Source organism: Kocuria cellulosilytica, from assembly GCF_040981245.1.
GTDB lineage: Bacteria > Actinomycetota > Actinomycetes > Actinomycetales > Micrococcaceae > Kocuria > Kocuria cellulosilytica.
The window spans coordinates 1-113,765 of the sequence record NZ_JAVFWZ010000001.1 but is presented as its reverse complement, the minus strand read 5'-3'; the positions used below and the strand labels follow the sequence as shown (position 1 = coordinate 113,765).

The 113,765-nt window shown below is 72.7% G+C and carries 98 protein-coding genes and 2 pseudogenes (1 of these 100 running past the window's edge); 63 read left to right on the top strand and 37 right to left on the bottom strand.

Annotation, left to right across the window (positions count from 1 at the left end; all coding sequences use genetic code 11):
- The 6 genes from RCG67_RS00500 to RCG67_RS00475 all read left to right on the top strand — a co-directional run.
- On the top strand, positions 1-296 hold the 3' portion of the coding sequence (locus tag RCG67_RS00500; RefSeq protein ID WP_368824350.1) for a PKD domain-containing protein. It extends 550 nt beyond the left edge of the window; 296 of the gene's 846 nt are visible here — the last part of the coding sequence; its start codon lies beyond the left edge, outside the window; it ends in the stop codon at positions 294-296.
- Positions 297-425: 129 nt separating this feature from the next.
- The gene (locus RCG67_RS00495; RefSeq protein WP_058873360.1) at positions 426-815 is read left to right on the top strand and encodes a hypothetical protein; all 390 of its coding nucleotides are present in this window, start codon (positions 426-428) and stop codon (positions 813-815) included.
- A 20-nt stretch (positions 816-835) separates the two neighbouring features.
- Positions 836-2,212 carry a M4 family metallopeptidase gene (locus RCG67_RS00490; RefSeq protein ID WP_368824349.1) on the top strand — a complete coding sequence of 459 codons (1,377 nt, stop codon included), beginning with the start codon at positions 836-838 and terminating at the stop codon, positions 2,210-2,212.
- Between the two features lie 75 nt (positions 2,213-2,287).
- Positions 2,288-2,620: a protealysin inhibitor emfourin gene (locus tag RCG67_RS00485; RefSeq protein WP_157571302.1), complete on the top strand. Its 333-nt coding sequence runs from the start codon at positions 2,288-2,290 to the stop codon at positions 2,618-2,620.
- Positions 2,621-2,785: 165 nt separating this feature from the next.
- Positions 2,786-2,953, top strand: coding sequence for a hypothetical protein (locus RCG67_RS00480; RefSeq protein ID WP_368824348.1), 168 nt, complete (start codon positions 2,786-2,788; stop codon positions 2,951-2,953).
- 33 nt (positions 2,954-2,986) lie between these two features.
- Positions 2,987-4,495 carry an aryl-sulfate sulfotransferase gene (locus tag RCG67_RS00475; protein WP_368824347.1) on the top strand — a complete coding sequence of 503 codons (1,509 nt, stop codon included), beginning with the start codon at positions 2,987-2,989 and terminating at the stop codon, positions 4,493-4,495.
- A gap of 397 nt (positions 4,496-4,892) precedes the next feature.
- On the opposite strand, the gene RCG67_RS00470 is transcribed toward RCG67_RS00475, so the two are convergent.
- The gene (locus RCG67_RS00470) at positions 4,893-5,417 is read right to left on the bottom strand and encodes a VOC family protein (RefSeq protein ID WP_368824346.1); all 525 of its coding nucleotides are present in this window, start codon (positions 5,415-5,417) and stop codon (positions 4,893-4,895) included.
- 73 nt (positions 5,418-5,490) lie between these two features.
- Between RCG67_RS00470 and RCG67_RS00465 the strand changes: the two genes are divergently transcribed.
- Positions 5,491-6,306: an AraC family transcriptional regulator gene (locus tag RCG67_RS00465; protein ID WP_368824345.1), complete on the top strand. Its 816-nt coding sequence runs from the start codon at positions 5,491-5,493 to the stop codon at positions 6,304-6,306.
- Between the two features lie 131 nt (positions 6,307-6,437).
- Here RCG67_RS00465 and RCG67_RS00460 read toward each other — a convergent pair whose 3' ends face one another.
- A complete protein-coding gene (locus RCG67_RS00460) occupies positions 6,438-6,800 on the bottom strand; it encodes a rhodanese-like domain-containing protein (protein WP_368824344.1) in 363 nt (120 codons plus the stop codon).
- Between the two features lie 243 nt (positions 6,801-7,043).
- Between RCG67_RS00460 and RCG67_RS00455 the strand changes: the two genes are divergently transcribed.
- The 6 genes from RCG67_RS00455 (at position 7,044) to RCG67_RS00430 (ending at position 12,156) form a co-directional block, all read left to right on the top strand.
- Positions 7,044-8,144 (top strand): alkene reductase, encoded by a 1,101-nt coding sequence (locus RCG67_RS00455; protein ID WP_368824343.1) that lies wholly within the window; start codon positions 7,044-7,046, stop codon positions 8,142-8,144.
- A 201-nt stretch (positions 8,145-8,345) separates the two neighbouring features.
- Positions 8,346-10,136: an HNH endonuclease signature motif containing protein gene (locus RCG67_RS00450; RefSeq protein WP_368824342.1), complete on the top strand. Its 1,791-nt coding sequence runs from the start codon at positions 8,346-8,348 to the stop codon at positions 10,134-10,136.
- A gap of 96 nt (positions 10,137-10,232) precedes the next feature.
- Positions 10,233-10,484: a DUF3253 domain-containing protein gene (locus RCG67_RS00445; protein WP_368824341.1), complete on the top strand. Its 252-nt coding sequence runs from the start codon at positions 10,233-10,235 to the stop codon at positions 10,482-10,484.
- A 32-nt stretch (positions 10,485-10,516) separates the two neighbouring features.
- A complete protein-coding gene (locus RCG67_RS00440; RefSeq protein ID WP_368824340.1) occupies positions 10,517-11,245 on the top strand; it encodes a hypothetical protein in 729 nt (242 codons plus the stop codon).
- 9 nt (positions 11,246-11,254) lie between these two features.
- Positions 11,255-11,770, top strand: coding sequence for a methylated-DNA--[protein]-cysteine S-methyltransferase (locus RCG67_RS00435; RefSeq protein ID WP_368824339.1), 516 nt, complete (start codon positions 11,255-11,257; stop codon positions 11,768-11,770).
- 35 nt (positions 11,771-11,805) lie between these two features.
- Positions 11,806-12,156 (top strand): cupin domain-containing protein, encoded by a 351-nt coding sequence (locus tag RCG67_RS00430; protein WP_058873370.1) that lies wholly within the window; start codon positions 11,806-11,808, stop codon positions 12,154-12,156.
- Positions 12,157-12,200: 44 nt separating this feature from the next.
- Here the strand turns inward: RCG67_RS00430 and RCG67_RS00425 are convergent, their stop codons facing one another.
- Complete coding sequence (locus RCG67_RS00425) at positions 12,201-13,268, bottom strand: spore photoproduct lyase family protein (protein WP_368824338.1); 1,068 nt, start codon at positions 13,266-13,268, stop codon at positions 12,201-12,203.
- 151 nt (positions 13,269-13,419) lie between these two features.
- Here RCG67_RS00425 and RCG67_RS00420 point away from each other — a divergent pair, with 151 nt between their 5' ends.
- The gene (locus tag RCG67_RS00420) at positions 13,420-14,919 is read left to right on the top strand and encodes an FAD-dependent oxidoreductase (RefSeq protein WP_368824337.1); all 1,500 of its coding nucleotides are present in this window, start codon (positions 13,420-13,422) and stop codon (positions 14,917-14,919) included.
- A 94-nt stretch (positions 14,920-15,013) separates the two neighbouring features.
- Here RCG67_RS00420 and RCG67_RS00415 read toward each other — a convergent pair whose 3' ends face one another.
- Positions 15,014-15,235, bottom strand: coding sequence for a hypothetical protein (locus RCG67_RS00415; RefSeq protein WP_017831777.1), 222 nt, complete (start codon positions 15,233-15,235; stop codon positions 15,014-15,016).
- Between the two features lie 364 nt (positions 15,236-15,599).
- On the opposite strand from RCG67_RS00415, the gene RCG67_RS00410 reads away from it, so the two are divergent.
- Entirely contained in the window at positions 15,600-16,508 is a 909-nt protein-coding gene (locus tag RCG67_RS00410) for a PIG-L deacetylase family protein (protein WP_368824336.1), read from the top strand.
- A gap of 156 nt (positions 16,509-16,664) precedes the next feature.
- On the opposite strand, the gene RCG67_RS00405 is transcribed toward RCG67_RS00410, so the two are convergent.
- On the bottom strand, positions 16,665-18,020 hold the full coding sequence (locus RCG67_RS00405) for a glucose-6-phosphate dehydrogenase (protein WP_368824335.1): 1,356 nt from the start codon (positions 18,018-18,020) through the stop codon (positions 16,665-16,667).
- Between the two features lie 116 nt (positions 18,021-18,136).
- Between RCG67_RS00405 and RCG67_RS00400 the strand changes: the two genes are divergently transcribed.
- On the top strand, positions 18,137-20,194 hold the full coding sequence (locus RCG67_RS00400) for a glycoside hydrolase family 15 protein (protein ID WP_368824334.1): 2,058 nt from the start codon (positions 18,137-18,139) through the stop codon (positions 20,192-20,194).
- 10 nt (positions 20,195-20,204) lie between these two features.
- Positions 20,205-21,098, top strand: a complete 894-nt coding sequence (locus RCG67_RS00395) for a fructosamine kinase family protein (RefSeq protein WP_368824333.1) — start codon at positions 20,205-20,207, stop codon at positions 21,096-21,098.
- On the opposite strand, the gene RCG67_RS00390 is transcribed toward RCG67_RS00395, so the two are convergent.
- Entirely contained in the window at positions 21,053-21,937 is an 885-nt protein-coding gene (locus tag RCG67_RS00390) for a TspO/MBR family protein (protein WP_368824332.1), read from the bottom strand. The two genes, RCG67_RS00395 and RCG67_RS00390, sit on opposite strands and share 46 nt — an antisense overlap.
- Before the next feature lie 228 nt (positions 21,938-22,165).
- On the opposite strand from RCG67_RS00390, the gene RCG67_RS00385 reads away from it, so the two are divergent.
- Positions 22,166-23,449 carry a saccharopine dehydrogenase NADP-binding domain-containing protein gene (locus RCG67_RS00385; RefSeq protein ID WP_368824331.1) on the top strand — a complete coding sequence of 428 codons (1,284 nt, stop codon included), beginning with the start codon at positions 22,166-22,168 and terminating at the stop codon, positions 23,447-23,449.
- Between the two features lie 259 nt (positions 23,450-23,708).
- Here the strand turns inward: RCG67_RS00385 and RCG67_RS00380 are convergent, their stop codons facing one another.
- On the bottom strand, positions 23,709-24,884 hold the full coding sequence (locus tag RCG67_RS00380; RefSeq protein ID WP_368824330.1) for a zinc-dependent alcohol dehydrogenase: 1,176 nt from the start codon (positions 24,882-24,884) through the stop codon (positions 23,709-23,711).
- Between the two features lie 72 nt (positions 24,885-24,956).
- The gene (locus RCG67_RS00375; RefSeq protein ID WP_368824329.1) at positions 24,957-25,952 is read right to left on the bottom strand and encodes a hypothetical protein; all 996 of its coding nucleotides are present in this window, start codon (positions 25,950-25,952) and stop codon (positions 24,957-24,959) included.
- 204 nt (positions 25,953-26,156) lie between these two features.
- Between RCG67_RS00375 and RCG67_RS00370 the strand changes: the two genes are divergently transcribed.
- The 7 genes from RCG67_RS00370 (at position 26,157) to RCG67_RS00340 (ending at position 35,961) form a co-directional block, all read left to right on the top strand.
- Positions 26,157-28,253, top strand: a complete 2,097-nt coding sequence (locus RCG67_RS00370; RefSeq protein WP_368824328.1) for a primary-amine oxidase — start codon at positions 26,157-26,159, stop codon at positions 28,251-28,253.
- Positions 28,254-28,256: 3 nt separating this feature from the next.
- A complete protein-coding gene (locus RCG67_RS00365; protein WP_368824327.1) occupies positions 28,257-29,855 on the top strand; it encodes an amino acid permease in 1,599 nt (532 codons plus the stop codon).
- A gap of 239 nt (positions 29,856-30,094) precedes the next feature.
- Positions 30,095-30,487, top strand: a complete 393-nt coding sequence (locus RCG67_RS00360; protein WP_368824326.1) for a hypothetical protein — start codon at positions 30,095-30,097, stop codon at positions 30,485-30,487.
- Between the two features lie 79 nt (positions 30,488-30,566).
- Positions 30,567-31,547, top strand: a complete 981-nt coding sequence (locus tag RCG67_RS00355) for an AraC-like ligand-binding domain-containing protein (RefSeq protein ID WP_368824325.1) — start codon at positions 30,567-30,569, stop codon at positions 31,545-31,547.
- A 171-nt stretch (positions 31,548-31,718) separates the two neighbouring features.
- On the top strand, positions 31,719-32,429 hold the full coding sequence (locus RCG67_RS00350; protein ID WP_368824324.1) for an alpha/beta hydrolase: 711 nt from the start codon (positions 31,719-31,721) through the stop codon (positions 32,427-32,429).
- Positions 32,430-32,493: 64 nt separating this feature from the next.
- Positions 32,494-33,156: a TetR/AcrR family transcriptional regulator gene (locus tag RCG67_RS00345; protein WP_368824323.1), complete on the top strand. Its 663-nt coding sequence runs from the start codon at positions 32,494-32,496 to the stop codon at positions 33,154-33,156.
- 246 nt (positions 33,157-33,402) lie between these two features.
- Positions 33,403-35,961, top strand: a complete 2,559-nt coding sequence (locus RCG67_RS00340) for an MMPL family transporter (protein WP_368824322.1) — start codon at positions 33,403-33,405, stop codon at positions 35,959-35,961.
- A gap of 93 nt (positions 35,962-36,054) precedes the next feature.
- On the opposite strand, the gene RCG67_RS00335 is transcribed toward RCG67_RS00340, so the two are convergent.
- Positions 36,055-37,839: an N-acetylglutaminylglutamine amidotransferase gene (locus RCG67_RS00335; RefSeq protein ID WP_368824321.1), complete on the bottom strand. Its 1,785-nt coding sequence runs from the start codon at positions 37,837-37,839 to the stop codon at positions 36,055-36,057.
- Between the two features lie 134 nt (positions 37,840-37,973).
- Here RCG67_RS00335 and RCG67_RS00330 point away from each other — a divergent pair, with 134 nt between their 5' ends.
- Entirely contained in the window at positions 37,974-39,470 is a 1,497-nt protein-coding gene (locus RCG67_RS00330; protein WP_368824320.1) for an amidase, read from the top strand.
- Between the two features lie 18 nt (positions 39,471-39,488).
- Here RCG67_RS00330 and RCG67_RS00325 read toward each other — a convergent pair whose 3' ends face one another.
- The 5 genes from RCG67_RS00325 to RCG67_RS00305 form a co-directional block, all read right to left on the bottom strand.
- Positions 39,489-40,133: a methylated-DNA--[protein]-cysteine S-methyltransferase gene (locus RCG67_RS00325; RefSeq protein WP_368824319.1), complete on the bottom strand. Its 645-nt coding sequence runs from the start codon at positions 40,131-40,133 to the stop codon at positions 39,489-39,491.
- A complete protein-coding gene (locus RCG67_RS00320) occupies positions 40,130-40,678 on the bottom strand; it encodes an RNA polymerase sigma factor (RefSeq protein WP_368824318.1) in 549 nt (182 codons plus the stop codon). Before RCG67_RS00320 ends, RCG67_RS00325 begins: the two co-directional genes overlap by 4 nt.
- Positions 40,679-40,913: 235 nt before the next feature.
- On the bottom strand, positions 40,914-42,419 hold the full coding sequence (locus tag RCG67_RS00315) for a tripartite tricarboxylate transporter permease (protein ID WP_368824317.1): 1,506 nt from the start codon (positions 42,417-42,419) through the stop codon (positions 40,914-40,916).
- Position 42,420: 1 nt separating this feature from the next.
- Positions 42,421-42,996 carry a tripartite tricarboxylate transporter TctB family protein gene (locus RCG67_RS00310; protein WP_368824316.1) on the bottom strand — a complete coding sequence of 192 codons (576 nt, stop codon included), beginning with the start codon at positions 42,994-42,996 and terminating at the stop codon, positions 42,421-42,423.
- Entirely contained in the window at positions 42,996-43,952 is a 957-nt protein-coding gene (locus RCG67_RS00305) for a tripartite tricarboxylate transporter substrate binding protein (protein WP_368824707.1), read from the bottom strand. The genes RCG67_RS00310 and RCG67_RS00305 overlap by 1 nt, the downstream gene beginning before the upstream one ends.
- A gap of 333 nt (positions 43,953-44,285) precedes the next feature.
- On the opposite strand from RCG67_RS00305, the gene RCG67_RS00300 reads away from it, so the two are divergent.
- The 3 genes from RCG67_RS00300 to RCG67_RS00290 all read left to right on the top strand — a co-directional run bounded on the left by RCG67_RS00300 (position 44,286) and on the right by RCG67_RS00290 (position 47,324).
- Positions 44,286-44,645 carry a universal stress protein gene (locus tag RCG67_RS00300; protein WP_368824315.1) on the top strand — a complete coding sequence of 120 codons (360 nt, stop codon included), beginning with the start codon at positions 44,286-44,288 and terminating at the stop codon, positions 44,643-44,645.
- A gap of 3 nt (positions 44,646-44,648) precedes the next feature.
- A complete protein-coding gene (locus tag RCG67_RS00295; RefSeq protein WP_368824314.1) occupies positions 44,649-45,929 on the top strand; it encodes an MFS transporter in 1,281 nt (426 codons plus the stop codon).
- Positions 45,930-46,082: 153 nt separating this feature from the next.
- The gene (locus RCG67_RS00290; protein WP_368824313.1) at positions 46,083-47,324 is read left to right on the top strand and encodes a heparan-alpha-glucosaminide N-acetyltransferase domain-containing protein; all 1,242 of its coding nucleotides are present in this window, start codon (positions 46,083-46,085) and stop codon (positions 47,322-47,324) included.
- Positions 47,325-47,444: 120 nt separating this feature from the next.
- Here the strand turns inward: RCG67_RS00290 and RCG67_RS00285 are convergent, their stop codons facing one another.
- The gene (locus RCG67_RS00285; RefSeq protein ID WP_368824312.1) at positions 47,445-47,858 is read right to left on the bottom strand and encodes a cupredoxin domain-containing protein; all 414 of its coding nucleotides are present in this window, start codon (positions 47,856-47,858) and stop codon (positions 47,445-47,447) included.
- Positions 47,859-48,027: 169 nt separating this feature from the next.
- Here RCG67_RS00285 and RCG67_RS00280 point away from each other — a divergent pair, with 169 nt between their 5' ends.
- The 5 genes from RCG67_RS00280 (at position 48,028) to RCG67_RS00260 (ending at position 54,497) form a co-directional block, all read left to right on the top strand.
- The gene (locus RCG67_RS00280; protein WP_368824311.1) at positions 48,028-49,659 is read left to right on the top strand and encodes a peptide chain release factor 3; all 1,632 of its coding nucleotides are present in this window, start codon (positions 48,028-48,030) and stop codon (positions 49,657-49,659) included.
- 263 nt (positions 49,660-49,922) lie between these two features.
- Positions 49,923-51,461, top strand: coding sequence for a SulP family inorganic anion transporter (locus RCG67_RS00275; protein WP_368824706.1), 1,539 nt, complete (start codon positions 49,923-49,925; stop codon positions 51,459-51,461).
- Positions 51,462-51,556: 95 nt separating this feature from the next.
- Positions 51,557-53,644, top strand: a complete 2,088-nt coding sequence (locus RCG67_RS00270; RefSeq protein WP_368824310.1) for an acyltransferase family protein — start codon at positions 51,557-51,559, stop codon at positions 53,642-53,644.
- Positions 53,645-53,765: 121 nt separating this feature from the next.
- Positions 53,766-54,152: a hypothetical protein gene (locus RCG67_RS00265; protein ID WP_368824309.1), complete on the top strand. Its 387-nt coding sequence runs from the start codon at positions 53,766-53,768 to the stop codon at positions 54,150-54,152.
- 114 nt (positions 54,153-54,266) lie between these two features.
- Positions 54,267-54,497 carry a hypothetical protein gene (locus RCG67_RS00260; protein ID WP_368824308.1) on the top strand — a complete coding sequence of 77 codons (231 nt, stop codon included), beginning with the start codon at positions 54,267-54,269 and terminating at the stop codon, positions 54,495-54,497.
- A 210-nt stretch (positions 54,498-54,707) separates the two neighbouring features.
- Here RCG67_RS00260 and RCG67_RS00255 read toward each other — a convergent pair whose 3' ends face one another.
- Both RCG67_RS00255 and RCG67_RS00250 read right to left on the bottom strand, forming a co-directional pair.
- On the bottom strand, positions 54,708-55,949 hold the full coding sequence (locus RCG67_RS00255) for a glycosyltransferase 87 family protein (protein ID WP_368824307.1): 1,242 nt from the start codon (positions 55,947-55,949) through the stop codon (positions 54,708-54,710).
- Positions 55,950-55,995: 46 nt separating this feature from the next.
- Positions 55,996-57,303, bottom strand: a complete 1,308-nt coding sequence (locus tag RCG67_RS00250) for a glycosyltransferase 87 family protein (RefSeq protein ID WP_368824306.1) — start codon at positions 57,301-57,303, stop codon at positions 55,996-55,998.
- Between the two features lie 284 nt (positions 57,304-57,587).
- On the opposite strand from RCG67_RS00250, the gene mptB reads away from it, so the two are divergent.
- Positions 57,588-59,198, top strand: coding sequence for a polyprenol phosphomannose-dependent alpha 1,6 mannosyltransferase MptB (gene mptB / locus RCG67_RS00245; protein ID WP_368824305.1), 1,611 nt, complete (start codon positions 57,588-57,590; stop codon positions 59,196-59,198).
- A gap of 106 nt (positions 59,199-59,304) precedes the next feature.
- Here mptB and RCG67_RS00240 read toward each other — a convergent pair whose 3' ends face one another.
- Positions 59,305-60,876, bottom strand: coding sequence for a sensor histidine kinase (locus tag RCG67_RS00240; protein ID WP_368824304.1), 1,572 nt, complete (start codon positions 60,874-60,876; stop codon positions 59,305-59,307).
- On the bottom strand, positions 60,876-61,625 hold the full coding sequence (locus RCG67_RS00235; RefSeq protein WP_368824303.1) for a response regulator transcription factor: 750 nt from the start codon (positions 61,623-61,625) through the stop codon (positions 60,876-60,878). The genes RCG67_RS00240 and RCG67_RS00235 overlap by 1 nt, the downstream gene beginning before the upstream one ends.
- Before the next feature lie 317 nt (positions 61,626-61,942).
- Here RCG67_RS00235 and RCG67_RS00230 point away from each other — a divergent pair, with 317 nt between their 5' ends.
- A complete protein-coding gene (locus RCG67_RS00230; protein WP_368824302.1) occupies positions 61,943-63,388 on the top strand; it encodes a heparan-alpha-glucosaminide N-acetyltransferase domain-containing protein in 1,446 nt (481 codons plus the stop codon).
- Positions 63,389-63,406: 18 nt separating this feature from the next.
- Here RCG67_RS00230 and RCG67_RS00225 read toward each other — a convergent pair whose 3' ends face one another.
- On the bottom strand, positions 63,407-64,624 hold the full coding sequence (locus RCG67_RS00225; RefSeq protein ID WP_368824301.1) for an MFS transporter: 1,218 nt from the start codon (positions 64,622-64,624) through the stop codon (positions 63,407-63,409).
- 222 nt (positions 64,625-64,846) lie between these two features.
- A complete protein-coding gene (locus tag RCG67_RS00220) occupies positions 64,847-66,025 on the bottom strand; it encodes an acyl-CoA dehydrogenase family protein (protein WP_368824300.1) in 1,179 nt (392 codons plus the stop codon).
- Between the two features lie 188 nt (positions 66,026-66,213).
- On the opposite strand from RCG67_RS00220, the gene RCG67_RS00215 reads away from it, so the two are divergent.
- From RCG67_RS00215 to RCG67_RS00175, 9 genes are all read left to right on the top strand, one after another.
- On the top strand, positions 66,214-67,017 hold the full coding sequence (locus RCG67_RS00215) for an enoyl-CoA hydratase/isomerase family protein (RefSeq protein WP_368824299.1): 804 nt from the start codon (positions 66,214-66,216) through the stop codon (positions 67,015-67,017).
- 29 nt (positions 67,018-67,046) lie between these two features.
- Entirely contained in the window at positions 67,047-68,225 is a 1,179-nt protein-coding gene (locus tag RCG67_RS00210) for a TAXI family TRAP transporter solute-binding subunit (RefSeq protein WP_368824298.1), read from the top strand.
- Positions 68,215-70,233, top strand: coding sequence for a TRAP transporter permease (locus tag RCG67_RS00205; protein ID WP_368824297.1), 2,019 nt, complete (start codon positions 68,215-68,217; stop codon positions 70,231-70,233). Before RCG67_RS00210 ends, RCG67_RS00205 begins: the two co-directional genes overlap by 11 nt.
- A 15-nt stretch (positions 70,234-70,248) precedes the next feature.
- On the top strand, positions 70,249-71,172 hold the full coding sequence (locus tag RCG67_RS00200; protein WP_368824296.1) for an enoyl-CoA hydratase/isomerase family protein: 924 nt from the start codon (positions 70,249-70,251) through the stop codon (positions 71,170-71,172).
- A 194-nt stretch (positions 71,173-71,366) separates the two neighbouring features.
- Positions 71,367-72,248 (top strand): 3-hydroxyacyl-CoA dehydrogenase family protein, encoded by an 882-nt coding sequence (locus RCG67_RS00195; RefSeq protein ID WP_368824295.1) that lies wholly within the window; start codon positions 71,367-71,369, stop codon positions 72,246-72,248.
- Positions 72,249-72,329: 81 nt separating this feature from the next.
- On the top strand, positions 72,330-73,544 hold the full coding sequence (locus RCG67_RS00190) for a CaiB/BaiF CoA transferase family protein (RefSeq protein ID WP_368824294.1): 1,215 nt from the start codon (positions 72,330-72,332) through the stop codon (positions 73,542-73,544).
- Positions 73,541-74,017 (top strand): acyl-CoA thioesterase, encoded by a 477-nt coding sequence (locus RCG67_RS00185; RefSeq protein WP_368824293.1) that lies wholly within the window; start codon positions 73,541-73,543, stop codon positions 74,015-74,017. Before RCG67_RS00190 ends, RCG67_RS00185 begins: the two co-directional genes overlap by 4 nt.
- Entirely contained in the window at positions 74,014-75,471 is a 1,458-nt protein-coding gene (locus RCG67_RS00180) for an MFS transporter (protein ID WP_368824292.1), read from the top strand. The genes RCG67_RS00185 and RCG67_RS00180 overlap by 4 nt, the downstream gene beginning before the upstream one ends.
- A complete protein-coding gene (locus tag RCG67_RS00175) occupies positions 75,468-76,703 on the top strand; it encodes an acyl-CoA dehydrogenase family protein (protein ID WP_368824291.1) in 1,236 nt (411 codons plus the stop codon). Before RCG67_RS00180 ends, RCG67_RS00175 begins: the two co-directional genes overlap by 4 nt.
- Before the next feature lie 135 nt (positions 76,704-76,838).
- On the opposite strand, the gene RCG67_RS00170 is transcribed toward RCG67_RS00175, so the two are convergent.
- Positions 76,839-77,768 (bottom strand): LysR family transcriptional regulator, encoded by a 930-nt coding sequence (locus RCG67_RS00170; protein ID WP_368824290.1) that lies wholly within the window; start codon positions 77,766-77,768, stop codon positions 76,839-76,841.
- A gap of 207 nt (positions 77,769-77,975) precedes the next feature.
- On the opposite strand from RCG67_RS00170, the gene RCG67_RS00165 reads away from it, so the two are divergent.
- Both RCG67_RS00165 and RCG67_RS00160 read left to right on the top strand, forming a co-directional pair.
- Positions 77,976-78,833 carry an acetamidase/formamidase family protein gene (locus tag RCG67_RS00165; protein ID WP_368824289.1) on the top strand — a complete coding sequence of 286 codons (858 nt, stop codon included), beginning with the start codon at positions 77,976-77,978 and terminating at the stop codon, positions 78,831-78,833.
- A gap of 244 nt (positions 78,834-79,077) precedes the next feature.
- On the top strand, positions 79,078-79,536 hold the full coding sequence (locus RCG67_RS00160; protein WP_368824288.1) for a DoxX family protein: 459 nt from the start codon (positions 79,078-79,080) through the stop codon (positions 79,534-79,536).
- On the opposite strand, the gene RCG67_RS00155 is transcribed toward RCG67_RS00160, so the two are convergent.
- Both RCG67_RS00155 and RCG67_RS00150 read right to left on the bottom strand, forming a co-directional pair.
- Positions 79,515-79,697 (bottom strand): hypothetical protein, encoded by a 183-nt coding sequence (locus tag RCG67_RS00155; protein ID WP_368824287.1) that lies wholly within the window; start codon positions 79,695-79,697, stop codon positions 79,515-79,517. The genes RCG67_RS00160 and RCG67_RS00155 overlap by 22 nt on opposite strands.
- A 184-nt stretch (positions 79,698-79,881) precedes the next feature.
- Positions 79,882-80,535, bottom strand: coding sequence for a hypothetical protein (locus RCG67_RS00150; RefSeq protein WP_368824286.1), 654 nt, complete (start codon positions 80,533-80,535; stop codon positions 79,882-79,884).
- Between the two features lie 147 nt (positions 80,536-80,682).
- On the opposite strand from RCG67_RS00150, the gene RCG67_RS00145 reads away from it, so the two are divergent.
- The gene (locus RCG67_RS00145) at positions 80,683-81,240 is read left to right on the top strand and encodes a MarR family winged helix-turn-helix transcriptional regulator (RefSeq protein WP_368824285.1); all 558 of its coding nucleotides are present in this window, start codon (positions 80,683-80,685) and stop codon (positions 81,238-81,240) included.
- A 171-nt stretch (positions 81,241-81,411) separates the two neighbouring features.
- On the opposite strand, the gene RCG67_RS00140 is transcribed toward RCG67_RS00145, so the two are convergent.
- From RCG67_RS00140 to RCG67_RS00130, 3 genes are all read right to left on the bottom strand, one after another.
- On the bottom strand, positions 81,412-82,971 hold the full coding sequence (locus RCG67_RS00140) for a CoA-acylating methylmalonate-semialdehyde dehydrogenase (RefSeq protein WP_368824284.1): 1,560 nt from the start codon (positions 82,969-82,971) through the stop codon (positions 81,412-81,414).
- A gap of 35 nt (positions 82,972-83,006) precedes the next feature.
- The gene (gene mmsB, locus RCG67_RS00135) at positions 83,007-83,927 is read right to left on the bottom strand and encodes a 3-hydroxyisobutyrate dehydrogenase (protein WP_368824283.1); all 921 of its coding nucleotides are present in this window, start codon (positions 83,925-83,927) and stop codon (positions 83,007-83,009) included.
- A gap of 154 nt (positions 83,928-84,081) precedes the next feature.
- A complete protein-coding gene (locus RCG67_RS00130; protein WP_368824282.1) occupies positions 84,082-85,479 on the bottom strand; it encodes an MFS transporter in 1,398 nt (465 codons plus the stop codon).
- Between the two features lie 177 nt (positions 85,480-85,656).
- Between RCG67_RS00130 and RCG67_RS00125 the strand changes: the two genes are divergently transcribed.
- Complete coding sequence (locus RCG67_RS00125) at positions 85,657-86,565, top strand: LysR family transcriptional regulator (protein ID WP_368824281.1); 909 nt, start codon at positions 85,657-85,659, stop codon at positions 86,563-86,565.
- A 10-nt stretch (positions 86,566-86,575) separates the two neighbouring features.
- Here the strand turns inward: RCG67_RS00125 and RCG67_RS00120 are convergent, their stop codons facing one another.
- A complete protein-coding gene (locus tag RCG67_RS00120) occupies positions 86,576-87,454 on the bottom strand; it encodes an NAD(P)-dependent oxidoreductase (RefSeq protein WP_368824280.1) in 879 nt (292 codons plus the stop codon).
- On the bottom strand, positions 87,451-88,866 hold the full coding sequence (locus tag RCG67_RS00115; RefSeq protein ID WP_368824279.1) for a four-carbon acid sugar kinase family protein: 1,416 nt from the start codon (positions 88,864-88,866) through the stop codon (positions 87,451-87,453). Before RCG67_RS00115 ends, RCG67_RS00120 begins: the two co-directional genes overlap by 4 nt.
- A 248-nt stretch (positions 88,867-89,114) precedes the next feature.
- Here RCG67_RS00115 and RCG67_RS00110 point away from each other — a divergent pair, with 248 nt between their 5' ends.
- From RCG67_RS00110 to RCG67_RS00100, 3 genes are all read left to right on the top strand, one after another.
- Positions 89,115-89,834, top strand: coding sequence for a FadR/GntR family transcriptional regulator (locus RCG67_RS00110; RefSeq protein WP_368824278.1), 720 nt, complete (start codon positions 89,115-89,117; stop codon positions 89,832-89,834).
- A gap of 26 nt (positions 89,835-89,860) precedes the next feature.
- The gene (locus tag RCG67_RS00105; RefSeq protein WP_368824277.1) at positions 89,861-90,721 is read left to right on the top strand and encodes a class II fructose-bisphosphate aldolase; all 861 of its coding nucleotides are present in this window, start codon (positions 89,861-89,863) and stop codon (positions 90,719-90,721) included.
- Between the two features lie 107 nt (positions 90,722-90,828).
- Entirely contained in the window at positions 90,829-91,911 is a 1,083-nt protein-coding gene (locus RCG67_RS00100) for an aldo/keto reductase (RefSeq protein WP_058875106.1), read from the top strand.
- Between the two features lie 3 nt (positions 91,912-91,914).
- Here RCG67_RS00100 and RCG67_RS00095 read toward each other — a convergent pair whose 3' ends face one another.
- Positions 91,915-93,489, bottom strand: a complete 1,575-nt coding sequence (locus RCG67_RS00095; protein WP_368824276.1) for a nucleoside transporter C-terminal domain-containing protein — start codon at positions 93,487-93,489, stop codon at positions 91,915-91,917.
- A gap of 182 nt (positions 93,490-93,671) precedes the next feature.
- Here RCG67_RS00095 and RCG67_RS00090 point away from each other — a divergent pair.
- From RCG67_RS00090 to RCG67_RS00080, 3 genes and pseudogenes are all read left to right on the top strand, one after another.
- Positions 93,672-94,565 (top strand): annotated as a pseudogene (locus tag RCG67_RS00090) (nucleoside hydrolase); the annotation flags it as partial.
- Positions 94,566-94,688: 123 nt separating this feature from the next.
- Positions 94,689-95,495: pseudogene (locus tag RCG67_RS00085) on the top strand (ribokinase); the annotation flags it as partial.
- Between the two features lie 162 nt (positions 95,496-95,657).
- On the top strand, positions 95,658-96,695 hold the full coding sequence (locus RCG67_RS00080) for a CPBP family intramembrane glutamic endopeptidase (RefSeq protein ID WP_368824275.1): 1,038 nt from the start codon (positions 95,658-95,660) through the stop codon (positions 96,693-96,695).
- Between the two features lie 86 nt (positions 96,696-96,781).
- Here RCG67_RS00080 and RCG67_RS00075 read toward each other — a convergent pair whose 3' ends face one another.
- From RCG67_RS00075 to RCG67_RS00060, 4 genes are all read right to left on the bottom strand, one after another.
- A complete protein-coding gene (locus RCG67_RS00075; RefSeq protein WP_368824274.1) occupies positions 96,782-97,042 on the bottom strand; it encodes an NINE protein in 261 nt (86 codons plus the stop codon).
- Positions 97,039-97,923 (bottom strand): HNH endonuclease family protein, encoded by an 885-nt coding sequence (locus tag RCG67_RS00070; protein ID WP_368824273.1) that lies wholly within the window; start codon positions 97,921-97,923, stop codon positions 97,039-97,041. The genes RCG67_RS00075 and RCG67_RS00070 overlap by 4 nt, the downstream gene beginning before the upstream one ends.
- A 106-nt stretch (positions 97,924-98,029) precedes the next feature.
- Entirely contained in the window at positions 98,030-98,803 is a 774-nt protein-coding gene (locus RCG67_RS00065) for a hypothetical protein (RefSeq protein ID WP_368824272.1), read from the bottom strand.
- 241 nt (positions 98,804-99,044) lie between these two features.
- Positions 99,045-99,305 (bottom strand): GlsB/YeaQ/YmgE family stress response membrane protein, encoded by a 261-nt coding sequence (locus tag RCG67_RS00060; RefSeq protein ID WP_115163219.1) that lies wholly within the window; start codon positions 99,303-99,305, stop codon positions 99,045-99,047.
- Positions 99,306-99,519: 214 nt separating this feature from the next.
- Between RCG67_RS00060 and RCG67_RS00055 the strand changes: the two genes are divergently transcribed.
- Positions 99,520-100,626 carry a zinc-binding dehydrogenase gene (locus RCG67_RS00055; protein ID WP_368824271.1) on the top strand — a complete coding sequence of 369 codons (1,107 nt, stop codon included), beginning with the start codon at positions 99,520-99,522 and terminating at the stop codon, positions 100,624-100,626.
- An 18-nt stretch (positions 100,627-100,644) separates the two neighbouring features.
- On the opposite strand, the gene RCG67_RS00050 is transcribed toward RCG67_RS00055, so the two are convergent.
- On the bottom strand, positions 100,645-103,824 hold the full coding sequence (locus tag RCG67_RS00050) for a DEAD/DEAH box helicase (protein WP_368824270.1): 3,180 nt from the start codon (positions 103,822-103,824) through the stop codon (positions 100,645-100,647).
- A gap of 303 nt (positions 103,825-104,127) precedes the next feature.
- On the opposite strand from RCG67_RS00050, the gene RCG67_RS00045 reads away from it, so the two are divergent.
- From RCG67_RS00045 to RCG67_RS00035, 3 genes are read left to right on the top strand one after another with little or no spacing between them, the layout of a single operon-like run.
- Entirely contained in the window at positions 104,128-105,408 is a 1,281-nt protein-coding gene (locus tag RCG67_RS00045; RefSeq protein WP_368824269.1) for an MFS transporter, read from the top strand.
- A gap of 14 nt (positions 105,409-105,422) precedes the next feature.
- Positions 105,423-106,532 (top strand): NAD(P)-dependent alcohol dehydrogenase, encoded by a 1,110-nt coding sequence (locus RCG67_RS00040; RefSeq protein ID WP_368824268.1) that lies wholly within the window; start codon positions 105,423-105,425, stop codon positions 106,530-106,532.
- A 2-nt stretch (positions 106,533-106,534) separates the two neighbouring features.
- Positions 106,535-107,437, top strand: coding sequence for an AraC family transcriptional regulator (locus tag RCG67_RS00035; RefSeq protein WP_368824267.1), 903 nt, complete (start codon positions 106,535-106,537; stop codon positions 107,435-107,437).
- A gap of 35 nt (positions 107,438-107,472) precedes the next feature.
- Here RCG67_RS00035 and RCG67_RS00030 read toward each other — a convergent pair whose 3' ends face one another.
- On the bottom strand, positions 107,473-108,186 hold the full coding sequence (locus RCG67_RS00030; RefSeq protein WP_368824266.1) for a sulfite exporter TauE/SafE family protein: 714 nt from the start codon (positions 108,184-108,186) through the stop codon (positions 107,473-107,475).
- Positions 108,187-108,430: 244 nt separating this feature from the next.
- On the opposite strand from RCG67_RS00030, the gene RCG67_RS00025 reads away from it, so the two are divergent.
- The 4 genes from RCG67_RS00025 (at position 108,431) to RCG67_RS00010 (ending at position 111,817) form a co-directional block, all read left to right on the top strand.
- Positions 108,431-108,898 carry a BatC protein gene (locus RCG67_RS00025; protein WP_368824265.1) on the top strand — a complete coding sequence of 156 codons (468 nt, stop codon included), beginning with the start codon at positions 108,431-108,433 and terminating at the stop codon, positions 108,896-108,898.
- 2 nt (positions 108,899-108,900) lie between these two features.
- Positions 108,901-110,106, top strand: coding sequence for a cupin domain-containing protein (locus tag RCG67_RS00020; RefSeq protein ID WP_368824264.1), 1,206 nt, complete (start codon positions 108,901-108,903; stop codon positions 110,104-110,106).
- Positions 110,107-110,173: 67 nt separating this feature from the next.
- Complete coding sequence (locus RCG67_RS00015) at positions 110,174-111,013, top strand: ferredoxin family protein (protein ID WP_368824705.1); 840 nt, start codon at positions 110,174-110,176, stop codon at positions 111,011-111,013.
- Between the two features lie 267 nt (positions 111,014-111,280).
- Positions 111,281-111,817, top strand: coding sequence for a ferritin (locus tag RCG67_RS00010; RefSeq protein ID WP_368824263.1), 537 nt, complete (start codon positions 111,281-111,283; stop codon positions 111,815-111,817).
- Positions 111,818-112,103: 286 nt separating this feature from the next.
- Here RCG67_RS00010 and RCG67_RS00005 read toward each other — a convergent pair whose 3' ends face one another.
- On the bottom strand, positions 112,104-113,606 hold the full coding sequence (locus RCG67_RS00005) for an amino acid permease (protein ID WP_438612623.1): 1,503 nt from the start codon (positions 113,604-113,606) through the stop codon (positions 112,104-112,106).
- Between the last annotated feature and the right edge of the window lie 159 nt (positions 113,607-113,765).

Below are 113,765 nucleotides of genomic sequence, written 5' to 3'. Positions count from 1 at the left end.
GGGACTACGGGGACGGCACCGGGCTCGGCCCCACGGAGCTCAGCGGCGCCCCGCTCGCGGAGGGGGCGTGGGACGTGCAGACCGACACCAGCCACGTCTACACCGAGACCGGGGACTACGCCGTCTCGCTCACCACCTGGTTCTCCGGCGAGTACTCCGTGGCCGGCGGTCCGTGGCTGCCCGTGGCGGGACTCAATGACGTGGCGAGCGCACCCGTGCCGATCAGCGTCTGGCGCTCCACGGTGCGCAACTACGCGGACGACTGCCTCGAGAACCCGCAGGGCGTCGGCTGCTGATTTCCGCGCCGACCGGTACGTCGTCGGACTGTGGTGGGATGATCGATGCACATGGTTCCCCGGTCCCCGGGAAACCCGGCCAGCGGTCCCGCCGGTGCACGCGCTCCGGACGGGGAAAGGGGCGGAACAGTGACGATCTCCGGTCCGTGGGTGCTCCACTTCAGCTGGGGCTGCACCGACGACTACGGCCGGGTGGGCCTTGTGTTCAACCCGGACGGCACCTTTTCGGGCGGCGGCTTCTCCGGCGCCTGGCGCCAGCACGACGGCACGCTGCTGATCCGCTTCGCCGACGGCCCCGCGCAGTACGGCGGCACGGTCACCGGCAGCGCGGGAGCAGGGGCGATGTCCTGCTTCGACGGCTCGCCGGGCGGCTGCTGGTACCTGGTCAGACGGGGCTCCGCCGGTGGGCCGGAACCCGTGGACAGCAGCGCCGGCCAGCCGGCGGACGTCGCCGGGCGAAGGCCTGCCTCCGCGGGGACGTCGCCCGGTGAACTGGACGCCGCGGGCAACCGGATCTGATGCGGAGAGGTGGACAGGCGATGACCACGGACCACGGGCACCGGGGCGGGCACGGACCGTTCTGCGGTGTGATCCCGCCGTACGTGCACGAGCAGATGGCGGTGCACGGGGACGAGCAGACCCGCAGGAACGCGCTGGCTGCACTGGCCGTGGACACCACGGTCCGGGCGGAGCGGCTGATCGTGGACCTGACCGCCCGCTCCGTCGCGGCGCAGGCCGCCGCCCACCGGGAGCGCAGGGTGTACTCGGCGGGCAACACCGCCGAGCTGCCGGGGACGCTCGTGCGCTCCGAGGGGGATCCCGCCAGCGCGGATCCCGCCGTGGACGAGGCGTACGAGGGGCTGGGCTCCACGTTCGACCTCATGCAGGAGGTCTTCGGCCGCAACTCCCTCGACGACGCCGGCATGCCCCTGCTCGGCACGGTGCACTACCAGGACAAGTACAACAACGCGGCCTGGGACGGCCGGCAGATGATCTTCGGGGACGGTGACGGCCAGTACTTCAACCGCTTCACCGCCGCCGTGGACGTCATCGGGCACGAGCTCGCGCACGGGATCACCACGCACGAGTCCGACCTGCTGTACATGTACCAGTCCGGGGCGCTCAACGAGCACTTCTCCGACGTCATCGGAGCCATGGTCAAGCAGTACGTGTCCGAGCCCCGGCAGACCGCGGCGGACGCCGACTGGATCATCGGCGCCGGTCTCTTCACGAGCGCCGTCGACGGTGTCGGTCTCCGGTCGATGAAGGCACCCGGCACCGCGTTCGACGACGACGTGCTCGGCAAGGACCCGCAGCCGGACCACATGTCCCGGTTCGTGCACACCCTGGACGACAACGGCGGGGTGCACATCAACTCCGGCATCCCGAACCGGGCCTTCTGCCTCGCGGCGATCGGGCTGGGCGGCTACAGCTGGGACCGGGCCGGCCGGATCTGGTACGCCGCGATGCGGGACCCCGAGCTGCGGCGCCTGCGGTGGACCGCGCAGTTCAAGGACTTCGCGGGCCTCACCGTCAAGCACGCCGTCACCCTGTACGGCCCCGCGGAGCGGGACGTGGTGGCGGACGCGTGGCAGCAGGTGGGAGTCGCGCCCGAGGCGACCCGGGCGGTGGGCGCCCTCGCGGACGAGTGGGTGCTCCACTACAGCTGGGGCTGCACGGACACCTACGCGCAGACGCCCCTGACGTTCCACGAGGACGGATCCTTCACCGGCGACCTGACCGGCAGGTGGCACCAGCAGGACAGCACCCTGCTCCTGTCCTTCGACGCCGGCTCGGCGCGGTACGCCGGCACGCTCGCGGGGGACGTCGCCACGGGTGCCATGTCCGACTTCGAGGGGGCGGACGGGTGCTGGCGCCTGACCCGGAAGGGCGCCACGGGTATAGTCGGGAACTGATTCCCCACCGGCCCCGCCGGTCCCCGCGGAGACCGGCCCGGGCCACCCGCGTCCTACGGAGGGACGGTGCCGTTCATGGCGAGAGTCAGCTACCGCCGCGAGGGAGGCATCGCGTACTTCCCCGGCCTGGCCGTGGAGCGGAGCTTCGAGACCGAGTCCCTGCCCCGGGCGCAGCAGGACGCGCTCCTCGACCTCTTCGAGACCGTCCGTGCGCACCGGCTGGAACCGACCGCCCCGACGGCCCGCCGCGGCACGGCCGACCAGCAGTCCTACGTGATCGAGGTCCAGGAGAGCTCCGGTGTCCGGCGCCTCGTGGTGAGCGAGTTCGACCAGGACCCGGCGGCGCAGGAGCTGGTGGCGCGGCTGCGCGACTGCGCGGACCAGTGCGAGTCCGGCGAGGAAGCATGAGGGGAATTCGGGCCCACGGGAGGTCATCCGGGGTCATGCCGCGCCGCCGACCCGCCCCCGAGGTGGGGCGTTAGCCGCCGCAAATGCATCGCCCCTTATCAGAGGGGGGTTCGGTGGTTACACTCGGCCGGACTTGACCGCCGCGCCCACCGCCAGGAGTCCGAGATGTCGAACAGATCCCGCGCTCGTTCCGTCACCCTTCTCACGGCGGCCGCCCTGGTCGTGTCGGGGGCTCCGGCCCTCGCGGCACCGCCGCCGACGCTCCTGCGGCAGCCTGATGCGCCTCCGCTCGTGCCCGCCGCCAACGAGCTGGTCGCCACGGCCGAGACCTAGCCGGAGGCGGACGCGAACCTGTACACCGTCTCGGTGGCCCGCAACGGCGTGCCCGTGGAGCCTCGTGGCTTCGCCCTGGACGTGCAGCAGGTGGTCGACGCCGCGCTGGACGACCTGCAGACCCTGGGCTCGGCCCCGGACGACCCCCTGCTCGTGCTCAACCCCTTCGGCACCAACACCACGGGCGTCTACGCCCAGTTCGGGACCGAGGGCGACGGCACCCTGACCTACACCGTGAGCTCTCCCGGCACCGAGGACTTCACGCGCGTCGCGAAGGATCAGGACCCGAGCGCCTCGTCGTTCGAGGGGCAGCTCATCGGGGTGGTCCCGGGCGCCGAGAACACCGTGACCACCACCTGGCAGCCCGACGACGGCGAACCCGTGGAGTTCTCGTTCACCGTGACCGCTCCGCCGAGTGCATCGGGCGACCGCACGACTCTCGACCGCACCGTGGAGGGGGACGCCGAGGAGCTCACCGACGGCCTGTTCGCCGTCATGGGCCTGAAGCGCCACGTCGACTACACCCTGCTCTACGACAACACGGGGGTGCTGCGCGCCGAGTTCGACCTCGACGGCTACCGCACGGACCGCCTGGAGTTCTACGGCGACACCATGGTGACCACCGTCGGGAAGGACCAGGTGGCCCGCATCGACGGTCTCGGCCGGGTCGTGGCCACCTACGTCCTGACGGGCTACGAGATGCACCACGACTTCGACGTCACCGACGACGGCAAGCTAGTGATCCTGGCGACGGAGACCGCCAAGAGCAGCGTGGAGGACGTCCTGGTGTCCCTCGACCTCGAGACCGGGACCTACGAGAAGACGGTCGACTTCACGGAGCTCCTCGCCGACTACAAGTCCCGCACCCAGCCCTACGGCCCGAACGGGGTGGACGACTGGCTGCACCTCAACTCGGTCGACTGGTCCGCGGACGGCGACTCCGTGATCGTCAGCGCGCGGGAGACCTCCGCGATCCTGAAGGTCGACGACGTCCACGGGAGCCCCGCGATCGACTACATCATCGGCCAGCGCGAGGTCTGGGCCGGCAGCGACGCCGAGGGCCTCCTCCTCGAGAAGGCGGGGAACTTCCCCGACAGCGCCGGACAGCACTCGGTGGTGCGCCACGACGACGCCGCACTGGCGGACGGCCAGTACTACCTCACGATGTTCGACAACTCGTTCTGGAGGATGAACAGCCGCCCGGACTACACCGCTCCCGTGCCTGCCGAGGCCTCTCCGGTGCTCGGGGCGGACTCCTCGCTCCGCTCGAAGTACCGGAAGTACCTCGTCGACGAGAACGCCGGGACCTACACCGAGGTCGAGACCGTTCCCGTCCCCTACTCCGCGATCGTCAGCAACGTGCAGGACCTCGGCGGCCCGCTCGTGATCAACAGCGGCCAGGCCCTGACGTTCGCCGAGTACGACGCCCAGCGCGAGGTCGTCGCCCGCTACGGCTACGCCCTCGAAGGGGCGACCGAGAACGACTTCGCCTACCGGGTGCTCAAGTACGACTTCGGCGACTTCTGGTTCGCCGGCTCCTGAGCCGGCGCGCCCGCGCCGGCAGGAACGGACGGCAGCGCCGGAACCCCGCGCTCGCCCCGCCTCAGCTCGCGTTCAGCACGTGCTGGTTGGCTGATCGGTGCGAGGGGATCCCCGGGACACAGGGAGATGCTGACGGTGTCGGCCGCGGAGCGGAGAGCCGCGGCCGGCACCCGTCCCGGAGACCGGGGTCCGCACGCGTCCGAGGAGTTCGCGCGCGGGCCCCGGGCCCTCGCCCGCAGAGGTGCAGCCCCGCGGCGAGCGAGACCTGGTGCCGGGGACGACACCGCAGCCCGGTGCACACGGCAGGAGCTCCCGCTCGGAGCGCGACCCGGAGGACACTGCCCCGGAGCTCCACGCCCGGCCGCCGGCCCCTGGGGCGCCTGCGCCGGAAGCCGGTTCAGGCCTGTCCCGCGGACTCCGCCCACTCGGCGACACGGGCGCTGCTCTGCTCCGGGGAGAGGTCCTCGACCCGGGTCATGACCGACCAGCGGACGCCGAAGGGGTCCCGGATGCTGCCGAAGCGGTCCCCGGAGACGAACGTGCTGACGGGTTCGCGGACGGTGGCGCCGGCGGCCACGGCGCGCGCCACCACGGCATCGACGTCCGGGACGTAGAGGCCCAGGGAGCAGCAGTCGTCGTCGCCCGCGGGCGGCGGGACGAGGTGGAAGTCGGGGTTCACCTCGCCCAGCTGGAGACGCCCGGCGCCGAGGTCGAGGGTGGCGTGCACGACGACGGGCGTCCCGTCCGCCCCGGGCATGTCGGTGCGGTCGACGAGGACGGCTCCGAAGGCGCGGGTGCAGAAGTCGATCGCCGCGGCGGCGTCGACCACCGCGATGAAGGGGGTCAGGGACGTGAACCCGTGGGGTGTCCCGTCGGTCGTGTGTGCTCCGGTGACCCCGCGGAGGTTCTGCTCTGTGCTCATGCTCCGAGCCTAGGGAGCGGGCCGGGGCCGGTCTTGAAGATTTCCGCCACCCTCGGCTGGTTACGCTCGTGCCATGAGCGAGCCGCCCACCACGCGGGGCCACCTCACCCCGGGACCGCACGCCACGGTCGTGCGCCTGCCCGCGCCCGACGACGTCGCCCATCTCGTCCGGCAGCTGTGGATCCCGGAGTGGGACCTGCCGGCAGGGGGGCGCGTCGAGCAGCTGGTGCTGGGCTATCCGGCGAGCAACGTGGTGGTCGAACCGGACGGAGCGGTGCTGCACGGGCCCACGAGCCGCGCGTCCACCCGGGTGCTCACGGGCCGGGGCTGGGCGGTCGGGGCGCTGCTGCGACCTGCGGGGGTCCTGCTGTTCACGCAGCGCCCGGCGGACCTGCTCGACGGATCGGCGCCGCTCCCCGCCCCCGGACTGCACCCGGCCGTCGCGGAGGCCATGACGGCAGCGGACCCGGCCGGCCGGCACGCACGGGCGGCCGCCCTGCTCGCGGACCACGTCCGGGCGCTGACGGCGGCCGTGTCCCCGGCGGCGGCGCGGGACGGTGCCGTGGCCAACCGCATGGTCGACCTCCTCGAGGCGGGCGCCGACGTGCGGAGCCCGGCCGACCTCGCCCGGCAGCTGCACGTGTCCGAGCGCTCGCTGCAACGGCTCGCGGCCCGGTTCGTCGGGATGCCGCCGCAGCTGCTGCTCCGTCGTCGTCGGCTCCAGGAAGCGGCCGAACGGATGCGCGCGGACCCGCAAGCGGACCTGGGCGCACTCGCCGCGGAGCTGGGCTTCGCCGACCAGTCCCACCTCACCCGGGAGTTCCGGTCGGTGCTGGGCGCCACCCCGCGCGGCTACGGGCGCGCCCTGCCGGGGCGGGAGGTCGGGTGAGGGCTCCTGGGGCCTGCGGCCGTGCCTGGCCGGGTCGGGACGTCGGATGCTGATCGTGGCACTGCCTGGCCGGGTCGGGACGGCGGATGCTGATCCGGCGCCGACGCGAGGGCCGCGGCCGCGGCCCCGGATCAGGCGACGGTGCCGGGCCGGCCGTTCTTGGCAACTACACGCTCGCCGGCGCGCTGCCAGGCCGTCATGCCCCCGCGGAGGCTGGCCACCTGGTAGCCGGCCTCGGCGAGCTGCCGGGCGGCGTTCGCCGACCGGGCGCCGGACCGGCAGACCGTCACGACCTGCCGGTCCTTGGACAGCTCGCGCTGACGGGTGGCGATGGCCTCCAGGGGGATGTGCCGGGCGGCCGGGGCATGACCTGCGCGGTACTCCTGGGGCGTGCGGACGTCGACGAGCACGGCCCCGCCGTCCAGGAGCTCCCGTGCACGGGCGACGTCCACGGTCTCGAAGGTGGTGCCGAAGAGGCGGCCGAGGAGTCCCACGGCTCAGTCCTTCCTGGGAGCGGTCGAGAGGTCCGTGCCGTGCGGGGCGTGCGTCCCGCACGGCACGGGTGCCGTGGTGGTGTTCTGCATGAGATGTCCTTCCGTTCCGCCCGACGAGCTCGGGGTGTTTGGCTCGATAATACCCCAGGGGGTATGTGTGGCACCAGCTGTGAGGAACGAGACAGCAGGGGCGCAAATAACTTCGCGGGATCTTCTGTTGAGACGGAAAGAACCAGTTCCCTGATGAAAGGCCTCCCCGTGCCGCACTCCACCCTGTCCACGCCTGTCACCCTCGGCTCCCTCGAGCTGCCGAACCGCCTCGTCATGGCACCGCTCACCCGGATGCGCTCCGGTCGTGACGGCGTCCCCGGCGAGCTCAACGTGGAGCACTACACCCAGCGCGCCTCGATGGGCCTCATCGTCACCGAGGGCACGTACCCCGACGTGGTCGGGCAGGGCTTCGCCTACCAGCCCGGCATCGAGACGCCCGAGCAGGTCGAGGGCTGGCGCCGGGTGGCCGAGAGCGTGCACGCCGCCGACGGCCGTCTGTTCATGCAGGTCATGCACGCCGGGCGCGTCACGCACCCGGACATCAACGGCGGTTCCCAGCCGGTGGCCCCGAGCGCTCTCGCGATCGAGGGAAAGACGCACACCTACCAGGGCAAGGCCGACTACCCCGTGCCGCACGCGCTGACCGCCGAGGAGCTGCCGGGCGTGGTGGAGTCCTTCGTCCGGGCCTCGCGCAACGCGATCGAGGCGGGCCTGGACGGTGTGGAGATCCACGGCGCGAACGGCTACCTGCTGCACGAGTTCCTCGCACCGGGCGCCAACCAGCGCACCGACGAGTACGGCGGCTCCCCGGAGAACCGCGCCCGCTTCGTGGTCGAGGTCGTCCGGGCCGTGGCCGAGGCCGTCGGCGCGGAGAGGGTCGGTCTGCGGATCTCGCCCGAGCACAACATCCAGGACGCCTGGGAGACGGACCACCAGGACGTCCGGGCCACGTACGGCGCTCTCGTCGACGGCATCCAGGATCTCGGCCTCGCCTATCTCTCCGTGCTGCACAAGGAGCCGGAGGGCGAGTTCGTCCAGGGGCTGCGCACCCGCTTCGGCGGCGCCTTCCTGGCCAACAGCGGCTTCAGCGACGTCCCGACCACCCGCGAGGAGAGCGTGCGGCTGATCGAGGAGGGCGTGGCGGACGGCGTCGTCGTCGGACGCCCGGCGATCGCGAACCCGGACCTGGCGCGACGCTGGGCGGAGGGTCTGCCCGAGAACGTGCCGAACCCGCGGACCTTCTACACGCAGAGCGCCGAGGGCTACACGGACTATCCGTTCGTGCAGGCCTGAGCTCCTCCTCGCGTTCCGCCCCGCCCTGCGGGGCTCGGGGACCTTTCGCGCGCAGGGCGCCGAGGGCTGCCCGGACTGCCTGTTCGGGCAGGCCTGGGCGGCTCCCCGCGTCCTGCTCAGCCCTGCCGGGCGGGACGCGGGGACCCCGAGGGTGATCCGGGTCACGTCTTAGCGTGTCGGATCCGGCTGGGACCATGGACCATGGCCACCACTTCCCAGCCGCCCCGAACCCTGGAGGACGCCCTCCGGGAGGAGACGGACCTGGCCGAGATCGGCGAGGAGTTCTCCGACGGCGTGCGGGCGCTCGTCGAGGAGTCCTGCGCCGAGGCTCGGGCGGCAGGACGCCAGTACCGGCTGCTCCACCGGCTCTGGCAGCTCCAGGAGGAGGCCCGGGAGCAGCGCTGGATGGTGGAGGCGGACTGGATGCCCGCCGAGGCCGACCGCCTCGGCCCTCACTCGCTCGAGCCCGCGGAGCAGACGATCCGGGACGTCGCCGACGAGATCGGCCCGGCCCTCCGGCTGCCCGCGGGCACCGCGCTGCGCCGCGTCGAGGACGCCGTGCTGCTCGCGGAGTCCCTGCCCGGGGTCCTGGAGGCCCTGGAGCAGGGGCTGATGGGCTCCCGGCAGGCGGGTGTGCTCATCGAGCTGTGGCGCGACCTCGTGTGGGACGCCGACAGTTCCTCGCCGGAGCTTCGGGCACCGGCCGAGAGCGTCCGCCGGATCATCGACGAGCTGCTCCTGCGGGGACCGGACAGCACCGTGGCCCAGCTGCGAGCCCTCGCACGTCGGCGCCGTGCGGGTCTGCTGCGGGAGACCGAGGAGCAGCGCCACCGGCTGGCGCTGCGGGACCGTCGCGTGTGGGTCGAACCCCGGGAGGACGGCATGGCGCAGCTGTGCGCCCTCCTGGACGCGGGCACCGCGCACGCCATCCAGGACCGACTCGACACGCTGGTCGACCGCGCCGCGCTCCCGGCCCCGCACCAGGTTCCTGTGGCGCCGGACGGCGTCCTCGCGGCGCAGGTCCCGCCCGTGGCACCGCCCGCGCCGTCGGCCGGAGGCGCCGGGCCGTCCGATCTCGCCGCCGAGGCTCCGGAGCGCCGCACGGTGCCCCAGCTGCGGGCCGACGTGCTGGCGGACCTCCTGCTCGACGGCGAGCCCGCCGACCTCCCGGAGCACCTGCGCGGCATCCGCGGGCACGTGACGGTCACCGTGCCGGCCCTCGCCCTCCTCCGGAGCACGGGGGAGGCGCTCACCGGTCCCGTCGAGGACCTGCTGCGGACCGCCCGCTGCGCGGAGCTGGAGGGCTACGGACCCATCCCGATCGGCCTGGCCGAGCGGATCGCGGCTCGTGCGCCGTCCTGGTCCCGCATCCTCACCCATCCGGTCACCGGAACCGTCCTGGACCGGGACCGCAGCACCTACGCCGTGCCCGCGGACCTCAAGCACCGGCTGCGGGCCCGGGACGGCACGTGCCGCTTCCCGGGCTGCCGACGCCGGGCGTCGCGCTGCGACCTCGACCACACCGTTGCCTGGGCCGACGGCGGCCGGACCTCGGCGGACAACCTCGCGCACCTGTGCCGGCACCACCACCTGCTCAAGCACCGGGACGGCCCGCTGGGCCGGTGGCGGGTGGAGCACGTGGAGCCCGAGTGCCTGGACCGCGGACAGCCGGCCCCCGGGCAGCGGGACTCCCGGCGACCGAGTCCTGTCGCCGGGGCTCCGGACGGGACAGGGGTCATGGGCCGGCACGGCGTGCTGATGTGGACCTCTCCCGCAGGACAGGTGCACAGGACCTATCCGCAGGAGTACCGCCTCGAGGCTCCGGGCTCCGTCGCGGACAGCACCCCGCACCGTTTCCCGCGCCGTGCGCCTGCCCGCGCACCGCACGACGCACCGGACCTCGCGTCGGGCCTCGCCCGGGATCCTGCTGCGGGTCTCGCTGCCCGGCCCGCTGCCCGCTCCGGTCCGGCCGATGATCCGCCGCCGTTCTGAGACCCTGGACCGTACCCCGGTCCGCCGGGACGTGACCACTCTCTTGACCGGACGGACGTCCGGGCCGGACCGGACCCGCACGCAGAGGAGCCGCCCGTGACCACGCCGTCGTCCGCCGAGATGCGCTCCGTGCTGCTCGACCTGTTGCGCCGCCGCGGACGCGAGAAGACCGTCTGCCCCTCCGAGGCCGCCTGCGCCCTGGCCCCGGACGACTGGCGGGACCTGATGGAGGACGTGCGCCAGGAGGCCTGCCGGTTGGCCGACGACGGGCTCGCGGACATCACCCAGCGGGGCCGCGCCGTCGACGGCCGGACGGCTCGCGGGCCGATCCGCGTCCGGCTCCGCTGACCCGGGCGCGAGCCCCGGGTAGCGTGTGGGCCATGACGACCGCACCCATCAGCACCCTGCTCGGGTCCGCCGCCCGCGCGCCGTTCGTCCTGCTCAAGCAGTTCCGCGCCCACCGGCCCATCCACCCGGAGGGGGTCGGGCTCGAAGGCGTCCTGACCCGGACGGGCGGCGGGAGCAGCGGCATCCACTGGATCGACGAAGCCGGTGAGAACCCTGTCCGGGCCCGTTTCTCCCGCTCCTTCGGCTTCCCGCACGGGTGGCCCGACATCCTGGGCCTCGCCCTGCGCTGTCCTGTGCCGCCTTCCGGGCAGATGGAGGGCCGCAGCGACGGCCGCGCCGACATCCTCCTCGCGACCGCCGGCAGCGGGCGCTTCTCCCGTTTCGTGCCGACCTTCCACCGGCACGTGCCGGACGGTGCTTTCGCCTCCTTCATGCCCTACCGCGGCCTCGACGGACCCGTGCTGGTCGCCGCGCACCCCGAACCGAGGGCGGAGCGCCTGCCGGCCCGCCCGGACCTCTTCCGGGCAGCCGTCGCCGCCCAGCCCTGGGTCCTCGGTCTGCACTGGGCCACACCCGTCGGACCGTGGCAGCGCTTCGGGACGGTCGAGCTCGCTCCCGGCGCACCGTTCGGGAACGACGAGCGCTTCGATCCCCTGCTCAACGTCCCCACGGGCGCGGAGAACTACGAGTGGACCTACCGGCTGCGGGAGCCGTCCTACGCCCTGGCCCGCACCCCGCGGGAGCAGCTGCGCCGGGCGTAGAATCAGCCCATGGGACTGAGACTGGGCCCGGCACCCACCACCGCGACCGTCCGTCGTCACGCCGTCGTGGAGTCGCCGATCGGCCCGCTGGCGCTCGTCGAGGAGTCCGGCGCGCTCGTGGCGCTCTCCGTGGAGGAGGCACGCCAAGGGCCCGTGCCCGCGTCCTTCGGGGAGCGCGACGACAACCTCCTCCCGCACGTCCGCGAGCAGCTCGGTGAGTACTTCGCGGGGCGGCTGCAGGAGTTCGACGCCGACGTCGTGCTCCACGGGACGCCGTTCCAGGTGCGCGTGTGGAACGCCCTCGCCCGGATCCCGTACGGCACGACCGGCACCTACGGGCAGGTCGCGCGCGCGATCGGGGTGCCCCGCGCCGCCCAGGCGGTCGGGGCCGCCAACGGCCGCAACCCCGTCAGCCTGCTGGTCCCGTGCCACCGCATCATCGGCGCCAACGGGCGCCTGACCGGCTACGCCGGCGGCATGGAGCGCAAGGAGTACCTGCTGCGCCTCGAGGGCGCGCTGCTCTGACACCCCGCACCGCCGACGCTCCACCAGGAGGACCCATGACCCGCCTCGACGACCTCGCGACCGCCAACCTCGAGAAGGCGCGGGCGTCGGGTGCCGGGCGCAGCGCGGAGCTCGTGGTCCACGACGGCGTGCTGCGGCAGACGGTGATGGCGCTGTGCGCCGGCAAGGAGCTCGCCGAGCACGTCTCCCCGCCCGCCGCCACGCTTCAGCTGCTCCGCGGCCGGGTCCGGGTGCTCAAGCGCGGTCAGCTCGCCGAGGAGCTGACCGCCGGAGAGCTGCTGTCCCTCACCGACTCCCGCCACTCGGTGGAGGCTCTGGAGGACTCGGTGTTCCTGTTGACCACGGTCTCCCGTCCGTCGGACGGCTACGACCCCCGGGTGGCGTGACGCAGGAGCGCGCGGGCGCAGACGGCGCGTAGCGGAACGTCGGCTCAGAACGCGTAGCGGACGTCGCAGTACGGCAGCTTCTCGTGCAGCAGGTCCAGGAACTGCTCCAGGTACCGCTGCTTGTCCCGGAACCGGTACCGCACGTTCAGGGCCCCGTTCTGGGAGCGCTTGGTCTCCTGGAGGTCCGGGCGCCACAGCACCTCCTCGGCCTTGGGGTGCCACTGCGTGTTCACCTCGTGGAGCTGCTCGTTGTGGGTCAGGAAGATGATCTCCGAGGCCAGCTGCTCCTTGGCCGCCGCGCTCAGGCCGTCGTCGAGTCGTTCGAAGAGCTCGGCCCAGTCCTCCAGCCACGTGTCCGTGACGATGACCGGCGAGAAGTTCACGTGCACCTCGTAGCCGGCCGCCACGAACTCGTCGACAGCGGCGATCCGCTCCGGCACGGGCGTGGTCCGGATGTCGGTCAGCTTGGCCAGGTGCGCCGGCATCAGCGAGAACCGCACCCGGGTGCGGCCCTGCGGATCCCAGTCCAGCAGCTCCCGGTTGACGTACTTGGTGGCGAAGGACGCCTTGGCCGTGGGGTGCCGGCGGAACAGGTCCACGAGGTCCCGGACGTTCCCGCTGAGCAGGGCGTCCACGGAGCAGTCGCTGTTCTCCCCGAGGTCGTAGACCCACGCCTGCGGGTCGCACTGGTTGGGCTCCGCCTTGGTGCCCTGCCGGCGGATGTGCCGGTCCAGGTAGCCGGTGATCTGCTCGATGTTGGCGAAGACGGTCACCGGGTTGCTGTAGCCCTTCCGGCGGGGCACGTAGCAGTAGGCGCACGCCATGGCGCACCCGTTGGCCGTGGACGGCGCGATGAAGTCCGCCGACCGGCCGTTGGGCCGTGCCGCCAGCGACTTCTTGACCCCCAGCACCAGGGCCTCGCGCTTGATCCGCACCCAACGCCGCGCGTTGGTCTCGTCCCCGTGCAGCTCCGGGATCTGCCAGTGGCTCGGGACCTCCACCAGGGTGGCGTCGGGCCACCGCTCGAGGACCTCCCGCCCCCGGGGCAGCTCGGCGGCGGCCGGCTCGTAGTAGATGCGGGTGATGTCGACCATGGACGGTTCCGGGGGCATGGGGACGAGTCTAGGAATCGCCTCCGACAGCCGGTGCGCGGATCGCTCACCGGAGATGAACAGTGGACTCCGCACCGGGCGGCCGACAGGATGGCCTCAGGTCCGACCGCGACGACCACTCCGGCAGCAGCGATCACGAGGGAGCTTCTCCATGAAATCCGTATGGCTCGACACGTACGAGGTGCCGTCCACCGCGACGGACCAGTTCGTCCCCGGGGCGCACTACGACACGGTGGTCGCGGGTGCCGGGCTGACCGGGCTGACCACTGCGGTGCTGCTCGCGCGTGCGGGCCAGCGGGTCGCCGTGCTCGAGGCCCGCTCGGTGGGTGCCGTCACCACGGGCAACACGACGGCGAAGCTGTCCCTGCTGCAGGGCACCACGCTCTCCCAGATCCACCGGCACCAGTCGGACAAGGTGCTGCGCGCCTACGCGGACGCGAACCGGGAGGGTCAGGAGTGGCTGGTCCGGTTCCTCGAGGAGCGGGAGGTCCCGTTCCAGCGCCGCGCCGCCTACACCTACGCCACGACGTCCAAGGGCGCCTCCGCGCTGCGCAAGGAGCTCGAGGCCGCCCGGATCGCCGGCCTGCACGTGAACTGGACCCGGGACACCGGCCTCCCCTACAAGGTCTCCGGCGCCATCACGATGGCGGAGCAGGTGCAGTTCCACCCCATGGAGGTGCTGGGCGCCCTCGTGGCCGAACTGCGGGATCTCGGCGGGACGCTCGTGGAGGGCGTCCGGATCACCGGCGCCGGCGTGCGCTCGCCCCTGACCGTGCAGACCTCCCAGGGGTCGGTGCAGGCCGACCGGCTCGTGCTCGCCACGGGCACCCCGGTCCTGGACCGCGGCGGCTACTTCGCGAAGCTCTCCCCGAACCGCTCCTACGCCCTGACCTACCGGGTCCCCGGGGCGCCGGGGTCCATCCCGGAGGGCATGTACATCACCGCGGACAGCCCCGGCCGGACCCTGCGCACCGTGCCGGTCGACGGGGAGGAGCTGCTGCTCGTGGGCGGCAACGACCACGTGGTGGGCCGCTCCCCCTCGCCGCAGGCCGCCGTGGACGACCTCGAGTCCTGGACGCAGCGCTGGTTCCCGGGGGCCGAGCGCACCCACGCATGGGCGGCGCAGGACTACCAGTCGGTCAACCTCGTGCCCTTCATCGGCACCCTGCCCCGCGGCGGCGGCAACATCTACCTCGCCACCGGCTACAACAAGTGGGGGATGAGCAACGCCGTCGCCGCCGCGATCGCGCTGAACGCCGAGATCCTCGGTGGCAGCGTGCCGTGGGCCGAGACGCTGGGCCGGCGCGTGACCTCGCCGTCGGACATCCTCACCGCCCTGCGCGTCAACGCGGGCGTGGGTCTCAACGCGCCCAAGGACTGGCTCAAGGCCGAGCTCAAGGAGCTGCCCGGTGGGGCGCCCGCGGAGGGACAGGGCGTCGTCGGCCGCGAGCACGGCCGCCCCGTGGCCGTGTCCACCGTCGACGGCACCACCTGCAAGATCTCCGGTGTGTGCACGCACCTCGGCGGCGTGCTGCGCTGGAACGACGCCGAGCGCTCGTGGGACTGCCCGCTGCACGGCTCCCGGTTCGCCGCGGACGGGTCCCTGCTCGAGGGCCCTGCCGTGAAGGACCTGCCCCGCGCCGGCCACTGAGCCGGGCCCGGACGTGACGGCGGCCCCCACCTCGATGGTGGGGGCCGCCGTTCCTCCTGCAGGACGCGCGCCGTCGGCCGCGCCGGGGAGGGGACTACTTCTTGGAGGACGTCTCCTCGAGCTTCAGGGCGACGCCGATCGCGAAGAAGGTGGGGGTCCACTCGCCCACGAACAGGCCCCAGCGGTCGGCCTGGGGCTTGGACTTGCTCTTGCCGAGGCTGGCCGCCCAGGAGAGGACGGACAGGCCGATGGAGGCGAAGCCCGCCGCGTAGGCGTGCTCGCTGCGGACACCAAGGTTCTGGATCGTGCTGATCATGGATGTACCTCTTTCCTGTGGTGGTCACCGTGAACGGTGAGCTCGTCGAGCGGTGTCCGCCCAGTCTCACACGAAACGGGGCCATAGGAAAGCAGACTGACTATAAAGATCTCCAGTGGCACCGGGGGCCTGCCGCCATCCTCCCCCGCCCGGCGGGCGGGGCCGATGTGGGCAGATGTGGGGTCGCCCGAGAGCCCATTAACAGATGCAAAACTCTGTTTCCTCATGCAAACTGATCCATACCCGTTCCGTTGGTGGCCACCACCGCGGCGGGTGGACGTCGAACCGGTCGGGGGGCCGGTGGCGTCCTCGGCCCGGAGCGAAGGAGCATCCGGGCCGGGCCGATCTTCTCTGGGGGGAAAACATGCTGCCATCCGTCGTGGGTGCTCTGCTGAGCACCGTCGTCCTCGTCTACGTCCTGTCGGACGCCGCCTACACGCGGCACAAGCGGTTCATCGCCGGCGCCAGGACGCTGCGCCGGGCCATCGTCGTCGTCTACTCGGTGCTGCTGGTGCTCAACCTGTGGTGCGCCACGATCATGCCCGTCACCCTGGTCTGCGACGCGATCGCGGTGGCGACCCTGGTCGCCACCGGCACCTTCGGCTTCATCATCGCCGAGCGGCGGATCCCCGCCACCACCGTGGTCGAGCGCCGGCGGGTGCTGGCCGTGGGGGCCCACCCGGACGACCTCGAGCTCGCCTGCGGGGCGACCCTGGCCAAGCTGGTGGACACCGGCCACGAGGTCCGGGGCCTGGTGATGAGCTCCGGGGAGGTCGGCGGCAACGTGGGGCTGCGCCCGGCCGAGGCCCAGCGCGGCGCCTCGTTCCTGGGGCTCACGGGCCTGCGGGTGCACGACTTCCCGGACACGAAGCTGGAGGCCGTCAGCAACGACATGGTCCGGGCCATCGAGGCCGCGATCCGCGAGTTCGAGCCGGACGTGATCTTCACCCACTCCGCACACGACCAGCACCAGGACCACTACGCGGTGCACCAGGCCACGCTGCGGGCGGCCCGGGCCCACCACTCGATCCTGTGCTTCGAGTCCCCGTCGGTGACCCGCGATTTCGACCCGTCCGTGTTCGTGGACATCGACGGCTACGTGGACGTCAAGGTCGAGGCCGTGCTCTCCCACCGGGACCAGGCCGGCAAGCCCTACATGACCCCGGGGCGGGTCCGCGGCATGGCCGCCTTCCGCGGGGCCCAGGCCAAGAACACCAACGCGGAGGCCTTCGAGCCGGTCCGCCTGCTCGGCTCCGCCATCGGCGACCTCTGACCCCTCGGGTGCCGGGGCGTCCCCAGGGCGTCCCGGCACCCCGCGGCCTGTCGCCGGGGACCCCGGCGGAAGTCCCGGGGGCGATCCCGGCGGGGCTTCCGGCGGGTCCGGGGCGGGGACCCCGACGACGGGAGCCGCCGGCCGGCGCGGCCCCGCTCAGACGGGTCCGGAGCTGCCGGCCGGGTACTCGAGCAGCGGGACGCGGCCGTCCTCGAAGGCGGTCAGCACCTCCTCGACGATGCGCCACCCCTGCTCCGCCGCGTCCCCGCGGACGCTGAAGGTGTGGTCGCCCTCGAGGATGCCCCGCAGCACGCTGCCGTAGGCGGTCAGGCCGGGCCGGGCCATCCCGGACGAGAGCGTCACCCGGGTCATCCCGCGGGAGTCGAAGGGCCCGCCCACGTTCAGCTCCAGGCTCAGCTGCTCCTCCTCGAGACCCATGCGCAGGACGTTCGGCGCCACGTCGCCCGAGTGGGGCAGCTGCTCGTAGTCGTGCGGCGGGCGGCGGAACGTGATGGCGATCTCCTGGCGGGGGTTGCCGACTGCCTTGCCCGAGCGCAGGGTGACCGGCACGCCGTTCCAGCGCCACGTGTCGACCTCGAGGACCAGCTGCGCGAACGTCTCCGTCCCGCGCTCCGGGTCCACCCCGTCCTCGGCCGTGTAGTCGGGCAGCTCGCGGCCGCCCACGCTGCCCGCGGTGTAGCGGCCCCGGGTCGCGGCCGCCGCGACGTCGCCCTCCCAGAGCTTCGCGGCCCGCAGCACGTGGCTGGTCAGCGTGGGGATCTCCACCTGGTCGAACGAGGAGGGCGGTTCCATCATGACGAGGGCCATGACCTGCAGCAGGTGGGACTGGATCATGTCCCGCAGCGCCCCCGTGGCGTCGTAGAACCCCGCGCGGCCCTCCAGGCCCAGGGTCTCGTCGAAGACGATCTCCACGGACTCCACGTGCTCCCGGCTCATGAGCGGCTCCAGCAGCCGGTTGGCGAAGCGCAGCCCCACGAAGTTGAGCACCGCCGGCATGCCCAGGAAGTGGTCCACCCGGAAGGTCCTCTCCTCCGGGACGAGCCGGCCCACGAGCCGGTTCAGCTCCCGGGCGGTCTCCGTGTCGGAGCCGATCGGCTTCTCGAGGGCCAGCACCAGGTCCTCCGGCAGCTCCATCCCGGCCATGACCTCGCACGCCTGCGCGGTGACCGCAGGCGGCAGGGCGAAGTACAGGCAGACGGGACCCTCCACGCCGTCGAGCAGGCGTTCGAGGTCGCCGGCGTCGGTGACGTCGCCCGGCACGTAGCGGGCGCTCTCCCGCGTGTGCGCGGCGGCGGGTCCGCTCGCGCCCACCGAGTCGAAGGCCTCCGCCACGACCTGCTCCCAGCGCTCCGCGGGCTCCCGGGAGGAGCCGACCACGTCGATCCGCAGCTCCGGGGCCGTGCTCAGGAGCGTGCCCAGGCCCGGCAGGAGCAGGCGGGACGTGAGGTCGCCGGTGGCGCCGAGGATGATCAGGGTCCTGATGCTCGTCATGTCTGCACGGTACCCCGGGAGCCGCGCCTCCTGTGCTGCCGGCCCCGGTCGTCGCCCAGCGACGGTGGCGGGGCCGTGTCCGGCGCACGGCGGGCCGCGGCTGGTTGAATGGGTGGATGAGCGACGACGCGACCCTGTCCCCGTCCACCCCCTTGGAGGACTACGCGCTGCTGTCCGACCTGCACACCGGGCCTCTCGTGTCCCGGGACGGCAGCGTCGACTGGCTGTGCTTCCCCCGCTTCGACTCGCCGTCCGTCTTCGCGGCCCTGCTCGGGACGCCCGAGGACGGGCGCTGGAAGATCTCCGCCGTCGACGGCGAGGTCACCTCGCGCCGCTACCTGCCCCGCACCTTCGTGCTCGAGACGACGTGGCGCACCCCCACCGGGACCGTGGTGGTGACCGACTTCCTGCCCCCGGTGGCGGCCCGGGACGACCACCCGGACCACGCCGACCTCGTCCGGCGGGTCGAGTGCGTCTCGGGAACGGTCGAGGTGGAGCACGACCTGCGGATCCGCTTCGACTACGGCCGCGCCCTGCCCTGGACCCGGCGGGTCGACATCGACGGCGAGGGCACGTGCGGACACCTGTCGATCGCCGGTCCGGACGCCCTGCTCCTGACGGGGCCCATGCTGCATCCCGAGGACTTCCCCCGCGCCGACCCGCTCGAGAGGACCGATCCGGAGGAGCCGGGACACGCCGACGACGAGGAGGGCGCTGTCGCCGACCGGCTCGGCGGGCGCTTCCCGCTCTCGGCAGGGGAGTCCCTCGACTGGGTGCTGACCTGGCACGAGTCCCACCACGGGCTGCCCGTCCCCGTGGACCCCGCCGCCGCCCTCGACCGGGCGGTGTCCTTCTGGACCGAGTGGTCCTCCCACGTGAGCACGCACAAGCGCCACGAGCAGGCGGTCCTGCGCTCGCTGCTCGTGCTCCGGGCCCTCACCCACCGGGGCACTGGAGGGATCGTGGCGGCCCCCACCACCTCGCTGCCCGAGGAGTTCGGGGGCAGCCGCAACTGGGACTACCGCTACACCTGGCTCCGGGACGCCGCCCTGACCATCGAGGTGCTCGTCGCCCACGACTTCACCGACGGCGCCCTGCACTGGCGCAACTGGCTGCTGCGGGCCGTGGCCGGGGACCCCGACCAGATCCAGATCATGTACGGCCTGGCGGGGGAGCGGCAGCTGCCCGAGAGCGAGCTGGACCACCTCGGCGGGTACGAGGAGTCGACTCCCGTGCGGATCGGCAACGGCGCCGTGGGCCAGTACCAGGCGGACGTCGTCGGGGAGGTCATGCTGGCGCTCGCCGCCCTCCGGGACGCGGGCGTGGAGGAGGACCGGTGGTCGTGGGGGCTGCAGAAGAACCTGCTGCGCTTCTGCGAGCGCAACTTCGACCGGGCCGGCCACGGGATCTGGGAGATGCGCGGACCCTCCGCGTTCTTCGTGCACGGGCGCGCCATGATGTGGGCGGCCTTCGACCAGGGGGTGCGCGCCGTCGAGGAGCACGGGCTCTCCGGCCCGGTGGAGCGCTGGCGGGAGCTGCGGGAGCAGCTGTGCGCCGAGATCATGGAGCACGGCTTCGACGCGGAGCTGAACACGTTCACGCAGACCTACGAGAACACCGAGGTGGACGCCTCGTTGCTGCAGCTGCCGCACACGGGCTTCGTGGCCTACGACGACCCGCGGATGCTCGGCACCGTGGCCCGGATCGAGCGGGACCTGCAGGGCGAGCACGGGCTGGTGCACCGCTACCGGACCGCCTCCGGCCTGGACGGTCTCGAGGGCGACGAGTACCCGTTCCTCATCTGCACGTTCTGGCTCGTGGAGCAGTACGCCCGCAGCGGGCGGATGGACGACGCCGGTGAGCTCCTGGAGCAGCTCGTGGGCTACGCCAACGACCTCGGCCTCTACGCGGAGGAGTACGACCCCGCCGGCGGGCGGCTCGCCGGGAACTTCCCGCAGGCCTTCAGCCACCTCGGGTTCATCCGCGCCGTCGACGCCGTGGTGCGGGCGCGGGCCCGCGCCGACGTCGACCCGGGCAGTGCCGGGGAGGAGAACGCGGCGAGGAACCCGGGGGAGAGCGCAGCGCAGGACGCAGCGCAGAACACGGCGAAGGACGCGGGGAGGAGCGCGCCCCAGGACGCGAGCCACGACCCGACCCAGAGCACAGGGAAGTAGGGCGGACGCCATGAGCTCCTCCGACCGGGCGGCCGGCCTGCCGCGCGACCTCCCGCACGACCTCGTCGACGGCCTCGGGGTGGAACGGGCCGAGCCTCTCGGCGGCGGCGACACCGCGTCGGCCTTCCGCCTGGAGGCGGCGGGAGGGCCCCTGTTCGCCAAGACGATGGCGGACCCGCCCGCCGGGATGATGGCGGCGGAGGTCGCCGGCCTGCACGCGCTGCGGGAGCACGCCCCGGAGTTCCTCGGGGTGCCGGAGGTCGTGCGCTGGACGGACGACGGCATCGTCCTCGAGTGGATCGACGAGGCCCCGGGCCGGCGCCCTCCCGGGACCGAGGCGGAGTGCGGCCGCGGGCTCGCGGCGCTGCACCGTGCGCAGGGCAGGGCCTTCGGCGCCCTGGACCCGGAGCTGCCCGGGCGGATCGGCTCCTTCGAGGTGGATCTGTCCCCCACGCAGGACTGGGCGGCGTTCCTGCTCGAGCGACGGATCCGCCCGCTGCTGCAGGACGCGCTCGGGGCCGGCCGGATCGACCCGCGCGCCGCGGACCTGCTCGACGAGCTCGCCCCGCGGGCCCAGGAGCTCGCCGGACCCCGGGAGCCGCCCACCCTCGTGCACGGCGACCTGTGGGCTGGGAACCGGCTCGTCGACGCCGCCGGGCGGAACTGGCTGATCGACCCGTCGGCCTACTGGGGGCACCGCGAGGTCGACATCGCGATGATGCTGCTCTTCGGCGGTTTCGGCGAGGAGTGCCTGGCCGCCTACGACGCCGAGCATCCGCTCGCGTCCGGCTGGCAGGACCGGGTGCCGTGGTACCAGCTGCCGCCGCTGCTGGTGCACGCCGTCCGGTTCGGCGGCGGCTACGGGGACGCGGCCGTGCGGGCGCTCCGGCGGCTGCGCGGCTGACCGGCGGCGCCAGGACCGGCGGCGCGCCGGCGGAAGTACGCCGTGGCCAGCACCACCAGGATCGCGGCCGCGGCCGCGCCCCAGGCCACGATCATGGACCGCGGCTCGTCCGTGGCCCGGCCGATCGCGATCCAGGACAGCCCCCACGCGGCCGCCGCGGCCACGGCCCAGCGGCCGCCGACCCGCCGCTGGATCGCGGCGACGACCACGGCGAGCACGAGCACGACGACGACGCCGATCCACTCGGCGCCCCGGCCCTCCTGCGACACGCCCGAGGCCACGAGGGCGGCCGCCACGTTGGCTGCCGTCGCGACGGACACCCAGCCCAGGTACAGCCCGAAGGTGCCGTCGACCAGCACCAGGTCGAGCAGGCCGCGCCGGCCGGGGACGCGCGTCAGACGGTCCACCAGCAGGCCCAGGATCAGGACCAGGGCGACGATGACGCCGACGCTCGTCCAGATCCAGCCCTGCTGGGTGACCAGCAGCCAGCCGGCGTTGAGGAGCATGGAGGCCGCCGCGAGCCAGCCCGTGGCCCGCGCGCGGCGGTCCGTGGTCCGGGAGGGCAGCCACTGCCAGACGGTGTAGGCGAGCAGCCCCAGGTAGATCACCGACCAGATCGAGAACGCCGTGCCGGCCGGCGCGAGCAGGGTGGAGTCCGCGGACAGGCTCCCGCCCGAGGACTCCTCCACCTGGGTGCCGATGATGCCGGCTCCGATGAGCGGTCCTGCGAGGCCGAGGATCTCGCTGACGGTGACCACGACCTGGCGGACACGGTCGGCGGTGGTGGGCCGAGGGTCGGCGCGGCGGGTGCCGGCGGAGGATGCGGGGGAGGTGGTCACGGCGAGGCCTTTCTCGCGTGCAGCGGGTCGGGTGGCGGGATGTGCGAGGTGTGCGGGCCGAGGAGTCCCGGGCCGGAGGCTCAGGGGCGCGGAGGCGGGCCCCCTGAGCACCACGGTAGGCCCCGGACCTGACCACCACCAGGGACGGCGCGGTGCCCGGACCCGAGCGTGGACGCATGCTGGTCGGTGCTCCGGCGTCCGACCGGACCGTTCCCCTAGAGTGGCCGGATGGAACCCCACGAGAACTCCCGGCCCGTCGTGGGCCTGCTCGGCGCCACCGGCATCACCGGACGCACGGCGCTGGCCCATCTCCTGGCGCGGGCGCCCGAGGCGGGGGTGGACGTCGTCGTCGGCGCCCGGGACCCCGAGCGCGTGCGCGCCCTGTGCGCCGAGCGCGACCTCCCCGTCCCCGAGCTCCTGCACGCCGACATCGCGGACCCCGGCTCCCTGCGCGCGTTCGTCCGCCGGGCCGACGTGCTGGTCGATCTCGCCGGGCCCTACACGCGGCTGGCGCCCCCGGTGCTCGCCGCGTGCGTCGCGGAGGGCACCCACTACGTCGACGTGACGGGCGAGTCCCAGCTCGTGCACCGGACGGACCGGGAGCTGCACGGGGCCGCGCGGGCCGCCGGGGTGGCCCTGGTGCACACGGCCGGCTTCGAGGCCCTGCCCGCCGACGTCCTCGTCGACGCGGCCCGCCGGCACGCCGCCGCCCGCGGCGAGACCCTGCGCACCGCGGACCTCGTGACCTCCGTGCGCACCCCGCCGGGGACCGGGTTCTCGGAGTCGGTCTCCGGCGGGACCGTGCAGAGCCTCGTCGAGGTGCTGCGGGACCCCGACCCGGCCCGCACCGGGGACGTCGCCGCCCGCCTGCCGGACCCCGCGCCCGGCAGCGGGACCGCGGCGGACCCCGATGCCGTCCGTGCGTTCAGCCCGCTGCGCCTGCGCGCCCGGACCGCCGACGGCCGCGTGCTCGCGGCCATGAGCCCGCTCGCGGCGATCAACCCCCCGGTGGTGCACCGCACCCAGGCCCTCAGCCCCGTTCCGGGGGCCGCCGCCCACCCCGTGGCCTTCCGCGAGGCCATGGCCGTCGGCCGCTCGGGCGGGCTCCGAGGGGCCGGGCGCCTCGCCGCGGCCGAGGCGGTGGCCGTCTTCCAGGGGCTCGCCGGGTTCGCCACCGGCCTGCCGCACCCGGTGCGCGCGCGGCTCGCCGACGTCCTGTCGGGAGTCCTGCCCCAGGTCGGCACGGGCCCGGTGGGCGACGTGCTCACCGGCTGGTCCTGGACCACCCGCGGCACGTTCACCACCCACGAGGGGAGCAGCTTCCCCGGCGTGCTGGAGGCGCAGGGCAACCCCGGCTACGGCACCACCCCGTGGCTGACCACGGAGCTCGCCCTGCGCATGGCGGTGCGCGGCGTCCCGGACGCGGCCCTCGGCTCGTCCACGCCCGCCCTCGCTCTGGACGGCGACCTCGACGCCCTGCTGCCGGCCCGGGTGCGCATCACGGTGGGCTGAGCAGGTCGAGCTGAGCAGGGCGAGCTGAACTCGGTGGGTTGAACCGGGTGAACTGAACTCGGTGGGCTGAGCGGGTCGGACTGAACAGGGCGAGCTGAACTGGGCGAGCTGAACTGGGCGAGCTGAACTGGGCGAGCTGAACTCGGTGGGCCCGGCGCGGCCGGCCGGGCACTGCCGGTGAGCGCCGGGGGCCGGGCACGCGCTGGCCCCCGTCCTTCGCGAGGAACGGGGGCCGGCGGCACGTCCGCGGTGGGCGGGGCTACGGCTTGAGCACCACCTTGATGCAGCCGTCCTCCTTCTTCTGGAACTTCTCGTACATCTCGGGCGCCTGCGCCAGCGGCACCTGGTGGGTCGCCAGGTCGAGCACGCCCAGCGGGTCCGAGGGGTCGTCCACGAGCGGCAGGAGCTCGTCGATCCAGGACTTCACGTTGCACTGGCCCATGCGCAGCTGGACCTGCTTGTCGAACAGCGTGAGCATCGGCATGGGATCCTTCATGCCGCCGTACACGCCGCTGAGCGAGATCGTCCCGCCGCGCCGGACGGCGTCGATGGCGGTGTACAGCGCGTCGAGCTTGTCCACCCCGGCCGTCTCCATCGCCTTGCGGCCCAGCGGGGACGGCAGCAGTCCCACCGCCTTGTGCGCCACGCCGGCCACGTGCGAGCCGTGGGCCTCCATCCCGACCGCGTCCACCACGGAGTCCGGGCCGCGGCCGTCCGTGAGGTCCTTCAGCCGCTCGGCCACGTCGCCCGAGGAGTCCAGCGTCTCGACGCCGTGGCGCTCGGCCATCGCCCGGCGCTCGGCGACCGGGTCCACCGCGAGCACGCGGTAGCCCAGGTGCCGGCCGATCCGGGCGGACATCTGGCCGATCGGCCCCAGCCCCAGCACGGCCAGGGAGCCGCCCTCCGGGGGAGCGGCGTACTTCACGGCCTGCCACGCGGTGGGCACCACGTCGGAGAGGTACAGGTACCGCTCGTCCTCACCGGTCTCGGGGACCTTGATGGGCCCGTAGTCGGCGTGCGGCACCCGGAGGTACTCGGCCTGGCCGCCCGGCACCGAGCCGTAGAGCCGCGAGTAGCCGAGGAACGCCGCGCCGCTGTTGTACTCGCGGACCTGCGTGGTCTCGCACTGCGACTGCAGCCCCTGGTTGCACATGAAGCAGTGCCCGCAGGAGACGTTGAACGGGATGACCACACGGTCCCCGGCCTTGACGTGGGTGACGGCCGAGCCGACCTCCTCGACGATGCCCATCGGCTCGTGGCCGATGATGTCGCCCTTGTCCATGAACGGGCCCAGCACCTCGTACAGGTGCAGGTCCGACCCGCAGATCCCGGACGAGGTGATCCGGACGATCGCGTCCGTGGGCTCCTGGATCTGCGGATCCGGGACCTCCTCGACGCTCACGGAGCGCTTTCCCTGCCATGTCAGAGCCTTCATCGATCCTCCTTCTCAGGGCCGTCCCCTCCGGACCGGATGGACAGCCTGCTGATCTGTTCGGTCGGGCCCAGCCTACTCGGCGCTCTCCCGGCCCGCATAGTGGCCGGTCCCGGACCCCGGCACGGACCCCGGTGCGACCCCCGGCCTGGCACCCGGCACGGACCCCGGTGCGACCCCCGGCCTGGCACCCGGCACGGACCCCGGTGCGGACTCCGGCCTGGCATCCGGTGTGGACCCCGGCCTGGCACCCGGCACGGCCCCCGATGCGGACTCCGGCCCCGCACCCGGCACGGCCCCTGGTCCGGCACTCAGCCCGGACTCCGGCCCGGCACCCGGTCCGGACTGCGACGCAGCCCCTGATCCGGCCCCTGATCCTGCCGCGGCCTCGCCCCGGAGGAAGTACGCCCCGACGGAGCCGGCGAGGGTGGCGAAGACGGCCACCGAGTAGAGCGCCAGCACCACCTCCAGCACGCGGGGGAAGCCGCCCTGCGCCCCGAGCTCCCGGCCCGTGACCGTGGACATCGCCGCGTCGGAGAGCGCCGGGCCGTACCCCGCGTAGTAGCCGAGGACGTACAGCAGCTGGCTGGAGACCAGCACGACGACGCCGGTGACCGCCGCGAGCCAGCCGATCCGGCTGGACAGCAGCTTCCCCGCGGAGCGCGAGCCGCGCACGCCGGCCGAGAGCACGCTCCCCGCCCGGGTGAGCCGGGTGAGCCGGAGCAGCCGGGCGGCCTGCAGCGCGCGGACGAAGCGCAGGAAGGGCAGCAGCAGGAACAGCACCTGCCACCAGTTGCGCTTCCAGAACCGGGCGGAGAACCGGGCCACGTAGGCGCGGAGCAGGAACTCCCCGACGAACACGGCCCAGAAGAGCCAGCCGACCACGTTGAGCAGGGCCACGAGTCCCTCGTCCTCGGCCAGCAGCTGGCCCAGCACCACGAACAGGAACAGGACGCCCAGCACGCCCATCGGCCGGTCGAGCCGGCGTGCGAGCCCCTCCGCCAGCCCGAGCTGCTCCTCCTCGTCGACCGGCCGCCGGTCCGCGCGCCGGGCGCTGTCCTCCCGTTCCACTGCTGTCCTCTCCGTCGCGCCGGCCTGTCCCTGGGCCCACGGTAGGCCACGCCGCCCGGAACCGGGTTCCCTTGACCGCCCGCGCACGCCCGTTGACGGCGCGTGCAGTGAACTCCTCGGGCCCGCCCCCGGGGCTGTGTCCGCGCTCACACTGATCGTGTTCCCACCCGGGGTCGCACCCGTTCCCGCCGAAGGAGTACCACCGTGCAGCAGACCGCTCTCACCACCTCGCCCTCCGAGCTCGGGGTCACCCACCCGCTCGACATGCTGACCGCCGCCGAGATCTCCGCCGCCCGCGCCGTCCTGGAGCAGGCCGGCCTCCTGCGCCCGTCCACCCGGTTCCCCCGGGTGATGCCCGTGGAGCCCCCGAAGTCCGTCGTCCTGGCGCACACGGACGGCGACGACTTCGACCGGTCGCTCGACATCACGCTGCTGGACACCGACACCGCCGAGACGCGGCGGGTGCTCGTCTCCGTGACCGCCGGCGCGGTCCTTTCGGTCGAGACCCTGCGGACGGGGGAGCACCCCTACGGACAGGCCCAGTACATGTTCGAGGAGTACGACCGCGCCGCGGAGATCGTGATGGCCGACCCGCGCTGGCAGGAGGCCATGGCCCGCCGGGGGATCGAGGACACCACGCACACCTTCGTGGCCCCGCTGGCGCCCGGCTTCTTCCCGCGGGAGGACGAGACCGGCAAGCGGGTCATGCGCTCCCTGACCTTCCACCGCCGCTTCGAGGGCGACAACCCGTGGGGCCACCCCGTCGAGGGGCTCATCGTGCACATCGACCTCACGGCCGGGGAGGTCATCCGGGTCGAGGACGACGGCGACGTGCCCGTGCCCATGGCGGACGCCAACTACACCCCCGAGCACGTCGGCCCGGCCCGGACCACCCTCAAGCCCCTCGACATCGTCCAGCCGGAGGGTCCGTCCTTCCAGGTCGACGGCACCCACGTCACCTGGGAGAACTGGAAGCTGCGCATCGGCTTCAACGCCCAGGAGGGCCTGGTGCTCAACCAGGTCACCTTCCGCGACGACACCGGGGAGCAGCCCGAGGACCGCTCGGTGCTCTACCGCGGCTCCGTGCCGGAGATGGTGGTGCCCTACGGGGACACCACGAACACCCGCTTCTGGATCAGCTACTTCGACGCCGGGGAGTACCTGCTCGGCAAGAACGCCAACTCCCTCAAGCTCGGCTGCGACTGCCTGGGGGTCATCAAGTACTTCGACGCGTTCGTGGCCGACGACGAGGGTCACCCCATGGAGATCCCGCACGCCGTGTGCATGCACGAGGAGGACTACGGCGTGCTCTGGAAGCACACCGAGTTCGGGGAGGCCCCGCAGGTGCGCCGCTCCCGCCGGCTGGTGATCAGCTACTTCGCGACGATCGGCAACTACGAGTACGGCTTCTTCTGGTACTTCTACCTCGACGGCTCCATCCAGGTGGAGGCCAAGGCCACCGGCATCGTCTTCGCCGGCGCGTGCGAGCCCGGGCAGCCGAACCGGCACTCCAACGAGATCGCCCCGGGGATCCAGGCGCCGGTGCACCAGCACATCTTCTGCGCCCGTCTCGACGTCGCCGTCGACGGGACGGAGAACTCCGTGCAGGAGGAGAACCTGGTGCGCATCCCCATGGGCGAGGACAACCCGTACGGCAACGCCTTCACGTGGTCGCGCACCGACGTGACCCGCGAGTCCGAGGGCGTCCGGGACGCGAACGCCGAGACCGGGCGCAAGTGGTTCGTGACCAACCCCAACCGCCGCAACCACGTGGGCGAGCCCACCGCCTACCACCTGATCCCCATGCCGGGCCCGCGGCTGCTCGCCGCGGAGGGCTCCTCGGCCTGGAAGCGGGCCCAGTTCGCCACCCACCACCTGTGGGTGACCCCCTTCGACGAGGACGAGCGCTTCCCCGCGGGCGTGTACCCCAACCAGCACGCCGGCGGGGGCCTCGGCGAGTGGGTGCAGCAGGACCGCTCGCTGGAGAACACCGACGTGGTGCTGTGGCACACCTTCGGGCCCACCCACATCCCGCGCACCGAGGACTGGCCGGTGATGCCCGTGGACTACTACGGCTTCTGGTTCAAGCCCTACGGCTTCCTGGACCGCAACCCCGCGCTCGACCTGCCGGACTGGTCCACCGCCGGCGGCACGTGCTGCGGCACCGAGGTGGGCCACGCCGATCCGGTGCCCGCCACGGAGGGCGCCCACGCCATCACGGGCCACGACCACGGCGGCGTCCATCCCGGCCGGGACCACGGCAGCGCCCGCCCCGCCCACGACTGCGGCTGCGAGGGCTGAACCGTGAGCACTGACGTGAACCGCAGCGACCGGGCCGCCGAGCACGGCCACCTCACCGAGAGCACCGGCCTGGAGCGCCGGACGCTGACCGTCCCGTCGCTGGTCTTCCTCATCATCGCGGCCTCCGCGCCGCTCACCGTCCTCGCCGGCGGCGTTCCGTCCACGTTCGCCGTGACCGGCCTGCTCGGGGTGCCCCTCGGCTTCCTCGTCCTCGGGGTGATCCTCGCCCTGTTCGCCGTGGGCTACGGGGCGATGTCCTCGCGGATCACCAACGCCGGCGCCTTCTACGCCTACGTGGCCGACGGGCTCGGCGCCCGGCAGGGCATCGGGGCCTCCTGGCTCGCCCTCATCAGCTACAACGCGATGCAGATCGGGCTCTACGGGATCTTCGGCTTCGTCCTGTCCTCCTTCCTGGAGGCGCGCCTCGGCCTCGCGGTGCCGTGGTGGGCGGCGGCCCTCGCCGGGCTCGTCCTCGTGGGGCTGCTGGGGGTCAGCCGGGTCGACCTCTCCGCGAAGGTCATCGCGGTCCTGGTCACCCTCGAGTTCCTCGTGGTGATCGTGGTCGACGTGGTCTCCCTGGGAGTGGCGCCGGAGGGTCTCAGCGCCCAGCCCCTGATGCCCTCCGAGTTCTTCACCTACGGGATCGGCGCCGTGCTGTCCTTCGGCATCGCCGCGTTCATGGGCTTCGAGTCCGCCGCGATCTACAGCGAGGAGGCCAAGGACCCCGCGCGCGCCGTCCCGCGGGCCACGTTCACCGCGGTGGCGATCATCTCGGTGTTCTACGCCGTCTCCGCGTGGGCCCTGGCCGTGGGCGTCGGCCCGGGCGGGATCGTGGCCGCCTCCCAGGAGCACGGGCCGGACCTCGTGTTCGTGTTCCTGGGCGAGCACGGCGGGGTGCTGCTCGCGGACACCGCCCAGGTCCTGTTCATCACCAGCCTGCTGGCCGCGCTCATCGCCTTCCACAACGCGGTGGCCCGGTACTTCTTCTCGCTGGGCCGCGAGAGCGTGCTCCCGCGGTGGCTGGGCGCCGTCGGGCGGCGCAACCACGCCCCGGTGGCGGGCTCGCTCGCGCAGAGCGCGCTCGCCGTGGTGCTCGTGACGGTCTTCGCGATCGCCGGGCAGGGCTCCGAGCTCGGCCCGCTCTTCCCCGTGCTGACCCTGTTCACGTGGCTCGTCAACGCGGGGGCCTTCGGGCTGATCTTCCTGCTGGCCGTCACCTCCCTGGCGGTCATCGGGCACTTCCGGCGGGATCCGGGCGGGCAGTCCGCCTGGGTGCGCTGGATCGCCCCCGCACTGTCCGCGGTGGGGCTGGGGACCGTCTTCCTGCTGGTCCTGGTGAACTTCGACGTGCTCATCGGCGCCGAGGGGCCCAGCCTCCTGGCCGTCGTCATGCCGGCGATCATCCTGGCCGCCGGGCTCGCGGGCCTGCTCTGGGGCGAGTACCTCCGCCGCCGCCGGCCCGAGGTGTTCGCCGGGGTCGGCTCGGGCCGCGCCGTGGAGGGCGGCGGGTCCGTGGCGCCGCCGGACACTCCGGGGGAGTCCGGGGCGCCCGATCAGTCCGGGGCGCCCGAGGCGGCCGGCGTGGCCGGGGACGCGCGGTGACCGTCCTGGAGCCGGCGGGCGGGATGCCGGGGACGCACCGGGCACCGGGCCGGTCGGCCGGGCGGTCCGGGGAAGCGCCCCGTGGGGCCGACCTCCTCCGGGCACCAGGCCGGCCGGGCGCGCGGTCCAGGGAGGCGCGCGGCGGGGCCGAACTCCTCCGGGCGCCGGGCCGGCCGGGCGGGCGGCCCCGGGAGACCCGCCGCGGGGCGGACCTCCTCCGGGCGCTGCTCGTGCTGGGCGTGGCCGCCTCCGTCGCCCTGCACGCGCAGATGGCCCTCACCGGTGCTCACGGGCCCGGATGGTCGGTGCTCATGGGGGTCATGGCGCTGCTGTGCCTGTCCTGCCTCGCCGGGCTCGTCCGGGGCGGCGACCCCGCCGGCCCGGTGCGGATGACCATGGGCATGGCCCTCGCGATGGCGCTCGGCCACGTGCTGCTCCTCCCGCTGCTGACCGGAGGGGCCGGGGCGCACGGCGCCCACGCCCACCACGGGGGAGCGGCCCCGGTGGACGCCGCCGCCGGGGCGGGCCACGGCGGCATGCTCCTCGTGGTGGGGGTCGAGCTCGCCGTGGCGGTCCTCGCCGTCGGCTGGACGCGACGACACAATCAGCGAATTACCTACCAACCGGTCTAATATGGCGATCCAGATGTGATGCCAGTCACGGTGCGGGCCCCGGTGGTCCGCACCGTGCCGGACAGGGAGGGATCGAGCGATGGTGCTGACGCCGGCCGGACCGGGACGGACCGCGACGAGCCCTGAGCTCGTGGAGTCCATCCGGGACTGGTCGCGTCTGACCTCCCGCTCCTTCGTGCCCCTGAGCTGCACCACCACGGCCGCCCGGACCTTCCGGGCGGGGATCGTGGGCCGGGAGGCGGGGAACCTGCACGTCTCGCACCTGCGGTTCTCGCCGCACGCGGTCGAGCGCGTTCCCGCCGGGCCCGGGGACACCGGCGGCGGGCGCTTCAAGGTGAACCTGCAGCTCGAGGGGCGCTGCGTCGTCGAGCAGGACGGCCGGCGCAGCGTCCTGAACCCCGGGGACCTCACCCTCTACGACACCTCCGAGCCCTACCGCCTGGAGTTCCCCGAGGAGTCCCGGCTGCTGGTGCTGATGTTCGACCACCGCGTCCTCGACCTCCCGCCGGCCGCCGTCGCGCAGCTGCGGGCCTGCCGGCTTGGCCCCGAGGGCGCCGTGCACGACATGGTGGCGTCCTTCCTCGCGTCGATGGCCGAGCACATGGACGCCCTGACCGGGATGAACGGCCAGCGGCTCGGCAACTCCGCCCTCGACCTGCTCACCACGTCCTTCAACCTCGAGCTCGACGACCAGGTGGCGGCCTCCGCGCACGAGAAGGACCGGCTGCGGGCCCGCGTGCACGACTGGGTCGAGGCCAATCTCGGCCGGCCGGACCTCGACCCCACCACGATCGCCCGGGCGCACTACATCTCCGTGCGGCGGCTGCACCAGGTCTTCCAGGACGAGGGCACCACCGTCTCGACCTGGGTCCGCACACGACGGCTCGAGCGGTGCCGGCGCGCGCTCGAGGACCCCATGAGCGCCGGGGTTCCCGTGGCGCGGATCGCCGCCCGGTGGGGCTTCCCCGACGCCGCCCACTTCTCCCGGGTGTTCAAGGCCGCCTACGGCGTCTCGCCGTCCGCGGCGCGCGCACAGGCCCTGGCGGACCCGCCCGCCTGACCTCGGGGTCCGGTGTCCGTTCTGTCGCCGGTCCCGGCGGCCCGGCCGCGGGGTTCGTGCGGCACGAGGCGTAGGGTCGCCTGCATGACGACTCGGCGGGCGCTCCTCGCCGCCGGCGCCCTCCTGGGGCTGACGGCAGCGGTTCCCGCCTGCACGGAGACGAGGACGCCGATGCCACCGGACGGAGACAGTGCGCGGCAGGACCGCGCCTCGCTGTCGGCCCGCCCCGGTGCGGCCGAGCCCACCGGATCGGCCGGCCCGGGCGAGCGCGAGCTCGGCGTGGCGGACGAGCGGGACGCCCTGCTCTACGTGCCTCCCGGGGCGGAGGGGCCCGTGCCGCTCGTCGTGTCGCTGCACGGGGCTGGCGGCAGCGCGCGCGGCGGGCTGGACCTGCTGCGGCGCGCGGCCCGCGAGCACGGGTTCGCCGTGCTCGCCCCCGCCTCCCGCGGGACGACCTGGGACGCGGTCGGCGGCGACTACGGCCCCGACGTCGCCGTGCTCGACCGCGCGCTGCGGCGCACGTTCGAGCTCGTGCCGGTGGAGCCCGACCGGGTCTCCGTCGCAGGGTTCTCCGACGGCGCCTCGTACGCGCTCGGTCTGGGGCTCGCCAACGGCGACCTGTTCAGCGGCATCGCGGCGTTCTCCCCGGGCTTCGTCCCGCCCGCCGGCCGGGTGGGGGAGCCGCGGGTCTTCGTCTCGCACGGGGTCGCGGACGAGGTGCTCCCGATCGACCGGACCAGCAGGCGGATCGTGCCCGCGCTGGAGCGCGACGGCCACGACGTCACGTTCGTCGAGTTCGACGGCGGCCACTCCGTGCCGCCGGACGTGGTGGAGCGGGCGGCCGACGCGCTGGAATGGTCCGACGGGGCGGGTGCGCCCTGATGTGGTCCACTGCACTCCGTGCAACTTTGCACGAAGTGCACTATTGCACCTAGTGTAACGAACTGTGACGAATCTGCCTGCCGAACCGGCCCAGGACCGCCCCCCGGAGGACCGGCGGGAGGCGGTGAAGTACCACAACCGCCGCGCCATCATCGACGCCGCCGCGGCCCTCGCCGCGGAGCGGGGAGTGGGCCGCTTCACCGTCAACGACCTCGCCGAGCGGGCCGGGGTCTCCCGGCGCACGATCTTCAACCACTTCGCCTCCGCGGACGACGCCGTCTACGCGCGCTTCACCGAACTGCTCGGGGTGTTCGTCGACAACTTCGCGCGCGTCGTGGAGGCCACCCCGCCGCCCGCGAGGCCGAGCCCCGGCGCCGTCCTCGAGCAGCTGGCCGACGTCATCGAGCGCACCGAGCTCGTTCCCGCCATGTGCCACATCGCCCGGCTCATGGGCGCGAGCGAGGACAGTCCCACCACCGCGGTGTGGGCGCACGAGGTGTTCCAGACCCTCACCGCCCGGCTCGCCGCCGAGATCAGCGACCGGGTCCCCGGAGCATCCGCCTTCACCGTGGACCTGCTCGCGAGCCTGCTGCTCCACGCCCTGGCCGTGGCCTTCGAGAAGTGGGCCGAGGAGACCGGTGCGGTGGACACCCCCGACAGCCGGATGACCTGGCACCGGCTGCTGCGCACCGCCGTGGACCGGCTGCGCCACGGGTTCGCCGACTGACCCGCACGCGCCGCCCGCGCTCCCGGCCGGGCGTCCCGCGCTCGACCTCCCCGGCACGCCGTCCCCGGCACGACCTCCGGCGCACGAGTTCCCTCGTACGACGCTCCTGAACACGACGCTCCAAGCACGACGCTCCTGAACACGACGCTCCAAGCACGACGCTCCTGAACACGATGCTCCAAGCACGACGCTCCAAGCACGACGCGTCTGACACGACGTTCCGGACACGACCGACAGAGAAGAGACATGGCACATCTGCTGTACCGACTCGGGCGCTTCGCCGCTCGCCGCGCCTGGGCCGTGGTCGCGGCCTGGGCGACGGTCCTGCTCCTCGCCGGCGGCGCCTTCGCGGCCTTCGGCGGCCAGCTGACCAACGCGATCACCGTCCCCGGCACCGAGACCCAGCGCCTCGCCGACCGCCTCCAGTCCGAGCTGCCCGACGCCGGCCACGGCACCGGCCGGATCGTGTTCCAGACAGAGGACGGCGAGCCGTTCAGCGCCGACCAGCGCGAGCAGATCGGCGAGGCGCTCGCCGCCGCGCAGGCGTCCCCGGGCGTCGACGGCGTCCTGGACCCGTTCGCCGCGCAGGACGAGCGCGAGGAGCAGGAGCAGCAGCTCGCGGACGGGCGAGAGCAGGCGGCCGACGGCCGTGCGCAGCTCGACGACGCCGAGGACGCGCTCGACGAGAACCAGCAGAAGCTCGACGACGCCCGCGAGCAGGCCGAGCGGGCCGACGCCCCCGACCGGGTCCTGGACGAGCTCGACGCCCGCCAGGACGCCCTCGACGACGCCCGCGCGGAGCTGGAGCAAAACCGCGAGCAGCTCGTGGCGGGGCTGCCCGAGCTCGACCGCGGCGAGCGGATGATGGCCCTGGCCGAGGGGACCCGCACGGTCTCCGAGGACGGCACCACGGCGATGGCCGTGGTGACCTTCACCGCCGAGCAGCAGGCCGTCACCGCCGAGGAGAAGGAGGCTTTGCAGGCCGCCGTGGACGGCACCGAGCTCGAGGGCGTGCAGGTCGAGTACTCCCTGGAGATCGCCCAGGACATCTCCCAGCTCTTCGGCCCCGCCGAGGTCATCGGCGTGGTCATCGCCGGGATCGTGCTGCTGGCCATGCTCGGCACCCTCGTGGCCGCCGGGCTGCCCATCCTGATGGCGCTCACCGGGGTGTCCGTCGGGGCCCTGGGCGTGCTGTCCTTCTCCGGGGCCGTGGACATGATGTCGGTGACCCCGATGCTGGGCGTCATGCTGGGCCTGGCCGTGGGCATCGACTACTCGCTGTTCATCCTCAACCGGCACCGCCAGCAGCTGCTGGCCGGCACGGAGCTGCACGAGTCCATCGGCCTGGCCACCGGGACCTCCGGCAACGCGGTGGTCTTCGCGGGGCTGACCGTCATCATCGCCCTGGCCGCGCTCAACGTCACCGGCATCCCGTTCCTGGGCGTCATGGGCACCGCGGCGGCGGTCTGCGTGGCCGTGGCCGTGCTGATCGCCGTGACCCTCACCCCGGCGCTGCTGTCCCTCGTGGGCGGGCGGCTGCTCTCCGCCCGCGCCCGGACCCGCGCGGCCCGCCGGCCCGCCCACCTCGGGGAGCCCCGCCCCGGCGTGGCCACCCGCCACCCGGTGCTGACCCTCGTGGCCGGCGTGCTCGCGCTCGTCGTCGTCGCCCTCCCCGCGGCCTCGATGCGCCTGGGCCTGCCGGACGCCTCCTCCGAGCCCGAGGACTCCAGCCAGTACCGCACCTACCAGGTCCTGGACGAGAAGTTCGGCGCCGGCACCAACGGCCCGCTGCTCGTGGTCGCCGACCTGCCGGAGGGCACGGACGGGTCCGGGGCCGCGGAGCTCCAGCTCACCGTGGGCGAGGAGCTCATGGCGCACGACGACGTCGTCGCCGTGGTCCCGGCCGGGCTGTCGGAGGACCGCCGGACCGCAGCCTTCCAGGTCGTGCCCGTGGACGGCCCGGCCGCCGAGTCCACCGAGGAGCTCGTCGGCGACCTGCGCGCGCTGTCCCCCGCCCTGCAGGACGAGCACGGCGTGCGCATCGGCGTCACCGGCCAGACCGGCGGCAACATCGACGTCTCCCAGCTGCTGGCGGACGCCCTGCCGCTGTACCTCGCGGTGGTGATCGGGCTGTCCCTGCTGCTGCTGGTGCTCGTCTTCCGCTCGGTCCTCGTGCCGGTCGTCGCGACCGCCGGGTTCATGCTCTCCCTCTTCGCCGCCTTCGGCGCGGTGGTGGCCATCTACCAGTGGGGCTGGCTGGGCGGCGTCTTCGGCGTGCACGCGCCCGGGCCGGTGCTCAGCTTCCTGCCGACCATCCTCGTGGGCGTGCTGTTCGGCCTGGCCATGGACTACCAGCTGTTCCTGGTCTCGGGGATGCGCGAGGCGTTCGTGCACGGCCGCTCGGCGCGGGCCGCCGTGCAGGAGGGGCTCCGGGCCGGGCGGGCCGTGGTCACCGCCGCGGCGATCATCATGATCTCCGTGTTCGCCGGCTTCGTGTTCTCCCACATGGCGATGATCCGGCCCATGGGCTTCGGCCTCGCCTTCGGCGTGCTCGTCGACGCCTTCGTGGTGCGCATGATGCTGATCCCCGCGGTCATGCACCTGCTCGGCGACAAGGCCTGGTGGCTGCCCCGCCGGCTCGACCGGATCCTGCCCAACGTGGACGTCGAGGGCGAGTCCCTGCGCCGGGACCGCCCGTCTGCTCCCGCGGATCCGGCCGCCGCCGCCGGTCCGAGCGGCTGGGGCGAGGCCGAGCCGGGCCCGGACGCCGAGCGCGAGCTGGTCGGCGCCGGCCGGCGCGGCTGACGCGGCGCCGGGAGCTCCCGGCGCGAGCGGCGCGCCCCTCCACCCGCACGGGACGGAGGGGCGCGCCGTCGTCGTGGACCCGGGGCCGGGCCGTCAGGAGATGCCGTTCTCCTGCAGCCACATCTCCAGCAGGCCCAGCTGCCACAGCACGTTGGAGCGCAGCGGCGTGTGGTGCCGGTTCGGGTCGGCCAGCAGGGACTCCACGACCTCCGAGTTGTAGAGCCCGCGCCGCACCGCCGCCGGGTCCGTCAGGGCGGCCTCGACCCGGTCCAGGGTCCCGCCCTCGAGGGTGCGGATCGCCGGGACGGGGAAGTAGCCCTTCTTCCGGTCGATCACCTCGTCCGGGACGATGCCGCGCGCCGCGCGCTTGAGCACGCCCTTGCCGCCGTCGGCGAGCTTGAGCTCCGGGGGGATCCGCCCGGCGAACTCGACGAGCTCGTGGTCGAGGAACGGCACCCGCGCCTCGAGGCCCCAGGCCATGGTCATGTTGTCCACGCGCTTCACGGGGTCGTCCACGAGCATCACCGTGGAGTCGGTGCGCAGGGCGGCGTCCACGGCCGTCTCCGCGCCGGGGCGGCCGAAGTGGCGCTCGATGAACGCCGTCGGCGCGTCGTGGGTCGCCATCCACTCGGGGGAGAGGACCTTCGCGAGCCGGGACCACGGGCGGTCGAAGAACGACTCGGAGTAGGTCTTCCGGGCGTCGTCGCGCGCGACGTCGGCCAGCGGCGGGTACCAGTGGTAGCCGCCGAGCACCTCGTCGGCGCCCTGACCGGACTGCACCACCTTGACGTGCTGCGAGACCTCCTCGCTGAGCAGGTAGAACGCCACGCAGTCGTGGCTGATCATGGGCTCGCTCATCGCGGCGACGGTCCGGTCGATCGCCGGCACCAGGCGGGCGTCGTCGATCGCGATCTGGTGGTGGTCGGTGCCGAAGCGGCGGGCCACGAGGGACGAGAACTCGAACTCGTCCCCGGACTCCTCGCCCCGGGACTCGAAGCCGATGCTGAACGTCTGCAGGTCCTCCTGCCCGCTCTCCGCGAGCAGGGCGACGACGAGGCTCGAGTCGATCCCGCCGGACAGCAGCACGCCCACCGGCACGTCCGCCACCATGCGCCGCTTCACCGCGGTGCGCAGCTTCTCGACGAGCCCGTCCTCCCAGTCCTGCTCGGACCAGCCCGAGCGGTCCTCGTCGCGGGTGAACTGGGGGTTCCAGTACTCGTGGTCCGAGGCCGAGCCGTCGGGCTCGACCGTGCGCACGGTCGCCGGCGGCAGCTTCCGCACGCCCTTGAGAATGGTGCGCGGGGCCGGGACCACCGAGTGGAAGGTGAGGTAGTAGGACAGGGCCGTGCGGTCGATCGAGGTGTCGACGTCCCCGGCCGCCAGCAGCGCCTGCACCGTGGACGCGAACCGCAGCCGGGCCCCCGTGTGGTCGACGTAGAGCGGTTTGATGCCCAGCCGGTCGCGGGCCAGCACGGTGCGCCCGCTGGTGTGCTCGGTGATCGCGAAGGCGAACATCCCGTGGAACCGGTAGACGCACTCCCGGCCCCAGCGGTGGTAGGCCTTCAGGGCGACCTCGGTGTCCGAGGTGGAGAAGAACTCGTAGCCCATTCCGCGCAGCTCCTCGCGCAGCTGCCGGTAGTTGTAGATCATGCCGTTGAACACGATCGACAGCCCCAGCCGGGAGTCGACCATCGGCTGCCCGCCCGAGGGGCTCAGGTCGACGATCTTCAGCCGGCAGTGGCCCATGGCCACCGGCCCCTGGGCCCAGGCGCCCGAGCCGTCCGGGCCGCGGCCGGACTGGGCGCACGTCATGCGGTGGATCGTGCCCGGGTCCGCGGCGGCGCCGTCGAACCGGACCTCACCGGCGAGACCGCACATCAGCGCTCACCTCCGCTCCGGGGCCGGGACGGGATCGGGAGGAACGGTCCGTGGAGGAAGAGCATCCTCCAATGCTACGGGGGCGCGCCGCCGGATGCCCGGCCCGGGCCCGGGCGTCGCCGTACGGTGACCGTATGACCAGCGACCTCAGCGACCCCGGCAACCGCAGCGGCTCCAGCGATCCCGGCGGACTCAGCGACCTCTGCCGGCTCTCGGCCCGGGACCTCGCGGCGGCCGTGCGGGACCGCACGGTCTCCGCGCGGGAGGTGCTCGACGCGCACTTCGCCCGGATCGACGCCGTGAACCCCGCCGTGAACGCCGTGGTCACGCAGGCCCGCGAGCGGGCGTACGAGGCCGCGGCCCGCGCCGACGAGCTCACCGCCAGCACGCCCGCGGACGAGCTCCCGCCCCTGCACGGGGTGCCGATGACGCACAAGGACACCCACGCCACCGCCGGGATCCGCACCACCTCCGGCTCCCCGGTGTTCGCCGAGCACGTCCCGGCGCACGACGACCTGATCGTCGCCCGGTTCCGGGCGGCCGGGGTGATCAGCACCGGGAAGAACAACGTGCCCGAGTTCGCCGCGGGCTCCCACAGCTTCAACGAGCTCTTCGGCACCACGCACAACCCCTGGGCGCTCGACCGCAGCGCGGGCGGCTCCAGCGGCGGGGCGGCCGCGGCGATCGCGTCCCGGATCCAGCCCCTGGGGGACGGCTCGGACATGGGCGGGTCCCTGCGCAACCCGGCCGCGTTCTGCAACGTCGCCGGGTTCCGGCCCTCCGCCGGGGTCGTGCCCTCCGCTCCCGCCGGCGACGCCTGGGCGTGGCTGGGCCGCTCCGGTCCGCTGGCCCGCGGCGTGGACGACCTCGTCCTGGCCATGTCCGTGCTGGCCGGCCCCGATCCGCGGATCCCGCTGGACTGCCCGGTGCCGCGGACGGGCTTCCGGGCGCTCGCGGCCGAGGACCTGCCCGATCCGGCAGCCCGCCCCCTCGCCGGGGTCCGGATCGGACTGAGCACGGACCTCGGCCTGGGCGTCCCCGTGGAGCCGGAGATCGTGCAGGTGCTGCTCGACCGGGCGCGGGTGTTCGAGGAGCTCGGGGCCGTGGTCGAGGAGGCCGTCCCGGACCTGCGCGACGCCGACGAGGTGTTCGACACGACGCGGGCCTTCGACATGGCCGTGAACCTGCGCACCGTGGTCGCCGAGCACCGGGAGCTCGTGAAGCCGGAGATCGTCTGGAACGTGGAGCGCGGCCTGGCCCTGACGGCCGGGCAGCTCATGGACGCAGCACTGGCCCGCACCCGCCTGCACGAGGCGGTGCGGGCGTTCTTCGACCGGTGGGACGTGCTGCTGACGCCCACGTCCCAGGTGCTGCCGTTCCCCTCCGAGGAGCGCTGGCCCCGCACGGTGGCCGGTATGCCGATGCAGACATATGTCGAGTGGATGCGCTCGGCGAGCCTCGTCTCCGCCACCGGGTGCCCGGCGGTCTCGGTGCCGGGCGGCTTCGGCCCCGGTGGCCTTCCGATCGGGCTGCAGCTCGTCGCGGCCCACGGGCACGACGTCGAGCTGCTGCGGACGGCCCGCGCCTACGACCACGTCACCCGGTACGGGGACCTCGAGCCGCCGCTCTGAGCCGCCGCCCCGGCGTCCTCAGGCCGCCGCCTCCAGCTCGAGCAGCGCCGACTTGGCCGCCGGCCCGCCGATGTACCCGCCCAGGCCGCCGTCGCCGCGCAGCACGCGGTGGCACGGGACGACCACCGGCAGCGGGTTTGAGGCGCAGGCGGTGCCCACCGCCCGCGCGGCCTGCGGGCGTCCGACCGAGCGGGCCACCGCGCCGTAGCTCTGCGTGCTGCCGTAGCCGATCTCGGGCAGGTGCTCCTGCACCAGGCGCCGGAACCCGTGCGAGAGGGAGCGGTCCAGGGGCAGGTCGAACCGGGTGCGGGTGCCGGCGAAGTACTCCTCCAGCTGCCGCACGGCCGGTGCCAGACGGGCCGGGGCCCGCAGCACCCGCGGGCTGATCCGGCGGGCCAGGTCCGCGAGGACCTGCTCGTGGTCCTCGCGGGCGTAGGCCACCCGGACCAGACCCTGCTCCGTGGCGGCCAGCAGCAGCTCGCCCACGGGGGAGCCGACCGTCGTGTACGCCACGTCGAGGAGCCCGGCCTCGGCCGCCCCGTCCTCCAGGCGCCGGTGCAGCCGCCGCAGCACCGTCTCCGGCACGGGGGTGCTGGCGCGGAGGCTGCTCAGGGGTGCGCGGTGACGGCTGTTCGGGGGTGCGGGGTGCGGTGCAGTGGTCATCGGTCGTCTCCTGTTCGGTCGGACGGCGTGCGGGTCCCGGGGCGGGTCCCGGCGGAGGTCTCGGCGGGGGTCTCGGGGAGGGTCCTGCGGAGCGTGGCCAGCCCGTCGGCGGCGGCCCGTCGGGCGGCCTCCGGCGTGCCGCCCAGCAGCTCGGCGATCTGCCGGTAGGGCAGTCCGCCGAGATGCCGGTAGGCGAGCACGCGCCGCTGCTTGGGCGGCAGGGCGGCCACGGCCGCCCAGAGCGGGGAGTCGTGCTCGTGCGGGTCGTCCCGGTGCGCGGGGGGTTCCGGGAGCGAGGCCATGGGCACCGCCGCCCGGGACCGGGCCCGGACGACGTCGACGGCCTTGCGGTGGGCGATCGTCACCAGCCACGCCTGCACGTTCACCGTGGCCGGCAGCTCCGGATACGCGCGCAGCGCGGCCAGGAACGTCTCCGACCAGGCGTCCTCGGCGTCCGCGGAGCTGTTCAGCACGGCGCGGCAGACCCGCCACACCACGGGGCCGTGCCGGGTCACCAGCGTCTCGAAAGGCTCTTTCGTGTTCATCACCCCGTAGACGGACGCGCCGGCCGGAACGTGAGATCGGTGCGGCGGCGCTTCCCATCCTGCCGGACTGCACCGCCCGCCGGGTGCTCCGCGGACGGCGACGCGCCCCGGCCCCGTGCCGTCGCGTCGGCGGCCGCGGACGGACGCGACGGAACGGGGTCCGGCCGGACAGGCGGCAGCGCCCCGTCCCGGGGATCTCCGGGACGGGGCGCTGCGGGTGGAACAGGACCGGGGGCTACACGTCCCGGCGGGCGCGGTTGACGATCTTGGAGCGGACGGTCAGCGCCAGCACGATGAACAGCAGGCCGTAGAGCACCAGCGGGATGGGCCCGGTCACGAAGATCGAGTAGTCGCCGTTGGAGGACAGCAGGCCGTCGCGCAGGTTGGTCTCGGCCAGCGGGCCCAGCACCATGCCGATCAGCAGCGGGGCCACCGGCACGCCGTGGCGGCGCATGATGAAGCCCAGCACGCCCAGGCCGAGGAGCAGCAGCAGGTCGAAGACCGCTCCGGACGTGGCGTAGATGCCGAGGCCGCAGAACACGGTGATCCCGGCGTAGAGGTACTGGCTGGGGATCAGCAGGAGCTTCGCCCACACCTGGGCGAAGGGCAGGTTGATGACCAGCAGCACGACCATCGCGATGAAGAAGCTGGCCAGCAGCGCCCACACGAGCTCGGGGGCGCGGTCGAACAGCAGCGGGCCCGGCTGGAGACCGTACTGCTGGAAGGCCGCGAGCATGATCGCCGCGGTCGCCGAGACCGGCAGGCCCAGGGCCAGCAGCGCACCCATCGCGGTGCCGGTCGTGGCGTTGCCGGCGGCCTCGGGGGCGGCCAGGCCGCGGATCGCGCCCTTGCCGAAGGTCGGGTTCTTCCGGCGGCGGTCGATGCGCCGTTCCAGGTCGTAGGACATGAACGTCGGCACCTCGGCGCCGCCCACCGGGATGACGCCGAAGGGCAGGCCGATCGCGGTGCCGCGGGCCCAGGCCGGGGCGGCCTCCTTCAGCTCGGCGCGCGAGAGGAAGGGGCGTCCGGTGACCTTCATCTGGTGGGCCACGGGGTCGCGGCGGATCCGGGAGGCCACGTGCAGGACCTCGCCCAGCGCGAGCACGGCCACGGAGACGGTGACCAGGGAGATCCCGTCGAACAGGTTGGCGGAGCCGTAGGTGAAGCGTTCCGAGCCGGAGATCGCGTCGATGCCCACCGTCGCGATGCCCAGGCCCAGGACCAGGGAGGCCAGACCCTTGACCGCGGAGTCGGAGACCACCGAGGACGTGGCGACGAAGGCGAACAGCGCCAGGGCGAAGTACTCGGCGGGACCGAAGTTCGCGGAGAAGTCGGCCAGCCGGGGTGCCAGGAAGACCACGACCACGGATGCGACCATGCCGCCGATGAACGCGCCGATGGCCGCGGTGGCCAGGGCCTGGGGGGCCCGGCCGTCCTTGGCCATCTTGTGGCCCTCGAACGTGGAGGCGATCGCCGAGCCCTGCCCGGGGGTGTTCATCAGGATGGCCATCGTCGAGTCGCCGAACAGGCCGCCGAAGTAGACGCCGGCGAAGAGGATGAACGCCGCGGTGGGGTCCAGGGCGAAGGTCATGGGCAGCAGCAGGGCCACGGCCATGGAGGAGCCCAGGCCGGGCAGCACGCCCACGGCGGTGCCGAGCAGACAGCCCACCAGGACCCACAGCAGGTTCATGGGGGTCAGCGCTCCGGCGAACCCCTCCATCAACAGGTTGAGTGACTCCATGTCAGAAACCGCCTCCCAGGATGCCGGACGGGAGGTTCAGTCCCAGGCCGACGGTGAATGCCAGGTAGATCGCGCTGCTCACGAACAGGGCGAGCGTGATGTCGAACAGGGGCCGCCGACTGCCGAAGCCGCGGGCCACCGCCCAGAACAGCAGGGCGGCTGCCAGGATCCAGCCCAGGACCGGCAGGGTCAGCGCGAACGCCAGGAACCCGCCCGCGGCCCAGGCGACCGCGGACCAGTCCGAGTGCGAGCGCCAGGTGCGCGCCGAGAGCTCCGCGGGGTGCTCGGGGGTGCGCAGGTAGTGCAGGGTGAGCAGGGCGGCCAGGAGGTAGCCGGCCACGGTCAGGATCAACGGATAGAACGTGGGACCGGGGAAGTCGGTGCCCTCGGGGATCTCCATGGTGAGGACGCCGATCAGCAGGTAGGTGCTGAAGGCTGCCATCACCGCGGGTACCACGAGGCCGCTGCGCCCGCTCCACCAGGACGTCGCGGTCTCCGGCCGCTGCGCCTCTGGGGGCAGGGTGTCGGTCTGGTGCTCCCCGGCGGCGCCGGTGTGCGAGGACGTGGGTGTGCTCATCAGGAAATCTCCTCCACCAGCATGGCGATGCGCTCCTGCTCCGATGCCATGAACTCGTCGAACTCCTCGCCCGCGAGGTACACCTCGGTCCACTTGTTGCGCTCGATGGCCTCCTGCCACTCCGGGGTGGCGACGGACTCCTCGATCAGCGTCCGCAGCTCGGCGAACTCCTCGTCGGTGATCCCTGGGGGTGCCAGGACGGCCCGCCAGTTCGCCAGGTCCACGTCGTAGCCCAGCTCGGTGAGCGTCGGGATCTCGACGCCCTCCAGGCGCTCCGGGGCGGCCATGCCCAGCGCCTTCAGGCGCCCGGCCTCGATCTGGTCGGCGACGTCCATGTACCCGGAGGTGGCCGCGTCCGCGGTGCCGGTGATCAGCGCCTGGGTGGCCTCGCCGCCGCCGGAGTTGGGGATGTAGGTGGTCTCCGAGGGCTCGATGCCGGACTCGAGCGCGAGCTCGGTCATCACGAGCTGGTCGAAGGTGCCGCCGCCGGTCCAGGCGACCTCGGCGGGGTTCGCCTGCCAGTCCTGCACGAGATCGTCGATGGTCTCGTAGGGGGAGTCGGCGGGGACCACGACGACGTCGTACTCCTCGACCACCCGGGCGATCGGCCGGACGTCGTCGTGCGTGACGTCCGAGTCGAGCTGGGCGACACCGGCGACCAGGCCTGCCCCCGTGACCATCAGGGTGTTGGCCTGCCCCTCCATGGTGGAGAGCTCGCTCAGGCCGATGGTCCCGGCCGCGCCGGGGATGTTGACCACCGTGGAGTTGTTGACGAGGTTGTTGGTGCGCATGGCCTGCTGCTGCTCGCGCATGAACGTGTCCCAGCCGCCGCCGGCACCGGCCGGGGCGATCAGGGTCATGTTGGACCGGATGTCCGAGCCGGCCGTGGCCGACTGGAACGAGAAGAAGGCGGCCAGGCCGATCACCGCGGCGGCGACGACGCCGTAGACCGCCATGGCGACTGGGTGCTTGCGGTGCCGGGTGCCCGGCTGCGCCTGATCTGGTGGTGAACTCACGGGGATCCACTTTCCTGGGTCGGAGGGTGCGGGTGCATGGCTCGGTCCGAGCCTCTGCTGACGACGGTAAGTGACCCGGATCACGCAACCGGCCTTGTTGTGCCTTTCGTGCGTAGTGATCGTTGTGCTGGTTCTGCGCATTCTGCTCACACCGGAAGAGACGCTCCTCACACGTTCCGCCGTAGGGTGGACCTCGTTTTGTACGCCGTTTCCCCACGCATCGATGGTCTGCCACTCGATGTCCCCTGTTCCCATCCCACCGCGGAGGCTCCCATGACCGTCGTCGTTGCCCGAACCAGCACCCCCGAGGGCGAGGCCGCGCTCGCGGCCGCGGTCGAGGAGGCCGGACGCCGCCAGGAGGACCTGCTGGTCTTCAACCTCAGCGGCGCCCAGCTCGACCCCGAGACCGGGGAGCTGAACGGGGTGCCCGTCACCTTCCGGACCCCCGACACCCGCAACCGGGACGCCGTGGGCGAGCTGCTCGACGCCGCGGAGCAGGTGGACGCCTCCGCCGTGGTGATCGGCGTGAAGCACCGCAGCCCCGTGGGCAAGCTGCTGCTGGGCAGCGCGGCCCAGCAGATCCTGCTCGAGGCCAACGCCCCCGTGATCGCGGTCAAGCCCCGGCGCTCCTGAGGCGTGGCCGCGACCGCCCCGGGGGCCCGGTCCGGGGCCTGGCTGTGGTTCCTCGTGGCCGCGGCCCTGCTCACGCAGACCGCCCTGAACCTGGTGCGCCCCGTCACCACCTACAAGCTGCTGTCCCTGGACGCGGACTCGGTGACGGTCGGCCTGGTCACGGCGGCCTACGCGGTGCTGCCCCTGGTCACCGCCATGTGGCTGGGCCGGATGACCGACCGGGTGCGGGACCTGCGGACGATGGTGGTCACCGGCGCCCTGGTCCTGGCCCTCGGTGCGGTGGCGCTGGCCCTCGCGCCCAGCGTGGCGCTCGTCGCCGTGGCGAGCGCCCTGCTCGGCATGGGGCACCTGGTGTTCACCATCGCGGGTCAGTCGGCGGTCGCCCGCTTCTCCCCGCCGGACCAGCTGGACAAGGGCTTCGGCTGGTTCACGGCCGCCTTCTCCGCCGGGCAGCTGGTGGGCCCGCTGCTGGCCGGCGTGCTGCTGGGGGCGGGCGGGGACGTCGCCTCGCCGGAGCGGATCGCGGACATCACGCTGTCCCTGTGGATCGGGGCCGGTCTCTCCCTCCTCGTGGCGCCGGTCATGCTCGTGCGCCCGCGAGCCGGCGGATCCGCGGCCGGCTCCACCCGCGGACCCGCCCGGGACGACGACGACGCCGCTGCCGCACAGCAGGCCGCTCCCGGCACCGACGAGCTCGAGGTGGTCCCGGGGGCGGAGCCGCGCGCCTCCATGGTGCGGATCCTCCGGGTCCCCGCCGTCCCGTCCCACATGCTGGCGTCCCTGGCGCTGCTCGCGATGCTCGACATCCTCACCGCCTTCCTGCCGCTGGTGGGGGAGCGGGCCGGGGTCTCCCCGGCGTGGATCGGCGTCCTGCTGGCCGTGCGCGGCGGCGCGTCGATCCTCTCCCGGGTCCTGCTGCCGTGGCTGGCCCACCGGATGTCCCGGCGCGTCCTTCTGCTGGTCAGCCTCTACGGCGCCGGGTGCGCCCTGGCCGTGCCGCCGGCCGTCATCACGGTGCCGTGGCTCGCCGCCCTGCTCCTTTTCGTGGGCGGCTTCTGCCTGGGCCTGGGCCAGCCGATCACCATGACCCTGGTGTCCACCGCGGTGCCCGCCGCGTGGCGGGGCTCGGCGCTCGCCGTGCGGCTCGTCGGCAACCGGGCGGGCCAGGTGGCGATGCCCCTGCTCGCCGGCCTGGTGGCCGCGCCGCTCGGACCGGCCGGGGCGATCTGGTTCACGTGCGCGGTGCTGCTGGTCAGCGGTCTGGAGAAGACCGTGCGGCGCTGACCGGGCGGGCGGGGCCGTGCCGACAGCCCCGGCACAGGAATGCCACAAGAGCGGCACAATCCGGCCTGGTCAGCTGGAGGACGAGAAGGACCGATGGGTCCGGACCGGCGGGCGGGAGCCCGCTGGAACGTCCGACAGAAGGAACGCGCCGCCATGGTCAACGTCCACCGTCCCGCCCCCCGTGCAGGGTCTGCCGAGGAAGGACCGGCGCTGCCGCTGGTCCGCCGGCGCCGGCTGACGGGGGTCGACGCCGCCCGGGGCCTCGCCCTGGTCGGGATGATGTCGATCCACATCCTGCCCGCGTGGGACCCCGAGAGCTACGGTCCCACGCTGCAGTGGGAGCTGTTCGCGGGCCGCGCCGCGGCCCTGTTCGCGCTCCTGGCGGGGGTGGGCCTGGCCCTCTCCTCCGGCGGGCGCACCCCGCACCGGGGGCGGGCGATGACCGCCGACCGGGTGGGACTGCTGGTCCGGGCCGTGCTGGTCACGGTGCTGGGGCTGCTGGTCAACCAGGTCATGCCGGCGGACCCGCCCGCGTACGGCATCCTCGTCCACTACGGCATGTTCTTCCTGCTGGCGATCCCCTTCCTGCACCTGCCGGTGCGTGCGCTGCTCGGCCTCGCCGCCGCGGCCGCCGTTCTGGGGCCCGTGCTGATGCAGTCGCTGCGGGGGGTGCTGCCCGCGTTCGAGGTGTACAACCCGACCTTCGCCGACGTGCTCGCCGAGCCGGGGACCGTCCTGGCCCAGGTGCTGCTCACCGGCACCTATCCCGCGGTCCCGTACCTGGCCTACCTGCTCGCCGGCATGGCCGTCGGCCGGCTGAACCTGCGGGCCGTGCGGGTCCAGGGCCGGCTGCTGTGGGCGGGGCTCGCCCTGGCCGTGGGCGCGTGGCTGGTGTACTGGGTGCTGATCCTCCAGGGCGGGGGCTACGACCAGCTCATGAGCTCCACGCCGTGGCTGAGCGAGGACCGGATCGACGAGATCATCGTCTGGGGTCCGGACCCGGTGCTGCCCGACACCTCCTGGTGGTGGCTGCTGGTCCCCGGTCCGCACACCAACACCCCGGTGGCGATCCTGCAGGACCTCGGCTCCGGCACCGCCGTGCTGGGCGCCCTGCTCCTCCTGGCACGCCGGGCCGGCTCCTGGCTGCTGCCGCTGAGCGCGATGGGGTCGATGACCCTGACCCTCTACTCCGCGCACCTGCTGGCCCTGGCCGCCGTGCTCCACTACGAGGTGCCGCTCCTGTGGTTCCTCATCCACGTGACGGTCGCGGCGCTGTTCGCCGTGGCCTGGCACCGCTCCTTCGGGCGCGGTCCCCTGGAGCGGGTCGTGGCCCGCGCCGCGAACGCCGGCCGCGATCTCGCCCTGGGCGCCGGCCACCTCCAGGGGGACCGTTGAGCAGGGACCGATGTCCGCATCCGGCAGGAACGGTCTCCCGGGCGAAGGCCAGGATGGCAGGGGGGCACCTCGCCCTGCTGGTCCACCGGTCAGAGGTGGTGACCGGCCGGGACGGCCGATCTACTCGACGACCAGCGTCCCGGACATCTCCGGGTGGTAGCTGCAGGCGATGGGGTACTCGCCCGGCTCGTCAGGAGCGGTGAAGGTGGTGGTGCCGCCTCCGGCGACCACGGCATCGAAGGTCCCGGCGTCCTGGGCGGTGACCGTGTGGGTGGCCTCGCCCTCGTTGATCACGGTGACCGTGGCCCCGGGGGCCACCGAGTCGGGCAGTTCGTAGGCGAAGTCCTCGACGGTGATCACCGGCTCTTCGGCCGGCTGTGCTGCGGACGACCTGGCCTCGCTCCCGGGGGCGGGGGCCGACGGTGCGGGGGCCTCGGGCGCCTCGCCGGCGGGTCCGCTGCGGGCCGCGCATCCGGTGGCCCCGGCCAGAGCTGCGACCAGGGCGACGGCGGTGATGCCGTGGGTGAGATTCATCGTGCTCCTCTTCGCAGTCACCGCCTTCGGACGGGCGGCGGCGCTCGGCACACCGTCGGAGGCAGGGGCCTCCGGCGAGAACGGTGCCGGGGCGCTCTGGGCAGGAGTGCGCGGGGCGGAAGAAGTCATGCCGAGAACCCTACTCTCACGTGAAGATAGAGTCGTTGGCATGGCCGCACAGCAATCAGCACGCACCTCCCCGAGCGTTCTCGACGGGCTGACCGCCGACGACGTGGTGGCAGAGGCCACCCGGCGGCGGACGTTCGCGGTGATCTCGCACCCGGACGCCGGCAAGTCGACGCTCACGGAAGCCTTGGCCCTGCACGCCCACGTCATCGCCGAGGCCGGCGCCACGCACGGCAAGGCCAGCCGGAGGGCGACCGTCTCGGACTGGCTGCAGATGGAGCAGGAGCGGGGGATCTCGATCAGCTCTGCCGCCCTGCAGTTCACGTACCGGGACACCGTGTTCAACCTGCTCGACACCCCCGGCCACGCCGACTTCTCCGAGGACACCTACCGGGTGCTGGCCGCGGTGGACTGCGCGGTGATGCTCATCGACGCGGCCAAGGGCCTGGAGACCCAGACCCTGAAGCTCTTCGACGTCTGCCGCCGGCGGGGCCTGCCGGTGATCACGGTGATCAACAAGTGGGACCGCCCGGGCAAGGACGCCCTGGAGCTCATGGACGAGGTCCAGCAGCGCACCGGGCGGGTGCCGGTGCCGCTGTCCTGGCCGGTGGGGCTGTCCGGGGACTTCCGCGGCACCGTGGAGCCCCGCACCGGCGCCTACACCCGGTACCGGCGGGTGGCCTCCGGCGCCGCTCTGGCCGAGGTGGACGTGTTCGGGCCCGACGAGGCTGCTCAGCTCGAGGGTGCGGCCTGGACGGAGGCCGTCGAGACGGCCGAACTGGTGGCCGAGGGCAACGGGGCGTTCGAGCGCGAGGCCTTTCTCGCGGCGGAGTCCACGCCGGTGCTGTTCGCCGCCGCCGCCCTGAACTTCGGGGTGGCCGCCCTGCTCGACGTCCTGGTCGACCTCGCACCGCCGGCCGGTCCCCGGGTGGACGCCGACGACGCCCTGCGGCCGGTGGAGGCGCCGTTCTCCGGGTTCGTGTTCAAGCTCCAGGCCGGGATGGACCGCGCCCACCGGGACCACGTGGCGTTCCTGCGGGTCTGCTCCGGTGTCTTCCACCGCGGGATGGTGCTCACCCACGCGGCCACCGGAAAACCCTTCGCCACCAAGTACGCCCACCACGTGTTCGGCCGCGACCGGGAGACCATCGAGACCGCCTTCCCCGGGGACGTGGTGGGACTGGTCAACGCCTCGGCACTGCGGGCCGGTGACAGCGTCTACACGGGGACTCCGGTGACCTTCCCGCCCATCCCGCACTTCTCCCCCGAGCACTTCCGGGTGGCCCGGGCGGCGGACGCCGGGCGGGCCAAGCAGTTCCGCCGCGGAATCACCCAGCTCGAGCACGAGGGCGTCATCCAGGTGCTGCGCTCCGAAACCCGCGGGGACCAGGCTCCGGTGCTGGCCGCGGTGGGGCCGATGCAGTTCGAGGTCGTGGCTGACCGGATGGACCGGGAGTTCGGCGCCCAGGTCCGGCTGGAGCCCCTGCCCTACACCCTGGCCCGGCGGGTGATCGCCCCGGACCCCGACGTCCTCAACCGCATCCCGGGCACCGAGGTGCTCCGGCGGGCCGACGGCGAGCCCATCGCCGTGTTCACCGACAAGTGGAAGCTCGGCCGGGTGGCCACCCACGCCCCCGAGGCCGCCCTGGAGCCGATCGGCGGAGCCCTCGACTGAGCGTCCTCGGCGGCTCGCTGTGAGGCATCTCCCGTGAATCCACCGGCAACTCTACCCTGACGTTAGGGTAAGGTTGCCGGTGGGCCCATGCGCCGGGTCGTCGGGACGACCAGGTCGTGGTCCTCCAGCCGGCGTGACGGAGCGCCCCCTTGTCTCAGCACCGACATCGTCGAGGGCGCCCTCGTGCCCGCAAGAAGCAACGGAGAACCCCTATGGCCAGCACTGGTACCGAGAAAGAACCGAGGACCGGGTCCCTGCCCATCATGTCGAAGGCCGAGGAGGACCAGAAGGCCTCCGGCCACCACGAACTGTCGCCGGAGCAGCGCCAATCCGTGCCGGGTACCCTGAAGTCCCCTCGCCGGCTCAAGACCGAGGTCCTGGCCGGGCTGGTCGTGGCTCTGGCGCTGATCCCCGAGGCCATCGCCTTCTCCTTGATCGCCGGGGTGGACCCCCAGGTAGGGCTGTTCGCAGCCTCCATCATGGCCGTGACGATCTCGTTCCTGGGTGGGCGCCCGGCGATGATTTCCGGCGCCACCGCGGCCACCGCACTGGTCATCGCACCGCTGGTGGCCTCCCACGGGATGGACTATTTCATTGCCGCCGTGATCCTCGCCGGAGTGTTCCAGGTCATTCTGGGCCTGATCGGAGCTGCACGACTGATGCGCTTCATCCCTCGCTCGGTCATGGTGGGTTTCGTCAACGCCCTGGCCATCCTGATCTTCACCTCCCAGTTGCCCGAGCTGATCGGGGTGCCCTGGTTGGTGTACCCGCTGACGGCCCTGGGCCTGGTGATCATCTTCCTGCTGCCGCGTGTCACCAAGGCGGTCCCGCCCCCGCTGGTGGCGATCGTCGTGGTCACTCTCATCGCTGTGCTCGCCGCCGTCGTGGTGCCCACGGTCGGGGACAAGGGTGAACTGCCCGACGCGCTGCCCGCCTTCTTCGTTCCGGACGTGCCGCTGACCCTGGAGACCTTCCAGATCCTGGCCCCGTACGCCTTCACCATGGCCATCGTGGGGCTGCTCGAGTCCCTGATGACGGCCAAGCTCGTCGACGACGTCACTGACACCCGCTCCGACAAGACCCGAGAGTCCTGGGGTCAGGGCGGGGCGAACATCATCACCGGGTTCTTCGGCGGGATGGGCGGCTGCGCGATGCTCGGCCAGACCATGATCAACGTCAAGGCCTCCGGGGCCCGCACCCGGATCTCGACCTTCTCGGCCGGAGTGCTGGTCCTGGTGCTGGCCGTGGTCCTCGGCCCGGTCGTGGCGATCATCCCGATGGCGGCGCTGGTGGCCGTGATGATCTTCGTGTCCTGGGCCACCTTCGACTGGCACTCCATCCGTCCCACCACCCTGGCCCGGATGCCCCGGTCGGAGACCATGGTCATGCTCTCCACCGTGGTCGCCACCGTGTGGACCCACAACCTGGCCATCGGCGTGATCGTCGGTGTGCTGGTCGCCATGATCGCCTTCGCCCGCCGGGTCGCCCACATGGTCACCGTGGAGCGCACCGTGGAGGAGCACTTCGGGGAGCAGTTCGCCAAGTACACCGTCAGCGGGGAGCTGTTCTTCGCCTCCTCCAACGACCTCTACACGATGTTCGACTACGCCGGTGACCCCCAGCACGTGGTCATCGACTTCTACGACTCCCACCTCTGGGACGCCTCCACCGTGGCGGCCCTGGACTCGGTGACCGACAAGTACGCCCATTACGGCAAGGACGTGGAGATCGTGGGCCTCAACCAGGCCAGCCGCCGGATGCGGGTGCGCCTGGGCGGCATGCTCAACAACGGCGGGCACTAGGAGCACCGGAACCGGTACCGGACCCGCCTGAGGGGTGGTCCGGCACCGGTCCCGGTCCCTCCACCCACCCCGACCCGGACAGGCGTTCGATCCCCATGACGTTCCCGACCGCGACCACCACCACGTCCCCAGCCCCGACCACCTCGGTCCCACGGGCCGCCCACCGCCCCGACCTGCAGGGTCTGCGGGGGGTGGCGGTGCTGCTGGTGGTGGCCTTCCACGTGTGGACCGAGAAGGTCTCCGGCGGGGTGGACGTGTTCTTCGTGCTCTCGGCCTTCCTGCTCACCGGGTCCTTCCTGCGCCGGATCGAACACGGGAGGCCCCTGGAACTGCCGGCCTACTGGACGCGGACCTTCGCCCGGCTGCTGGGCCCGGTGGCGGTGATGCTGCTGGCGGTGCTCGCCGCGGTGTTCCTCTGGTTCCCGCCCAGCCGGTGGGCCGACCTAGTGACCCAGGCCTGGGGGTCACTGTTCTACGTGGTGAACTGGGTGCTGGCCGATCAGGCCGTGGACTACTACGCCGGCAACTCCGCAGCCACCACCCCGCTGCAGCACATGTGGTCGCTGTCGGTCCAGGGCCAGGTGTTCCTGCTCTGGCCGCTGCTGCTGGCCGGCTGCGCGCTGGCGGCCCGGTGGATGGGGATCCGGGTCCGTCCGGTGGCCTGGGCGGTGTTCGCCGCCGTGTTCGCCGGCTCGCTGGCCTGGTCGGTGGTGGCCACCGCGGCCGGATCCGAGGCCGCCTACTTCAGCACCCTCACCCGCCTGTGGGAGTTCGCCCTGGGCTCGCTGGCCGCCCTGGTGCTCGCCACCACCAGCACCTCGCGGACGGCCTCCCGGCGCCGGACCGCCCTGGCCCGGGTGACCGGGATGGGGTTGGGCTGGGCCGGACTGGCCGCGATCCTCGCCACCCCCTTCCTCATCGGACCCGACACCCGTTTCCCCGGCACCGTCGCCCTGGCCCCCACCCTGGGGGCCGCAGCGATCCTGCTCGGCGGTGCACTGGCACCCGAGGCGTCGGCCGGCACCACCCGGGTCCTGTCGGCCCGCCCGCTCCAGTGGTTCGGGGACCGCGCCTACGGGATCTACCTGTGGCACTGGCCGCTGCTGATCACCTATCTGCTGCTCACGGCCCGCGACACCGTTCCCGTGCCGGTCGGGCTCGGGATCCTGGCCGCCTCGGTGGCCCTCACCCGGGTCACCGCTTTGCTGCTGACCGGCTGGCGCGCCCTGCCCGGGATCCGGGCCAGGTCCGGGATCCGACTGATCGCCACCGGGCTGCTCGTGGCGGTTCCGCTCACCGGCGCACACTCCTACACCACCCTCCGCGATCCCACCGCCGGGGTCGAGCGCACCCCGGAGAACTACCCCGGCGCCGCGGTGCTGCGTGGAGACGTCACCGAGGTCCCGGACGTGCCGATCATCCCCACCGACGCCGAACGCGAGCACGAATGGGGCGACACCGGCGTGCGGTGCGACTCCGGGGAGGTTCCCCAGGTGATCGCCGACCTAGGAAACTGCTGGCTCATCGAACCCGAGGACGGCAGTGCCCCGGACCGGACCCTGGTGGTGCTCGGCGACTCCCACGCCCAGCAGCTGCTCACCCCGATCCACCGGGTCGCCGACGCCAACAACTGGCGGGTGGTCTCCTACCTGCGCAACGCCTGCCGCTACACGTCCGAGTCCGAGAACCGCGACGAGGAGTGCAACGAGTTCAACGCCGCCACCCGTCAGGCGGCTCTCGAGGTCGATCCCGACGCCATCGTCACCATCGGCACCCTGTCCCTGGCCGAGGCCCCGCACGAGAAGCTCGTCGACGGCTACGAGGACGGCGTCCGGCCCTTCCAGGACGCCGGGATCCCCGTCCTCGCCTTTCGCGACAACCCGCGCTTCCTCTTCAGCATGTTCGCCTGCGTGGAGATCTACGGACCCGACCACGACCGCTGCAACCCGGCCCGCTCGGAGTCCCTGCTGCCGGAGAACCCCCTCGAGGAGCTGGCCGCCCGGCACGAGGACCTGCACAGCATCGACCTCACCGACCGCCTGTGCACCGAGGACGTCTGCCCGGGGGTGATCGGCAACATCCAGGTCTACATGGACCTCGACCACGTGACCTCCACCTACGGCGAGACCCTGGTCCCTGATGTCGAGGCGCGAATGCTCGGCGCCCTCGGCTGGAACGACTGACTGAATCTCCCCTTGCGTTAAGGCAAATTGATGGGTGCGGGTCCTCCTCGGCCCGCACCCACACCCACACGAGGAGCTCTCGGAAGAGAGACCCGATGGCCACCTGCAGGTGAAGAACTGCATGAGTACTGCCGGATCCACCCACCTGTCCGACGGCCTCGACGAGCACGAGCTCGAACTGTGCCCGGAGCACCTGGGCCGTGCCCAGGCCGGGGAGGACTGCACGGTGGTCATCGATGACGCCCCGGTCGTCCTGATGGGTGAGAACCACCCCTGGAACCTCATCGCCTCCAGTGCCACCTACCGCACCGAACCCCACCGCGGTGTGGTCCTCAAGCTCACCATGGTCCGCCGGGGAGAGTCCGCCGACCTCGACGTCTTCGTCTCCCCCGATGAGGCCGAGGTGCTCACCGGGCTGCTGAACTCCCCCGCAGTTGAAGCGCCACATCGGGCGGATCGACCGATAATGCCCGCGCACGGGTCGGACGGATGGTGCGTCCCGTCATGACGCGCCACCCGTTGCCACCGCCGGACCAGGTGCCTACCGTGGAAAGAGCCGGACGATTCCGGCACCGTCAGAAGTGATTGCACCATCCCGACTCGACGAGGGAGGCAAGACACCATGGCCGACGAACCGCAGAGCCCCGTGAAGGATCCCAACTACGACCTCATCTGGGCCCTCGAGGCGTCACTGCACAACGTGTGGAAGCTGGAGACCTACATCCAGGACGCCGAGAAGGCCGGTGACAACGAGCTGGCGGACTGGTTCCGCAGGATCCAGGAGAACAACCGCAAGGCCGGCGAGCAGGGCAAGAAGATGCTCGCCCAGCGCCTGCAGCGAGAGGCCGGCTGACGACCTCGAGGTCCGCCGGACGGCTCTCCGTCGTCGGCCGCACCGAGACGCAGAGCCGCCGGCGCACCGGGCTCCCGACCCCCACGGTGGGGCGGGAGCCTTCTCCGTCCCGGACGCGGGACCCCTCCACGCCCCGTCGCCGGTGCCGGTCCCACCGGTGGTTGCCGAGCTCTGCCCTGGGCGACGGTCCTCCCGGCGGCGCCCGCCGGCTCAGGCGTCGAGGGTCTGCGGCACCGGCTGGACCCTGCGCCCCAGCGCCGCGACGCGCTGAACGGACCAGCTCAGCAGGACGACGAGCAGCACGTTGCGCGCCGTCAGGACGGCCGCCATGGCCGGGTGGGCGTGGATGAGCGGGGTGTAGAAGAGCGGATAGATCACGAACGTGGTGACCGCGATGCCCATCAGCAGCGCCGCCGGCGTCCGCCACCGCTGCCGGTCGTGCACGAGCCCGGCGACGACGACCGGGGCGAGCCAGATCATGAACTGCGGCGAGCCCACCTTGTTGAACACGATGAAGATCGTGGTCAGCATCAGCGCGCCCTCGTAGAAGAGCTCCTCGCGCTCGGCCCCGCGCCGCAGCGCGCGGACGAGCAGGGCCGCACCGGCGAGGACGGCGAGCACGAGCAGCGGCTGCATGAGAAGCGCGACGAGCTCGGTGCCGGGGCCGTGGACCTCCGTGGAGTTGATGGCCACGTTGTCGGCCATCCGCGACCCGGCCACGCCGAAGACGCTCAGCCACACCCACGGGGTGGAGAACGTGGCCTCCAGCTGCATGCCGCGCTCGCCCTGGTTGACCAGGAAGTCCGCGATGTGCCGCAGGCCGCCCGACAGGTGCGTGCCCAGCACCACCGCGGCCGTGACCCCCACCCCGGCGGCCACCACCCGGACGCGCTGCCGGCACGCGATGACCAGGGCGAGCACGAGGGCCGCCGGCCACACCTTGATCCACGTGGCGATGCTCAGGAGCACGGAGCCGAGGACGGGCCGCTCGGACGCGTACAGGAGCCCGACGAGCACGATCGGGGCCGCGATGCCCTCCACCCGGGCGAAGCTCAGGTAGCCCAGGAACACGGTGAAGAACAGCCACCACCAGGCCGGGGCGATGCCCTGCTCGCCCCGCCGGCCGCGGGTGAGGCAGACCAGGCCGAGCGCGTTGAGCACGGTGATGATCAGCGTCCACACCAGCAGGTAGGGTCCGTGGCCGGCGATCCCGGCCAGGTGGATCGGGATCTGCGCGAGCACCGGGTACACCCACGGGCTGATCCCGTCCCCGGCGTCGGACGGGTCGTACCCGGCCATGGCCCACCGGCGGTACTGCTCGGTGTCGCTGAAGGCCTCGCCGTGGACGACGAAGGACATCATCCAGCCCAGGAAGTAGAGGTGGACGACGGCGAAACCCCACCACACGCCGGCCGGGCGGGAGAACCAGGCCACGGCGCGGGCGGGCAGCACGGCGTCCCGGAGACCGGTCAGCCGGTCGAAGAAGGCGGCGGCGATCTCAGGACTCCTTCGCGGCGAGCACCGGGGCCGGCTCCGGGGTGCCCAGCTGGTACAGGCGGCGCGCCGACCACCACAGCAGCACCACCAGCAGGGCGTTGCGCAGCGTCAGCACCAGGGCCATCACCGGGCTGTTGTGACTGAGCTCGTAGTAGAACAGCGGATAGACGAAGAACGTGGCCGCGGCGACGGCGAGGAGCATCGCTGCCGGCACCCGCCACGCCTTCCAGTGGTGGGTCAGTCCCACGGCCACGGCCGGAGCCAGCCACACCATGAATTGCGGGGAGCCGACCTTGTTGAACACCACGAAAACGGTGATCATGGTCAGCGATCCGGCCAGCAGCAGCTCGGTGCGGTCCGTGCCGCCGGCCCGCTCGCCGGTGCGGAGGCCCCTGACGATCAGCACGGTCACCCCGGCGGCGGCCAGCAGCAGCAGCGGCTGCATCAGCACCGCCATCGTCGCCGTGCCGGGACCGTCGACCTGCATGGAGTTGATCTCGGTGTTCATGTACATCCGGGACCCGCCCAGCCCCAGCACGGACGACCACAGCCACGGGGTGGTGAACGTGGCCTCCAGCTGCATCCCGCGGTCCCCCTGCTGGGTGAGGAAGTCGAAGAGCCTCGGCAGCGCGCCCATGGCGGTGGCGACCCCGGCCGCGGCCGCGCTGACCAGCATCCCCGTGACCACGACCGCCACCCGTCGTCGGGCCACGGTGAGCAGCGCGAGCACGACGGCCGCCGGCCAGACCTTCATCCAGGTGGCGACGCTGAGCAGGGCCGAGGCGGCCACCGGGTGCGCCGCACCGTACACCAGGGCGACGAGCACCAGCGGGGCCGTGAGCCCGTCCACGCGGGCGAAGCCCAGCCATCCCATCAGGAAGACGAAGCCCAGCCACCACCACGCGGCCGGGTGGGCACTCCGGTCGCGGCCCCAGTCCGTCAGCTTCCCCACGGCCCAGCCGTTGAGCACGGTGATCATCAGGACCCACAGGAAGAAGAACGGTCCCGGACCCGCGGCGCCGGCCAGCGCGATGGGCACCAGCGCCAGCACCGGATAGACCCAGGGGGTGGGCTCCCCGTTCAGGTTCTGGTCCTCGAAGCCGGCCTCGGCCCACGCGCGGTAGATGTATGTGTCGCTGAAGGCGGCGCCGGACAGCGACAGCTGCAGGGCGAACACCAGGAACACCAGGTGCACTCCGACGAAGACGGTGAGCAGTCCGCGCGGGGACCTCCACCAGGCCCGCCGGCGCCCGGGCGACGGGCGGTCACGGAACCGGGTGAGCAAGCTGGAGGTCGTGTCGGACGACATGGGGCGGTCCTTGTCAGGTGAGCGGAGGAGCAGGGGCGGAGTCGGCTCGGGCGCCGCGGCCGGGACCGTCGCCGGTCCGGTCCCCCGGAGCACCAGTGTGCCCGAGCGCGGTGCCGGCGCGGCGGCAGGCCGGTCATCGGGGAGAGGACGTGGCGAGAACTCCTGACACCTGGGCGAGGACGCCAGGGTGAAGAGGTGGCACGACTGCTAGGATCGGCGTTCTGGAGAGCGTCCCGCACACCTGTCCGCCCGGCCATCGTACACTCAGGGGATCAGCGAACGTCATGATGTCAGGGGGGTCGGATCCGGAGGCGCCGCGGGGCCCTGGCGGCCGGACCGCGGAACCGACCGCCTCCGCCGGCTCGTTCTCCCCCGACGGATCCGGCACCCACCGGCACCCTCGAGCGCACGTCGCCGTCCTGCAGGGGCTCATCGGCTCCGTGATGATGCTCGTCGGATCGGTCGGCACCGGCTGGATCGCCAACGGCTCGCCCATGGTCCGCCATCCACTGGTCATCGCACTGCGGGTCGAGGGATGGGGCGTCTACACCTGCACCGTGCTGCTGACCGCGGGCGCCATGCTGCTGGTGCGGTCCTGGCTCCGGCTCGGGCAGCGGCTCCAAGGCTGGCCGGCGGGCGCCCACCGCTCCGTGGTGCTCGCGGTCTGCGCCTGGTCGCTGCCCCTGCTCTTCGCCGTCCCCGTCTACTCCCGGGACGTGTACGCCTACATCGGGCAGGGCCGCCTGATGCTGGCCGAGCAGAACCCGTACACGACCGGCATCTCCGCCCTGGAGAACTGGTTCATGCTGGGGACGGACCCGGCGTGGGCCGAGGCCCGGACGCCCTACGGGCCGTACTTCCTGTGGTCGGCACGGGCGATCGTGGGCCTCACCGACGCGCACCCGGATCTCTCCGTGCTGCTCTTCCGCCTCCTCGCCTGCGCCGGTGTCCTCCTCTGTGTCGTGTACGTGCCCAAGCTCGCCCGGCTGCACGGGATCGACCCGGCCCGTGCCCTGTGGATCGCGGTGGCCAACCCGCTGTTCCTCATCAGCTTCGTGGCGAGCGCGCACAACGACGCCCTGATGCTCGGGCTGGCCGTGGCGGGAACGTACTGCGCGGCCACGGGCCGTCCGGTCACCGGTGTCCTGCTGGTGACCGCGTCCATCGGCATCAAGCCGATCACCATTCTGCTGCTGCCGTTCATCGGGCTCCTGTGGGCGGGGCCGGGAGCGTCCTGGCGGCGGAAGTTCGCCCTGTGGGCGGCCACGGCGACCATCAGCTTCGGGCTTCTCGTGCTGAGCGGCATCCCCCAGCAGCTGGGCGTCGGATGGGTCTGGGCCCTGCTCGACCCCACCCCGGGGTTCACCGGCTACTCGCCCTCGGGGTTCCTGAGCCAGAAGGTCCGCGGCCTCGCGGACGCGGTCGGCCTGCCGGGCGCGGCGATGGCCCCGGTGCTGCGCGACGTCCTGCAGTACGCGGCCATCGGCCTGGTGCTGCTCCTGATGTTCCGCGGCGACGACCACCGGGTGGTCCGCCGGCTCGGTCTCGCGTTCGCCGCCGTGGTGCTGCTCTCCCCGATCATCCAGCCCTGGTACATCCTGTGGTTCCTCCCCTTCCTGGCCGTGACCGGCATCAGGGACAACTGGCAGATCCGCACCCTGTACGTGGTGCTCACCTTCTTCGTGATCTTCGGCGCCCAGGACCAGCTCTCCGTGTGGCCCTTCATCGAGCTGGCGGTCGACGCCTCGACGATCGCGTTCGTGACCGCCCTGCTCTTCACCGCCTACCTGATGCTCCTGGATCCCCACACCCGCCACCTGCTCGTCCACGGCGGTCCGACGGGCTGGCTCCGCCGCCGTCGTCGTCGCCGGGAACGGGGCGTCCGCGGGCGCTGAGCGCGGCGGGACCGGGGCGTCCGCGGGCGCTGAGCGCGGCGGGACCGGGGGAGTCGCCGAGGAGCGGGGCCGGCCGGCGCGCCGTGAGCGGGGGGCGGCCGGCAGGTCAGCCGGCGCCCAGCGGGAGCCGGACGGTGAAGAGCGTGCGGCCCGGGCAGGACTCCACGTCCACCGTGCCGCCGTGGGCCTGCACCACCGAGCGGACGATCGACAGGCCCAGCCCGGTGCTGCCCTCCCGCGTCCGCCGGGAGGCGTCCAGGCGGCTGAAGCGCTCGAAGAGCCTGGCCTGGAACTCCCGCGGGATGCCCGGGCCCGCGTCGAGGACGGAGGCCTCCGCCCAGCCGTCCGCGGTGGCGCGCACGGCGGCCGTCACCGCGGTGCCGGGCGGGGTGTGCTTGCGGGCGTTGGAGAGCAGGTTGGCCAGCACCTGGTGGAGCTGGGCGACGTCGGCGCGCACGGGCACCGGCTCCTCCGGCACGTCCAGGGCCCAGGCGTGGTCGGGGCCGGCGGCCGAGGCGTCGGTGAGGGCCTCGAGCACGAGCTCGCCGAGATCCGCGTCCCGCAGCTCCGGGGGGCGGCCCTCGTCCAGGCGGGCGAGCAGCAGCAGGTCCTCGACCAGGGCGGTCATCCGCAGGGTCTGCTGCTCCACGCGGGCCAGGGAGGCGCGGCCGGTGCCGGTCAGGGACTCGGTGAGCTGGACCATGTCGGTGTAGCCGCGCACGGCCGCCAATGGGGTGCGCAGCTCGTGGGAGGCGTCGGCCACGAACTCGCGCAGCCGGGTCTCGGAACGCTGGCGGGCGGTGAGGGCGGAGTCCACGTTGTCGAGCAGGGAGTTCAGCGCGTGCCCGACCTCCCCGACCTCGGTGCCGGGCCGGGCGAGCTCGGCGGGCACGTGCCGGTCGGCGAGGGAGACCTCCCCGGAGGCCAGGGGCAGCCGGGCGACCCCGGAGGCCGCGGCCGAGACCCGTTCCAGCGGCCGCAGGGCACGGCGGACGACGACGGTGCCGGCCGCCGCCGTGGTCAGCAGCGCGAGCAGGCTGCCCACGCCCATGGTGGTCACGAGCTCCGCCACGGTGTCGTCGACCGAGGCCGTGGGCAGGCCGGTGACAAGCACCTGGCTGCCGTTCCGCGCGTTCCGGGCGACCGACTCGACCCGGTACTCGCCCACGGACAGGGCCACGTCCGTGAGCCGGCCCTGCTCCGTGCCCGTGGAGCGCCGGCGGTCCCCGAGGTCCCGCTCGTCCGGGCTCCGGTCCGCGAAGACGCCCGCCTCCTGCAGGGCGGCGACGTCCTGCTCGGGGAGCGGCGCGGGCTCCCCGGACCCGGTGCGGTAGGACGCCCTGACCAGCTCCTCCTCGTGCAGCACGGCCACCAGGATGCCCACCGGCTGGCCGGGGGCGTCGAGGGGATCACGTTCCAGGGCCGGGTCGCCCCGGGTGAAGGTCAGCGCCCGCCCGGTCGCCTGGCGCAGCGAGCCGTCGAGCCGCTCCACGAGGTCCTGGCGGGTGAGCTCCACGATGGTCGCGCCCAGCACGAGCAGGACCACCGCCAGCAGGACGAGCACCCCGGCGATGAGCCGGGTGGCCAGGCGGGTGCGTCGTCGGGCCGGTGACGATGCCGGCGACGAGGTCGGCCGCGGGTCCGGCGGGCGGTGCGTGGACAGCGGGCCGGGCGGCATCAGGACGCGGGTTTGATGACGTACCCGGCGCCGCGCACGGTGTGGATCATCGGGGCGCGGCCGGCGTCGATCCGCTTGCGCAGGTAGGAGATGTAGAGCTCCACGATGTTGGCCTGGCCCGAGAAGTCGTAGTGCCACACGTTGTCGAGGATCTGGGCCTTGGACAGGACCCGGCGCGGGTTCTCCATCAGGTAGCGCAGCAGCTCGAACTGGGTGGCGGTCAGCTCGATGGGCTCGCCGGCCCGGGTGACCTCGCGGCTGTCGATGTTCAGGACCAGGTCCCCGACCACCAGGGTGGCGCTGTCCTGCGCCGCGGCCCCGGAGCGCTGCACGAGCCGGTGCAGCCGGATGAGCACCTCCTCGATCGAGAAGGGCTTGGTCACGTAGTCGTCCCCGCCCGAGGCCAGGCCCTCGATCCGGTCGGCCACGGCGTCCTTGGCCGTGAGGAACAGCACCGGCACCTCGGGATAGGACCGGCGGATCCGGGCGAGGACCTCCAGGCCGTCCAGGCCGGGCAGCATCCGGTCCAGGACCAGCACGTCCGGGGCGAAGTCGCGTGCCTGGGCCACGGCGTCGAAGCCCTCGTGGGAGATCCTCGCCTCCCACCCGCACATCCCCGTGCCCATGGCCACGAGGTCGGCCAGCGCCGGCTCGTCGTCCACCACCAGCACCCGGATCGGCGAGCCGTCCGGGTGGCTCAGGCGGGGCAGGACCTCGGTGAGGACGGAGAAGCTGGAGGAGTAGGACATGGGAGCTCCCGGTGCCGGGCGGACGTGACACTGTCACTGTTGCCCACCAGATTAGGCGCGCGTCCTGTGGAAGCTGTGCGGAGCCTGTGCCGTGGTGCCGCCGCGCACGGGAACGGCGGGTGCGCCGGCACAGCCGCGGCACGGACTCCGGACGGACAGCCGCCGGCCCGGGCACGGACCCGCGTCACAGGAGAAGCACAGCAATCCGAAAAGCCGGGCACATGTGCACGAGCAACAGTGGAGTGCACACCGGCCCGCCAGGCGGGCCCGGCGGGCAGGGGGCCCGTCGTCGCACCGCGCTGAAGGGGGCCGCCGCCATGACCGATCCCGGGAACCGCCCACCGAGGAGCGTGCCCTGGGCGCAGGCCTCCGGGCAGCGGCCGGGCGCTCCTCGCGCGGACGCGACCCGGGGCGGCCGCCCGACACGGACCGCCGCGGCGGACCCGGCGGCCAGCTCCGCGGTGGGGCCGGCGGCGGGCTCGATCGCGGACCAGGTGGCGGACCCGGCGGCGGGCTCGATCGCGGACCAGGTGGCGGACCCGGCGGTGGGCCCGGCCACCGGGTCCGCCACCACGGCTGCCGCGCCGGGCAGGCGCCGCCTCGTGGGGGTGGACGCCGCCCGCGGCCTGGCCCTGATCGGGATGATCGCCATCCACATCCTGCCCTCGTGGGATCCGGAGACCTTCGAGCCCACGGTCCAGTGGACCGTCTTCGCCGGACGCTCCGCGGCCCTGTTCGCCGTCCTGGCCGGCGTGGGGCTCGCCTTCAGCACCGGCGGCCGGACGCCGCACACCGGCCGGTCGCTGACCGCCGACCGGGCGGGCACGGCCGTGCGCGCCCTGCTGATCGCGGGCCTGGGGCTCGCCATCAACCACGTGCTGCCCGGCAGCACGCTCGACGAGGTCCCGGCCGTCAACATCCTCGTCTACTACGGGGCCTTCTTCCTGCTGGCGATCCCCTTCCTGCGCCTCTCCGCAGGGGCCCTGTTCGCCTGGGCGGCGTGCTTCGCCCTCGCCGGTCCCGTGCTCGTGCACCTGCTCCGGGACGTCCTGCCCGCCGTCGAGCGCTACAATCCGGACTACCTCGACCTCGTCGGGGACCCGGGGGCCACCGCGGCCCGGCTCCTGCTGACCGGGACCTTCCCCGCGCTGCCGTACCTGGCCTATCTGCTGACCGGCCTGGCCATCGGCCGGCTCGACCTGGCCCGGCTCCGGGTCCAGGTCGCGCTGGTGCTGGGCGGGACCCTCCTGGCCGCCGGGGCCTCGCTGACCTCCTGGGCGCTCGTCGTCCGGGCCGGCGGCTTCGAGCAGCTGGTGGCGCGCACCCCCGGCCTGGACGCGGAGCTCGTCAACGACATCATCGTGTGGGGACCCGAGCCGACGCTGCCCACGACCACGTGGTGGTGGCTGGCGGTCGGCGGCCCGTACACCAACACCCCGCCGGCCCTGCTGCTGGGTCTGGGCTCGGCGGTGGCCGCGCTGGGCGTGTTCCTCCTGCTGGCCCGCCGCTCCGCGTCCTGGCTGCTGCCGCTGAGCGCGATGGGCGCGATGACCCTCACCGTGTACTCCGCGCACCTGCTGGCCCTGGCCGCCGAGGTGCACTACGACCAGCCGCTGTGGTTCGGGATCCACGTGGGCGTGGCCGCGGCCTTCGCGCTCCTCTGGCGCCAGGCCATGGGGCAGGGCCCCCTCGAGCGGCTGGTGGCGGGGCTGGTGCGCGGCACCCGCCGGCGCGTGCTCTCCCGGGGGCACCGCACGGACTGAACGGGCCGCGGGACGGGACTACGGCGTGCCGGGAACCGCGTGCCGGCGCCGGTGCGCCGCGTAGCCCAGGATGAGCAGGCCGGCCACGGCCAGGCCCACGCCCACCCAGGCGGGGGAGCGGTAGCCCCAGCCGGCGGAGATGACGATCCCGCCGAGGAAGGCGCCCATGGCGTTGGCCAGGTTGAACGCCGCGTGGTTCATGGCGGCGGTCAGGGAGGGGGCGTCCTTCGCCTCGCGCAGCAGGCGCACCTGGAGGGAGGTCGTGAAGATCGAGCCCATGATCCCGATCCACAGCGCCCCCAGGACGGCCGCGGCGGGGACGTGGACGAACAGGGCGAAGAACGCCAGGGCCACGCCGGACACGGCGCCGGCGCCGAGGGCGGTGCGCTCGATCGAACGGTCGATGAGCGGGCCGGCCAGCAGGGAGCCCAGGGTCATGCCCACGCCGAACACGGCCAGCACCCACGGCACGGTGCCGATGTCGAGACCGGTGAGCTCGGTCAGGGTCGGGGAGATGTAGGTGTAGACCGCGAACATGCCGCCGAAGCCGATGGCCCCGGCCAGCAGCGTGAGGGCCACCTGGGGCCGGGCGAGGGCGCGAACCTCCTGGGCCGCCGAGGCCATGCCCTCGTTGCGGGTGCGCGGCACCCAGAGGGCCAGGGCCCCGATGGTCAGGGCGCCCAGGAGCACCACCAGGAGATAGGCCGAGCGCCAGCCGAGGGCCCCGCCCAGGGCCGCGGCGAACGGCACGCCCACGATGTTGGCGATGGTGAGCCCCAGCATCACCCGGGCCACGGCGGTGCCGCGCCGCTCGCGGGCGACCAGGGAGGAGGCCACCACGGCGGCGACCCCGAAGTAGGCGCCGTGGGGCAGGCCGGCGAGGAACCGGGCGGCGTAGAGCCACTCGAGGGACGGCGCGGCGGCCGAGAGCCCGTTGCCCAGCACGAACGTGAGCATCAGCGCCAGCAGCAGGGTCTTGCGCTCCATCCGGGCGGCGAGGGACGTGATGAGCGGCGCCCCGACCACCACGCCCAGGGCGTAGAGCGAGATGGACTGGCCCACGGCCGGGATCGAGGCGTCGAAGTCCTCGGCGATGAACGGCAGCAGGCCCATCGAGGCGAACTCGGTGGTGCCCACGCCGAAGCCGCCCATCGCCAGGGCGAAGATGGCGAGGCGGGTGCCGGCGGGGCCGGGGGCATTGACCACCTGGAGCAGGGCGGTGCGGGGTGCGGGCACGGCGGGTCCTTCCGGGAGGGCGCAGGGACGGGGAACGAGCACGTCGTCGAGCCCGAGCAGAAGAAAGGGGGGTGGCTTTCGATGCTACGCGGGTTCGCCCCGGTCTCCCATGCCTCCCGGTGTGATCTTGGTCAGGTCCTGCCGCGCCGGCGGCGCTCCACGCCCCCGTCCCCGGGCCACTGCGGCCCGGCCGGGCCTCTGCGCCCGGGGACGGCTGCGGGCTCAGCGGAAGGCGGAGTGCCCGGTCAGCTGCTGGCCCAGGATGAGGGTGTGCACCTCGTCGGTGCCCTCGTAGGTGCGCACCGACTCCAGGTTGTTGGCGTGGCGCAGCGGCGAGTGCTCGAGCGTGACCCCGTTGCCGCCGAGCATCGTGCGCGCCTGGCGGCACACCTCGATCGCGATCCGGCAGTTGTTGAGCTTGCCCACCGAGATCATGTGGTTCTCCAGGCGGCCCTCGTCCTTGAGCCGCCCGATGCGCAGCGCCAGCAGCTGCCCCTTCTGGATCTCCAGGGCCATGTCCACCAGCTTCGCCTGGGAGAGCTGGTAGGCCGCGAGCGGCTTGTCGAACTGGATGCGCTGCTGGGAGTAGGCCAGCGCGGCGTCGAAACTGTCGCGGGCGGCGCCCAGGGCGCCCCACACGATGCCGTAGCGGGCCTCGTTGAGGCAGGAGAACGGTCCCCGCAGGCCGGGGTGGTGCGGCAGGAGGGCGTCGGCGGGCAGCCGGACGTCCTCGAGGGCGATATCGCACTGGATCGAGGCGCGCATGGACAGCTTCGGCTCGATCGGGACGGCGGTGAACCCGGGGGTGTCCGTGGGCACGAGGAAGCCCCGGACGCGCTCCTGCCCGCTCTCGTCGACGGCCTTGGCCCAGATCACGGCCACGTGGGCGATCGAGGCGAGCCCGATCCAGCGCTTGGCGCCGTTGAGCACCCACTCGTCGCCGTGGCGCACGGCGGTGGTCGCCATGGTCGAGGGGTCCGATCCCGCGGTGGGCTCGGTGAGCCCGAAGCAGCCGATGATCTCGCCGGCGGCCATGCCGGGCAGCCAGCGCTGCTTCTGCTCCTCGGAGCCGTGCTTGGCGATCGCGGACATCGCCAGCGAGCCCTGCACGGAGACGAACGTGCGCAGTCCGGAGTCCCCGGCCTCGAGCTCCTGCATCGCGATGCCGTACTGCACCGCGGACTTCCCGGCGCACCCGTAGCCCTGGACGTGCATGCCGAGCAGCCCGAGCTGCGCCATCTCGGGGATGATCTCCTGCGGGAAGACGGCGTCGGCGTACCAGCCGGCGATGTTCGGCCGGATCCTCCGGTCCACGAACTCCCGGACGGCGTCCCGTGTCTCGAGCTCCTCGGCACTGAGGTCTGCTTCGACGTCGAGCAGGTCGGTCGCGGCGGGGTTCATGGGTCCTCCTGGGGGTCGGGTGCTCGGATGCCTCCGACGAGGATGACGCATTCGTGAGCTGCGCAACACGGTTCGCCGGACAATTGATTTATAGGTATCACTGAGTGCCACATTAGGTATTTGAGGTTTCACAGTGGGTCGTGGAAATGTGATCTGCACGACATCCGCTGACTTCCCGGAGGATCCCTGTGACCCGTTCGTCCCCCACCGCCGCCGACGGCCCGCCCCGGGTGCGCATCGAGCGCACCGGCGCCGTGGCCGTGGTGACGCTCGACGACGAGCCCCGCCGCAACGTGCTCGGCCACGAGCTGCGCACCGGGCTGCGGGCCGCGCTGGCGGAGCTCGCCGCCGACCCCGGGAGCGGGGCCGTGGTGCTCACCGGGGCGGGACGCTGCTTCAGCGGCGGCGGCGACCTCGCCGCGATGCCGCCCGCCGGCCCCGCCGAGTCGGCCGCCCGGATGAGCGAGGTGGCCGGGCTCGTGCAGGAGCTCGCGTCCCTGGCGAAGCCGGTCGTGGCCGCGGTGACCGGGCCTGCGGCCGGTGTGGCCGTCGGCCTGGTGTGCTGCTGCGACGTGGTGGTGGCCGGTGGGAGCGCACGGTTCCTGTTCCCGTTCACCCGCCTGGGCCTCGCCCCGGACGGCGGGCTGGTGCACTCGCTGGTCCAGCGGGTGGGAGCGGCCCGCGCCCGGAGGATCCTGCTCGAGGCCGCACCCGTGGACGCCGGCACCGCCCGGGACGCCGGCCTGGTCGACCACCTCGTGCCGGACCCGGACGTGCTCGGCACCGCGGTCGCGCACGCCGCCGAGCTCGCCGGGCGGGCCCCGCTCGCCGTCGCGGCGGTGAAGCGGGGGATCCGCGAGGCGTCGGGCTCGCTCGAGGACGCCCTGGCGTTCGAGCGGGACCACCAGCCGGTCCTCTTCGGGACCTCCGACTTCCTGGAGGGCAAGCAGTCGTTCTTCGACCGGCGGCTCCCCTCCTTCTCCGGGCGCTGAGCGCCACCACCGCACCTCGAAAGGCCATCATGAGGACAACGACAACACGGCTCGCCGCCCTGGGCGCCGCCGCAGTGCTGGGCCTGACCGGCTGCGCCGCCGCCGGGGGCAGCGAGCCGGTGGGCCCCAACGGCCTGCCGCAGCAGCTCGTGTGGTCCACCTACAACGTGGGCACCGGCACCTACAACGATCTCGCCGCCATCGCGAACACCCTCACCAACGAGGAGGGCGTGCAGGTGCGGCTGATGACCGCCGACACCGGCATCGGCCGGCTGGCCCCGCTCGTGAACGGCACCGTGGACTACGCGCGGGCCGGGGACGAGTACTACTACGCCTTCGAGGGCGACTACGAGTACGCCAGCGAGGAGTGGGGTCCTCAGGACCTCCGCATGGTGTGGGCGCCGCCCGGCAACTACGGGATGCTCGTGCGCGAGGACAGCGGCATCGACTCCTTCGCGGACCTCGAGGGCAAACGGGTCCCCCGGCTGACCGCCAACACCTCCATCAACAACAAGATGGAGGGCTTCCTCAACTACGGCGGCCTCACCTGGGACGACGTCGAGCAGGTCCCGATGGCCTACGGCGAGCAGATCGCCGGGCTCGAAGCGGGACAGATCGACGCCCTGTACCAGAACGTGGTCGGCTCCAACATCAACGAGCTGGCCTCCAGCACGGAGGTCCAGTGGCTGAGCTTCGACGACCCGGACCCGGCCCGCTACGAGACCTGGGAGGAGCTCATGCCCATGGTGACGGTCGGCGAGATCACGAACGGCGCCGGGCTCGAGGAGGGCGAGAGCGCCCGGGTCCTCGAGTACACGATCCCGCTCACCACGACGGCCGACCGCGACGCGGACGAGGTCTACCACCTCGTGAAGGCGATGGTCGAGAACTACGAGCACTACGAGGGCACCACCCCGGACACGAAGCAGTTCTCCTTCGACGCGGTGCTGAAGGAGCCGCTGGTGGTCCCGTTCCACGAGGGGACCGTCCGCTACTTCGAGGAGCGCGGCGTGTGGACCGAGGAGCTCGAGCGGAAGAACGACCAGCTCGTCGAGCGCGGCGAGCGCATGCAGGAGGCCTGGCCCGGCGTCGTCGAGTCCTCCGCCGAGGAGGAGCTCGAGCGGAACTGGACGGAATGGAAGCAGAACGAGCTGGACGGGCCGCAGAACGGCCAGGAGAACGGCGAGGGGAACGACGATGAGAACTGAGACCCGGGTGACCCCGTTCTGGCGGACGGTCGTGATCGTGCTGACCGTGCTGGGCGTGCTGCTGGCCATGAACCAGGTGTTCTTCTGGAACGTGGGCGGGCTGTCCCTGCTGACCAACTCCTACCTCTACCTGATCCTGGCGGCCTTCCTGCCGGTGGTGTTCATCGTCAACCCCCTGCGCAAGGTCCCGCTGGCCCAGCAGGTGGAGGCCCAGCAGGAGCCCGGTGCCGGCGGCAGCACCGCGGCCGGCGCGGGCCGGGAGCGCCGGGTCCAGTGGTTCGACGTCCTGCTCATGGTCGTCTCCGCGGCGGTGTGCACGTACTTCGCGGCCAACGGGACCCGGATCAAGAACTACGGCTGGGAGTTCATGGCGCCCACCACCGCCACGGTCGCCGCGTTCGTGCTGTGGCTGGTGGTGCTCGAGGCCCTGCGCCGCACCGGCGGGCTGACGGTCACCGTCATCGCGCTGCTGTTCTCGCTGTACCCGCTGGTCGCCGAGAACCTGCCGATCGGCGTCCTGCAGGGCGTCACCTACGATCTGCCGACCCTGGCGCAGGTGCACATCATGGGGGCCGAGGGCGTGCTGGGGCTGCCCATCCAGACCGCGGCCACCATCCTGATCGGCTTCCTGGTCTTCGGGGTGGCCCTGCAGCACACCGGGGGCGCGGACTTCTTCCACAACCTCTCCATGTCGATCTTCGGCCGCTACCGCGGCGGCGCGGCGAAGGTGTCCGTGGCCAGCAGCGCGGCGATGGGCATGATGAGCGGCAGCGCGGTCTCCAACGTCCTGACCACCGGGCCGATGACCATCCCGGCCATGAAGCGCTCCGGGTTCAGCTCCACCTACGCGGGCGGCATCGAGGCCACGGCCTCCTCGGGCGGGTCGATCACCCCGCCGATCATGGGCACCGCGGCGTTCCTCATGGTCTCCTTCGTGGGCGTGCCCTACACGGAGATCCTGGTGGCCGCCACCATCCCCGCGGTCCTCTACTTCCTCGGCATCTACCTGCAGGTGGACGGCTACGCGGCCCGCAACGGGCTGCGGGGCGTGTCCGTGGACCTGCTGCCGCGGACCCTCGCCACGCTCGTGCGGGGCTGGCCCTACGTCCTGGCCCTGGGCCTGCTGACCGGGCTGCTGTTCCTCACGGACTCCGAGACCCAGGTGCCGTACTGGGTGATCCTGGTGCTGCTGATCGTGGCGGTGCTGCGCCCGGGCCAGAAGTTCGGGCCGCGGGAGTTCACCGACTTCCTGGTGGAGTGCGGCCGGACGCTGAGCAACATCGTCGGGATCATCGCCGGTGTGGGCCTGATCGTGGGCGGCCTCACCGCCACGGGCGTGAGCCTGTCCCTGGCCCGGGAGCTGGTCTCCCTGGTGGGCGACAACGTGGTTCTCATCCTCGTCGCCGGCGCCGTCACGTGCTTCATCCTCGGCATGGGCATGACGATCTCCGCGGCCTACGTGTTCCTGGCGATCGTCATGGTCCCGGCCGTCATCGACCTGGGGGTCAACCCGCTCGCGGCACACCTGTTCGTCATCTACTGGGCGTCCGTCTCCTACATCACCCCGCCGGTGGGCCTCGCCGCCTTCGCCGCGGCGGGCCTGGCCAAGGCCCCCGCCATGGCCACCAGCGTGGCGGCCATGAAGCTCGGCGCGGTGAAGTACATCGTCCCGTTCGGCTTCGCCCTCAACCCCGCCCTGGTCGCCCAGGACTCGCCCGGCCGGATCCTGCTGGCGTTCGCGCTGAGCATCGTGGGGGTCTACGCCCTGGCCTCGGCCATCGAGGGCTGGACGGTCGGCTTCGACCGCCGGATGCCCGCCCTGTTCCGGTCGGCGGCCGCGGTCGGCGGGTTCCTGCTCTTCCTGCCCACCCCGCTCACCGCCGTCCTCGGCCTGGCCCTCGTGGCCGGGAGCGTGCTGCTCACCTTCCTGACCGTGCAGGCCGGGCCCGCGGACGACGACGACGCCGCTGCCGCGCCCGCCCCCGAGCCCGCCACCGCGACCGTCTGACCGGAAGGACCCGACATGACCGACAGCACCGGCACCACCACTGCCGACACCACGACCGGCACCTCTGCCGACGGCACAGCCGGCACCACCGTCGACAGCACGGGCGGCGCCACCGACGCCGTCACCACGACCGGCACCAGCACGGGAACCGTGGTCGACACGGGCACCGGCACCGTCACGGCCGAGCTCCGCGGCAGGGTCGCGGTCGTCACCGTGAACCGCCCCGAGGTGCGCAACGCTCTGAACTTCGGGGTGCTGGACGGGATCGAGGCCGCGCTCGACGCGTTCGAGCGGCGGGAGGACGTCGGCGCCGTGGTCTTCACGGGCGCGGGGGAGAAGTCCTTCGTGGCCGGCGCGGACATCTCCCAGCTGGTCGGCTACACGCTGCGGGACGGGCTGCGGGCCCGGATGCAGCGCCTCTACGACCGGGTCCAGGACCTCGAGCTGCCCACGATCGCCGCGGTCAACGGCTTCGCGCTGGGCGGGGGCAACGAGCTGGCGATGTCCTGCGACATCCGCATCGCCGCCGGGAACGCCCGGTTCGGGCTGCCCGAGACCAACCTCGGCATCCTTCCCGGCGCCGGCGGCACCCAGCGGCTGTCCCGGCTCGTGGGCCTGGGCCGGGCGCAGGAGATGATCCTCACCGGCCGGATCATCGACGCCGAGGAGGCGCTGCGCATCGGGCTGGTGACCAGCGTGGTCCCCGCGGAGGAACTGATGGGCGCCGCGCTCGCCACCGCGGAGACCATCCTCGCCAAGGGCCCCCTGGCCGTGCGGCTGGCCAAGCTCGTGGTGCGCAACGGCGCCGAGACGGACCAGCGCACCGGGCTGCTGCTCGAGCGGCTGGCCCAGTCCCTCCTCTACGCCTCCGAGGAGAAGGCCGAGGGCGCGAGCGCCTTCCTGGAGAAGCGCCCCGCCCGCTTCCGCGAGCAGGACTGAACCGCCGGCCCGGGCGGCTCCCCGCCCGCACCCCGCGGCCGCCCGCGCACTCGGCGGCCGCTCCGCACCCGGCAGCGGCTCCGCACCCGGCGGCCACCCCGCAGGGCCGTCGCCCCGCGGCGACTCCGCACCACCGCCCGAGACCTTCGCACGACCACCCCAGACCTTCGCACCCCCACCCCGAGGAGCAGCGCATGAACCCCCAGCCGAGCATCGACGCCGTCCGCGAGGTCCTGATCGTGGGATCCGGTGCCATGGGCACCCAGATCGGGGCGGTCTTCGCCCTCGCGGGCTACACCGTCACCACGAGCGACCTCGACCCCGCCGCCCTCGAGCGGTCCCGGGAGGAGGTGCGCCGCCGGCTCGGCCGGCTCGCCGAGAAGGGCAGCAGGAGCCGGGAGGAGGTGGACGCCGCCCTCGCCCGGATGGCGTACACGACCGACTCGATCGAGGCGGCGCGCTCCACCGACTTCGTGCTCGAGGCCGCCGTGGAGCGCCTCGACATCAAGCGGCGGCTGTTCGCCGACCTCGACGAGGCCGCGCCCGAGCACGCCGTCCTCGCGACCAACTCCTCGACCATCCCCTCGTCCCTGCTCATGGACGCGACCGGCCGGCCCGACCGCGTGTGCAACATGCACTTCTTCAACCCGGCGCTGGTCATGGCCTGCGTCGAGGTGGTGCGCAACCCGCAGACCTCGCACGCCACCGTGGAGACCACCGTGGAGCTGGCTCGCCGGCTCGGCAAGCAGCCCGTCCGGCTCCAGCACGAGGTCCCCGGCTTCGTGGCCAACCGCCTCCTCGGGGCCCTGCGGGACGAGGCCCTGCGGCTCGAGGCGGACGGCGTGGCGAGCTTCGAGGACATCGACGTGGCGGCGCGGACGGCGCTGGGCCACCCGATGGGCCCCTTCGAGCTGATGGACCTGGTCGGCATCGACGTGTCCTACCTGATCCGTCTCGCGGAGCACGAGCAGAGCGGGGACCCTGCGGACCTGCCGCACCCCTCCGTGGAGAAGCTCTACGAGCAGGGCCGGTACGGCCGCAAGACCGGCCGCGGCTGGTACGAGTACGCCGGCTGAGCCCTGGACCACCACCGGGCCGTGCCCCGGACGACCGCCGGGCCGAGCACCGGACGAGGAACGACGACGAGGAGAGAAGACATGAGCCAGTTCGAGGACGCGCACGCCCTGCAGGAGATCTTCGGCCGCCCGGGCACGGGCCCGCTCGCCGGGGTGGTGGTGGCGGATCTCAGCCGCGTGCTCGCCGGCCCCTACTGCACCATGCTGCTGGCGGACATGGGCGCGACCGTCATCAAGGTGGAGAGCACCGCGGGGGACGACGCCCGCGCGTGGGTCCCGCCCCACCGGGACGGCGAGAGCACCTTCTTCCTCTCGGTCAACCGCAACAAGCACTCGATCGCCCTGGACTTCTCGGACCCGGCGCAGCTCGAGGTCGTGGAGCGGATCATCGCCCGCGCGGACATCCTGGTGGAGAACTTCAAGCCCGGCGGCCTGGCGCGCTACGGCCTCGACTACGAGAGCGTCAGCGCCTGGCGCCCGGACCTCGTCTACGCCTCGATCACCGGCTTCGGCACCGCCGGCGGCGCCGATCTGCCCGGCTACGACCTGCTGGCCCAGGCCCTCTCCGGGATGATGAGCCTCACCGGGAGCCAGCACGGCGAGCCGTACCGGGCGGGCGTGGCCCTGTTCGACGTGATCACGGGCCTGCACGCCGCCACGGGCATCCTGGGCGCGTTCCACGAGCGGCAGTCCTCCGGGGCGGGCCAGCACGTGGAGCTGAACCTGCTGACCTCGGCGCTGTCCGGGCTGGTCAACCAGTCCGCCGCGTACGTGGCGGGCGGCAGCGTCCCCACCCGGATGGGCAACGAGCACCCGAGCCTCTACCCCTACGAGCCCTTCCCCACCCGGGACAAGGACATGGTCATCGCGGTGGGCAACAACGGGCAGTTCGCGCGGCTGTGCCGGTGCCTCGGGGCGCCCGAGCTCGCCGAGGACGACCGGTTCAGCACGGTGTCCGCGCGCAACGCCCACCGGGTGGAGCTGCGCCGGCTGATGGTCGAGCGGCTCGCCGCCCGGGACGCCGAGGACTGGTTCGAGCTGCTCAAGGCGGTCAAGGTGCCCTGCGCCCCGATCCTCGGGGTGGACGAGGGCGTCCGCTTCGCCGAGGGCCTCGGCCTGGACCCGGTGGTCCTGGCGGGAACGGGGGGCCGGGAGATCCCCACGGTCCGGCACCCGGTGGACTTCAGCCGCACCCCGGTCGACTACACGCAGGCCCCGCCCCGGCTCGACGGTGACCGGGACCGCGTCCTGGCCTGGCTCGAGCGCGGCGAGCCCGCGGTCCGGCAGGCGTCATGAGCGCCGTCAGCCCTACGAGCACCGTCCACACCACCGTGCTGCCCGTGCGCTGGTCCGACCAGGACCTCAACCGGCACGTCAACAACGCCCGGGTGGTGACCCTGCTCGAGGAGGCGCGGCTCTCCGCGATGGCCGCCTGGCTGGGGCAGGACGGTGTCCCGGACCCCGCCCGGCCGCGCGTGGTGGTGTCCCTGGCGCTGGACTACCTGCGCTCCATCGACCACGGCCCCGAGCTCACGGCCCGGGTGCGGGTCGCCCGGGTCGGCCGGTCGTCCTGCACGGTGGCCTACGAGCTGGTCCAGCACGGGCAGGTCGCGGTCCGCGCCCGGACGGTGCTCGTGCAGACGGATCCCGCCACGGGCCGCTCCACGCCGCTGCCGGACCGGGTCCGGGCCGCCCTGGCGGGCGTCGTCGTCCCGGAGCCGGAGCCGGAGCCGGAGACCGAACCGGGCTCCGTGACCGTGCGTGCATGACCGCGTTCCGGAGGGGGCGGGCCGGCCTGCGGGCGCGGCGGATCGCGTACCCGGCGCTGCTGGCCACCACGGCGCTGGGCACGATGTCCTCGAACGTGATCAACGCGCCGCTGTACGTCATCCAGACGGACCTCGGCATGACGGCGCAGCAGTCGGTGCTGGCCGTGAGCGCCTTCACGGTGGCGATGGCCACGGCCGTCCCGCTCGCGGGGTGGCTCGGCGACCGGCTCGGCGTCCGGGCCTTCCTGCTCTCGGCGCTGGGCGTCATGGTCCTCGCGGAGCTCACGGCGGCCGCGGCGGCGGGCATGGAGTCGCTCGTGCTCGCCCGGATGGTCCAGGGCGCGGCGTGCAGTGCGATCCCGCCCTGCGTGCAGGCGGCCCTGGTCAGCACCTGGCCGGAGCGCACCGCTCAGACGATGGGGGCGTGGGCCTCGGCCATCGGCGTGGGGCAGGCCGTGGGCCCGCCCTTCGGCGGCGTCCTCACCGAGGCCCTGGGCTGGCGCTGGGTGTTCGTGGTGCACGCCGGGCTGGTGCTCGTGCTGATCCTCCTGCTCGCGCTGTTCATGCCCCGCATCCGGCGGCGGCGCCCGCCGATGCACGTGGCCGCGATGGCCTGGCTCGTGGTCGGCGGCGGGTCGACGGCCGCCGCCGTGCTGCTGGCCGGACAGTCCGGCCCCTGGTCCTGGGCGGCCGCGAGCGCGGTCTCCGCGGTGCTCGGCTGGTGGCTGTTCGCCCGTCTCTCCCGGCGGCGGTCCCGGCGGGTCGCGGGGGACGCGGCGGCACCCCGGCCCCTGCTGGACCCGGCCCTGCTGCGGGACCCCGCCTATCTCACCGCCGCGGCCGGAGCAGGGCTGGCCATGGGCTCCATGGCCGTGGCCATCGTGGCCGTGCCCCTGTTCCTCGGCTCGGACCTGGGACTGGGGCCCGCCCGGATCGGGGCCGTGGTCTTCACCCTGGCGCTCGCCATGACGGCGGCGGGGCCCGTCGCGGCCCGGATGGGCCGCCGGCACGGGAGCGGGGTCCAGCTGAGCCGCGGCGTCCTGATCCTCGTGGTCGCCGCCCCGGTGGTCACCCTGGCCATGGTCTCGTCCGGCCTCGGTGTGGCCCGCTGGGTGATCGTCTCCCTGGTGGTCCTCGGGCTCGTGCTCGCCGGGACCGGGATCGCCTTCGCCCAGAGCGCGGCGGCCACGGAGCTCGTGCTCTCGCCCGCCGGGGGCTCGGGGACCGCGATCGGCATCCACAACATGATCCGCTTCCTCTCGATGGCCGTGGGCTACTCCGGGGTCTCCCTGGCGTGGGCCACCGGCGCCTCGATCCTCGTCTTCCCCGCGGTCGCCCTGACCGCGCTGGTCCTGCTCGCGATCCTGCGAGCCACCCGCCGGGAACTCCCGGCAGCACCGACCGCACCCACCACCGCGGGTCCTGGGACCCGCCGACGAAAGGACCGACCATGACCACCACCGCGAGCGCTCCCTCCACCGAGGCCCCGGCTGCCGTCCGCGCGGGAGCCGCGACCTCCGACTACTTCCGGCTCGACGACGACCTCACCCCCGAGGAGGTCGCCGTCCGGGACCGGGTGCGGGACTTCGCCCAGCAGCGCGTGCTGCCCGTGATCAACGACTACTGGGAGCGCGCCGAGTTCCCCTGGGAGCTGCTGCCCGGGCTGGCCGAGCTCGGCATCATCGGCACCACCATCCAGGGCCACGGCTGCCCGGGGATGTCGCGGAGGGCCGCCGGGATGGTGGCCCGGGAGATGGCCCGGGCCGACGGCAGCATCAACACGTTCCTGGGCGTGCACGGCAACCTGTGCATGGGGGCGCTGAACATGCTCGGCTCCGAGGAGCAGAAGGACCGCTGGCTGCCGGCCATGGCTCGGCTCGAGAAGACCGGCGCGTTCGCGCTCACGGAGCCCGAGCACGGCTCCGACTCGGTGGCCCTGGAGACCTCGGCCCGCCGCGAGGGCGAGGAGTGGGTGATCGACGGGCACAAGCGGTGGATCGGCAACGGGGACGCGGCCGACGTCGTCGTGCTCTTCGCGCGCAATGCCGAGGACGGGAAGGTCAACGCCTTCGTCGTGGAGAAGGACGACGACGGCAACCACCCCGCCGGCTACCGGCCCGAGGTGATCACGGGCAAGGTCGGCAAGCGGGCCATCCAGCAGGCCGACATCGTGCTCGAGGGCCTGCGGGTGCCGGACGCCAACCGGCTGGAGCACTGCCGGTCCTTCAAGGACGTCTCCCGGGTCCTGCAGGCCACCCGCGGCGGCGCCGCCTGGGAGGCCGTGGGCCACGGCATGGCGGCCTTCGAGATCGCCGCCGACTACGCCGCCCGCCGGCAGCAGTTCGGCCAGGTCATCGGCGGCTACCAGCTCGTCCAGGCCCGGCTGGCGAACATGCTCAGCGAGCTCACCACCATGCAGCTGCTGTGCGTGCGGATGGCCGAGCTCGCTGACCGCGGCCAGCTGTCCAACGCGCAGGCCTCGATGGTGAAGATGGCCACCGCGCAGAAGGGCAAGTGGATCTGCAACGAGGCCCGCGACCTCCTGGCGGGCAACGGGCTGCTGCTCGAGAACCACGTCGTCCGGCACATGACGGACATGGAGGTGGTCTCCACCTACGAGGGCACCGACTCCATCCAGGCGCTGCTCGTGGGCCGGGACATCACCGGAATCTCGGCCTTCAACTGAGCGCCGGCCCGTCCTGTCCCGCCCCCTCCTCGCCGAACTCACCGGTCCGGCCCGAGAGGCACGGGCGAACCACCGCGTCTCGGGGAGAACCGGTGAGTTCGGGGAGCCGGGGGCCTGGGGGAGCCGGGCGAGGTATCAGGAGGTGCTGGTGGGCAGGGCGGGCAGGGGGCCGTCCGGGGCGGGGAACACCGTCTCGGAGATCTCGATGACCGACTGCAGGGCCGGGCTGGCGTCCCCGTGGCGCCAGATGAGGCGGACCTCGACCGGCTTCTGCTCCTGCGTCAGCGGCTTGTAGACCACGCCGCGGGACGGCACGTTGTCCCGGACGCTGGAGAGGATCAGGGAGATGCCCATCCCGGCGCCCACGAGGACCACGAGCGTCCAGGAGTCCGGGGCCACCTGGACCACGCGCGGGACGAACCCCGCGTTCATCGCCAGCGTGTTGAGCCGGTTGGGCAGCGTGGCCCCCGCCCCGCCGGGCAGCACGATCCACGCCTCCTCGGCGAGGTCCTCGGCGTCGACCGTCTCGTGGTCGGCCAGCGGGTGGTTCTCCGGGAGGGCGACGAGCAGCTCCTCGAGGGCGACGAGCCGGGAGCTGATCTCCGCGGGCAGGAAGTCCCACCGGCCGATCACGAGGTCGAGGGAGTCGTCCAGGACCTTCTCCAGGCCCAGGTAGGAGAACTGCGAGCTGTAGAGCTCCAGGCTGATCCCGGGGCGCCGGCGCCGGACCTGGCGCGCCAGCTCGCCCACCGCCTGGTTCACGGAGGCCCCGGCGAAGCCGAGCCGCACCCGGCCGATCTCGCCCTCCTGCGACTTGCGGACCACGTCCTTGATCCGCCGCGCGAGCATGACCAGTTCCCGGGCCGGCTCCAGCAGGGCTTCGCCCTGCGGCGTGAGGGTCACGTGGCGGGTGTTGCGCTCGAACAGGGCGGCGCCCAGCTCGGCCTCCAGCTGCCGGATCAGGCGGCTCAGGGGCGGCTGCGCCATGTGCAGGCGCTTCGCCGCGCGGCCGAAGTGCAGCTCCTCCGCGACGGCGAGGAACGCCTGGGCCTTGTGGACTTCCATCCGGCCAGACTAGGTGCTGCTCGGACAGGGCTGCACGGGGGCGGTTTCGTCGCAATTGTCATTTGTGGGGCTTGCCCGCCCGTCCGTGGCATGCTTCCTCTCGTTATGAGGTTCGTCATGCTCCGGAAACACTCCGTGTCCGGCGCAGCAACACGGACTTCCTACAGTCGGAGCAGTACCGCTCGCCCCGCCCCCAAGGAGCAGCCCATGACTGAGCACGCCGGACCAGGATCCGCTCCCGTGCTCCCGCACGCGCGGCGACCGGCCCTCCGGGTGGTGGGCGGCACGGCCGTCGAGCCTGCTCGCCCCGAGCCCGTCCCCGCCGCGCCGGACCCGGCCGAGGAGGCGCGGGCGCGCGCCGCGGCCGCGCGGGCCGCCCATCCGTCCTCCGGCCTCGGCGTGCCGGGCTTCCGGCGCCCGCAGCCGGCCGCGCCCTCGGACCAGGAGAACCGTCCGGCGCCCCTGCCGGAGGAGCCCGGCACGCCCCCGGCAGTGCGGCGGCCCGACGTCCCGGCCCTCGACGGGGCCGGTCCGCACGTGGTCACGGGACCGGTGCTCCTGCCGGCGGCCCGGGCCGGGGACGTGCTCAAGGTCGAGGTCCTCCACGTCCTGGACCCCGAGGCGTCCCCCGGCCCGCTCGGCACCGGGTGCACCGCCTATCTGCCGGTTTGCGCGGACGGCGCCGTCTTCTGCCCCCGGGAGCTCCACCGGGCCCTGGGCGCCGCCGGTCAGCCCCTGTCCGGCACCTTCCGGGTGACCGTGTGCCGGACCAGCGCCCAGGGCGTGCCCGCCGTGGCGCACCGGCAGCCGTTCGCCGAGACCGACGAGCACTGGATCGTCGTCGGCCGCTCGGGCACGGAGGACGTCGACGAGCGGACGTTCTGCCTGACCGCGGCCATGCACCGGGCCGTGAGCGCCGGGGTGGACTTCCTGGCACGGGACCGCGGCATGGACCGGCCCATCGCCCACGCCTACCTCTCGAGCGCCGCGGAGTTCGCCGTCACCCGGCTGGAGGACAGCTCCGCAGGCGCCCACGGCCGGATCCGCAAGGCCGACTTCTGCTGACCGTCCCCCGCCCACGGGGCCTCGGCCGCCCCGTGCCGATCGATGTGCATTCGTAATCGTCATATTTCGCATGCAGTGCGCTGGACTCCCCGGTAACCCCCTACTGTGGGTGACGCAGGTCACGCGGGCGTCCGTGCGCGGTCCCGACAACGAGGTCGGGCTGTCTGCCGCCGGTAGCACCACGGCCGGGGCGCCCGGTGACCTGTCCAAACCTCCGGCGGTCCCGCACTGCTAGCCTCCGGGCATGACACCGTCCTCCCGGGCCGCCGCCCCCGTCACGTCCCTGCCGCGCACGCTCGCGCGGGTGCTGCTCGGGCTCGTCCTGCTCGGCGCCGGGATCAGCCACCTCACCGTGGCCCGCCAGGAGTTCACGGCCCAGGTCCCCCAGTGGATGCCCGTGCCCGACGACGCCGTGGTGCTCGGCTCCGGGGTGGTCGAGATCGTCCTCGGCGCCGCGCTGGTGGCCCTGCCCCGCCGGCGGGTGCTTTTCGGGTGGCTCGCCGCGGCGTTCTTCGTGGCCGTGTTCCCGGGCAACGTCTCGCAGTACCTCACGCGCACCGACGCCTTCGGCCTGGACACCGACCGCGCCCGGGCCGTGCGGCTGCTGTTCCAGCCGCTGCTCGTGCTGTGGGCCCTGTGGTCCACCGGGGCGTGGCGGGCGTGGCGCCGCTCCCGCCGGGATCAGTCCCGGCGGTCGGCGTAGCGATCCCGTACGCGCCGGTAGACGGTGAACGTGCCGAGATAGGCGAGGGCCGCGAGCACCACGACGGGCAGCCACTCCTGGGCGTCCACGGTGGTCAGCAGTGCTCCGGCGGAAGTCACCACCAGGGCCAGGACGAGCAGGCTCGCGACGATCGACTTCACGGGCGTCCTTCCGGGGCGCGGGGGCGTTCGGGGCAGCTCCAGCGTAGCGGCCCGGCGCCCGCGGCCCAGTACCCGCGGCCGGATGGACGCGGCCCGGCGGACGCTGTTCGCCGGCACCACCGCGACAACGGCGCCGCGGCGGCGAGGGCCCGTGGCAGCGGTCCGGCGGGCGCGGCCCGGGGCTTCAGCAGGCCTCGGCGAGCGCCCGGTCGGCCGCGTCCGCGGAGGGCTCCGCGGGGACGTCGCCCAGGTGCAGCAGGTCCACCACGTCCGCCTCCTCGAGGCCGGTCTCGCGGGCCAGGAGGGTGATCGGCACGCCGTGGCGCACGGCCAGGCGCAGCTCGTCGCGCAGCGTCTCCACGGCCTGGTCGAGCCGCCACCGCTCCGCCTCGAGATCGGACTCGAACGCGCAGAGGAGCTGTGCCTGCTCCTCGGCGTCGCCGGCGGCGAGGGGCCCGGCGTCCGCCAGGGCCTGGTCGAAGGCCCACTCGGCGGTCTCGACCCGCCCGGCCGCGGCGAGGACGCGCCGCGTGAAGAACGGGCGGAACAGCATCGCCTCGCCGTCGGGGACGATCGAGGGCACCGTGCCCCCGGGTGCCGGGGTCTCCTGCAGGAAGCCGCAGGCGCAGGCGTGCATCCACCGGCCGTCGACCGCCGCCTGGGCCACGGCGTGGTTGACGCGGTCCTCCACCTCGGCGAACTCGAGGGTGCGCACCGGCATGGGCCGCCCGCAGTGCACGGGGGCGGCGGGGCCCGCCCCGGGGTCGTTCCGGACCGCCCGGAGGGAGGAGGACTCTGCCGTCTCGACGGTGGACCGGTGGTGCAGCTGCTGCTTCATCTGGCGACCTTCCTCACGTATCCTGCTTCGTTCCACTGCGACTCCGTGCGCCTCGTCACGCCGTCGCACGGTTCCCATCGAACAGCAGTATTACTAGATTGTCTAGTTACCAGTTCTCCTGATTTGTAGATCGCCTACACTGGAGCCATGAGCGCACACCCCCAGACCTCGTCCGGCTACTGGTACGCCGCCGAGGGCGACCGCCCGCCGGCGGTGCAGGTGCTCGAGGCGCTCCGGGCCTACCGGGCGGCCGAGTCCGCCATGCGGCTGCGGACCCGGGACTCCATGGGCATGGGGGAGAAGGACGTGCTGGCCCTGCGCTACCTGCTCGAGGCGGACCGCGCCGGGACCCCGCTGAGCCCGCGGGACCTGGCGCGCAAGCTGGGCATCTCCTCGGCCTCCACCACCACGCTGCTGGACCGGCTGTCCCGCAGCGGCCACGTGGCGCGGCGTCCTCACCCCACGGACCGGCGGGCGCTGGTGATCGTGGCCACCGAGGAGGCCGACTGCGAGGTCCGCTCCACGCTCGGGGCCATGCACGAGCGCATGCTGAGCGCCGCGCGGGAGCTGACCGCCGAGGAGGCCGCGACTGTGACCGCCTTCCTGCAGAAGATGGCGGAGGCGGTCGAGGCCGTCGACGAGGCCCGGCTCCAGGAGCGCGTCGAGGACTGCCGGCACCCCGCCCCGGACCACGGGCGCGCCTGAGCCGCGCGCCCGGTGCGCCGGGGCCGCAGCGGAAGGCCGGCGAGCACCTCAAGGACGCCGCCCGCGACGTCGGCGACGGCCTGAAGAGCTGAGCGGGCGGGGGCGCACCCGGGCACCGCTCCGCACGGCGCGGAGTGCACGGTGTACTGCGCACCGTGCGGAGCGGACCCGTCAGTGGGTCGGGAAGCCCAGGTTGATCTGGGACTCCGAGGGCTCGGGCCAGCGGGTGGTGACGAGCTTGCGGCGGGTGTAGAAGTTGAAGGACTCCGGGCCGTACATGTGGGTGTCCCCGAACAGGGAGTTCTTCCAGCCGCCGAAGGAGAAGGCCCCGATCGGCACCGGGATCGGGACGTTGACCCCGACCATGCCGACCTCGACCTCGAACTCGAACTGCCGGGCGGTCTTGCCGTCGCGGGTGAACACCGCCACCCCGTTCGCGAACTGGTTGGTGTTGATCAGCCGCACGGCCTCCTCGTAGGTGTCCACCCGCACCACGGACAGCACGGGGCCGAAGATCTCCTCGTCGTAGACCTTCATCCCGGGCTTCACGTGGTCGATCAGCGAGACGCCGGTGAAGAACCCCTCGCCCTCGAACTCCTGGGTCGTGCCGTCGACGACGACGCTCGCCCCCTCGGCCTCCGCCCCGGTTACGTAGCCGTTGACCCGTTCCAGGGCCTGGCCGGTGATCAGCGGGCCCATCTCCGAGGCCGGGTCGGTGCCGTCGCCGATGGTCAGGCCCGCGATCCGCTCCTTGAGCCGGTCGATCAGCGGATCGGCCACGTCCCCGACGGTGACCAGCACCGAGACGGCCATGCAGCGCTCCCCGGCGGAGCCGTAGGCGGCCGAGATCGCCGCGTCCGCTGCCCCGTCCAGGTCCGCGTCCGGCATGACCACCATGTGGTTCTTCGCCCCGCCCAGGGCCTGGACGCGCTTGCCGTTGGCGGCGGAGGTCTCGTAGATGTACTTGGCGATCGGGGTGGAGCCCACGAAGGACACGGCCTTGACCAGCGGGTTGGTCAGCAGCTCGTCCACGGCCACCTTGTCCCCGTGCACCACGTTGAGCACCCCCGGCGGCAGGCCGGCCTCGGCGAAGGCCTCCGCGATCCACACCGCCGCGGAGGGGTCCCGCTCGGAGGGCTTGAGGATCACGGTGTTGCCGGCGGCGATCGCGGTGGTGATCATCCACAGCGGGACCATGGCGGGAAAGTTGAACGGGGTGATGCATGCGACCACGCCCACCGGCTGGCGGGTCTGGTGGACGTCCACCCCGGTGGCGGCCTGCTCCAGGAACTCACCCTTCATGTGGTGCATCAGCCCCGCGCAGAACTGCACGTTCTCCAGCCCGCGGGCGACCTCCCCGGCCGCGTCCGAGAGGACCTTGCCGTGCTCGGCGGTGATGATCGCGGCCAGCTCCGGGGTGCGCTCGCGGATGATGTTCTCGACCTTGAACATGATCGCCGAGCGCTTCGACATCCCGGTGGCCCGCCAGGCCGGCAGGGCGAGCTCGGCGGCCTCCACGGCGGTGGCGACCTCCTCGGCGGAGGCCAGCAGCACCTGCCTGGCCACCTGCCCGGTCGCGGGGTTGTAGACGTCGGCGGTGCGCTCGGAGCCGCCGCGGCGGGCCCCGTCGATGAAGTGCTCGATGACCTCGCCGGCGCCCCGGGGGTCCTGGGCGCCCCGCTCGGCGTCCTGCTGCGCGCGGGTCTCGGCGTCCTGCTTGGTGTTCTGCATGGTGTCCTCCTCGGTCGTGGTGGTCTCGGCGCCGCTCAGGCCCGGTCCGGGTCCCAGCCCGGGATCTTCCCGTCCGGCGCGGCGTACTTGGTGATGAGGGAGCAGTCCTTGTCCCCGAGGCCCTCGTCGATGAGCTGCTGCAGCCTCTCGGCCACGAGCTCCGCCGCGGGCAGCCGCACGCCGGTCTGCTCGCCCGCCATGAGCGCCAGCCCGGCGTCCTTGGCGGCGAGGACGGCGCTGAAGGTGGCCTCGAAGTTCTTGTTGGCCGCGGCGGAGTCCACGATCCCGGGCACGGGGTACCAGGTCTGCAGCGCCCAGGAGTTGCCGGAGGACACCGAGGCGATGTCCCAGAACACCTGGGGGTCCAGGCCCAGCCGGTCGGCGAGCACGGAGCCCTCCGCGCAGGCCTCGAGACAGATGAACAGCATCATGTTGTTGACGATCTTGGCGGCCTGGCCCGTGCCGGCGTGGCCCGTGGCCACGATCTTGCGGGCCATGGGCTCGATGAACGTCCGGGCCTGCTCGACGACGTCGGGCTTCCCGCCGACCATGAAGGTCAGGGTGGCCGCCGCCGCCCCGCTGATCCCGCCGGAGACCGGCGCGTCCACGAAGCGGAAGCCGGCCTCCTCGGCCGCCTGGTGCAGGTGCTCCGCGGTCTCCACGTCGATCGTGGAGCTGTCGATGAGCAGCGCGTCCTTCGGCGCGAGCGCGATGACGCCGCTGTCGCCGAGGTACACGGCGCGGGCGTGCTCGCCCTTGGGGAGCATCGTGAACACGACCTCGGCGCCCTGCAGCGCCTCCTCCAGGGTGTCGAAGGTCTGCACTCCGTGGTCGCGGGCAGCCGCCATGGCGGCGGCGCTGACGTCGTGGCCGCGGACGTCGTGGCCCGCCTTGACGAGGTTGCCGGACATCGGGTTGCCCATGTGGCCGAGGCCGATCCAGGTGATGGTGGTCATCGGGGAGTCCCTTCTGCGGGGTCGAGAACTGCGGGGTGTCGAGCGGTGAGGCCCCGGGCGGCGGGGCGCCGGACGGCGGGGGGAGCGCGCAGCGCGCCCAGCGGCGGACCGGGGCTCCGGTCCGCCGCTGGGCGCGGGCGGGTGCTGGTGCGGATCAGGAGGTCCGCTCTCGGGCCGACTTCTCCTCGGAGAGCCGGCGCCGGTCCTCGGCGTCGACGTCGTGGAGGGAGATGCCCTTGGTCTCGCGCAGCGTGGCCACCGCGATCAGGGTGACGAGGCAGGCCGCGGCGATGTAGATCGCGATCGGCACCCACGAGTTGAACTCGCGCAGCAGCGCGGTCGCGATGATCGGGGCCAGCGAGCCGGCCACGATCGAGGTCACCTGATAGCCCAGGGAGACGCCCGAGTAGCGCATCCGGGTGGGGAACATCTCGGCCATGATCGCCGGCTGCCCGGCGTACATGAGCGCGTGGATCATCAGGCCCAGGGTGATGGCCGCCAGGATGATGAAGCTGTTGTCCGTGTTGAACATCGGGAACGCGAGGAAGGCCCAGAAGGCACCCAGCACGGCGCCGGCGGCGTACATCGGGCGGCGGCCCACCTTGTCGGTGGCCCGGCCCACGAGCGGCACGCAGATCGCGTGGATCACGTGGGCGATGAGCAGCAGGAGCAGGATCCGGCTGGTGTCCACGTCCCGCTGGGTGGACAGATAGGTGATCGAGAAGGTCACCACCACGTAGTAGAGGATGTTCTCCGCGAAGCGCAGGCCCATGGCGCCGAAGACGCCGCGGGGATAGCGGCGGAAGACCTCGCCCACGCCGTAGCCGGCCTTCTTCTCCTCGACGAACTCCTCCTGCGCCTGCTTGAAGATCGCCGCGTCCGTGACGTGGGTGCGGATGTAGTAGCCGATGGCCACGATGACCACCGAGAGCCAGAAGCCCACGCGCCAGCCCCAGGACAGGAACGCCTCCTCGGAGAGGGTGAAGGACAGGGTGAGCAGCACGACGGTGGCCAGCAGGTTGCCCAGCGGCACGGCCGCCTGCGGCCAGCTGGACCAGAAGCCGCGCTCCTTGTTGGGGGAGTGCTCGGCCACGAGCAGCACGGCGCCGCCCCACTCGCCGCCCACCGCGAAGCCCTGCACGAAGCGCAGCACCACGAGCATGGCCGCGGCCCAGTAGCCGATCTGGTCATAGCCGGGCAGGCAGCCCATGAGGAAGGTGGCCGCGCCGACCATGACGATCGAGATCTGCAGCAGGTGCTTGCGCCCGTACTTGTCGCCGAAGTGGCCGAAGACGATGCCGCCCAGGGGGCGGGCGACGAAGCCGACCGCGTAGATCAGGAACGCCTTGAGGATGCCGTCCAGCGGGTTGCCGGTGTCCACGAAGAAGAGCTGGCCGAAGACCAGGGTGGACGCGGTGGCGAAGAGGAAGAACTCGTACCACTCCACGACCGTGCCGGCCATCGAGGCCGCCACGACCTTCTTCAGCCCACCCCGGTTCTCGGGGGAGTCGTTCGGGTCCGCCGAGGCGGCGACCCTGTCCTCAGTGCTCATGGGGTTCTCCTCTTGCTGGGGAAGCGGTGACGGTGGTCACAATGTTTGCCTACAGTGTGCGGATCTGTGGCCCCCTTCACAATGACCATGCGCTCGCCGTGCCTGTGCAAAAATGCACATACCGTCCGGTCGTGTGCACTGTCCGGTGCGGGTCCCGCCATCCGGAGGAGTTGCCCCTTGTCGCACGGCGCCGACGACCTCCTGCTCCTGCTCGCCGTGGTCCGCCACGGCTCCTACGCGGGCGCCGCCGCCGACCTCGGGCTCAGCCACACGACCGTGTCGCGGCGCATGGCGGCCCTCGAGCGGACCGTGGGCGCCCGGCTGCTCGTGCGCTCGGGGGACATGTGGGAGCCCAGCGAGCTGGGCCGGAAGTTCGTGTCCGCCGGCGAGGAGATCGAGTCCGCGATGGGCTCGCTGCCGCTGGGCCCGGGCGGGCGCGGCAACTCGGTCAGCGGCGTGGTGCGGGCGCTCGCCCCGGACGGCTTCGGCGGCGTGGTCATGGGCGCGGCCATGCGGCGGCTGATCGAGGAGCACCCCGGGGTGCGGCTGGAGATGATCAACGCGGCCCGGCGGGCGCAGACCAACCCGGTGGGCATCGACCTCGAGGTGGTCGTGGGGCGCCCGGAGGTCTCCCGCAAGGAGGCTTTCCACCTGGCCGACTACTCCCTGGGGGTCTACGCCTCGCGGGACTACCTCGCCGCCCACCCGCCCCTGCGCACGCCCGAGCAGGTGCAGGAGCACCCGCTCATCTACTTCGTGGAGTCGATGCAGGACGTCGCCGAGCTGGACATCCCGCGCCGGCGGTTCCCGCGGATGCGCCAGGGCGTGGGGGCCACGTCCTCCGTGGTGCACGTGGAGCTCACCCGCGCCGGCGCGGGCATCGGCCTGCTGCCCTGCTACCTCGCCGAGCGGGCCGGGGACCTGGTGCGGCTCTTCCCCGGGGAGCTCTGGTTCCCCGTGGAGTACTGGGTGGTCTCGCGCGCCGACCTGCTCCGCCGGCCCGCCGTGCAGGCCGTCATGGCCGCGATCCGCGCGGCGGTGGCGGACATGAAGGACGAGCTGGTCGCTGCTCCGCCGCCGGGCTGACGGGCCGGGCCTACCGGGAGCGCAGGATGTCGAAGACCGAGGAGTCGTCGTGCCGGCCGTGGCCCTCGCGGCGGCCGCGCACGTAGAGCTGCTCGGCCGCGGAGGCCAGCGGCACCGGCTGGGCGACCGCCCGGGCGGCGTCGGTGACCAGGCCCATGTCCTTGACGAAGATGTCCAGGGCGGAGCGGACCTCCGCCTCCTCGCCCTGCAGCATCCGCGGGCCGCGGTCCTCGAACATGAAGGACGTGGCGGCCCCGGTGGAGAGGACCTCCAGGCACTGCGCCGGGTCCAGGCCCATGGAGTCGGCCAGGGCCAGGGCCTCGCCCGCCACGGCGATGTGCACCCCGCACAGCAGCTGGTTGACCACCTTGAAGCGCTGCCCGTCGCCCACCCGGGACCCCACGAGCGGCGCGTTGGCGGCCATCGCGTCCAGCAGCGGCCGGACCGCGGCGACGTCCTCCTCGGCGCCGCCGACCATCACGAGCAGGTCCCCGGTGGCCGCGCGCGCCGTCCCGCCGGACACCGGCGCGTCCACGATCCGCACGCCGCGGGACTCGAGGCCCTGCGCGCAGGACTCCACGGTCTGGGGCCCGACGGTCGCCATCACGAGCAGCACCGTGTCCGGGCCGAGGGCCTCGGCGACGCCGCGCTCGCCGAACAGCACGTCGTGCAGCTGCGCCCCGGTCGCGACCATGACGACGACGACGTCCGCGCCGGCCGCCGCCTCGCGGGGGTCGGCCAGCAGCTCAAGGGCGTCGCCCACCTGCTCCCGGGCGCGGGGCGAGACGTCGAAGCCGCGGACGGAGAAGCCGGCGCGGGCCAGGGTGAGGGCCATGGGGGCGCCCATGGCGCCGAGGCCGAGGAAGCCGACGGACAGGGTGGAGCTCATGAGGGGTCCTCCTGGGAAGCGGGTGTGCTGGACGGGGTGCCCCGGCCGGCCGACCGGGCGCGCTCGGCGGCCCCGTCGAGGACCTTCACCACGTCGGCGAGGGCGCTCTCTCCGCCCACGTTGCCGGGGAAGACCACGTAGGGTCCGCCCTGGGTGGTCTCCGGGGCGTCGGTGGGCTGGAACAGGGAGATCTGGCCGGGGAAGAACTGGCCGGTGACGGTGGCCCGGCGGATCCCGAGGCCCCGGTGGGCCACCTCGTGGGAGGTGATCCCGCCCTTGGCCACGACCCACGCCGGGCGGGACTGCGCCACGCCGTGCACGACCGCCACGAGCGCGTCCGAGACCGAGCGCGCGATGGCCAGCGACTCGTCGGGGTCCTCCGTGCGCACGAGCTCCCGGCTGGTCCACACCACCGCGTCGCGGCCCGCCAGCGCGTCGGTGATCCGCGCGACGGCGTCGGCCACGTAGCCGGGGCGGGCGGCGTCGTCGAGCAGGGTGGGCACGTCCAGCTCCACCTCGTACAGGTCACGGCGGGCGCGCAGCTCGGCGAGCTGGCGGTTGGTGAGCCCCACGTGGGAGCCCACGGCCACGAGCCCGTGCGGCAGGCGGTCCGGGCCCACCGTGATGTCCTCGGGGCCCAGCTCCCGCGAGTCGGTGAGCCCGGCGAGGGGGCGCACGAAGGACGGCCCGCACCGGGTGACGAAGGTCCGCCCCTCGGACTCGAGCACCGCGAGCGCCTCCGCCACGGTCTCGAGGTCCGCGTACTCCGTGGCGTTGACCACCACCCAGGCCCGGTCCCGGGCCCGGCGCAGGATTCCCGCGACGGCGGACACGCCCCCGGCGCGGATGTCGTCGAGACCGATCGACAGGATCGCGTCCCGGTCCAGCGCCCCGCCGGAGCGCTCCACGAGGAAGTCCTTGAGGTCGGAGGCGGAGTAGCCGAAGGTCGCGTCCGCGGCGAAGTCGGTCTCGCCCACGGGCATCGGGCGGCCCTGCAGGACCGCCCAGTGGACGTCGCCCTCGGTGTACCGGCCGGCCTCGAGCATGGCCGGGGCGAAGAGGAAGCCGTCCACGGCCGTCCCGTGCTGGGCGAGCACGTCCGCCAGGGCGGTGGGCTCGGCGATGACGTGCCCGCGCAGGGTCGAGTCGCTGCGGGAGACCAGGTGGGGCAGCGGCAGGCCCTCGGCGGCGAGGCTCTGCAGGACCGAGGAGACGAGGTCCGTGTTGAGCGCCACGGCCTCGGCCTCGGGCCGGGCCCGGCTGTTGGTGAGCACGAAGCACGTGCGCCCGGGGTGGCGGACGACGTCCAGGACGGGGCCGGGATCGAGCTCGAGGACGACGTCGACGTCGTGGACGCACTGGGATCCGGTGGGGTCGTCGTCGAGCACGAGCAGGGTGCGCGAGGTGGTCATGCAGGGACTTCCTTTCGGGAAGGGGCTGGAGCGGGCGGCAGATCCTCGTCGATCTCCGGGCCGACGCTCCACCTGTAAGATGTCAGACATTCTACGTGGCGTGGCACACATCGTCCACGCCGCCGGGGGAAGCGCCGGCCGCCGGAGCATCAGACCTCCGGTGTTCGCCGGTGGGTAGACTTCCCTGTCAGGGCGGGAGCCGGCACCGGAGCCGCCGCCCGCCGTCCGCCGCACCGAGGAGGAGCGCCATGGCACGACCGTCCCTGGTCGACCAGGTCGCCGACGCCCTTCTCGACCGGATCATCGCGGGGGACTTCCCTCCGGGGGCGGCGGTTCCCGGGGAGATCGAGCTCAGCGCGCAGCACCAGGTCAGCCGCATGACGGTGCGGGAGGCGATCAGGACCCTGGGCGCCCAGCGCATCCTGCGCGTGGAGCGCGGCCGGGGCACCTTCGTGAACCCCGTGTCCCGGTGGGCGTCCCTCGACGCCGTCATCCGGGCCGTCTCCGAGGGGCAGGACGACGCGGCGGCCGCCGTGCAGCTCATCGAGCTGCGCCGCTTCCTGGAGTCCGGGGCCTGCGAGCTGGCCGCCGGGCGGCTCTCCGCCGAGGAGCTGGACGAGCTGGCCCGGGACGCCGACGCCATGGCGGACGCCCACCGCACCCAGGACGTGGCGGCCTTCGTGGCCGCCGACCTGCGCTTCCACGAGCGGATCCTGCAGGCCTCCGGCAACGTGTTCGTCGCGGTCCTGTTCGAACCGCTGCACCGCGTGCTGGCGGAGCGGCGCGCCCAGACCTCCCGGGTGCCCGAGATCCAGGCCCACGCCGTCGCCGAGCACCGCAGGATCGTCGCCGCCCTGGCCTCCGCCGACCCCGTCCGGGCCCGCCAGGCCATGGACCAGCACCTGCAGCAGACGCTCGCCGACCTGAAGACCTACGTGCTGGGGGACCGCTTCCCGGCCGACCGCTGAACGACTCCTGACGAAGGACTCCGCCCATGCGCGCCAACATGCTCGACGTCGTCACCACCGCCCTCGACGCCCGCACCGCCGTGCCGGCGCTGAGCACCTACGACTTCGCCACGGCCCAGGCCGTGGTGGAGGCCAGCGAGCGCGCGGGCCGCCCCGTGATCCTCCTGGTCCCGTCGAAGGCGGCCGCGGGGACCGGCGGGCGCCGCTTCGTCACCGCGTTGCGCCACCTCGCCGACGACGCCGCCACCCCCGTGTGCGTGCAGCTGGACCACGCCGTGGACCTGGGGCTGATCGAGCAGGCCGCGGCGGCCGGTGCCGACGCCGTCCTGGCCGACGGCTCGGCTTTGCCCGCGGCGGAGAACGCCGAGTTCGTCACCCGGGCCCGCGAGCTCGTGGGCCCCGGCGTGGTGCTCGAGGGGGAGCTCGGCAGCCTCCCCGGCACCAAGGACACGGCCCGGACCACCGGGCCCGGCGGCATGACCGACCCCGACGAGGTCCCGGGGTTCCTGACCGCGTCCCGGGCGGACCTGCTGGCCGTGGCGGTGGGCAACGTGCACGGGCACTACCAGGGCATCCCGCGCCTGCACTGGGGCCGCCTGGAACAGATCTGCGAGGCCGCCGGCCGGACCCCGCTCGTGCTGCACGGCGCCTCCGGGATCCCCGAGACGATGCTGGTCCGCGCGCCCCTGGCGGGCATCGGCAAGGTCAACGTCAACACCGAGCTGCGCGCCGCGATCTTCGCGACCCTCGCGGACCGGTGCGAGGAGCGCAGGAGCCAGGGCCTGGACCTGTGGGCGCTCCTGGAGGACTGGACCGCGGCGGTGGGCGAGTTCACCACGCTGGCCCACGGGCTGACCACCGCCGAGGCGTGCCCCCGGAATACCTGAGCACCGGTTCGTCGTTCCCGCATGCCGTGCCCCGGGGCCGGTCCGCCGGCTGCCCGGTGGCACCGGCAGCACGCACCAGCACCGCATCACGAGCAGAGGAGTTCCCCATGGAGTACACCCGACTCGGCAGTTCCGGCCTGTACGTCTCCCGGCTGGCTCTCGGCACCATCCCCTTCGGCTCCGGCGGAGGCTTCGAGAAGATCGCGGGGCTCGGCCCGGACGAGGCGAAGCGGCAGATCGACGAGGCCCTGGACCGCGGCGTGAACTTCATCGACACCGCCAACCTGTACTCGGCCGGGGACGCCGAGCGGGTCCTGGGCGAAGTGCTCGGGGACAAGCGGGACGACGTGGTCCTCACCTCCAAGGCCCGCACCCCCACCGGGGACGGCCCCAACGACGGCGGCGCGAGCCGGATCCACGTGACCCGGGCCGTCGAGGACAGCCTCCGGCGGCTGCGGACCGACCACCTCGACCTGCTCTACCTGCACCAGTGGGACGGGCAGACCCCGATCACCGAGACCATCGCCACCGCCGACGAGCTGATCCGGGCCGGGAAGATCCGGTACTGGGGCGTCTCCAACTACAACGGCTGGCAGCTGGCCAAGACGGTCTACGAGGCGCGGCTGGCCGGGCTCGAGGCCCCGGTGGCGCACCAGGCCTACTACACCCCGGAGGCCCGGGAGATCGAGTACGAGATCGTCCCGGCCGCCCGCGACCTCGGGCTCGCGACCTTCGGCTGGAGCCCGCTGGGGGAGGGGCTGCTCAACGGGAAGGTCCGCCGCGGGACCGAGACCCCGTCCGACACCCGCCAGGGCACCGGCTGGCCGGAGCCCCACGTGGTGGACCGGGACCGCGCCTACGGCCTGATCGAGCTCTTCGACGAGATCGCCGGGGAGCTGGGCTGGACGATCCCCCAGGTGGTGATCTCCTGGATCCTGGACCGGCCGGGCATCGACGGGACCGTGATCGCCGCCCGCCGGTTCGAGCACCTGCAGGAGGACCTCGACGCCGCCGAGCTCACGCTGCCGCAGGAGGCCCGGGACCGGATCACGTCCGCGTCCCAGCTGCCCGCCTACTACCCGCTGTGGCACCGGCTGCTCAACGGCCAGGACCGCCCCGAGCCCGCGGAGGCGGAGTTCTACGCCGAGCAGCGCGGCCACGTCCTCGGGGAGGACCGCGCCGAGGGGTAGGGGTCAGCCGATGAGCATGCCCGCGATCGCGGCGCTCATGAGGTTGGCGAGCGTCCCGCCGAGCACGGCCCGCAGGCCGAGCTGGGCGATGTCCCGGCGGCGGCTCGGGGCGATGCCGCCGAGCCCGCCGAGGAGGATCGCCAGGGACCCGAAGTTCGCGAACCCGGTCAGGGCGAACGTCACGATGGCCTGGGTCTTCGCCGAGTAGTCCTCGATCTGCGGGGCGAAGCCGGCGAACGCGACGAACTCGTTGAGCACCAGCTTCTGCCCGAGGAAGCTGCCGGCGTCGAGCGCCTCGGCCCAGGGCACCCCGACGGCGAACATCACCGGCGCGAAGACGTAGCCGAAGAGCTGCTCGAGGGTGAGGTCGCCCAGCCCGAACAGACCGCCGATCGAGCCGAGGATGACGTTGATGAGCGCGATGAGCGAGATGAAGGCGATGAGCATCGCGCCGACGTTGAGGGCCAGGCTCAGGCCGTCGGAGGCGCCGCGGGCGGCGGCGTCGATGACGTTGGCCGGCGGCTCGTCCTCCTCGACGGGGTCGCCGGCCGCGTCCGTGGCGGACACCCCCTCCGGGTCGGCGGACCGGGCGACGTCACCGGGCCGGGCGGTGTCGCCCTCGCTCCGCCCCGCGGCCTGGGCGTCCTGCCGCCGGGCGATCTCGAGCGCGGCGTGCGAGGTCGCCCCGCGCCGGGCGCCCCGGGCCAGCCACCGCCGCGCGCCGCCGCGCTCCTCCCGCGCCGGCTCGCCCCGCGCCGGGCCGTCGGTGTCCTCGGCGGTGCCCGCGCCGGTGCGGTCGGTGCTGTCGGCAGCGCCCGAGCCGGTGCCGTCGTCGGTGCCCGCCGGTCCGCCGGCAGCGCCCGGGACCCGCGCGGCGCCGGCCGCCGGCGCCTCCGCCCGTGTTCCTCCCCGCGCCTCCTCCAGAGCCCCGGCGGGGACGAGGAGCTTGGCCATGAGCAGCGCGGCCGGGGCCGCCATGAACGAGGCCGCGATGAGGTACTCGAGCGGCGCCCCGAGCAGGGAGTAGCCCACGAGCACCGAGCCGGCCACGGTCGCCAGCCCGCCGCACATCACGGCGAAGAGCTCGGAGCGCGTCATTCCGGCCACGTAGGGCCGGATGACCAGCGGCGCCTCGGTCTGCCCCACGAAGATGTTGGCGGCCGCGTTCATCGACTCCGGGGTCGTGGTGCCGAGGAGCTTCGCCAGCCCGCCGCCGATGATCTTCACGACCCACTGCAGGATGCCCAGGTAGTACAGCACCGAGGTCAGGGCCGCGAAGAACACGATGACCGGCAGCACCTGGAAGGCGAAGACCGCCCCCTCCTCGGGCAGGATCGGGCCGAAGAGGAAGTCGATGCCGGCGGCGGAGGAGTCGATGACGGCCTGGACCGCCTGGGTGATGGTCTGGAGCACGGCGCGGCCGGCCGGGACGTAGAGCACCAGCACGCCGAAGGTCACCTGCAGGGCCAGCGCCAGGGCGACGGTCCGGATCCGGATCCTGCGGCGGTCCACCGAGAACAGGACCGCGATGGCGAGGAGCGCGACCATCCCGCCGATGCCCCACAGCACGTCCAGCATGTGAATTGTCCTTCCGTCGGGCGTGCCCAGGATGCCGGCGACGACGTCGGTGCGGGCTCCGCCTCGTGCTGACGGCGACGCCGGCGTGGTACGGGGTACTCTAACCGCAGCGCTGCGCGGTCCCCTGTTTCTTTTTTCCGGGACTGCGTCGACTGTCTCGACCGACTCGGAGGGTGCGAGCGATGGCCGATCCGGAAGCCCGGCCCTTCTACCTCGACTGCGACACCGGCATCGACGACGCCCTCGCCCTGACCTACCTGGTGGCCACGCCCTCGGTGGACCTGCGGGGCATCGGCACCGTCAGCGGCAACACCGACGCCGTGACCGCCGCCCGCAACACCCTGGACCTGCTGGCCCTGCTGGACCGCCCCGGCACACCGGTCGCGATCGGCGCCCAGCACCCCCTCGCCGGCCGGTCCGGCGGAGGAGCCCCGGAGGTGCACGGCACCCGCGGCATCGGGGACGTGCAGCTGCCGAGGGCGTCCGCCGCACCGGTGGCCGAACCGGCGGAGGCGATGCTCATCCGGCTCGCCCACGAGCACCCGGGCGAGCTCCACGTGCTGGCCACCGGCCCGCTGACCAATCTCGCCCGGGCCCTCCGGCAGGAGCCCGCCCTGCCCGAGCTGGTCGCCGGCGTCACCGTCATGGGCGGCGCCGCCCTGGCCCCCGGCAACCGGACGCCGGTGGCCGAGGCCAACATCCTGCACGACCCCGAAGCGGCCGCCGAGGTGCTCGCCGCCCCGTGGGAGGTGACCCTGGTGCCGCTGGACGTCACCATGGAGCACCCCCTGGACGAGGACCAGCGGCAGCAGATCGCGGCCGTCGACCATCCGGTGATGCCCGCGCTCGCCGCGATGCTCGAGCACTACGCCGGCTTCTACACCGAGGTCTTCGGCCGCCCGGTCTCCGCCCTGCACGACCCGCTGGCCGCGGCGGTGGCGGCCGGCACCGTCCGGACCGGCCTCGCCCCGACGGTCCGGGTCGAGGTCGACACGACGGACGGCCCCGGGCGCGGCCAGACGATCTGCGACCTGCGCGGCCGCTACGCCGGTCACCCCGTTGCGGCCGGCGCCCGGTGCCGGGTGGTGCTCGAGCTGGCCGAGGACTTCGCACCGCACCTCCTGGCCGCGTTCCGCCGGCTCGGCGCGTCCGCACCGGCGGAGACTGCGCCGCCGGAGCCCGAGCCGCCGGCGCTCACCGTGGTGGGCAGCATCAACATCGACCTGACGGCGGTGTGCGAGCGGCTGCCGGCCCCGGGAGAAACGGTCGGCGGCGCGGCCCTGCAGCGGGAGCCGGGCGGCAAGGGCGCCAACCAGGCGGTGGCCGCGGCCCGGCTGGCCGGCCACGCCCGGATGATCGGCGCCGTCGGCGAGGACCCGGACGGCAGCGCCGTCCTGCGCAGCATGGCGGCCGCCGGGGTCGACACCACCGGAGTCGCCCGGGTGGCGGCGCCGACCGGCACCGCCCTCATCGCCGTGGACCGGGACGGGGAGAACCAGATCGTGGTCTGTGCCGGCGCCAACGCCGAGGTGTCCCTCGAGGGCGTGACCTTCGCGCCGGAGGAGGCGGTGCTCTGCCAGCTGGAGATCGAGCTCGACACCGTGCGCGAGACCGCCCAGCGGACCCCGGGCTTCTTCGCCCTGAACGCCGCCCCGGCCCTGCCCCTCCCGGCGGAGCTGGTGGACCGGTGCGACCTGATCATCGTCAACGAGACCGAGTACGCCCTCATCCCCGAGCTGGCCGAGGCGAAGCTCGTGGCGGTGACCTACGGCGCCGAGGGTTCGGCCATCCTCGAGCGCGGGCGGCAGGTCGCGTCCGCCCCCGCGGAGCAGGTCGCCGTGGTCAGCACGGTCGGCGCCGGGGACGCATTCTGCGCCGCGCTGGTGCTGGCCCTCGTCTCCGGGGCCGACCACACGACGGCGCTCCGGGCCGCCAATGCGGTGGGCGCCCACGCCGCGGGCGACCCCTCCTCGCAGCCGGAGCTCTTCCCGCTGGCGCACTACCTGCCGACCCCGGACGACGCCGGCCGACCGCCCGCGGCCGGGAAAGCACCTGGCGCCGACCGGGCCCGACCTCCGGCGGCGCCGTCCGCCCCAGGGGAAGGGCTGTCGGCCGGCGGCTCAGAGAGCTCTCCCGTGCCACCCGGCGCCGGGAACTAGCCTGGGCCCATGACCTCGAACCCTCCGCGGCGACCGGCCCCCTGGCAGTCCCCGGGACCGGCCGGACACGGTCCCCCGGGCCCCGGCCGCCCCGTCCCGTACCCGGGTTCCCCGCGCGGCCCCGTTCCGCCCGCGGACGGCCCGACGACGCCGCCGCTCACCCACGCGGAGTTCTACCGCACGCCGCGGAACCGCTGGTGGAAGGGCCTGCTCAGCATCCTGTCCGTCGTCGCGGCGATCGCCGTGTTCTCGATCGTGCTGTCCTTCGCCGGTGTCGCGATCGACCTCCTGCTGGGCAGCACCACCACCGAGGAGCTGGCCGGCGGCCGGATCACCCTCACCCCGGCGCTGCTGCTGGCCACCAACCTGTCCCTGATCGCCTCGGCCGCCGTCGCGGTGCTCCTGCACCGGTACCTGCACCGGCAGCCGGTGGGCACCCTCCACTCGGTGGCCGGGCGGCTCCGGTGGGACTGGCTGGGGCGGGCGTCCGCCGTCGTCGTCCCGCTGTTCGTGGCCTACGTGGTGGTCATCGTCCTCCTGGAGTCACCGGGGCCGGTCGTCCTGGACGCGAGCACCTGGGCCTTCCTCGCGATCGTCCTGCTGACCACCCCGCTGCAGGCGGCGTCCGAGGAGTACATGTTCCGCGGCGTGATCCAGCGCGCCGCCGGCTCGTGGGTTCCCGGGGCCGTGCCGTCCTTCGTGCTGGGCACCCTGGTGAGCGCGGTGCTGTTCGCCCTCGCCCACTTCGCCACGGACGGGTGGCTCATCGCCTACTACGTGGTCTTCGGGATCGCGATGTCGCTGCTGACCCAGGCCACCGGCGGGCTCGAGGCGGCCGCGCTCGTGCACGCGGCGAACAACGTGCTGCTGTTCCTGGTCTCCACGTTCACCGGGCAGATGAGCGAGGGCATGGACCGCTCGGCCGGGGTGGGCGGCCCGTTCATGCTGGCGCCGATGGTCGTCGTCGTGGCCGTCGCGGCGGTCCTGATCGCCCTCGGCCGGCGGGCGGGGCTGCAGCACCGGGCCGTGCCGCCGCCGGACGCCTGAAGCTGACTGCCTGAGGCCGGGCTCGTGGTCCGGTCCGCGCCGCGGCCCGGGTCACGGACAGCGCTCCCGCCCGGCGGGGCGCCCGGTCACAGCCGGCCGCTGTTGATCCGCCGGAGGCGCCGGGTCAGGAAGAAGCCGTCCAGCAGGGACCAGAGGCCGAGCCCGCCGAGCGTGAGCGTCATGGCGAGGCCCTTCTTCCAGTCCCCGAGGTAGTAGCGGTGCAGGCCCAGCCAGCCGAAGAACATCCACAGCAGCCAGGCGTCGGTCGGGTTCCGGTGACCGCGCTGCCTGCGGGAACTGCCCGCCCTCGCACGGGGCGCACCGATGACGGCGGTGTCACGGATCACCTCGGGTCCTCGTTCCGGTGGTCGGTGGGCAGCTCCTGGCCGGGGCACGCGGACAGGACGCCGGCCATGGCCGCCTTCTCCGCAGCCGTCACCTGCAGCCCGTACTCGGCCTTCACCGCGATCTGGGTGGCCACGTACTCGCAGCGGAAGGACTCCTCGGGCGGGAGCCACTCGTCGGCCGGGGAGTCGGACTTCGAGGCGTTGACGGTGCCGGCCACGGCCAGCAGGTTCAGCGGGTCGTTGTAGAGCGCCGCCCGCTCGGCCTGGGAGAGGTCGCGCGCTCCGGTGGCCCACGCGTTGCCGGCGGCCACCACGTGGTCGATCTGCACGTCCGAGGACGTGGTGACCCCGCGGGTGAAGCGGACCAGCTCGCCGGTGTAGGGGTCGTCCAGCGTCCCCGAGGCCACCGTGCAGCCGTCCTCGGTCGTCATGCCGGTCAGGTCCCGGGCGAGGATCTCGTCGCGGGTGCTCGCGCAGTCGCCGTCGGCGTCGATCCAGTCGCCGAACCGGGCGGAGCGGTCGTAGCCGGCCATGGAGCCGGGGCCGGCCACCTCCAGGCTGTGGAGGGCCACCAGGGCTTCCGAGGCCGGACCCCAGCCGTCGGTGGGCTCCGGCGAAGCGGTGACCCCGGTGACCTCGGTGCCCGCGGTCCCGGAGGGGGATGGAGAGGGCGCCGGGGTGGCGGCGACGGCCTCGGGCGGCAGCGGGGACGACTCGGCGACCAGGGCGGTCGGTGCCGCCGTGACGGCGACGGCGAGGACTGCGGCCACCATGGTCAGGTGCGCCGGCACGGCCAGGAGCCACCGGCCGGTCCGGAAGCCGGGGTGGGCGGTGAAGGCGGTGCGCCCCGGATCAGAGGAGGGCTGACGGGCGGGGTTCATGCTGCTCCTGGGGAACGAGAAGGGTCCGGGGCATCCCGGTCGGCGCGGGTCCTGGGGGCCGGTCCGGGCGCCGCCGGCGCCGGGGCCATCCGGTGGTCCGCGCGGCTCACCGGCCGAGGTCCTCGGCCGCGGCGTCCCAGGCGGCGTGCGCGTCCCGGGTCTTCGTGGGGCGGTAGGTGCTGCGCAGCCGGTCGAACGCGGCGTTGCGCTGCTGGGCCAGGAAGGCCGCGGCGCCCTCGGTGGCGGCGTCCTGGCGGACCCGGTCCCGGGCGTCCGTGATGGTCCCCATGATCCGCTCCGCGGCCTCGGTGCCGCCCTGGAGGTAGGCGTCGCGGACCTCCCGGTCCTGGTGGTAGAGGTACTGCTCGCTCGTCTGGCCCCGGGCGGAGTCGAACGGGCTGTCGGCCAGGTCGGAGACCATGGCCGCCATCCAGTCCAGACGGGCGTCGGCCTTCTGGCGCCAGGCGGGCGTCACGGCCAGCGGCCGGACGGCCCAGACGTCCGCGCCGTGCTCGCGGAACCGGTCGACGCTCCAGTCCGCCCGCGGCACCACGGCCAGCGCCCTGGGCAGGGAGGCGAGCTCGCTGACCGCCGTGTGGGCGGTCCTGGGCCGGAGGTGCCACTGGAGCCAGGCGGTGCGCATGTCCTCCGCGCCGGCTCGCCGGGCCGCCACCACGGCCCTGTGCTCGGCCCGCGGCGACGGGGTGTGCTCCGAGCCGGTGAACATCGTCCGCACCGAGGTCGTCACGGCGCTGCCCAGCACGTAGACGAGCCGCAGGCCCAGCACGATGAGGCCCAGGACGGCGAAGAACACGCCCACGGGCTGGACGAGAGGCAGGAGCTCCAGGAGGAGCTCGGGCAGCGAGGCGGTGGTGGTCAAGACAGATCCCCCGAAAGAATGCAGTTGCTTAAGCAAGCATGCTAGCCGCACTCCTCCGGACACGGTCTCGGGCGCTGTCACAGAACGCACAGATCGAGCAACGAGGCAGTCGCCGTCCGGGCTCCGCCCGGACAGGGCGAAGGCCCGCGGTCCGACCGGTGCCCGGCATCGGGCACGGCGGTCGGCTCGCGGGCCGTCGCGGAGAAGTCCTCGGGGGGCTGCCGGGCTCTCGGGTGAGCGGTCAGCGCACGGCCTTGTTGCGCCCGGCCACGCCCTCGGCCACGCCGATCAGCAGCACCGCGGCGACGACGGCCACGATGAAGCCCAGGATGTTCAGCTCGAAGATGTCCCCGGTGCCCAGGGCGCTGGCGATGACACCGCCGATCACCGAACCGGCCAGGCCGAGCAGCAGCGTGGCGATCAGGCTGAGGTTCTGCTTGCCGGGCTTGATCAGGCGGGCGAGGGCGCCGATGACGAGGCCGGCAACGATGAATCCGATCATGAGTGATGTCTCTTCTCTGTCGTGGTTCCCGATGGGGACGGGAGGGGATCTCGGGACGATGTCGCCCATCGATCCTACGTATGATCAGCCGACTGTCGAAACGGCCCTCGAGGGCCTCGTCCGAGCCCGGCCTCCCGCGCACGTCCTCGATCGCCGGCCGACCGGGCGGTAGCGTGAGCGTCGTTCCACCCGTGCACCGATACCGGAGGTCGTCGTGAAGATTCGTGGAGCCGTCCTGGAGACCATGGAGGCCTCCGCCCCGTACGCCGAGTCGCAGCCGCTGCGCGTCGAGGAGCTCGAGCTCGGCGAGCCCGGGCCCACCGAGCTGCGGGTGCGGATCACGGCCGCCGGGGTGTGCCACTCCGACCTCTCCGTGGTCAACGGCAACCGGCCGCGGCCCCTGCCGATGCTGCTGGGGCACGAGGCGGCCGGCGTCGTCGAGCACGTGGGCGCCGAGGTGACCGACCTGGAGGTCGGTCAGCACGTGGTGATGGCGTTCCTGCCGCGCTGCGGCGAGTGCGCGGCGTGCAAGACGGAGGGGCTGCTGCCGTGCACGGTCGGCTCGAAGGCCAACGCCTCCGGCACCCTCATCGAGGGCTCGATGCACCTGCGCTCCGAGGCCCGCGGCAATGTCTACCACCACCTGGGGGTCTCCGGGTTCGCCACGCACGCCGTGGTGGACCGGCGCTCCGTGGTGACGGTGGGCGAGGACGTCCCGGCCCCCATCGCGGCCGTGATGGGCTGCGCGGTGCTCACCGGGGGAGGGGCCGTGATCAACGCGGCGCAGGCCACCCCCGACGACGTCGTGGCCGTGGTCGGCCTCGGCGGCGTGGGACTCGCCGCGGTGCTGGTCGCCAAGGCCGTGGGCTGCCGCCGCGTGATCGCCGTGGACGCGCTGCCGGAGAAGCTGGGCATGGCCCAGGAGTTCGGCGCGGACGAGGCGCTCACCCCGGACGAGCTCGTGGCGCTCGAGGACAAGCCCCGCGTGGTGATCGAGGCGGCGGGTCATCCCCGGGCGTTCGAGACCGCGTTCAACGCCACCGCCGTGGGCGGGGTGACCGTCACCGTGGGCCTGCCCGCGCCCGGGGCGATGTCCCAGATCGAGCCGCTGAAGATCACCGCCGAGGCCCGCCAGATCATCGGCAGCTACCTCGGCTCCGCCGTGCCGGCGGTGGACATCCCCAAGTACGAGCAGATGTGGCGGGACGGCGTGCTGCCCCTGGAGAAGCTGATCACCTCCCACATCACGCTGGACCAGATCAACGAGGCGATGGATGAACTGGACGCGGGGCGGGCGGTGCGGCAGGTGATCGAGTTCTAAGTCCCGCCGTCCGCGGCTCTAACTGAGAGGCGCTACCGTGCTCGCGGCCGAGAACACCGGGGACGGCATCGGACGGCGCAATTTCCAAATAATCGACATGGGTTTGGACCCTTCGTGCGATACATAATCGACAGGGCCCAAGAACACGTACGGCGAGGTGCCGGCCTCCTGCGTCGGGGACTCACGGACAAACAGCATGATGTGGCTGTTCCGTATGGTGTGGTGCTGATAACGCTGTCCCGCTGTGGATTCCGGAGTCGTTTGGTTCTGCGACTCCCAGTGGAAAAGCGTCTCCGAGATCGCGTAGTCCTTGTACATAGTGTTGGGCGAGAAGTCTTTCTCCGACTTGTGGAGCGTGACGAGAAGCGCCTCGCAGCGTGAGGACGGAATCCAGGACACACCTTCGCGCACCGTGCCGGGGGTGCGCTGTCCTTCTTCTCCCATGCCTAGACCGGCAAGAAGTTCCTCCCGTGTGTAGTGGGCATGGGTCTGCAAGGGAATGTCGGCGTAGCCCTGTTCCAGCGGCCGCGGCAAATTGCGTGCACTGTCGGCGGTGACGTCGATGAGCTGCGTCAGCTCGTTCCGCAGGATGGCGTGTGACCGGAGGAGCTGGAGACCGCTCTCCAAATCGCCCGGCCCGCCGCTCTTCGGACCCTGCGGCCAGAAGGAGTAGTAAAGCATGCGCGCTATTCGCTGCTCTCTGAGCGGCAGAGACAACACCGGCGGGGCATCCGGGCGAAGCAGATTTTCGTAGCACCGTAGACGGGCGGGGTCATCCACGTTCAGAAACGCCTTGGCGCGCTGTAGCAAAACGAGGACCTCCGTCTCCTGATCCTCGGCGGGCCACAGAACATCGGGGACCAGTCCACCGGCACGACGCAAGGTGTTCCAGGTCGTCGGCCGACCGTCAAACTTGTTCCGTCGGTAGATGTCCGATGCTTCTGAGAGGGAGTCCGTCAGGTACTGACGCAGGGTGTACGCCTCGGGCGACGACTGCTGCGCCGCCAAATCTCTAATCTCGTCGACCACTTGCCGGGTCGTCAGGCGAAGTTGACGCTTCACGTTGTTGAGCACCACGGACTGGGCGACAGTATCGAAGACGATCTGCGTTCCAGAGGGGAGGAAGGAAAAGCCCTCCTCCAGGTCCTTGGCCAGGCGCGTCCGGTTCGATCCCGTCACGGCACGGTATTTCAGGTCGAACCGGAACTCTCGGTGCTGGAATCCGATGAAATCCAGAACGGTTAGTACGGGTTTATCGGGAGCTAGCCGCAGACCGCGCCCCAGTTGTTGCAGAAACAGCGTGGAGGACTGCGTCGGCCGGAGCATGAGAATGGTGTCGACCTGCGGAATATCGAGGCCTTCGTTGAACAGATCGACGGCAAAGACGGCACGCAGTTCTCCGAGCTGCAGCGCCTTGAGGGCAGTCCGCCGCTCGTCGCTGGAACTCTCCCCGGACAGTGCCGCAGACGGCAGCCCGGCCGCCGTGAACTTCCGTGCCATATATTCCGCATGTTTGACGGAGACGCAGAAGCCAATGGCTTTCATGCGGTGCGGATCGAGCACCTTGTCGTTGAGAGCCTGCAACACCTTGGCCGTGCGTGCGTCATTACCCGTGTAGACGGCATCCAGTTCTTTGTCCTCATACCGACCCCGCCGGAACTGAAGTGAGGACAGGTCGACGCCATCTGAGACACCGAAATAGTGGAACGGCGTCAGCAACTGCTGATCGAGGGCATCCCACAGGCGCAGTTCGCTCGCAATGCGGCCTCCAAAGAACTTCTCTGCGACGTTGACGCCGTCGCCGCGCTCCGGAGTGGCGGTGAGACCGAGGAGTTCCTGAGGCTGAAAGTGCTCAATGATCTTGCGGTAGGTCGGAGCATCGGCATGGTGGAACTCGTCGATGACTACCACGTCAAACAACTCAGGGGCGAAGCGGTCCAGGCTCTTGGCGTTAAGAGATTGAATCGACGCAAAAACGTGTTTGCCTCTGACTGGCTGATAGCCGTCGACCATGAGCTCACCGAAGGCGCCGTCACGCAGAACTGTGGCATAGGTCTGGCGTGCCTGCTCGAGAATTTCTCGGCGGTGGGCCACAAAAAGCAGTGATAGCTCACCAGGGGTACCGGCCTGCAGCCTGCGATAGTCCAAAGCCGCGAGGATGGTTTTTCCAGTGCCCGTCGCGGCGACCACGAGATTCCGGTGGCGGTCGTGAATAACACGCTCGGCCTCCAGCTCCTGGAGCATTTGAGCTTGGTAGGGATAGGGCTGGACATCTAGGTGCGCAATGGAGACCTCCGAAGACACCCGTCCGCCTCCTTCGGCGAGCGCCCTCGCCAGGCGCTCGCCGTCATCATCCGGGTTGTAGGACTCAAAGCTCTCGGATGCCCAGTAGCTCTCGAAGGTCGCCTCGAACTTATGGAGGAGCGCCGGCGTCGCGACGGAGGACAGGCGCACGTTCCACTCGAGGCCGTCGAGCATGGCGGCGTGCGACAGGTTCGAACTACCGACATAGGCCGTGCTGAAGCCGGTCTTGCGGTGAAACATCCACGCCTTTGCGTGCAGTCGCGTATTGCGGGTCTCGTAGCTAACTCGAACTTCCGCGCCGTACTTGCGCGCCAGTGCGTTGATCGCCTTGGCATCACTGGCACCCATGTAGACGGTGGTCAAAACGCGGAACGGAATGTCCCGGTCCTTCAGTGACTGGAGCTCCTTGTCCATGACGTGCAAGCCGGACCATTTGACGAAAGCAATGAGAAGATCCACACGATCGGCGCTTTCAAGCTCCTTGGCGATCTCACGCCCTACCTGCGGCTCATGCGGTGTATTGGTCAGCAGAGCTGCGTCAGATAGCGGAGTTGCTGGCTTTCGTACCGCAGCACCGGTCGCCGGCGCGATCGACATGAGTTGTCGTGGACCTTCGCTGATGCGCGCTGGATCCTGCATTTCGTCGTTAAGGGCCGCCAGGATGCGATTGGCTTCGTGCACACGTGTGGCAGCGGGTGTGGACGCTAAGTGGAACAGAATGCGGTCGCGGAGATAGCGCGCGAGAACGTGAGGGGTGTCGGCCGGGTCCACGGTATCCAGAGCGGCACGGCCGTCCGGCAACTCCGTAAGTTCCTTCGCCAACGCTGAGTCTTCGAGGAGCTCATACAAGCCAGGGGAAAGACGGACGGCGTTGGCATTGTGCGATTGACCCATAGGGGCAGCTTAGGGTTGCCGACATCACGGAACGGTGAGTGCCGTGTCAGTGCACATGACGCGTCGCGCCGAGGATTGGGACAGCCTGCTGGGATGTAGGGCCCGAAGCTTCGGCAGGGTAGGTGAGGATGTGGGAGCCCTATAAAGCAGCACCGGCATGTGCGCAGAAGTATCAGTCTGCGCCGAATTAATCGGCTAGTGGCCCGCGTCACACCTCCGTAGCGTTGAGGACATCGCGCACCGGCTGCCCGCTCTTCTGCTCGCCAGGTGCTTTCCACTTGGTGTCCACGAAGGAGTACCCGCATGTTCGGCATGCCCCGCCGCCTGCTCTTCGGCTATCTCGCCCTCGCCATTTTTATGACCGGTGATGGTTTTGAGCTCACGTTCCTGTCCCGCTTCCTCGTCGAGAACGGCTTCACGCCCACCCAGGCCGGCCTCGTATTCACGGTCTACGGCCTGGTGGTCGCCATCTCGGCCTGGACCACCGGCGTGCTCGCCGAGGTCGTGGGCGCCAAGCGCCTCATGGTCCTCGGCGGCGTCCTCTGGATGGTGCTGCACGTCCTCTTCCTCACCGTGGGCCTGGAGAGCGTGCTCGGCACCATCCTCATCTACAGCCTGCGCGGGGTCGCCTATCCGCTGTTCATGTACTCCTTCGTGGTGCTCATCGCGCAGTCGGTGCACCCCAGCCGCCTGGCCTCGGCCATGGGCTGGTTCTGGGCGTCCTTCTCGCTGGGCATCGGGGTGATGGGCGCCTACGTGCCCAGCCTCCTGGTCCCGGTCATCGGCGAGTACGCCACCCTGTGGGCGTCCCTGCCCTTCGTGGCGGCCGGCACCTTGATGTGCGCCTTGCTGGTTCCCGGCGCCCCACCGGAGAACGACCTCTCGCAGAAGCTGCACGGCGCGGAGCGCACCCGCGAGCTGCTGCGCGGGGTGACCATCCTGGTGGAGAACCGGCAGATCGCCCTCTCCGTGGTCATTCGCGTGCTGTGCAACCTCACCCTCTACGCGTTCCCGATGATGATGCCGCTGTACCTGACCACCGGTGAGATCGGCGGTGCGTCCTGGTTCACCCTGCCCGAGTGGATGATGCTCTGGGCGATCATGAACACCATCACCATCGGCGCCAACATCGTCTGGGGCCGGCTCGGGGACCGCTACGGCTGGATGCGGCAGATGCGCTGGTTCGGCTTCGGCGGCATGGCCCTCGCGGTCCTGGCCTTCGCCTACGTCCCGGTGTGGTTCGGCCCCAGCTTCCCGGCGATGGTCGGGGCCGCCGTGCTCTTTGCCCTGTCCGTCACCGCGTTCGTCCCGATGGGCGCGATCTTCCCGGCCCTGGCCCCCGAGCACCGCGGCGCGGCGATCTCCGCCCACAACCTCGCCTCCGGGCTGACCACGTTCCTCGGCCCCGGCATCGCCACCCTGCTGCTGCCCGTCCTCGGCCCGGTCGGGGTGTGCTGGGTCTTCGCCGCGCTGATGCTCCTCGGCACCGTCACCACCTTCTTCATCCACCCGCCCCAGCCCGGCATCACCACCGAGACCGGCCGGGTGCTCCCGCGCCGCGATCGCCTCGCCGTCGCCGCCTGAAAGGACCTGAGATCATGAACCCCACCACGCTCACCGCCACCCCGACCGTCATTGACGCCACCGAAGCAGCCCAGGAGAGCACCATGGACGCCGTCGTCCTCGAACGCCAGCACCAGATCCAGGTCCGGCCCGTCCCCGGTCTGCGCCCGGTAGGGCCCGGTGAGGTGCGCATCGGCGTGCACACCGTGGGCATCTGCGGCAGCGACGTCCACTACTTCACGCACGGTCGGATCGGGCCCTACGTCGTCGAGCATCCGATGGTTCTCGGGCACGAGGCCTCCGGCACGGTCCTGGAGGTGGGCGAGGGCGTGGAGCACCTGGCCGTGGGGGACCGGGTCTGCATGGAGCCGGGCATCCCCAATCCGCGCTCGCGGGCCGCGCGGCTGGGCATGTACAACGTGGACCCGGACGTGCAGTTCTGGGCCACGCCCCCGGTGGACGGCTGCCTGCAGCCGGAGATCATCCACCCCGCCGACTTCACCTACAGGCTGCCCGAGCAGCTCTCGCTGGAGGAGGGCGCCCTGATCGAGCCCTTCGCCGTGGCGGTGCACGCGGTGACCAAGGCCGGCCTGGCGCCGGGCGACGTCGCGGTCGTGGTGGGCGCCGGCACCATCGGCGTGCTCACCGCCATCGCGGCCGCCGCGAGCGGGGCGTCCCGGGTGTACATCTCGGACGTGGCGCCGGAGAAGTTCGCCAAGATCGAGGACTGTCCCACGATCCACCCCGTGGACGTCTCCCGCCAGGACCTGGGCGAGGCGGTGCGGGAGGCCACCGGCGGCTGGGGCGCGGACGTGGTCTTCGAGGCCAGTGGCAGCCCGCACGTCTTCGGCAACCTGTGGAAGCTCCCCGCGCCCGGCGGGACCGTGGTCCTGGTGGGCATCCCCGTGGACCCGGTGCCGCTGGACGTCGCCGCGGCCCAGGCCCGGGAGCTGCGGCTCGAGACCGTGTTCCGGTACGCCAACTCCTACCAGCGGGCCATCGAGCTCGCCGCGTCACCCGCGGTGGACCTCGCGGCGCTGATCAGCGCCACCTATCCGTTCGCCGACGCCGTGGCCGCGTTCGAGCGCGGCGCCGAGGGCCGGCCCACCGACACCAAGATCCAGATCCGCGTGGCCGGAGCCTGAGCATGGACGCCACCGCACGGAGCACGACGCCGGAGGACGTCACCTCCCCGGTCCGGGAGCTCGTCATCCCGGATCCGCAGAGCTCCGTGCGATGGCACCAGCACGACTGGCCCCATCCGCTGGCCCGCTGGCACTACCACCCCGAGGTGGAGGTGCACCTGATCCGGGAGTCCTCCGGGACGGTGATGGCCGGGGACTGGGCCGGGCCCTTCGGCCCCGGCCACCTGAGCATCATGGGCTCCTTCCTGCCGCACAACTGGATCTCCCACCGCGACGACGATGAGGTGGTCCGGAACCGGGACGCCGTGCTCCAGTTCGACCAGGACCGGTTCTTCGCCGCCGCCGGGACTCTGCCGGAGCTCGAGGTCCTGCGCCCGCTGCTGGAGGCCGCGGTCCGGGGCATCGAGTTCACCGGCCGCACCGCCGTCCAGGGGGCGGCGGCGATGGAGGCGGTCAACGGGACGTTCGGTCTCCGCCGGCTGGCGGCCGTGGCCGAGCTGCTGGGCCTCCTCGCCGAGTCCCCGGAGTCCGAGCGGCGCTATCTGGACAGTCGCGGCGGCACCTACCGCCTGGACGCGTCTGAGGCCGAGGTCTTCAACCGGGCGCTGAGCTACATCACCGAGCACCTGGACGGCCGGATGCTGGTGCCGGAGGTCGCCGAGGCCGTGGGCCTGAGCCGGGACGCGTTTTCGAGGCTCTTCGCCAAGGCCACCGGCGTGGGCTTCAACCGCACCGTCACCCGGATGCGGCTCACCGAGGCCTGCCGGCTGCTGCGCGGCACCGACCTGCCGGTCTCGGACATCTGCTACCGGGTGGGCTTCACCAACCTCTCCAACTTCAACCGGCACTTCCGGGCCACCACGGGCACCACGCCGTCCCGCTACCGGCGGATCGACCAGCTCTGAGGGCGACCGTCCGGAGCGGCTCGGGAGGGCGTGCTTCAGAGCGCCTGCAACAGAACCAGCACGGCGCCCAGCGCGGAGGCGCCGAGGCCCACCCGCCGGACGATGCGCCGGTTGATCCGCGCGTTGACCGCTCCGGACACCGCGAAGCCCAGGACCATGGCCGGCAGGAGAGCAGCCGCGAAGAGCACGGTCCGGCGGTCGATCGACCCCACCACGGTCAGCGCCACGAGGGCCATCACGGCGCCGACCAGGAAGAAGGCGCTCATGGTGCCGCGCATCCGGGCGCGCGAGGACCCGTGCCACACGAGCGCCATGGGCGGGCCGCCGATGGACGTGGCCGTCCCCAGCAGACCGGAGGCCGCCCCGGCGACGACGACGGCCGCGGGCCGGGGCCGCGGCCGCCAGCCGCACACGCTGAGCAGCACGGCCAGCAGCACGGTGCTCGCCAGGACGAGGGACAGCGTCCGGGCGGACAGGGCGGCCACCAGCAGGGCTCCCGCCACGGTGCCGGGGATCTGCCCCGCCACGGCCCAGCCCGCGTCCTTGACGTCCACGGCGGCGCGGTCCCGCAGCACGCCGAGCGCGGTGAGCCCGGTGACCACCAGGAGGAGGGAACCGGGCAGCAGGGTGGGATCGAACAGGGCGATCACGGGAGCGGAGAGCAGGGCCACGCCGAAGCCGATCGCGCCCTGCAGGCAGGACGCGATGCTCACCACGAGCGCGACGACGGCGAGCTCCAGGCCGGTCATGACGCACCTCCCGGTCGCGAGCAGGGGACGGGTGCATTGTTCCACCTCCGGAGGCCGCCCGGAGATCGTGCGCCCGGCGGAGGTGGCGCACGTCGTGCCGGTCCTCGTCCGGATCACCTGAGGGCCGACTGTTCCCTCACCTGCGCCGCACCGATAGCCTCGAGATGGGCGGTGCCGCTCCAGGACCGCCCGTCTTGGTGACCGGCCGGTGACGGCACGGTCACTCGAAATCTGGGAGGCCAGCATGACTGATGCACAGCAGGATCCGAACCAGCAGGAAGGTCCCGCCGACGGCGGAGCCTTCGGCTCTCCGGGTGTCTCCGACGGTGGCGCGGACGGTGGCGCGGACAGCGGCGCCGAGGGCCCGGCCGACGGTGGAGCGGCCGGCACCCCGGGCGTCCACGACGGCGGTGCCGATGGCGGCGCTGACGGCGGGGCCGACGGCGGTGCCGAGGGTCCGGCCGACGGTGGGGCCAGTGGCACTCCGGGCGTGCAGGACGGCGGTGCCGACGGCGGTGCCGAGGGTCCGGCCGACGGCGGAGCCGCCGGCACCCCGGGTGTGCAGGACGGTGGGGCCGACGGTGGCGCCGAGGGCCCGGCCGACGGTGGGGCCAGCGGCACCCCGGGCGTGCAGGACGGCGGCGCTGACGGCGGTGCCGATGGCGGCGCTGACGGCGGCGCCGACGGAGAAGCCGGAGCACGAGGCCTCTGAGAGTGGACGCCGTCCGCACTGACGGGCAGGACCCCGGCGCCCCTCGTGGCGCCGGGGTCCTGGAGACCCGCCTGATCGACATCGGCCGCGAGCGCTTCGCCCGTGACGTCTGGGGCCGGGCCCCGTTGCTCACCCGCCGGGCGGACGGCTTCGCCGACCTGTTCTCCGCCGACGCCGTCGACGAGCTGATCTCGCGCCGCGGGCTGCGCACGCCCTTCCTGCGCGTGGCCAAGGACGGGTCGACGTTCCCCGACTCGTCCTTCACCTCGCCCGCCGGGGTCGGCGCCACCGTTCCCGATCAGCTCGACGACACCGCACTGTGGCGCCGGTTCGCCGACGGCGCCACGCTGGTGCTGCAGGCCCTGCACCGCACGTGGGAGCCGGTCGGGGACCTCACCGCCGCGCTGAGCAGCGAGCTCGGCCATCCGGTGCAGGCCAACGCCTACATCACCCCGCCGCAGAACCGCGGGTTCGACGACCACTACGACGTCCACGACGTCTTCGTCCTGCAGATCGAGGGGACGAAGCGCTGGGTCCTGCACGAGCCGGTGCACCCGGATCCGCTGCGGGACCAGCCCTGGACCGACCACCGCTCCGCCGTGGCCGAGGCCGCGGGAGGCGAGGCGCACCTCGACGTCGTGCTCGAGCCCGGCGACGCCCTCTACCTGCCGCGCGGCTGGCTGCACGCCGCCCAGGCCCAGGGGGCGGTCTCCGTCCACCTCACGCTCGGGATCCACACCTGGACCCGTCACGGCCTGGCCGAGCAGCTCGCCCAGGAGGCGCTGGCACTGCTGGCCGAGGACCCCGAGATGCGCCGGTCGCTGCCCCTGGGCGTCGACGGACCGGACGGGGAGCTCGATGCCGTCCGGGAGCGCCTGGTCGCCGCGCTCGCCGAGGCCGATCCCGCCCCCCGGTTCCACCGCACCCGGCGAGGACAGGGGCGCCCGGCGCCACTGGGGCCGCTGGCCCAGCTCGCGGCGGTCCAGGGCCTGGGACCCGGGTCCCCCGTCCGGCTGCGCGGTGCCCTGGAGGCACGGCTGGAGGGCCCGCGCCTGAGCACGCGAGTGGGGTGGCTCGACTTCCCGGAGGTCGATCTGCACTCCGTCTCGTGCCTGCTCGACGGCGAGGTCCACACCGCCGGCGAGCTCGGCGTCGAGCTCGCCGAACGACTGCTGCGGGCGGGGGTTGTTGTTCCCTGTGACCAGTGACACCGCCACCGTGAATGCCACGTGCCGCTTCTGGTGCGCCGACGGAGCCCGAGGGCGCGGCGACCCGATGGCGGGCACCGCGCCGCGCGGCGTGGTCTGGGTCCTCATCGAGTACCGAGGCGCGTGGCCCGTCAACGGGTTCGACGGCTTGGATCTGGAGCCCGAGGCCAAGGCCCTCGTGTTCTCCGCCGCGCAGGCGGCGAAGGCCCGGATCCTCCTGATCCGGCGCCACGGCCGCCGCAGCCGTGAGGGTCCCAGCCGGTGGGCTGTGCTGCGCCACGACAACTCCGGCGCCTGCCATCAGCGATGGGGAACGTGGCGCCGCGACGAGGATCTCGCGGAGATCGCCACGGCCCTCGGCGTCCCCGGTGAGATCGGCCACCCACCGGTCCTCCTGGTCTGCGCCCACGGTCAGCACGATCCCTGCTGTGCTGTGCGCGGACGGCCCGTGGGGCGTGCCCTGAGCGAGCGCTGGCCGGAGCTGGTCTGGGAGTGCTCGCACGTCGGCGGTGACCGGTTCGCCGCCAACGTCGTCGTCGTCCCCGACGGCGTCTACTACGGAGGGCTCGACGCGGAGTCCTCCGTGACCACGGTCGAGGAGCACCTCGCCGACCGGGTCTCCGGGGAGCACCTGCGCGGGTACACCGACCTCTTCCCGCCGCAGCAGGCCGCCGTCGCCGCCGCGCTCGAACGCTTCGGCCCAGCCGGCCGCCACGACTACACGGTCACCGAGTCGTTGAACGACGGCGACCGCTGGCGGATCCGTCTCACCGGCCGCCCGCCCCGGCCGGACTGCATCGACGTCGAACTGCAGGCCCGATCCGCCCCGCCCCACCAGCTGACCTGCCACGGACCGGCGACGAGCTCGGCCAGGGTCTACGAGCTCACCGCGATCCGCGAGGTCTGACGGACGGGGCGAGCGAGGGCATGGCACTCTGCCCGTGCCCGTGCCCGTGCCCGTGCCCGTGCCGGTACCCGTGGGCGAGGGCGATGGCGATGCGGACCGCGGTGGCGTGGGACGTCCCCGGTGACCGGCCTTCACCCGGCGGTGCCACCGCGCTAGGCTCGAACTCCCACCCCCGGCGACCGTTCCCGCTGATCCGCCCAGGCTCGCACCGGTGGAGCGGCCGGCACGTCGTCACCCCTGTGGCCCCGCCCATGTCAGGAGATCCCGATGGCCCCCGAGTCCTTCAACGACCTGCTCACCCGCCAGGTGGGCCACGAGTTCGCCGCCTCCCACCAGTACATCGCCGTGGCGGTCTGGTTCGACAGCCAGGACCTTCCCCAGCTGGCCCGGCACTTCTACCGGCAGTCCCTGGAGGAGCGCAACCACGCCATGATGATCGTCCAGTACATTCTGGACCGGGACCTGCCCCTGACCATCCCGGGGGTCGGGGAGGTGCGCAACGACTTCGCCGACGTCCGTGAGCCCCTGGCCCTGGCGCTGTCCCAGGAGCAGGAGGTCACCGAGCAGATCAAGGCGCTGTTCGCCGCCGCCCGGGCCGAGGGGGACGCGCTGGGGGAGCAGTTCATGCTCTGGTTCCTGAAGGAGCAGGTCGAGGAGGTCGCCTCCATGACCACCCTGGTGAACGTCGCGCGCCGGGCCGAGAACCTCTTCGACCTCGAGAACTTCGTGGCCCGGGAGCACGTCGGCGACGGCGGGCACGGCCACGGCTCGGGCGCCCCGGAGGCCGCCGGCGGGGCCGTCTGAGCCGGCAGCAGCCCCCGCGCCCTGATTCCCGGGCTCTCTTGCTCTCCTGCCCTCCCGCTCTCCCTCGCTGATTCCTCCGCCGAACCCCCACGCCCCACTCGCCCGATGCGGCGAGTCCCCAGTCCTGTCGCGTTTCCCCATGATCGAACCTGGGGATGCGCGACAGGACTGGGGACTCGACGGAAAGGTCGCCCGGTCTCTGGGGACTCGGCGGGAGTGCTGGCCCGGAGCCTGGGGGCTCGGCGGAAAGGCCGCCCGGTGTCTGGGGGCTCGGCGGGAGTGCGGGTCAGTCGGTGGCGCGGGTGAGGTCGGCGTCCTCGTAGCGGACCATCCTCGAGCCCGTCACCAGGCGGTGGCCCAGCCACAGGGCCAGGAACAGGGGCAGGCCGATGTAGGCCGACAGGGCCGCGAGGAGGTCGATGTCCCCGATGACGGCCTGGTAGTTCTGCCCCAAGATGACCACGGCGCACAGGGCCAGGGCGATCATCGGGCCGAGCGGGAAGAACTTCGCGCGGTACGGGAGGTCGGCGAGGTCCTTGCCCTGGGCGGTGTAGGCCTTGCGGAAGCGGTAGTGGCTCCAGGCGATGCCCATCCACACGATGAACCCGGCCAGCCCCGAGGCGCTGACCAGCCACACGTAGGCCGCGCCGTCGCCGATCAGGGTGGTGAGGAAGCAGGCGGCCCCCACCACGGTGGTGGCCAGCAGGGCGTTCATGGGCACGCCGCGACGGTTGACCTTCGCCAGGAACCTCGGCGCCTTGCCGCCCTCGGCCAGCGCCCACAGCATGCGGGTGGAGGCGTAGAGCCCGGAGTTGCCGGCCGAGAGGATCGCGGTGAGGATCACCGCGTTCATCACCGAGGCCGCCGCCAGCACCCCGGCGTTCTCGAAGACCAGGGTGAACGGGGAGATCGAGATGTCCTCCACGCCGCTGCCCAGCAGGTAGGGGCTGGTGTAGGGAATGAGGAACCCCACGATGGTGATGGCCCCGACGTAGAAGAGCAGGATCCGCACGAACACGGTGCGGATGGCCCGGGGCACGTTCTTCTCCGGGTTCTCGGCCTCACCGGCGGCCACGCCGACGAGCTCGGTGCCCTGGAAGGAGAAGCCGGCCACCATGAAGATCGCGAGGATCCCGGCCCCGCCCCCGACGAACGGGGCGTCCCCGGTGGTCCAGTTGCTGAAGCCGGGGGAGGAGTCGCCGAGGATGCCCACGATCATGAGCACGCCCAGGACGAGGAAGATCACGATGGTGGCGACCTTGATGAGGGAGAACCAGAACTCGCTCTCGCCGTAGGCCCGGGTGGACAGGGCGTTGAGGCCGAAGAGGATCGCCAGGAACAGCGCCGACCAGATCCAGGACGGCACGTCGGGCAGCCAGTAGCGCATGATCAGGGCTGCGGCGACGAGCTCGGCGGCCACGGTGATCGCCCAGTTGTACCAGTAGTTCCAGCCGATGGCGAAGCCGAAGGAGGGGCTCACGAAGCGGGTGGAGTACTCCTCGAACGCGCCGGAGACCGGCAGGTAGGTGGCCATCTCGCCCAGGGACTGCATCAGCAGGAAGACCATGAAACCGATGGCCACGTAGGCCAGCAGCGCCCCGCCGGGGCCGGCGGTGGCGATGGTGTTGCCCGAGGCCACGAACAGGCCGGTGCCGATGGCCCCGCCCATCGCGATCATGGTCAGGTGGCGGGGCTTGAGGCTGCGGCGCAGCCGTGCGTGCGTCTCTGCGGGAGTCGGTGCTCCCGGTCTGTTCGGGGCGGTCGTCTGGGGCGGTGCGATGGTGTCCACGGGAACCTTTCCTCGGAGGTGGCGGGTCTGCACGCCGGGGGGAGGCCGGGGCGGTGTCCGACCGCCCCGGCCCGGGTCAGTCGTTGATGTAGAGCAGGCGCTTGTTGACGAACTCGTCCATGCCGAGCGGGCCGAGCTCGCGGCCGTAGCCGGAGCGCT

Excerpts from the sequence above, each read along its gene's own strand:
- RCG67_RS00095 (WP_368824276.1), bottom strand. The coding sequence starts at position 93,489 with ATGCTGGACGTGCTGTGGGGCATCGGCGGGATGGTCGCGCTCCTCGCC.
- RCG67_RS00450 (WP_368824342.1), top strand. The coding sequence starts at position 8,346 with ATGGCCACCACTTCCCAGCCGCCCCGAACCCTGGAGGACGCCCTCCGG.
- RCG67_RS00350 (WP_368824324.1), top strand. The coding sequence starts at position 31,719 with ATGCCACCGGACGGAGACAGTGCGCGGCAGGACCGCGCCTCGCTGTCG.
- RCG67_RS00195 (WP_368824295.1), top strand. The coding sequence starts at position 71,367 with ATGAACCCCCAGCCGAGCATCGACGCCGTCCGCGAGGTCCTGATCGTG.
- RCG67_RS00080 (WP_368824275.1), top strand. The coding sequence starts at position 95,658 with ATGACCTCGAACCCTCCGCGGCGACCGGCCCCCTGGCAGTCCCCGGGA.
- RCG67_RS00305 (WP_368824707.1), bottom strand. The coding sequence starts at position 43,952 with ATGGCGGTCTACGGCGTCGTCGCCGCCGCGGTGATCGGCCTGGCCGCC.
- RCG67_RS00130 (WP_368824282.1), bottom strand. The coding sequence starts at position 85,479 with ATGAGCACTGAGGACAGGGTCGCCGCCTCGGCGGACCCGAACGACTCC.
- RCG67_RS00315 (WP_368824317.1), bottom strand. The coding sequence starts at position 42,419 with ATGGAGTCACTCAACCTGTTGATGGAGGGGTTCGCCGGAGCGCTGACC.
- RCG67_RS00335 (WP_368824321.1), bottom strand. The coding sequence starts at position 37,839 with ATGTGCGGTCTCGCCGGTGAGGTCCGGTTCGACGGCGCCGCCGCGGAC.
- RCG67_RS00115 (WP_368824279.1), bottom strand. The coding sequence starts at position 88,866 with ATGACCACCTCGCGCACCCTGCTCGTGCTCGACGACGACCCCACCGGA.
- RCG67_RS00230 (WP_368824302.1), top strand. The coding sequence starts at position 61,943 with ATGACCGATCCCGGGAACCGCCCACCGAGGAGCGTGCCCTGGGCGCAG.
- RCG67_RS00395 (WP_368824333.1), top strand. The coding sequence starts at position 20,205 with ATGAGCTCCTCCGACCGGGCGGCCGGCCTGCCGCGCGACCTCCCGCAC.
- RCG67_RS00100 (WP_058875106.1), top strand. The coding sequence starts at position 90,829 with ATGGAGTACACCCGACTCGGCAGTTCCGGCCTGTACGTCTCCCGGCTG.
- RCG67_RS00050 (WP_368824270.1), bottom strand. The coding sequence starts at position 103,824 with ATGGGTCAATCGCACAATGCCAACGCCGTCCGTCTTTCCCCTGGCTTG.
- RCG67_RS00285 (WP_368824312.1), bottom strand. The coding sequence starts at position 47,858 with ATGAATCTCACCCACGGCATCACCGCCGTCGCCCTGGTCGCAGCTCTG.
- RCG67_RS00045 (WP_368824269.1), top strand. The coding sequence starts at position 104,128 with ATGTTCGGCATGCCCCGCCGCCTGCTCTTCGGCTATCTCGCCCTCGCC.
- RCG67_RS00415 (WP_017831777.1), bottom strand. The coding sequence starts at position 15,235 with ATGATCAGCACGATCCAGAACCTTGGTGTCCGCAGCGAGCACGCCTAC.
- RCG67_RS00060 (WP_115163219.1), bottom strand. The coding sequence starts at position 99,305 with ATGATCGGATTCATCGTTGCCGGCCTCGTCATCGGCGCCCTCGCCCGC.
- RCG67_RS00440 (WP_368824340.1), top strand. The coding sequence starts at position 10,517 with ATGACGACCGCACCCATCAGCACCCTGCTCGGGTCCGCCGCCCGCGCG.
- RCG67_RS00405 (WP_368824335.1), bottom strand. The coding sequence starts at position 18,020 with ATGACGAGCATCAGGACCCTGATCATCCTCGGCGCCACCGGCGACCTC.
- RCG67_RS00400 (WP_368824334.1), top strand. The coding sequence starts at position 18,137 with ATGAGCGACGACGCGACCCTGTCCCCGTCCACCCCCTTGGAGGACTAC.
- RCG67_RS00145 (WP_368824285.1), top strand. The coding sequence starts at position 80,683 with ATGAGCGCACACCCCCAGACCTCGTCCGGCTACTGGTACGCCGCCGAG.
- RCG67_RS00380 (WP_368824330.1), bottom strand. The coding sequence starts at position 24,884 with ATGAAGGCTCTGACATGGCAGGGAAAGCGCTCCGTGAGCGTCGAGGAG.
- RCG67_RS00420 (WP_368824337.1), top strand. The coding sequence starts at position 13,420 with ATGAAATCCGTATGGCTCGACACGTACGAGGTGCCGTCCACCGCGACG.
- RCG67_RS00455 (WP_368824343.1), top strand. The coding sequence starts at position 7,044 with ATGAAAGGCCTCCCCGTGCCGCACTCCACCCTGTCCACGCCTGTCACC.
- RCG67_RS00105 (WP_368824277.1), top strand. The coding sequence starts at position 89,861 with ATGCGCGCCAACATGCTCGACGTCGTCACCACCGCCCTCGACGCCCGC.
- RCG67_RS00040 (WP_368824268.1), top strand. The coding sequence starts at position 105,423 with ATGAACCCCACCACGCTCACCGCCACCCCGACCGTCATTGACGCCACC.
- RCG67_RS00260 (WP_368824308.1), top strand. The coding sequence starts at position 54,267 with ATGGCCGACGAACCGCAGAGCCCCGTGAAGGATCCCAACTACGACCTC.
- RCG67_RS00120 (WP_368824280.1), bottom strand. The coding sequence starts at position 87,454 with ATGAGCTCCACCCTGTCCGTCGGCTTCCTCGGCCTCGGCGCCATGGGC.
- RCG67_RS00035 (WP_368824267.1), top strand. The coding sequence starts at position 106,535 with ATGGACGCCACCGCACGGAGCACGACGCCGGAGGACGTCACCTCCCCG.
- RCG67_RS00185 (WP_368824293.1), top strand. The coding sequence starts at position 73,541 with ATGAGCGCCGTCAGCCCTACGAGCACCGTCCACACCACCGTGCTGCCC.
- RCG67_RS00435 (WP_368824339.1), top strand. The coding sequence starts at position 11,255 with ATGGGACTGAGACTGGGCCCGGCACCCACCACCGCGACCGTCCGTCGT.
- RCG67_RS00290 (WP_368824313.1), top strand. The coding sequence starts at position 46,083 with ATGGTCAACGTCCACCGTCCCGCCCCCCGTGCAGGGTCTGCCGAGGAA.
- RCG67_RS00250 (WP_368824306.1), bottom strand. The coding sequence starts at position 57,303 with ATGTCGTCCGACACGACCTCCAGCTTGCTCACCCGGTTCCGTGACCGC.
- RCG67_RS00070 (WP_368824273.1), bottom strand. The coding sequence starts at position 97,923 with ATGAACCCCGCCCGTCAGCCCTCCTCTGATCCGGGGCGCACCGCCTTC.
- RCG67_RS00465 (WP_368824345.1), top strand. The coding sequence starts at position 5,491 with ATGAGCGAGCCGCCCACCACGCGGGGCCACCTCACCCCGGGACCGCAC.
- RCG67_RS00140 (WP_368824284.1), bottom strand. The coding sequence starts at position 82,971 with ATGCAGAACACCAAGCAGGACGCCGAGACCCGCGCGCAGCAGGACGCC.
- RCG67_RS00010 (WP_368824263.1), top strand. The coding sequence starts at position 111,281 with ATGGCCCCCGAGTCCTTCAACGACCTGCTCACCCGCCAGGTGGGCCAC.
- RCG67_RS00410 (WP_368824336.1), top strand. The coding sequence starts at position 15,600 with ATGCTGCCATCCGTCGTGGGTGCTCTGCTGAGCACCGTCGTCCTCGTC.
- RCG67_RS00490 (WP_368824349.1), top strand. The coding sequence starts at position 836 with ATGACCACGGACCACGGGCACCGGGGCGGGCACGGACCGTTCTGCGGT.
- RCG67_RS00300 (WP_368824315.1), top strand. The coding sequence starts at position 44,286 with ATGACCGTCGTCGTTGCCCGAACCAGCACCCCCGAGGGCGAGGCCGCG.
- RCG67_RS00150 (WP_368824286.1), bottom strand. The coding sequence starts at position 80,535 with ATGAAGCAGCAGCTGCACCACCGGTCCACCGTCGAGACGGCAGAGTCC.
- RCG67_RS00310 (WP_368824316.1), bottom strand. The coding sequence starts at position 42,996 with ATGAGCACACCCACGTCCTCGCACACCGGCGCCGCCGGGGAGCACCAG.
- RCG67_RS00430 (WP_058873370.1), top strand. The coding sequence starts at position 11,806 with ATGACCCGCCTCGACGACCTCGCGACCGCCAACCTCGAGAAGGCGCGG.
- RCG67_RS00015 (WP_368824705.1), top strand. The coding sequence starts at position 110,174 with ATGGCGGGCACCGCGCCGCGCGGCGTGGTCTGGGTCCTCATCGAGTAC.
- mmsB (WP_368824283.1), bottom strand. The coding sequence starts at position 83,927 with ATGACCACCATCACCTGGATCGGCCTCGGCCACATGGGCAACCCGATG.
- RCG67_RS00030 (WP_368824266.1), bottom strand. The coding sequence starts at position 108,186 with ATGACCGGCCTGGAGCTCGCCGTCGTCGCGCTCGTGGTGAGCATCGCG.
- RCG67_RS00180 (WP_368824292.1), top strand. The coding sequence starts at position 74,014 with ATGACCGCGTTCCGGAGGGGGCGGGCCGGCCTGCGGGCGCGGCGGATC.
- RCG67_RS00355 (WP_368824325.1), top strand. The coding sequence starts at position 30,567 with ATGGTGCTGACGCCGGCCGGACCGGGACGGACCGCGACGAGCCCTGAG.
- RCG67_RS00275 (WP_368824706.1), top strand. The coding sequence starts at position 49,923 with ATGTCGAAGGCCGAGGAGGACCAGAAGGCCTCCGGCCACCACGAACTG.
- RCG67_RS00480 (WP_368824348.1), top strand. The coding sequence starts at position 2,786 with ATGTCGAACAGATCCCGCGCTCGTTCCGTCACCCTTCTCACGGCGGCC.
- RCG67_RS00320 (WP_368824318.1), bottom strand. The coding sequence starts at position 40,678 with ATGAACACGAAAGAGCCTTTCGAGACGCTGGTGACCCGGCACGGCCCC.
- RCG67_RS00165 (WP_368824289.1), top strand. The coding sequence starts at position 77,976 with ATGACTGAGCACGCCGGACCAGGATCCGCTCCCGTGCTCCCGCACGCG.
- RCG67_RS00280 (WP_368824311.1), top strand. The coding sequence starts at position 48,028 with ATGGCCGCACAGCAATCAGCACGCACCTCCCCGAGCGTTCTCGACGGG.
- RCG67_RS00025 (WP_368824265.1), top strand. The coding sequence starts at position 108,431 with ATGACTGATGCACAGCAGGATCCGAACCAGCAGGAAGGTCCCGCCGAC.
- RCG67_RS00160 (WP_368824288.1), top strand. The coding sequence starts at position 79,078 with ATGACACCGTCCTCCCGGGCCGCCGCCCCCGTCACGTCCCTGCCGCGC.
- RCG67_RS00205 (WP_368824297.1), top strand. The coding sequence starts at position 68,215 with ATGAGAACTGAGACCCGGGTGACCCCGTTCTGGCGGACGGTCGTGATC.
- RCG67_RS00175 (WP_368824291.1), top strand. The coding sequence starts at position 75,468 with ATGACCACCACCGCGAGCGCTCCCTCCACCGAGGCCCCGGCTGCCGTC.
- RCG67_RS00235 (WP_368824303.1), bottom strand. The coding sequence starts at position 61,625 with ATGTCCTACTCCTCCAGCTTCTCCGTCCTCACCGAGGTCCTGCCCCGC.
- RCG67_RS00190 (WP_368824294.1), top strand. The coding sequence starts at position 72,330 with ATGAGCCAGTTCGAGGACGCGCACGCCCTGCAGGAGATCTTCGGCCGC.
- mptB (WP_368824305.1), top strand. The coding sequence starts at position 57,588 with ATGATGTCAGGGGGGTCGGATCCGGAGGCGCCGCGGGGCCCTGGCGGC.
- RCG67_RS00240 (WP_368824304.1), bottom strand. The coding sequence starts at position 60,876 with ATGCCGCCCGGCCCGCTGTCCACGCACCGCCCGCCGGACCCGCGGCCG.
- RCG67_RS00340 (WP_368824322.1), top strand. The coding sequence starts at position 33,403 with ATGGCACATCTGCTGTACCGACTCGGGCGCTTCGCCGCTCGCCGCGCC.
- RCG67_RS00210 (WP_368824298.1), top strand. The coding sequence starts at position 67,047 with ATGAGGACAACGACAACACGGCTCGCCGCCCTGGGCGCCGCCGCAGTG.
- RCG67_RS00425 (WP_368824338.1), bottom strand. The coding sequence starts at position 13,268 with ATGCCCCCGGAACCGTCCATGGTCGACATCACCCGCATCTACTACGAG.
- RCG67_RS00485 (WP_157571302.1), top strand. The coding sequence starts at position 2,288 with ATGGCGAGAGTCAGCTACCGCCGCGAGGGAGGCATCGCGTACTTCCCC.
- RCG67_RS00110 (WP_368824278.1), top strand. The coding sequence starts at position 89,115 with ATGGCACGACCGTCCCTGGTCGACCAGGTCGCCGACGCCCTTCTCGAC.
- RCG67_RS00385 (WP_368824331.1), top strand. The coding sequence starts at position 22,166 with ATGGAACCCCACGAGAACTCCCGGCCCGTCGTGGGCCTGCTCGGCGCC.
- RCG67_RS00270 (WP_368824310.1), top strand. The coding sequence starts at position 51,557 with ATGACGTTCCCGACCGCGACCACCACCACGTCCCCAGCCCCGACCACC.
- RCG67_RS00220 (WP_368824300.1), bottom strand. The coding sequence starts at position 66,025 with ATGAACCCCGCCGCGACCGACCTGCTCGACGTCGAAGCAGACCTCAGT.
- RCG67_RS00325 (WP_368824319.1), bottom strand. The coding sequence starts at position 40,133 with ATGACCACTGCACCGCACCCCGCACCCCCGAACAGCCGTCACCGCGCA.
- RCG67_RS00265 (WP_368824309.1), top strand. The coding sequence starts at position 53,766 with ATGAGTACTGCCGGATCCACCCACCTGTCCGACGGCCTCGACGAGCAC.
- RCG67_RS00200 (WP_368824296.1), top strand. The coding sequence starts at position 70,249 with ATGACCGACAGCACCGGCACCACCACTGCCGACACCACGACCGGCACC.
- RCG67_RS00330 (WP_368824320.1), top strand. The coding sequence starts at position 37,974 with ATGACCAGCGACCTCAGCGACCCCGGCAACCGCAGCGGCTCCAGCGAT.
- RCG67_RS00470 (WP_368824346.1), bottom strand. The coding sequence starts at position 5,417 with ATGAGCACAGAGCAGAACCTCCGCGGGGTCACCGGAGCACACACGACC.
- RCG67_RS00170 (WP_368824290.1), bottom strand. The coding sequence starts at position 77,768 with ATGGAAGTCCACAAGGCCCAGGCGTTCCTCGCCGTCGCGGAGGAGCTG.